This window comes from Providencia sp. PROV073, from assembly GCF_033688125.1.
In the GTDB taxonomy this organism is placed as follows: Bacteria; Pseudomonadota; Gammaproteobacteria; order Enterobacterales; family Enterobacteriaceae; genus Providencia; species Providencia hangzhouensis.
In genome coordinates, this window is the sequence record NZ_CP096353.1 from 2,710,556 (window position 1) to 2,825,898 (window position 115,343).

General features: G+C 39.1%; 107 protein-coding genes, 5 tRNA genes, 3 pseudogenes and 1 riboswitch (1 of these 116 cut by a window edge). Of the genes and pseudogenes, 50 read left to right on the top strand and 65 right to left on the bottom strand.

What is annotated here, in order from left to right; translation table 11 throughout:
• The 3 genes in view from M1F17_RS12280 to M1F17_RS12290 are tightly spaced (at most 12 nt apart) and all read right to left on the bottom strand, a layout consistent with a single transcriptional unit that may run on beyond the window.
• Window positions 1-1,461, bottom strand: the 5' portion of a protein-coding gene (locus tag M1F17_RS12280) for an AAA domain-containing protein (protein ID WP_318836997.1). 4,848 nt of this gene lie to the left of the window's left edge; 1,461 of the gene's 6,309 nt are visible here — the first part of the coding sequence; the start codon lies at window positions 1,459-1,461; the stop codon falls past the left edge of the window.
• A gap of 12 nt (window positions 1,462-1,473) precedes the next feature.
• The gene (locus M1F17_RS12285) at window positions 1,474-2,109 is read right to left on the bottom strand and encodes a 4Fe-4S single cluster domain-containing protein (protein ID WP_318836998.1); all 636 of its coding nucleotides are present in this window, start codon (window positions 2,107-2,109) and stop codon (window positions 1,474-1,476) included.
• 1 nt (window position 2,110) lies between these two features.
• Window positions 2,111-3,949 carry an AAA family ATPase gene (locus tag M1F17_RS12290; RefSeq protein ID WP_004263645.1) on the bottom strand — a complete coding sequence of 613 codons (1,839 nt, stop codon included), beginning with the start codon at window positions 3,947-3,949 and terminating at the stop codon, window positions 2,111-2,113.
• A 271-nt stretch (window positions 3,950-4,220) separates the two neighbouring features.
• Between M1F17_RS12290 and M1F17_RS12295 the strand changes: the two genes are divergently transcribed.
• A complete protein-coding gene (locus M1F17_RS12295; RefSeq protein WP_004263637.1) occupies window positions 4,221-5,090 on the top strand; it encodes a fructosamine kinase family protein in 870 nt (289 codons plus the stop codon).
• Window positions 5,091-5,515: 425 nt separating this feature from the next.
• On the opposite strand, the gene M1F17_RS12300 is transcribed toward M1F17_RS12295, so the two are convergent.
• Entirely contained in the window at window positions 5,516-6,055 is a 540-nt protein-coding gene (locus tag M1F17_RS12300; RefSeq protein ID WP_004263634.1) for a YniB family protein, read from the bottom strand.
• Window positions 6,056-6,350: 295 nt separating this feature from the next.
• Here M1F17_RS12300 and hxpB point away from each other — a divergent pair, with 295 nt between their 5' ends.
• The 4 genes from hxpB (at window position 6,351) to M1F17_RS12320 (ending at window position 9,993) form a co-directional block, all read left to right on the top strand.
• A complete protein-coding gene (hxpB, locus tag M1F17_RS12305) occupies window positions 6,351-7,016 on the top strand; it encodes a hexitol phosphatase HxpB (RefSeq protein WP_004263628.1) in 666 nt (221 codons plus the stop codon).
• A gap of 192 nt (window positions 7,017-7,208) precedes the next feature.
• The gene (locus M1F17_RS12310; RefSeq protein ID WP_094961739.1) at window positions 7,209-7,784 is read left to right on the top strand and encodes a metal-dependent hydrolase; all 576 of its coding nucleotides are present in this window, start codon (window positions 7,209-7,211) and stop codon (window positions 7,782-7,784) included.
• A gap of 181 nt (window positions 7,785-7,965) precedes the next feature.
• Window positions 7,966-9,357 (top strand): L-cystine transporter, encoded by a 1,392-nt coding sequence (locus M1F17_RS12315; protein WP_094961738.1) that lies wholly within the window; start codon window positions 7,966-7,968, stop codon window positions 9,355-9,357.
• Between the two features lie 246 nt (window positions 9,358-9,603).
• Window positions 9,604-9,993, top strand: a complete 390-nt coding sequence (locus M1F17_RS12320; RefSeq protein ID WP_094961737.1) for a YkgJ family cysteine cluster protein — start codon at window positions 9,604-9,606, stop codon at window positions 9,991-9,993.
• A gap of 95 nt (window positions 9,994-10,088) precedes the next feature.
• Here the strand turns inward: M1F17_RS12320 and M1F17_RS12325 are convergent, their stop codons facing one another.
• On the bottom strand, window positions 10,089-11,093 hold the full coding sequence (locus M1F17_RS12325; protein WP_094961736.1) for a luciferase-like monooxygenase: 1,005 nt from the start codon (window positions 11,091-11,093) through the stop codon (window positions 10,089-10,091).
• Window positions 11,094-11,272: 179 nt separating this feature from the next.
• Here M1F17_RS12325 and M1F17_RS12330 point away from each other — a divergent pair, with 179 nt between their 5' ends.
• A complete protein-coding gene (locus tag M1F17_RS12330; protein WP_318836999.1) occupies window positions 11,273-11,668 on the top strand; it encodes a hypothetical protein in 396 nt (131 codons plus the stop codon).
• A gap of 380 nt (window positions 11,669-12,048) precedes the next feature.
• Entirely contained in the window at window positions 12,049-12,237 is a 189-nt protein-coding gene (locus tag M1F17_RS12335; RefSeq protein WP_004263611.1) for a YegP family protein, read from the top strand.
• Window positions 12,238-12,365: 128 nt separating this feature from the next.
• On the opposite strand, the gene M1F17_RS12340 is transcribed toward M1F17_RS12335, so the two are convergent.
• Entirely contained in the window at window positions 12,366-12,683 is a 318-nt protein-coding gene (locus M1F17_RS12340; RefSeq protein ID WP_172412227.1) for an AzlD domain-containing protein, read from the bottom strand.
• Window positions 12,684-12,685: 2 nt separating this feature from the next.
• Complete coding sequence (locus M1F17_RS12345; protein ID WP_094961251.1) at window positions 12,686-13,351, bottom strand: AzlC family ABC transporter permease; 666 nt, start codon at window positions 13,349-13,351, stop codon at window positions 12,686-12,688.
• A gap of 82 nt (window positions 13,352-13,433) precedes the next feature.
• On the opposite strand from M1F17_RS12345, the gene M1F17_RS12350 reads away from it, so the two are divergent.
• Together M1F17_RS12350 and M1F17_RS12355 are read left to right on the top strand one after the other, a co-directional pair.
• Window positions 13,434-13,994: a helix-turn-helix domain-containing protein gene (locus tag M1F17_RS12350; RefSeq protein ID WP_180311998.1), complete on the top strand. Its 561-nt coding sequence runs from the start codon at window positions 13,434-13,436 to the stop codon at window positions 13,992-13,994.
• Window positions 13,995-14,061: 67 nt separating this feature from the next.
• The gene (locus tag M1F17_RS12355; protein WP_180311999.1) at window positions 14,062-14,238 is read left to right on the top strand and encodes a DUF2526 family protein; all 177 of its coding nucleotides are present in this window, start codon (window positions 14,062-14,064) and stop codon (window positions 14,236-14,238) included.
• Window positions 14,239-14,365: 127 nt separating this feature from the next.
• Here M1F17_RS12355 and M1F17_RS12360 read toward each other — a convergent pair whose 3' ends face one another.
• The 6 genes from M1F17_RS12360 to dalD all read right to left on the bottom strand — a co-directional run bounded on the left by M1F17_RS12360 (window position 14,366) and on the right by dalD (window position 22,962).
• Window positions 14,366-15,550, bottom strand: a complete 1,185-nt coding sequence (locus M1F17_RS12360; RefSeq protein ID WP_180312000.1) for an amidohydrolase — start codon at window positions 15,548-15,550, stop codon at window positions 14,366-14,368.
• A gap of 56 nt (window positions 15,551-15,606) precedes the next feature.
• Entirely contained in the window at window positions 15,607-16,842 is a 1,236-nt protein-coding gene (locus M1F17_RS12365) for a Zn-dependent hydrolase (RefSeq protein WP_318837000.1), read from the bottom strand.
• A gap of 6 nt (window positions 16,843-16,848) precedes the next feature.
• Window positions 16,849-18,072 (bottom strand): hypothetical protein, encoded by a 1,224-nt coding sequence (locus tag M1F17_RS12370; RefSeq protein ID WP_004263585.1) that lies wholly within the window; start codon window positions 18,070-18,072, stop codon window positions 16,849-16,851.
• Window positions 18,073-18,712: 640 nt separating this feature from the next.
• On the bottom strand, window positions 18,713-20,002 hold the full coding sequence (locus M1F17_RS12375; RefSeq protein WP_004263579.1) for an MFS transporter: 1,290 nt from the start codon (window positions 20,000-20,002) through the stop codon (window positions 18,713-18,715).
• A 90-nt stretch (window positions 20,003-20,092) separates the two neighbouring features.
• A complete protein-coding gene (gene xylB / locus M1F17_RS12380) occupies window positions 20,093-21,562 on the bottom strand; it encodes a xylulokinase (protein WP_196731582.1) in 1,470 nt (489 codons plus the stop codon).
• Window positions 21,563-21,573: 11 nt separating this feature from the next.
• Window positions 21,574-22,962, bottom strand: coding sequence for a D-arabinitol 4-dehydrogenase (dalD, locus tag M1F17_RS12385; RefSeq protein ID WP_164455739.1), 1,389 nt, complete (start codon window positions 22,960-22,962; stop codon window positions 21,574-21,576).
• Between the two features lie 177 nt (window positions 22,963-23,139).
• On the opposite strand from dalD, the gene M1F17_RS12390 reads away from it, so the two are divergent.
• Window positions 23,140-24,090, top strand: coding sequence for a sugar-binding transcriptional regulator (locus tag M1F17_RS12390; protein WP_094961245.1), 951 nt, complete (start codon window positions 23,140-23,142; stop codon window positions 24,088-24,090).
• A 1-nt stretch (window position 24,091) separates the two neighbouring features.
• On the opposite strand, the gene crcB is transcribed toward M1F17_RS12390, so the two are convergent.
• The 6 genes from crcB to M1F17_RS12420 all read right to left on the bottom strand — a co-directional run bounded on the left by crcB (window position 24,092) and on the right by M1F17_RS12420 (window position 30,230).
• Window positions 24,092-24,472: a fluoride efflux transporter CrcB gene (gene crcB / locus M1F17_RS12395; protein WP_094961244.1), complete on the bottom strand. Its 381-nt coding sequence runs from the start codon at window positions 24,470-24,472 to the stop codon at window positions 24,092-24,094.
• Window positions 24,473-24,708: 236 nt separating this feature from the next.
• Window positions 24,709-24,778, bottom strand: a riboswitch (Fluoride riboswitch).
• A gap of 139 nt (window positions 24,779-24,917) precedes the next feature.
• Complete coding sequence (locus tag M1F17_RS12400) at window positions 24,918-25,880, bottom strand: sugar-binding transcriptional regulator (protein WP_004263559.1); 963 nt, start codon at window positions 25,878-25,880, stop codon at window positions 24,918-24,920.
• A 159-nt stretch (window positions 25,881-26,039) separates the two neighbouring features.
• On the bottom strand, window positions 26,040-26,693 hold the full coding sequence (gene dhaL / locus M1F17_RS12405; RefSeq protein ID WP_094961243.1) for a dihydroxyacetone kinase subunit DhaL: 654 nt from the start codon (window positions 26,691-26,693) through the stop codon (window positions 26,040-26,042).
• A 10-nt stretch (window positions 26,694-26,703) separates the two neighbouring features.
• On the bottom strand, window positions 26,704-27,705 hold the full coding sequence (locus tag M1F17_RS12410; protein WP_094961242.1) for a dihydroxyacetone kinase subunit DhaK: 1,002 nt from the start codon (window positions 27,703-27,705) through the stop codon (window positions 26,704-26,706).
• A gap of 11 nt (window positions 27,706-27,716) precedes the next feature.
• A complete protein-coding gene (locus M1F17_RS12415) occupies window positions 27,717-28,988 on the bottom strand; it encodes an MFS transporter (protein WP_004263544.1) in 1,272 nt (423 codons plus the stop codon).
• A 129-nt stretch (window positions 28,989-29,117) separates the two neighbouring features.
• Window positions 29,118-30,230, bottom strand: coding sequence for an MDR/zinc-dependent alcohol dehydrogenase-like family protein (locus M1F17_RS12420; protein ID WP_036958649.1), 1,113 nt, complete (start codon window positions 30,228-30,230; stop codon window positions 29,118-29,120).
• A 323-nt stretch (window positions 30,231-30,553) separates the two neighbouring features.
• On the opposite strand from M1F17_RS12420, the gene rpiB reads away from it, so the two are divergent.
• Window positions 30,554-31,006, top strand: coding sequence for a ribose 5-phosphate isomerase B (gene rpiB, locus M1F17_RS12425; protein ID WP_004263541.1), 453 nt, complete (start codon window positions 30,554-30,556; stop codon window positions 31,004-31,006).
• Between the two features lie 36 nt (window positions 31,007-31,042).
• Complete coding sequence (tkt, locus tag M1F17_RS12430; RefSeq protein WP_094961241.1) at window positions 31,043-33,052, top strand: transketolase; 2,010 nt, start codon at window positions 31,043-31,045, stop codon at window positions 33,050-33,052.
• A 162-nt stretch (window positions 33,053-33,214) separates the two neighbouring features.
• Here the strand turns inward: tkt and M1F17_RS12435 are convergent, their stop codons facing one another.
• On the bottom strand, window positions 33,215-33,976 hold the full coding sequence (locus tag M1F17_RS12435) for an SDR family oxidoreductase (RefSeq protein ID WP_094961240.1): 762 nt from the start codon (window positions 33,974-33,976) through the stop codon (window positions 33,215-33,217).
• Window positions 33,977-34,442: 466 nt separating this feature from the next.
• Between M1F17_RS12435 and fetA the strand changes: the two genes are divergently transcribed.
• Together fetA and fetB are read left to right on the top strand one after the other, a co-directional pair.
• Window positions 34,443-35,096, top strand: coding sequence for an iron efflux ABC transporter ATP-binding subunit FetA (gene fetA / locus M1F17_RS12440; RefSeq protein WP_094961239.1), 654 nt, complete (start codon window positions 34,443-34,445; stop codon window positions 35,094-35,096).
• A gap of 9 nt (window positions 35,097-35,105) precedes the next feature.
• Entirely contained in the window at window positions 35,106-35,885 is a 780-nt protein-coding gene (gene fetB / locus M1F17_RS12445) for an iron efflux ABC transporter permease subunit FetB (protein WP_094961238.1), read from the top strand.
• Window positions 35,886-35,933: 48 nt separating this feature from the next.
• Here fetB and M1F17_RS12450 read toward each other — a convergent pair whose 3' ends face one another.
• On the bottom strand, window positions 35,934-36,968 hold the full coding sequence (locus M1F17_RS12450; protein WP_094961237.1) for a substrate-binding domain-containing protein: 1,035 nt from the start codon (window positions 36,966-36,968) through the stop codon (window positions 35,934-35,936).
• Between the two features lie 234 nt (window positions 36,969-37,202).
• Between M1F17_RS12450 and M1F17_RS12455 the strand changes: the two genes are divergently transcribed.
• Window positions 37,203-37,931, top strand: a complete 729-nt coding sequence (locus M1F17_RS12455) for an SDR family oxidoreductase (RefSeq protein ID WP_004263513.1) — start codon at window positions 37,203-37,205, stop codon at window positions 37,929-37,931.
• 44 nt (window positions 37,932-37,975) lie between these two features.
• On the top strand, window positions 37,976-39,604 hold the full coding sequence (locus tag M1F17_RS12460; protein WP_004263510.1) for an FGGY-family carbohydrate kinase: 1,629 nt from the start codon (window positions 37,976-37,978) through the stop codon (window positions 39,602-39,604).
• 124 nt (window positions 39,605-39,728) lie between these two features.
• Here M1F17_RS12460 and M1F17_RS12465 read toward each other — a convergent pair whose 3' ends face one another.
• Window positions 39,729-40,118, bottom strand: coding sequence for a hypothetical protein (locus M1F17_RS12465; protein WP_004263505.1), 390 nt, complete (start codon window positions 40,116-40,118; stop codon window positions 39,729-39,731).
• A 1,057-nt stretch (window positions 40,119-41,175) separates the two neighbouring features.
• Here M1F17_RS12465 and M1F17_RS12470 point away from each other — a divergent pair.
• A complete protein-coding gene (locus M1F17_RS12470) occupies window positions 41,176-41,463 on the top strand; it encodes a hypothetical protein (RefSeq protein WP_094961235.1) in 288 nt (95 codons plus the stop codon).
• Between the two features lie 69 nt (window positions 41,464-41,532).
• Here the strand turns inward: M1F17_RS12470 and M1F17_RS12475 are convergent, their stop codons facing one another.
• Both M1F17_RS12475 and M1F17_RS12480 read right to left on the bottom strand, forming a co-directional pair.
• Entirely contained in the window at window positions 41,533-42,426 is an 894-nt protein-coding gene (locus tag M1F17_RS12475; protein ID WP_094961234.1) for an endonuclease/exonuclease/phosphatase family protein, read from the bottom strand.
• 260 nt (window positions 42,427-42,686) lie between these two features.
• Window positions 42,687-43,721 (bottom strand): LacI family DNA-binding transcriptional regulator, encoded by a 1,035-nt coding sequence (locus tag M1F17_RS12480; protein WP_004263493.1) that lies wholly within the window; start codon window positions 43,719-43,721, stop codon window positions 42,687-42,689.
• A 371-nt stretch (window positions 43,722-44,092) separates the two neighbouring features.
• Between M1F17_RS12480 and M1F17_RS12485 the strand changes: the two genes are divergently transcribed.
• The 3 genes from M1F17_RS12485 to M1F17_RS12495 are packed head-to-tail and all read left to right on the top strand — an operon-like array spanning window position 44,093 to window position 46,117.
• Window positions 44,093-44,539: a PTS sugar transporter subunit IIA gene (locus M1F17_RS12485; protein ID WP_004263485.1), complete on the top strand. Its 447-nt coding sequence runs from the start codon at window positions 44,093-44,095 to the stop codon at window positions 44,537-44,539.
• A gap of 22 nt (window positions 44,540-44,561) precedes the next feature.
• Window positions 44,562-44,849: a PTS sugar transporter subunit IIB gene (locus M1F17_RS12490; protein WP_004263481.1), complete on the top strand. Its 288-nt coding sequence runs from the start codon at window positions 44,562-44,564 to the stop codon at window positions 44,847-44,849.
• An 11-nt stretch (window positions 44,850-44,860) separates the two neighbouring features.
• Window positions 44,861-46,117, top strand: a complete 1,257-nt coding sequence (locus tag M1F17_RS12495) for a PTS ascorbate transporter subunit IIC (protein WP_036958647.1) — start codon at window positions 44,861-44,863, stop codon at window positions 46,115-46,117.
• Window positions 46,118-46,169: 52 nt separating this feature from the next.
• On the opposite strand, the gene M1F17_RS12500 is transcribed toward M1F17_RS12495, so the two are convergent.
• On the bottom strand, window positions 46,170-46,976 hold the full coding sequence (locus M1F17_RS12500; protein WP_004263474.1) for a DUF4239 domain-containing protein: 807 nt from the start codon (window positions 46,974-46,976) through the stop codon (window positions 46,170-46,172).
• Between the two features lie 211 nt (window positions 46,977-47,187).
• Window positions 47,188-47,670, bottom strand: coding sequence for a DUF523 domain-containing protein (locus tag M1F17_RS12505; protein WP_004263471.1), 483 nt, complete (start codon window positions 47,668-47,670; stop codon window positions 47,188-47,190).
• 248 nt (window positions 47,671-47,918) lie between these two features.
• Between M1F17_RS12505 and M1F17_RS12510 the strand changes: the two genes are divergently transcribed.
• From M1F17_RS12510 to M1F17_RS12520, 3 genes are all read left to right on the top strand, one after another.
• Window positions 47,919-48,461 (top strand): RrF2 family transcriptional regulator, encoded by a 543-nt coding sequence (locus M1F17_RS12510; RefSeq protein WP_196724771.1) that lies wholly within the window; start codon window positions 47,919-47,921, stop codon window positions 48,459-48,461.
• Between the two features lie 128 nt (window positions 48,462-48,589).
• Window positions 48,590-49,798, top strand: coding sequence for an NAD(P)/FAD-dependent oxidoreductase (locus M1F17_RS12515; protein ID WP_164455742.1), 1,209 nt, complete (start codon window positions 48,590-48,592; stop codon window positions 49,796-49,798).
• Between the two features lie 138 nt (window positions 49,799-49,936).
• On the top strand, window positions 49,937-50,680 hold the full coding sequence (locus M1F17_RS12520; protein WP_172412226.1) for an ankyrin repeat domain-containing protein: 744 nt from the start codon (window positions 49,937-49,939) through the stop codon (window positions 50,678-50,680).
• Window positions 50,681-50,990: 310 nt separating this feature from the next.
• On the opposite strand, the gene M1F17_RS12525 is transcribed toward M1F17_RS12520, so the two are convergent.
• Window positions 50,991-51,935, bottom strand: coding sequence for an SPFH domain-containing protein (locus M1F17_RS12525; RefSeq protein WP_094961230.1), 945 nt, complete (start codon window positions 51,933-51,935; stop codon window positions 50,991-50,993).
• A gap of 429 nt (window positions 51,936-52,364) precedes the next feature.
• Between M1F17_RS12525 and M1F17_RS12530 the strand changes: the two genes are divergently transcribed.
• The 5 genes from M1F17_RS12530 to M1F17_RS12550 all read left to right on the top strand — a co-directional run bounded on the left by M1F17_RS12530 (window position 52,365) and on the right by M1F17_RS12550 (window position 56,893).
• Window positions 52,365-53,318, top strand: a complete 954-nt coding sequence (locus tag M1F17_RS12530) for a 2-keto-3-deoxygluconate permease 1 (RefSeq protein WP_318837001.1) — start codon at window positions 52,365-52,367, stop codon at window positions 53,316-53,318.
• Between the two features lie 10 nt (window positions 53,319-53,328).
• Window positions 53,329-54,603 carry a D-threonate kinase gene (dtnK, locus tag M1F17_RS12535; protein WP_094961228.1) on the top strand — a complete coding sequence of 425 codons (1,275 nt, stop codon included), beginning with the start codon at window positions 53,329-53,331 and terminating at the stop codon, window positions 54,601-54,603.
• A 16-nt stretch (window positions 54,604-54,619) separates the two neighbouring features.
• On the top strand, window positions 54,620-55,576 hold the full coding sequence (locus M1F17_RS12540) for a D-threonate 4-phosphate dehydrogenase (RefSeq protein WP_036958696.1): 957 nt from the start codon (window positions 54,620-54,622) through the stop codon (window positions 55,574-55,576).
• A 3-nt stretch (window positions 55,577-55,579) separates the two neighbouring features.
• Complete coding sequence (locus M1F17_RS12545) at window positions 55,580-56,356, top strand: DeoR/GlpR family DNA-binding transcription regulator (RefSeq protein ID WP_036958646.1); 777 nt, start codon at window positions 55,580-55,582, stop codon at window positions 56,354-56,356.
• A 105-nt stretch (window positions 56,357-56,461) separates the two neighbouring features.
• The gene (locus M1F17_RS12550) at window positions 56,462-56,893 is read left to right on the top strand and encodes a carboxymuconolactone decarboxylase family protein (protein ID WP_094961227.1); all 432 of its coding nucleotides are present in this window, start codon (window positions 56,462-56,464) and stop codon (window positions 56,891-56,893) included.
• A gap of 66 nt (window positions 56,894-56,959) precedes the next feature.
• Here the strand turns inward: M1F17_RS12550 and map are convergent, their stop codons facing one another.
• Window positions 56,960-57,730, bottom strand: a complete 771-nt coding sequence (gene map / locus M1F17_RS12555) for a type I methionyl aminopeptidase (RefSeq protein ID WP_004263445.1) — start codon at window positions 57,728-57,730, stop codon at window positions 56,960-56,962.
• Window positions 57,723-57,929, bottom strand: a complete 207-nt coding sequence (locus M1F17_RS12560; protein WP_036958645.1) for a ParD-like family protein — start codon at window positions 57,927-57,929, stop codon at window positions 57,723-57,725. The genes map and M1F17_RS12560 overlap by 8 nt, the downstream gene beginning before the upstream one ends.
• Before the next feature lie 325 nt (window positions 57,930-58,254).
• On the opposite strand from M1F17_RS12560, the gene M1F17_RS12565 reads away from it, so the two are divergent.
• The 3 genes from M1F17_RS12565 to M1F17_RS12575 all read left to right on the top strand — a co-directional run bounded on the left by M1F17_RS12565 (window position 58,255) and on the right by M1F17_RS12575 (window position 60,596).
• A complete protein-coding gene (locus tag M1F17_RS12565) occupies window positions 58,255-58,680 on the top strand; it encodes a universal stress protein (RefSeq protein ID WP_004263436.1) in 426 nt (141 codons plus the stop codon).
• A gap of 132 nt (window positions 58,681-58,812) precedes the next feature.
• On the top strand, window positions 58,813-59,244 hold the full coding sequence (locus tag M1F17_RS12570; RefSeq protein ID WP_094961226.1) for a hypothetical protein: 432 nt from the start codon (window positions 58,813-58,815) through the stop codon (window positions 59,242-59,244).
• Window positions 59,245-59,387: 143 nt separating this feature from the next.
• Window positions 59,388-60,596 (top strand): IS4-like element ISVsa5 family transposase, encoded by a 1,209-nt coding sequence (locus tag M1F17_RS12575; protein WP_001352368.1) that lies wholly within the window; start codon window positions 59,388-59,390, stop codon window positions 60,594-60,596.
• 15 nt (window positions 60,597-60,611) lie between these two features.
• On the opposite strand, the pseudogene M1F17_RS12580 reads toward M1F17_RS12575, so the two are convergent.
• Window positions 60,612-60,731, bottom strand: a pseudogene (locus M1F17_RS12580) (LysR family transcriptional regulator); the annotation flags it as partial.
• A 230-nt stretch (window positions 60,732-60,961) separates the two neighbouring features.
• Window positions 60,962-62,167: a sodium/glutamate symporter gene (gene gltS / locus M1F17_RS12585; RefSeq protein ID WP_000599530.1), complete on the bottom strand. Its 1,206-nt coding sequence runs from the start codon at window positions 62,165-62,167 to the stop codon at window positions 60,962-60,964.
• 443 nt (window positions 62,168-62,610) lie between these two features.
• Here gltS and M1F17_RS12590 point away from each other — a divergent pair, with 443 nt between their 5' ends.
• Genes M1F17_RS12590 through M1F17_RS12600 form a run of 3 tightly spaced genes read left to right on the top strand, consistent with a single transcriptional unit; the run spans window position 62,611 to window position 64,004 of the window.
• Window positions 62,611-62,931, top strand: a complete 321-nt coding sequence (locus M1F17_RS12590) for an antibiotic biosynthesis monooxygenase family protein (protein WP_000562370.1) — start codon at window positions 62,611-62,613, stop codon at window positions 62,929-62,931.
• Window positions 62,924-63,310, top strand: coding sequence for a hypothetical protein (locus M1F17_RS12595; protein ID WP_000460651.1), 387 nt, complete (start codon window positions 62,924-62,926; stop codon window positions 63,308-63,310). The genes M1F17_RS12590 and M1F17_RS12595 overlap by 8 nt, the downstream gene beginning before the upstream one ends.
• A 7-nt stretch (window positions 63,311-63,317) precedes the next feature.
• On the top strand, window positions 63,318-64,004 hold the full coding sequence (locus M1F17_RS12600; protein WP_001284954.1) for an ArsR/SmtB family transcription factor: 687 nt from the start codon (window positions 63,318-63,320) through the stop codon (window positions 64,002-64,004).
• Here M1F17_RS12600 and tetR(B) read toward each other — a convergent pair.
• Complete coding sequence (gene tetR(B), locus M1F17_RS12605; protein ID WP_000088605.1) at window positions 63,982-64,605, bottom strand: tetracycline resistance transcriptional repressor TetR(B); 624 nt, start codon at window positions 64,603-64,605, stop codon at window positions 63,982-63,984. The two genes, M1F17_RS12600 and tetR(B), sit on opposite strands and share 23 nt — an antisense overlap.
• Before the next feature lie 81 nt (window positions 64,606-64,686).
• Here tetR(B) and tet(B) point away from each other — a divergent pair, with 81 nt between their 5' ends.
• Window positions 64,687-65,892, top strand: coding sequence for a tetracycline efflux MFS transporter Tet(B) (gene tet(B) / locus M1F17_RS12610; RefSeq protein WP_001089068.1), 1,206 nt, complete (start codon window positions 64,687-64,689; stop codon window positions 65,890-65,892).
• A 112-nt stretch (window positions 65,893-66,004) separates the two neighbouring features.
• Here tet(B) and tetC read toward each other — a convergent pair whose 3' ends face one another.
• Entirely contained in the window at window positions 66,005-66,598 is a 594-nt protein-coding gene (gene tetC, locus M1F17_RS12615; RefSeq protein WP_000428546.1) for a tetracyline resistance-associated transcriptional repressor TetC, read from the bottom strand.
• Between the two features lie 87 nt (window positions 66,599-66,685).
• Between tetC and M1F17_RS12620 the strand changes: the two are divergent.
• A pseudogene (locus M1F17_RS12620) lies at window positions 66,686-67,081 on the top strand (helix-turn-helix domain-containing protein); the annotation flags it as partial.
• Window positions 67,082-67,111: 30 nt separating this feature from the next.
• Here M1F17_RS12620 and M1F17_RS12625 read toward each other — a convergent pair.
• The 3 genes from M1F17_RS12625 to M1F17_RS12635 form a co-directional block, all read right to left on the bottom strand.
• Window positions 67,112-68,320 (bottom strand): IS4-like element ISVsa5 family transposase, encoded by a 1,209-nt coding sequence (locus M1F17_RS12625; protein WP_021549102.1) that lies wholly within the window; start codon window positions 68,318-68,320, stop codon window positions 67,112-67,114.
• A gap of 103 nt (window positions 68,321-68,423) precedes the next feature.
• Window positions 68,424-69,179, bottom strand: coding sequence for a nucleotidyltransferase domain-containing protein (locus M1F17_RS12630; protein WP_318837002.1), 756 nt, complete (start codon window positions 69,177-69,179; stop codon window positions 68,424-68,426).
• Window positions 69,180-69,185: 6 nt separating this feature from the next.
• The gene (locus M1F17_RS12635) at window positions 69,186-70,391 is read right to left on the bottom strand and encodes a nicotinamide mononucleotide deamidase-related protein YfaY (protein WP_110591580.1); all 1,206 of its coding nucleotides are present in this window, start codon (window positions 70,389-70,391) and stop codon (window positions 69,186-69,188) included.
• A 222-nt stretch (window positions 70,392-70,613) separates the two neighbouring features.
• Between M1F17_RS12635 and M1F17_RS12640 the strand changes: the two genes are divergently transcribed.
• The gene (locus M1F17_RS12640; RefSeq protein ID WP_004263425.1) at window positions 70,614-71,171 is read left to right on the top strand and encodes a toxin-antitoxin system YwqK family antitoxin; all 558 of its coding nucleotides are present in this window, start codon (window positions 70,614-70,616) and stop codon (window positions 71,169-71,171) included.
• A gap of 106 nt (window positions 71,172-71,277) precedes the next feature.
• Here the strand turns inward: M1F17_RS12640 and fabV are convergent, their stop codons facing one another.
• The 18 genes from fabV to M1F17_RS12730 all read right to left on the bottom strand — a co-directional run bounded on the left by fabV (window position 71,278) and on the right by M1F17_RS12730 (window position 87,226).
• On the bottom strand, window positions 71,278-72,477 hold the full coding sequence (fabV, locus tag M1F17_RS12645) for an enoyl-ACP reductase FabV (protein WP_004263421.1): 1,200 nt from the start codon (window positions 72,475-72,477) through the stop codon (window positions 71,278-71,280).
• 476 nt (window positions 72,478-72,953) lie between these two features.
• Window positions 72,954-73,517 carry a hypothetical protein gene (locus tag M1F17_RS12650; RefSeq protein WP_141395902.1) on the bottom strand — a complete coding sequence of 188 codons (564 nt, stop codon included), beginning with the start codon at window positions 73,515-73,517 and terminating at the stop codon, window positions 72,954-72,956.
• Between the two features lie 121 nt (window positions 73,518-73,638).
• Window positions 73,639-73,791: a hypothetical protein gene (locus tag M1F17_RS12655; protein WP_036958643.1), complete on the bottom strand. Its 153-nt coding sequence runs from the start codon at window positions 73,789-73,791 to the stop codon at window positions 73,639-73,641.
• A gap of 270 nt (window positions 73,792-74,061) precedes the next feature.
• Window positions 74,062-74,148 (bottom strand) — tRNA-Leu (locus tag M1F17_RS12660).
• Window positions 74,149-74,274: 126 nt separating this feature from the next.
• A tRNA-Leu gene (locus M1F17_RS12665) sits at window positions 74,275-74,361 on the bottom strand.
• Between the two features lie 126 nt (window positions 74,362-74,487).
• Window positions 74,488-74,574: transfer RNA gene (locus M1F17_RS12670), tRNA-Leu, on the bottom strand.
• 7 nt (window positions 74,575-74,581) lie between these two features.
• Window positions 74,582-74,655 (bottom strand) — tRNA-Cys (locus M1F17_RS12675).
• A gap of 23 nt (window positions 74,656-74,678) precedes the next feature.
• Window positions 74,679-74,754, bottom strand: a tRNA-Gly gene (locus M1F17_RS12680).
• Window positions 74,755-74,920: 166 nt separating this feature from the next.
• Complete coding sequence (gene pgsA, locus M1F17_RS12685; RefSeq protein WP_004263394.1) at window positions 74,921-75,469, bottom strand: CDP-diacylglycerol--glycerol-3-phosphate 3-phosphatidyltransferase; 549 nt, start codon at window positions 75,467-75,469, stop codon at window positions 74,921-74,923.
• A gap of 57 nt (window positions 75,470-75,526) precedes the next feature.
• The gene (gene uvrC, locus M1F17_RS12690) at window positions 75,527-77,359 is read right to left on the bottom strand and encodes an excinuclease ABC subunit UvrC (protein WP_004263390.1); all 1,833 of its coding nucleotides are present in this window, start codon (window positions 77,357-77,359) and stop codon (window positions 75,527-75,529) included.
• On the bottom strand, window positions 77,326-78,012 hold the full coding sequence (locus tag M1F17_RS12695; protein WP_004263384.1) for a LuxR C-terminal-related transcriptional regulator: 687 nt from the start codon (window positions 78,010-78,012) through the stop codon (window positions 77,326-77,328). Before M1F17_RS12695 ends, uvrC begins: the two co-directional genes overlap by 34 nt.
• Window positions 78,013-78,207: 195 nt before the next feature.
• The gene (pepT, locus tag M1F17_RS12700; RefSeq protein ID WP_318837003.1) at window positions 78,208-79,440 is read right to left on the bottom strand and encodes a peptidase T; all 1,233 of its coding nucleotides are present in this window, start codon (window positions 79,438-79,440) and stop codon (window positions 78,208-78,210) included.
• Between the two features lie 63 nt (window positions 79,441-79,503).
• The gene (locus tag M1F17_RS12705) at window positions 79,504-81,057 is read right to left on the bottom strand and encodes an AbgT family transporter (protein ID WP_004263378.1); all 1,554 of its coding nucleotides are present in this window, start codon (window positions 81,055-81,057) and stop codon (window positions 79,504-79,506) included.
• Window positions 81,058-81,351: 294 nt separating this feature from the next.
• Complete coding sequence (gene psiE, locus M1F17_RS12710) at window positions 81,352-81,759, bottom strand: phosphate-starvation-inducible protein PsiE (protein ID WP_172412229.1); 408 nt, start codon at window positions 81,757-81,759, stop codon at window positions 81,352-81,354.
• Window positions 81,760-81,943: 184 nt separating this feature from the next.
• On the bottom strand, window positions 81,944-82,357 hold the full coding sequence (locus tag M1F17_RS12715; RefSeq protein WP_094961219.1) for a GFA family protein: 414 nt from the start codon (window positions 82,355-82,357) through the stop codon (window positions 81,944-81,946).
• A 74-nt stretch (window positions 82,358-82,431) separates the two neighbouring features.
• Complete coding sequence (locus tag M1F17_RS12720) at window positions 82,432-82,701, bottom strand: hypothetical protein (protein ID WP_094961218.1); 270 nt, start codon at window positions 82,699-82,701, stop codon at window positions 82,432-82,434.
• Between the two features lie 167 nt (window positions 82,702-82,868).
• Entirely contained in the window at window positions 82,869-84,356 is a 1,488-nt protein-coding gene (locus M1F17_RS12725) for a DUF3999 family protein (protein ID WP_004263365.1), read from the bottom strand.
• Window positions 84,353-87,226 (bottom strand): DUF2339 domain-containing protein, encoded by a 2,874-nt coding sequence (locus tag M1F17_RS12730; RefSeq protein WP_144141096.1) that lies wholly within the window; start codon window positions 87,224-87,226, stop codon window positions 84,353-84,355. The genes M1F17_RS12725 and M1F17_RS12730 overlap by 4 nt, the downstream gene beginning before the upstream one ends.
• A gap of 585 nt (window positions 87,227-87,811) precedes the next feature.
• On the opposite strand from M1F17_RS12730, the gene M1F17_RS12735 reads away from it, so the two are divergent.
• Window positions 87,812-88,735, top strand: a complete 924-nt coding sequence (locus tag M1F17_RS12735) for an AEC family transporter (protein WP_004263353.1) — start codon at window positions 87,812-87,814, stop codon at window positions 88,733-88,735.
• A gap of 115 nt (window positions 88,736-88,850) precedes the next feature.
• Here M1F17_RS12735 and tnpA read toward each other — a convergent pair.
• Window positions 88,851-89,308, bottom strand: a pseudogene (gene tnpA / locus M1F17_RS12740) (IS200/IS605 family transposase).
• A gap of 299 nt (window positions 89,309-89,607) precedes the next feature.
• Between tnpA and glpX the strand changes: the two are divergent.
• The gene (gene glpX, locus M1F17_RS12745; RefSeq protein ID WP_405030019.1) at window positions 89,608-90,585 is read left to right on the top strand and encodes a class II fructose-bisphosphatase; all 978 of its coding nucleotides are present in this window, start codon (window positions 89,608-89,610) and stop codon (window positions 90,583-90,585) included.
• A gap of 75 nt (window positions 90,586-90,660) precedes the next feature.
• Here the strand turns inward: glpX and dtpA are convergent, their stop codons facing one another.
• Entirely contained in the window at window positions 90,661-92,127 is a 1,467-nt protein-coding gene (gene dtpA / locus M1F17_RS12750; RefSeq protein ID WP_094961215.1) for a dipeptide/tripeptide permease DtpA, read from the bottom strand.
• A gap of 949 nt (window positions 92,128-93,076) precedes the next feature.
• On the opposite strand from dtpA, the gene M1F17_RS12755 reads away from it, so the two are divergent.
• The gene (locus M1F17_RS12755) at window positions 93,077-94,105 is read left to right on the top strand and encodes a tetratricopeptide repeat protein (protein ID WP_110591573.1); all 1,029 of its coding nucleotides are present in this window, start codon (window positions 93,077-93,079) and stop codon (window positions 94,103-94,105) included.
• Between the two features lie 113 nt (window positions 94,106-94,218).
• Here the strand turns inward: M1F17_RS12755 and dpiA are convergent, their stop codons facing one another.
• Together dpiA and dpiB are read right to left on the bottom strand one after the other, a co-directional pair.
• Window positions 94,219-94,899, bottom strand: coding sequence for a two-component response regulator DpiA (dpiA, locus tag M1F17_RS12760; protein WP_004263346.1), 681 nt, complete (start codon window positions 94,897-94,899; stop codon window positions 94,219-94,221).
• Between the two features lies 1 nt (window position 94,900).
• Entirely contained in the window at window positions 94,901-96,529 is a 1,629-nt protein-coding gene (gene dpiB / locus M1F17_RS12765) for a sensor histidine kinase DpiB (RefSeq protein ID WP_094961213.1), read from the bottom strand.
• A 368-nt stretch (window positions 96,530-96,897) separates the two neighbouring features.
• Between dpiB and citC the strand changes: the two genes are divergently transcribed.
• From citC to M1F17_RS12805, 8 genes are all read left to right on the top strand, one after another.
• Window positions 96,898-97,974 (top strand): [citrate (pro-3S)-lyase] ligase, encoded by a 1,077-nt coding sequence (citC, locus tag M1F17_RS12770; RefSeq protein ID WP_164560979.1) that lies wholly within the window; start codon window positions 96,898-96,900, stop codon window positions 97,972-97,974.
• Window positions 97,971-98,267, top strand: coding sequence for a citrate lyase acyl carrier protein (gene citD, locus M1F17_RS12775; RefSeq protein ID WP_004255457.1), 297 nt, complete (start codon window positions 97,971-97,973; stop codon window positions 98,265-98,267). Before citC ends, citD begins: the two co-directional genes overlap by 4 nt.
• Window positions 98,267-99,163 carry a citrate (pro-3S)-lyase subunit beta gene (gene citE, locus M1F17_RS12780; protein WP_004255459.1) on the top strand — a complete coding sequence of 299 codons (897 nt, stop codon included), beginning with the start codon at window positions 98,267-98,269 and terminating at the stop codon, window positions 99,161-99,163. The genes citD and citE overlap by 1 nt, the downstream gene beginning before the upstream one ends.
• A 10-nt stretch (window positions 99,164-99,173) precedes the next feature.
• Entirely contained in the window at window positions 99,174-100,700 is a 1,527-nt protein-coding gene (citF, locus tag M1F17_RS12785; protein ID WP_164455757.1) for a citrate lyase subunit alpha, read from the top strand.
• A gap of 2 nt (window positions 100,701-100,702) precedes the next feature.
• On the top strand, window positions 100,703-101,242 hold the full coding sequence (citX, locus tag M1F17_RS12790) for a citrate lyase holo-[acyl-carrier protein] synthase (protein ID WP_004255463.1): 540 nt from the start codon (window positions 100,703-100,705) through the stop codon (window positions 101,240-101,242).
• The gene (gene citG, locus M1F17_RS12795) at window positions 101,229-102,110 is read left to right on the top strand and encodes a triphosphoribosyl-dephospho-CoA synthase CitG (RefSeq protein ID WP_096865104.1); all 882 of its coding nucleotides are present in this window, start codon (window positions 101,229-101,231) and stop codon (window positions 102,108-102,110) included. The genes citX and citG overlap by 14 nt, the downstream gene beginning before the upstream one ends.
• 257 nt (window positions 102,111-102,367) lie before the next feature.
• Window positions 102,368-103,801, top strand: a complete 1,434-nt coding sequence (locus M1F17_RS12800; protein WP_096865103.1) for an anion permease — start codon at window positions 102,368-102,370, stop codon at window positions 103,799-103,801.
• 304 nt (window positions 103,802-104,105) lie between these two features.
• On the top strand, window positions 104,106-105,158 hold the full coding sequence (locus tag M1F17_RS12805) for a 4-oxalomesaconate tautomerase (RefSeq protein ID WP_036957831.1): 1,053 nt from the start codon (window positions 104,106-104,108) through the stop codon (window positions 105,156-105,158).
• A 46-nt stretch (window positions 105,159-105,204) separates the two neighbouring features.
• Here M1F17_RS12805 and M1F17_RS12810 read toward each other — a convergent pair whose 3' ends face one another.
• The 4 genes from M1F17_RS12810 to M1F17_RS12825 all read right to left on the bottom strand — a co-directional run bounded on the left by M1F17_RS12810 (window position 105,205) and on the right by M1F17_RS12825 (window position 109,816).
• A complete protein-coding gene (locus M1F17_RS12810; protein WP_318837004.1) occupies window positions 105,205-106,344 on the bottom strand; it encodes an AAA family ATPase in 1,140 nt (379 codons plus the stop codon).
• Window positions 106,341-107,051: an RNA ligase family protein gene (locus M1F17_RS12815; protein ID WP_094961205.1), complete on the bottom strand. Its 711-nt coding sequence runs from the start codon at window positions 107,049-107,051 to the stop codon at window positions 106,341-106,343. The genes M1F17_RS12810 and M1F17_RS12815 overlap by 4 nt, the downstream gene beginning before the upstream one ends.
• Window positions 107,052-107,277: 226 nt before the next feature.
• Window positions 107,278-108,132, bottom strand: a complete 855-nt coding sequence (locus tag M1F17_RS12820; RefSeq protein ID WP_226617194.1) for a VanW family protein — start codon at window positions 108,130-108,132, stop codon at window positions 107,278-107,280.
• A gap of 367 nt (window positions 108,133-108,499) precedes the next feature.
• Entirely contained in the window at window positions 108,500-109,816 is a 1,317-nt protein-coding gene (locus tag M1F17_RS12825; protein ID WP_036957833.1) for a CitMHS family transporter, read from the bottom strand.
• A 542-nt stretch (window positions 109,817-110,358) separates the two neighbouring features.
• On the opposite strand from M1F17_RS12825, the gene M1F17_RS12830 reads away from it, so the two are divergent.
• A complete protein-coding gene (locus tag M1F17_RS12830; protein WP_004255488.1) occupies window positions 110,359-111,450 on the top strand; it encodes an NADH:flavin oxidoreductase/NADH oxidase in 1,092 nt (363 codons plus the stop codon).
• A gap of 58 nt (window positions 111,451-111,508) precedes the next feature.
• On the opposite strand, the gene M1F17_RS12835 is transcribed toward M1F17_RS12830, so the two are convergent.
• The gene (locus tag M1F17_RS12835; RefSeq protein ID WP_004255491.1) at window positions 111,509-111,829 is read right to left on the bottom strand and encodes a hypothetical protein; all 321 of its coding nucleotides are present in this window, start codon (window positions 111,827-111,829) and stop codon (window positions 111,509-111,511) included.
• Between the two features lie 230 nt (window positions 111,830-112,059).
• Complete coding sequence (locus tag M1F17_RS12840) at window positions 112,060-112,932, bottom strand: DMT family transporter (RefSeq protein ID WP_036957835.1); 873 nt, start codon at window positions 112,930-112,932, stop codon at window positions 112,060-112,062.
• Between the two features lie 331 nt (window positions 112,933-113,263).
• Here M1F17_RS12840 and M1F17_RS12845 point away from each other — a divergent pair, with 331 nt between their 5' ends.
• Window positions 113,264-113,470, top strand: coding sequence for a 3-oxoacyl-ACP synthase (locus M1F17_RS12845; protein ID WP_226617192.1), 207 nt, complete (start codon window positions 113,264-113,266; stop codon window positions 113,468-113,470).
• A gap of 87 nt (window positions 113,471-113,557) precedes the next feature.
• Here the strand turns inward: M1F17_RS12845 and M1F17_RS12850 are convergent, their stop codons facing one another.
• On the bottom strand, window positions 113,558-115,030 hold the full coding sequence (locus M1F17_RS12850; RefSeq protein ID WP_036957836.1) for an anion permease: 1,473 nt from the start codon (window positions 115,028-115,030) through the stop codon (window positions 113,558-113,560).
• Between the last annotated feature and the right edge of the window lie 313 nt (window positions 115,031-115,343).

Here is a 115,343-nt window from a genome sequence, read left to right on the forward strand (position 1 = left end):
TAATAACCAAGCTGGTGTGATGATTTCACCACGGTAAATAAATGGCATATTCGGGTTTAGGATTTTTAAAGCTAAAGTGAGTTTAATATCTTGATTAATTTCACTTTGTAAGGCTCCATCTAGCGTTTTTGGGCTATCTAAAAAAGCCTGAAGTTGTTTGAGTTGTTCCTGACTATTATCAAACTTTGCTAACCACGACGTTAATTCCCCGCGTAGCAAAAATTGGACTGCACCATCCCAATGAGCTTGTTCACCAGCAACCATGGCAAAAGTATCTGGCTGAGAAAATTGCTGACCGGCAAACTGGACTTGATGGTATTGAGTTGGCGAGCCTGCTATCGCACTTTTCGGTGCTTGGACCGCTTTCCCCTCTAGCCATGCTGACACCTGCGGCCATTGCCAACGTAAAAAACGATCCCGGCACAATAACCCGCGCAATAATAGTTGTAAGTTGGGGTCTAAATCATCAGGAAAATCAACGCCATTAGTCATGACTTGGATTAAGAACGCATTATCATGAACTTGAGCAAAACACTGCCCTTGGGTCAGTTGTTCTAATAAAATAACCCCAAGACTCCACCAGTCTGATGCGGCGCTCACACCGCCTGCTAAGGTTTCTGGTGCGCTATAACGGGAAATATCTAAGGGTGTTACAATATCAAGGTCAAATTCAGACAAACTCGCAGAGCCATATTCAATTACCACAATATCTAAAGGCTCACGGCTGCGGATCAACAAATTAGCGGGACATAGATTACGATGACGTAAGCCATGCTCAGTAAATGCCGCTATCGCTTGCCCCATTTCTTCAACCAATTTGGGAATTTCATGTAACTGCCAAAATTCCCCTTGCTGAATAAATTGGCTCAATGAGCCACCTTCCAATAATTCAGTCACATGCCAAGCGCGGTTTTCCCAGCGTCCCGTTTCATAAAACTCAGGCACATGGTCTGTTGGGATCAATTGAAGTACTTGATAAATCGTAGGATCAGGTTCTTCACCTTTTTGATATAAGGTAAGCACACCATTTTTGTCATTTTCAATATGTGTGACTAAATAACGTTCCCGTGGGCTATCGTTTTGGTTAATACGTCGTTCAAGTCGCCAATTACCAATCAGTCGTTGAGATTGCTCCTCAATATTGCTTAGTTCAAGAGCTGCATCCGCCCCACACTCAAGGCAGATAAAATCCCCCTCATCCATGGAATGCCCATTCACACAAACTCTTTGTTCAATAATTTGGTTATTTTGATTATTCTCATCAATACTGAGTTTTGGGCTCTCAATCGAGGTATTGTGCTCATCAATGGGGCGCCAACCCGTTTCATGAATAGCTTCAAGGGTTAAATCCCAACCACAAAACTGATTATCTCCTTGTGGTGTTTTAATTTGCCCAGCACAAAAAATTTCAGTTAACGGTCGCTCTGTTTGGCAATGTGGGCAAAAACGTATCATGGTCATCCATTCATCCAATTAATTATTTTTTAGTTGTCGCAAGGATTGATCTTGCTGTTCAATCAAGGTCCGCAAACGCAACATATCGTTACGTTCAGGAACCCCCGCCAAAAATAGCCGCCCTGTTTCATCAAACGCTAAATCCAGTACTTTATCTTCTGGTGTTATCGAGCGCTGATATGCCATAAATCGCGCTTTTCCTAATGGCGTTAACATATGCAATTGCTGATTATCACTGCCTTTGAGCATCTGGGTTTGCGGAAGATCCACAATAAATGGCTCACTAATTAAGGCATCAATATTGGGAGCCATTTGTAAAACACGCTCTTCAATGTGTTCCCATTGATAACCGCTATAGACTAAAATATCCGCATCTTTTAGCTGTTTAATCCCTTTCATTAATGCGGATAAGGCTTCAGGCTGTTCAAACGGTTCTCCCCCTGAAATCGTGATGCCATCTGCGAATGGTAACCACTCCGTTATCTGGTCCAGTAATTGTTTCACCGTGATGCTATTGTCTTTCACTTGCCATGTATCAGGAGAAAGACAGCCTTTACAACGTAATGAGCATCCCTGAAACCAGATACCAATACGTTTTCCGGGGCCTAGAGCCGTAATTGGAAAATGAATTCGTGAAATATTAACATTCAGCACATCAATTACTCATCGCTGCTAACGTGATTTGCGTTGTTTCACCTGTGGCAATTTCGACAATTTGATAAGCCGAATTAGGTTGTAAATCTTGGTCGAAAACAGCGCGAGATAATGGGTTAATTAAATAGCTTTCTAATTGGTTACGTATACCTCGACCGCCATTAGATAAATCAGCTAAGCAATGTTGTTTTAACGTTTCTTTGGCTTGTGGTGAAATTGAAATAGTCAGTGATTGCTTTTCCAAACCAGAAAGAATATTTCCCACCATTTGTTCGAATATTTGTTGTGCCACATCGGGGCGAATAAAATCAAAAACAATAATGTTTTCCCCAATTCGGTTGAGCAGCTCTGGTCTATTTAACACTAATTTAAAGTGACGTTCGATTTCACTTTTCACATTACGCGTCACCGTTTCGAAAGGCTCACTCGGCTGGACATTCGCTACCCGCTCACCATTTGCATCCAAACGATAAATGCCAAGATTTGACGTAAAAATAATCAACGACTCTGAAAAATAAACGCGATCACCACGTCCTGAGGTCAATACACCATCATCAATAATTTGTAGAAATTTATCCATTAAATGAGGGTGTGCTTTTTCTATCTCATCAAACAACACCACACTAAACGGCTTTTCACGAATGGCATTCGTCAATTCACCACCAGAATCATAACCGACATAGCCAGGAGGAGCGCCAATTAAACGTTGGTCTGCATGTTCTGCACTAAATTCAGACATATCAAAGCGAATATACGCACTTTCATCACCAAATAGCAATTGAGTGACCGTTTTCGCCAGTTCCGTTTTCCCGACACCCGTTGGCCCCGCTAGAAACAAAACGCCTCGAGGTCGCCCACCTTTATGCCCCCCCACTCCGGTCATTGCACGTTTAATAATGTCCAATAAATGAGTGACGGCATGTTGTTGTCCTTTAACTCGGCGAGAAATAATCTCTGGGGCGTTATGTATTTTCTGCTTATCAATTTTTTTCCAAGGGTCTTCCGTTATGCCTACTTTATAACGTCGTACCGCATCACTAATACGTGTCACAGGGACATTTTCAATCCGTGCGAGCTGCACTATCGCCGTTAAGTCCAGTAACAAGAGTCCTTCTGTTTCATCAATAAAGTCATTAAATAAGCTGTCTTTATCCGCTTGTTCTATGCTATTAACATCAGATAATGAAGCTAACAACATTGGCGTAAGAACCCGACGAACTTGGCTGTCAGGCTTCGCAACAGGAATGGCTCTCACTCGTGGGTTATTAACTAAAAACCAATCAGGTAAATCGGTTTCTTTCTCCACAATCCAAAAAATAGAATTGTAGAACGGCTGGTTATTTTCCCCTGCTGGTCGCGTTTTTGCTTGGTGAGAAACCACCAGAGCCCGAGTAAATAAGCTGTGCTCAGCGGGAGTCAGGTTATCGCGATGGGAAATCAAGCAAGAGGCGAAATCAATACATAATGCAATTGGCTGCTGCTTATAGTTAATAAATTTTTCCAGCAAATGATTCAACATATCAATACCACCAGCGGCTTTATCATCAGCCATATGCAAACCTAAGTTTTGCATCAATGTGGCACTCGCTTGCGAGTTTTCTGTGGGGCTCGCCACGCATTGAAAACCAATCAGTGGTGTATAGGTAATAACATAGGCATACCCTGCCTGAAACAAGTTATTAAAGAGTGCTTGGTTAAACGGCAGTGGTGTCACTACCCTAGGCGCAATTTCGCTGGCTTGTAGGTCTCGAACATTGCCAAATAGAACAAACTGACTTTTCAGTGGAATAAATCGCAGTAAGTCTCTTAACCAGCGCGGTTTTTGAAAATCCATGTTCATAGCACCCCTTGAGTATGAAAGTATTCTTTGCAGTTTACCTGAAATCACTAGCAAATGGCGTCAAGATCTTGAACTCATACCGTATTATCTGAACATTCTCATTTAGATAGAAATAGGCTAAATTTAAAGCAGAACAGGTTTGTGTTTATTGCCTGATAATTGTTCAATAATTTCGTGATAGCTTCTTCTTTTTAAACAATTATCACTGTTAATTCCTAAACTGTCGCTATAGTATTGTATTAATGAAGACCAAAGCAGAGCGAGGTGAGTCATGTGGCAAGCAATGTGTCGTTTATTAAGTGAACACTTAGGTGAGGCGGAGCTACGTAACAAAGTCATTCTGTCTGGTGGTGATATTCACCATACGTTAAGAATTGACTATGGCGAACACACCGTGTTCATTAAACAAAATCGGCGTGAGTTTTTGCCTTTATTTAAACAGGAGGCTGAGCAACTTGAAATGCTCGCTAAAAGCCAAACGATAACCGTTCCTAAGGTTTACGGTGTTGGCAGTAATAAGCACCACAGTTTCCTTCTGCTCGAATACTTCCCTCTTAAGCCTTTCGACAACACCAATGCATGGCATTTTGGCCAACAATTAGCGCGTTTACATCAATGGGAAGAGCAGCCTAGCTACGGGTTTGATTTTGATACTATGCTAAGCACAATTGTGCAACCTAATGGCTGGGAAAAGCGTTGGAATTCATTTTTTGCAGAAAAGCGTATTGGCTTGCAATTACAACTCGCTTCCGAAAAAGGAATGGTATTTGCTGATATTCAGCAAATTGTCGATATTGTTAAGGAGAAACTTGCTGGGCATCAGCCACAACCCTCTTTATTACATGGTGACTTATGGCCAGCTAACTGTGCTATCACTCAAAATCTTGAAGGTGTATTATATGACCCCGCATGTTATTGGGGAGATAGGGAGTGTGATATAGCAATGTTGCCATTATATCAAGATCTTCCGATCCAAATTATTGATGGCTACCAAAGTGTTTGGCCGCTCCCCAATGGCTTTTTAGATAGACAACCAATATACCAACTTTACTATTTACTTAATCAAGCCCATATCTTTGGTAACGAACAAAGCTACCAGCAAGCACGCACGATTATTGATAATCTACTCAACGAAAAATAAGCTCCTGTTTTTTAGCATTTAGCACGACAAATAATTAATTTTCTAAATAATTCGAACTGTGGCAAGGCGGCGATTGAGGATAGTTTGGGGAGCATACACAAGTATGTGACCCGAGAAGCTAAACGCAGCCAACACCCTCATAGTATGGAGTACGACGAATAATTAATTTTCTAAATAATTCGAGCTGTAGCAAGGCGGCAATTGAGGATAGTTTGGGGAGAATACACAAGTATGTGACCCAAATAGCCGAAAGAAGCCAACACTCTCATAGCATGGAGTACGACGAATAATTAATTTTCTATATAATTCGCATTATGAGTAGGCGGCAAGTGCAGATATCTCGGGGAGCATACACAAGTATGTGACCCGAGTAGCTAAACGCAGCCAACACCCTCATAACGCGAAGTATGACGAAAATTCGAAAATTACCAATTAAGGAAACGCAGAAGAAAATACAACGCTAGCCCCAATACAATTGGCCAAAAATAAAGAAGAAAAAATTGAGTGAATATCGTATGACGTGGAATAGTCACCTTAGCTTCAAGCTCTTCTTTTGAGATGTCTATCCCTTTTGCTTTTTCTATGATCACGTGGTCTTCTAAACTTTCACGAATAAACTTAATTTGCCGGTACATACGCAAACCTGATGCACTAAGCGCCAGTCCAACAAAAATAAAAATAAAGATGATGATAAAGCTGATATTACTACCGGAAAACCCATTAGCGACTTGAGGTACTGGTGAGTTATTCCAAAAGAAATTTAGGAATGGTGTACTTTGACGGGTCATTTCCGCCATTAATTTAATAAAATCATTAGCGACTGCATTAATCCCTTCTCCTGCGAGCCCCTTCATGCCTGCCAGTTTAATTAAAGACGCCAATGTCGAAATTAATGCTAACAGAAAAACAACCCAACCCAGAATACGTTTGCCGATTGCGACATAATTGGCATTATGGTAATTCATTACTGCTTTTCCTCAGCGTTATGATTTTTGATAAATTTTTACAATGATTATTCAACGCTAATCATAGCTGAAAATATTCATTGCCTCCAAATTTCAATTCACGATTAATAATAATATATAGACTTTCAGACTAATCAAAATAGTGAGGCTATTCATTACCATTATACTTTTACTTCATACTGTCCGAATATTCCTCAATATTAGACTAATACTGATTTCAAGTAATACGCTTAAAGTCAGTTTACTGATATCATGACTTCTTCGTTAATAAATACGACATGAATGGAGTTTTGACATGTACCATAATCTTCCCATCCAATCGGTCATTTTTGATATGGATGGTTTACTGATCGACTCGGAACCTTTTTGGGCACAGGCTGAACTTGAGATTTTTTCACAATTGGGTGTTGACGTTTCAATTGCGGATACCCTGCCTGATACCTTGGGTTTACGTATTGACCATGTGGTGGAGCTTTGGTACCACGCTTCCCCTTGGCAAGGATGCAGCCAAGAAGAAGCCACACAACGCATCATTGACCGTGTTGTTGGCTTAGTTGAAGAAACTCGCCCTATTCTACCGGGTGTGCAACATGCGATGGAACTTTGCCGTTCAATGGATTTAAAAATTGCGCTGGCTTCCGCCTCTCCTTTGTACATGTTAGAAAAAGTATTAAACCTTCTGGATATTCGTGATTATTTCTCCGCGGTTATTTCCGCATCTGATTTACCCTTGAGTAAACCTCATCCTGAAGTTTATCTTAAAGCAGCAGCTGAGTTATCGACTAAACCCGTCAATTGCGTTTCATTAGAAGATTCATTTAACGGTATGATTTCTGCAAAAGCCGCCAGAATGCGTTCAATTGTGGTGCCTGACAGCAAGCATTTTAATGACCCGCGCTTTGGTTTAGCGGATATCAAATTAGCCTCACTGAATGACTTAAAGGCTGAACATTTACGTTAAGAATACCTTGAGTGTCTAATAAGTGTTCTCCCCTATCTAATTTAGGTAGGGGTATTGTGTTAAATTATAAAATACTTCCCTTATTTGCTAATAAATAAGAGTTTTTTTATCTTTCTACCACTATCATATTCTTTTCAAACACTTTATACTGCCAATCAACTGTATAGATAAACAGATGGTATTTTATCCACCATGACAGCTGAAGGGCATCTGCTTTTTTCCGTCGCCTCTTTAATAATGGCTCATAAACTTCAAATCACCCCAGAGATTGCTCATGGTGATTGGCTGCACATGGTTCCAGGGGCCTTATTAGGCGCATTATTGCCCGATATTGACCACCCCTCTTCAATTCCTGGTCGACTACTACGGATTTTTTCATTACCCATTTCCAAATTGTGTGGGCACCGGGGGTTTACTCATAGCTTAGTTGCATGGTTACTTTTGATGATTTCTTGTTATCAATGGATACCAACCGAATGGGCAATTCCAAATGATATTATCCAAGCTTTTTTATTAGGTTATATCAGTCATCTAGTCGCTGACATGCTCACCCCTTCAGGAGTACCATTCCTATGGCCACTCCCTCAACGCTTTTGTTTTCCCATGATCCGCGGTAAAAATAGCCAACGAGGGGAACGCTTTATTGCCATTATTTTGACTGTTTGTGCCTGTTTTTTACCTGCAGGTTACCAATTCGATTTTTATAACCACATTGATATGATTATAAAATATATTCATAATCAAATAGATACACACATTCCCACATAAATTATAGTTTTGTAATATAATGTAAGTATGAATAATACTATATTATTACTTTTTGATATAAGAAATGTGTTTTATCAACTGATAACATATAACCAGTTGTTTGAAGCAACTAAATCCTTATAACCAATAAGGACTAAAGGGCAAGTAACATACCTTATAAAAATATGATTTGGAGTTCGGAATGAATATTCCTCTAATTATTAATGTGCTCGGCTTTGTAGCACTACTAATACTGTTGGCAAAACTAGGGGCTAAAGGCTGGAGCCTATCTAAAAAAGTGTTAGTCGGTCTGGTTTTCGGTGTTGCCTACGGGGTAATACTGCACCTCGTGTATGGTAGTGGCCACCAAACGGTAAAAGACTCCATTCTGTGGTTTAATATTGTCGGAAATGGTTATGTGCAGCTATTACAAATGGTGATTATGCCATTAGTATTTGCTTCAATACTAAGTGCAGTGGCAAGGCTACATAAAGCTTCTTCGCTAGGTAAAATTAGCTTTTTAACAATTGGCACTTTGTTATTTACCACAGCTATTGCGGCGTTAGTGGGTATTTTAATTGCCAATTTATTCGGCCTGACTGCCGAAGGTTTAGTTCAAGGTCAATCCGAAACAGCACGTTTATCAGCAATAGAAAGCAACTATATTGGGAAAGTTTCTGACTTAACCGTGCCTCAGCTAATCTTATCGTTTATTCCAAAAAATCCATTTGCAGATTTAACTGGTGCAAACCCAACGTCAATTATTAGTGTCGTTATTTTTGCTGCTTTCTTAGGTGTTGCCGCACTGCAACTGTTTAAAGATGATAAAGAGCGTGGTGAAAAAGCCTTAGCAGCGATTGATGTTATGCAAGCTTGGGCAATGAAATTAGTTCGCTTGGTCATGCGTTTAACGCCATATGGTGTGATGGCGCTGATGATTAAAGTCGTAGCAAGTTCAAACTTGCATGACATCATCAACCTAGGCACTTTTGTTATTGCGTCCTATGTTGCGTTAGGCATTATGTTTGTTGTACATGGTATTTTAGTGGCGACGACTGGCTTAAACCCTATTAAATTCTTTAAGAAAGCGGGCCCAGTTCTGACATTTGCATTCACTAGCCGTTCAAGTGCTGCAAGTATTCCACTAAATATTGAAACACAAACACGTCGTTTCGGTATTCCTGAATCGATTGCTAGCTTCTCTGCATCGTTCGGAGCAACAATTGGGCAAAATGGTTGTGCGGGTATTTACCCTGCAATGTTAGCCGTGATGGTCGCACCGACAATGGGTATTAATCCATTCGACCCGCTGTGGATTGCGACATTAGTCGGTATCGTGACAATCAGTTCCGCAGGTGTCGCGGGTGTTGGTGGCGGTGCAACTTTCGCCGCGTTAATTGTACTACCAGCGATGGGCTTACCAGTTACATTAGTTGCTCTGTTAATTTCAGTTGAGCCATTAATTGATATGGGTCGTACTGCATTGAATGTCAGTGGTTCAATGACAGCAGGCACAGTGACTAGCCAGTTGATGGGTGAAACAGATAAAGCGATATTCAATCAAAATGATGACGCAGATTTAAAACACGTTTAACTTATCATTATGATTCAAACGAAACCTGCCTTCTGGCAGGTTTTTTTATGATTATGATAAGTATGTGAAATTTATTTACCTTGGAGAATATCAAAAAAATCAGTTTTTTGTGCTGAATAATATTGCAATAAACTGGAATAACGTAAGATAATAAAGCCTGAGCAACGTTTTCTTGAGCTTCCTGCTTGTGTTGCGTCAACCCATTTTCTATGGGTATTTTATCAACATCATTTATGGTTTTTTAATATGACTAATAATGTCCATATCCTAAAAACTGATCCTTCAGATAACCCTTGTGTAAGCTGCGGTGCATGTTGTGCCTATTTTCGTGTCTCTTTTTATTGGGCTGAGGCTGAAAGTGGGGGTGGTGTTGTACCACAACATTTAACTGAGCAAATAACCCCATTTATGAGTTGTATGCAGGGAACAAACCAAAAACATAATACGCGTTGTAGCGCTTTAGAGGGCACCATTGGAGAATGCGTGTCATGTTCGATATACACACAAAGGCCTACACCTTGCCGCGAGTTTGAACAATCTTGGCAAGATGGTATTTATAATGAGGCGTGCGATAGAGCACGTGCTGCTCATGGTTTACCCCCTTTAGAGCCTCATCAACCACAAATAGCGTGCTAGCCGTCAATGACCCAGATTTTTCTGGGTTATCTCTTTTTTGAGCCAAATCTGAAAAATGCGTCCTTGCACACGTGTTAATCATCCAGCTATTTAAATTACATAATTTCGTTCATTACCTGCATCGCCAACTCAAAAGAGTATAAACGAGCTTGATGATCAAAAATTTGGCCATTTACCATAATTTCATCCGCTTGAGTTTGCCGTAATATCGTATCCAACCCATGACGTACCTTGGTTTTATCCCCTACCAATGACATGCCTAATGCTTGTTGAACACCAAATTTTTCAGCGGGTGACCAAATATTTTCCATACTCTCAACAGGTGCAGACAATTGAGAAGGTTGACCACGACGTAACATAACAAAGGCTTGCTGCATCGACGTAAATAAAAACTCTGCTTCACGTTGAGTATCCGCGGCAATGATATTGATACAAACCATCGCATACGGCTTAGAAAGCCTCTGCGATGGCTGGAAATTAGCACGATAAACTTCCAACGCCTGTAATAATAAATCAGGGGCAAAATGAGAAGCAAAAGCAAAAGGAAGCCCCATTTGCGCGGCTAACCTTGCACTGTATAAACTCGATCCTAACAACCAAACCGGAATTTTTTCACCAAAGCCTGGCACTGGGCGCACTGCTGGGTCTGGGTTTATAGCATCAAACCAATTAATAATTTGCGCAACATCTTGCGGGAAATTATCAATATCCGTATTCATATGGCGGCGTAAAGCTTGCATCGTTCGCTGATCACTTCCAGGAGCACGCCCTATGCCTAAATCAATGCGTTCAGGGTAAAGTGTGTTTAGTGTGCCAAATTGCTCTGCTATCACCAACGGTGAATGATTCGGCAACATGACGCCACCAGAACCTAAACGTAAATTGTGAGTATTTGCAGCAAGATAGCCTATTAACACCGAGGTAGCCGCGCTGGCAATCCCAGTCATATTATGGTGTTCCGCAAGCCAATAGCGGTGGTAACCGAGTTTTTCTGCTAACTGAGCAATATCAAGGGAATGAGCAAAGGCCTCTTTCGCCGTCGAACCCTGAATGATTGGCGCAAGGTCGAGTAAAGAAAGGGGAATTTTTTTATCTGACATACACACTCACTTTGTTAGAATTTTGTTGAACCTAACTTACCATCCTAGACTATCCCCTTTGATGTCTCCAGCACTGAAATTTGCATTAGCACAAGTGGTCTAAAAATGTAAATTACCGTCTAATAAGCCACTGTTTTATATAAATTATGGTTCAAGCTTGAATAAAAAGTGCAGTAATTATGGAGCTTCCGTCAGGGGAGGTAAAAGCGATTGCGAGACAATATGAATTGGTGAATGATTTGCCCATCACCAATACAGAGGATACTGAAATGAAAAAATTAAATACCGGTTTATTAGCTTTAGCATTATTAACCGTCGGCTTTACCGCAGCAGCAAATGGCGTTAACCACAAAATGCCTCGTCAGCACATGGGTAATCATCACAATATGGTATATAGCGTTGCGGAACAAACGATGACACCAAATGAAACTGCAAAAAAGCTGGCCAATAATGCGCCCAAAATTGAAGATGGCAAACGCTATGTTGTCAAAGTTACAGTGATGGAAGTCCCTGAATATAAACCAATGAATGCTATGCCAACACCAGAGGCAATTCGTGTCCCAGCTACACAGTAATAATGGTATCAATGAAAATTAATTAAGTTATCGGTAAAACCTTTTATATTGATAAGTACAACCAGATAGCACCTATCAATAAAAGCCGATATCTTATCCAGACAATAAAGAGTTCTACACTCTAAATAACTCATGGTGCAGTTAGGCGACGAATGAATTCCGTCAACAACGCTGTAACTTGAATTATGACGAGTATATATATCCTACGATTGCCTCTGTATACCAGAGGCTTTTTTTTAAAAAAAGTTTCTCTGAATTGGACCTTCCTCTCTAGTAATAACACCTAATAGCGACTACTCTTAATTCAAGCAGATTGTTAATAACTGTAATTTATTAACACTTTGTTTGACATCCCTTAAATAGAAAATCAGGAGCTTATCATGGGGTATTTTGAATTAAAAAAATCCACTAAAGACGTTGCTCAGCCTTACTATTTCGTTTTAAAAGCAGCAAATCACGAAGTGATTGCAAAAAGTGAAATGTATGCATCTAAGCAATCTGCGCTTAAAGGGATTGCCTCTGTCCAAAAAAATGGCTCTTCTGAAACAATTAAAGATCTAACTGAGTAAGTTTCTGTGGCCCCAGTCTTCTGCGAATCGGGGCCACTTTTTTATCTGTTGGCTTATATAACTTACATAAATACACGCTATTGCAAGTAACACAATTTAAATTAATTGCTATTCAATTTAAGCACTAATCAAATTAACCTAAGTAACGCGGTCACAATCGCAGCTGACAACACAATGATAATAAATGGTTTTTTAAACCAAGTCAGTACACCTGCCACTAATACCCCTACAATTTTAGGCCAATCCGAAACTTCATCACCTGAAAATAACGTAGACGTTGCCGCAACTGAAAATAAAATAACAATGGCTGCTGCTGAAAATAATACTTTGCTATTCTCCGAAAGGACTACTCGACCGCGTAGCAAAGCCCCTGATGCTCGCATTAAATAAGTACCAACCGCCAACAGCAGTATTCCGCTAATAATTAACCACGGGTTATTTGTCACTATTATTTCCTTATATAAACAACCAAGCTCAATAATGCCAGTAATACAGGGATCCCCGCTGGTAGTATCGGTGTCGTTGCAACAGCGATAACTGCACCGATAACAGCGGTTAACCGCAGGCGTTTATCCGATAACGCGGGCAATGAAAGCGCTAAAATAATCGCAGGAAACATCGCATCCATACCATATATATGAGTATCATTAATAAAGCTGCCCAATACCTCACCTATCACAACACCAATTGGCCAACACAATAGAATACCTATCCCACACAACCAAAAAGCCGCACGTTTTTCTGATTCAGTTTCTTGAGCTAAGCCAAATACAACACTCTCATCATTCATAATATGATAGCCCAATAGCGACTTTGCTCCCTTCCCCGTTAAATCACTAGTTGCAAAACTAAAGGGGATATGTCGTGAATTGACTAATAGCCCCGCGAGTGCAGCAGAAAACGGGCTTCCACCAGCAAAAATCACGCCGATAAACAAAAACTCGGACGCCCCTGCGAGCACTAAAATAGATAAAGTCACTGGTATCCACCAGTCAAATCCCTGTGAAAGCGCCAATGCACCATAAGAAATGCCAACAATTAAGTCAGCAAAACAGACAAGAGCTATATTTTTCACTGTGCTATGATTTAGCTTTGAGCTTATTGAAGTTAGCATCCCTAGACCGTTCGATATATAATACGTTTGTTCATTATGTCGATAGATAGTATAAAGTGCAATCTAAATAGGAAAATTAAAATTGAATCTACCTTCACCTCCCATTGAGTTGATTTCAAAAGCCCTTGTTCGTGAAAGACAAAAAAGCGGGCTATCCCTATCAGAGCTATCTCGCAAAGCGGGTATCGCTAAATCTACACTTTCTCAATTGGAATCGGGTAGTGGTAACCCAAGTATTGAAACCTTATGGGCACTTTGTGTAGCGTTAGATATTCCTTTCGCACGATTAATTGAAGAAAAGCAAGAAGCTGTCACTGTGATCCGCCATGGGGAGGCGATACCGGTCAGTGCCGAACACGCGAATTATTTGGCCTTTTTACTCTCATCAGCCCCCGCAGATTCGCGACGTGATATTTATACTGTGGTTGCCCAGCCCGGTCGTGATCGTATTTCAGAACCTCATATGCATGGCGTCAGCGAGCACATCATTATTATGTCTGGCAGAGCGTTAGTCGGCCCATTGGATAACCCTGTTGAGCTACAAGTTGGGGACTATATCCACTACCCCGGAGATGAGCCACATATAATGCGAGCCTTAGAACCGAATACAACGGCAGTTATGGTGATCGATAAACAAAATTAATCGCCTATCCAGCCCAATAGATTTTGCGTTATTATAGTTTTAGTGAATATTAATTGGAGCCTGTGTTATGCCCTACTATGATGAAATTGTTGAAAAAGTAAGCCAATTGATTGATGAAAATTCAGTTCATAAGATGAATGAAATGCTGATGCAGCTATCCCATGACCCGCAAATCAACCAAGAACAACGTTTTGAACAACAACAGCGCTTAAGAGAAGCTATTTTTATTCATCACAACGAATAGCAGCCAAATATGTGGCCGCTACTCGCACTCTTAACTTATCTTAATAACCAAAATAAATAGGCAGTAGGGTTAGTGATAATCCCGGTATTGGTAAAATAACTAGCCCTAATAGCATTAACATGCTCAATTAAAACTCCTGTTGCTGTAAATAACTCCACGCATATTGGGCATGAAGTTCAGCACCTGTTGCCATCGTGTCTTCATCAATATTAAAGCAACCATGATGATGCGCCCATTGAGTGTCCTTTTCGGCATTTCCTGTGCCTAACAGAGCAAAACACCCCGGGATGTTTTCAATGTAGAAGCTGAAATCTTCACCACCCGGTGTTGGTCTTTCGTTAATCAGAGCTTGCTCACCAAAAGCTTGTGAAATGACTGATTGAGCCAGCAGCGCACTGCGCTCCTCATTGATAACCGGTAATGTCCCATAGATATAATCAACCTGCGCAGTCGCCCCATAAATAGCCGCAGTGTGCTCGGCATAACGGCGGATCGCAGCTTCGATGCGGTTACGAGTTTCGATATCAAAACAACGTACCGTACCATCCAATACTGCATTTTCTGCAATAACATTGAAGCGTGTCCCGACATCCATTTTACCTATCGTGACCACGGCTGAGTCTAAAGATGAGGTTTCTCGGGACACAATCGCTTGTAAATTCATGACAAATGCAGAAGCAACAACTGCTGCATCAATAGTTGCTTCTGGCATAGAACCATGACCACCACGGCCTTTAAAAGTGACTTTCAGTAAATCAGCAGAAGCAAAAGACCCACCCACATTACAAGATACTTTTCCTGATGGTGTGGTTGTCCAAATATGCATACCAAAAACGTTATCCACATTTTCGATTGCGCCTTGTTTGATCATGGCTAATGCGCCTTGAGCAATCTCTTCTGCAGGTTGGAAAATTAAACGCACATTGCCGGCTAATTCTTCTCGCACCTCATACAATGCTTTGGCTGCCGTTAATAACATTGCCGTATGTGCATCATGACCACAAGCGTGCATTTTGCCTTCAATAGTCGATTTATATTCTAATGAATCATTCAACTCCAAAACGGGTAATGCGTCTATATCTGCACGCAGAGCAACTGTTTTACCTGGCTTACCGCCTTTAATTTCCGCAATAACACCGGTAGGCTCGGTTAGCCGATACTCGATTCCGATTTTGTCTAATTCTTCAGCAATACGTTGCGTGGTGCGTACTTCTTCAAACGGTAGCTCAGGGTGAGCGTGTAGATCTCGACGAAAAGCAATCATTTCAGGTGTATATTTTTTGATTGCGGCTGTAATTGTTTTATTAATCATTTTTCTACCTTTTACCCTATTGCTCAACCAGATACTGAATCTGGCTCACTTATTAATTAACATTCTATTAATGACTTAACGGTAGCAAACATCACATCTGCTCCTCGCGCGATTTGTGCATAATCCGTCCATTCATCTGGGTGATGGCTTAACCCATTACGACTTGGCACAAATATCAGTCCCGTTTGAGTTATGCCTGCAAAAATCATAGTGTCATGCCCCGCGCCACTGACCATTGAACGAAAACGTAAGTTTTGGTCGCTGGCATGTTGTTGCATTAGTTGATGAATATCACTATTGAGCTCCGTTGGCTGAACATATAACGGCTGAACAATATCGCTTGAAATCGCTAACGAATTGCTAACCTGTTCTGTTAATTCGATTATTTGTTCAATCACTTTACGTAACGCAACGTCATTTTTAGAGCGAATATCGACGCTAAAAGTGACTTCGCTTGGGATGACATTCGCCCCATTAGGTAATACTGATAACCGGCCTACGGTCGCAACCGTATTATCCCCTGCCGCCTTTGCTAGTTCAGGAATATGACTAATAATTTGGCTTGCACACACTAATGCATCGGCTCGCATATTCATCGGCGTAGTACCTGCATGGCCTGCTTTACCTGTCAGTTTAATCTCTAACTGACTGATACCTACGATAGTTTCTACGATCCCTATATCTTCATTTGCCTGTTCTAACACCGGGCCTTGTTCGATGTGTAATTCTAAAAATGCTTTGACCTTTTTAGGGTCGAGCACAGCTTGTGATGCATGATCAGCATTGAACCCTGCCTCTGCCATACGCTGCGCCGCACTTACTCCTTGCCTATCTTTGAGTTGGTATAATTCTTTTGTACCAATCAAACCCGTTATCACACTTGAAGCCATCAAGCCCCGGCCAAAACTGGTCCCTTCCTCTTCAACCAAGGCAATGACTTCTAAGGGATATTTCGGAGTTAAGTTTTGTTCACTAATGCGCGCTACGACATCCAAACCTGTAACAATCCCTGCAGGGCCATCAAATGCCCCGCCATGAGGAACAGAGTCAAAATGAGAACCCACAATCACCGCAGGCAAATCAGGTTGCTGGCCTTCTAAGCGCCCATAAATATTACCAATAGCATCTTCTCGAACTTGTAATCCTAAAGCGCGCATTTCTTGTTTTAGGTAATCACGCGCTTGTTTATCTTGTTCGCTATAGCTCATCCGAGTAGTGCCCTGCCCCGGTGTTGCGGTGTATTCTGCTAACTGTTCTAAATGACGCTGAATTCTTGAAGTACTTGTTTCCATTATTTTTTACCCTGCAATTGGAACAATATAAGCCACCATAATACCTGCTAATACAACAGAAACCATGGTCACAGAAATAAAGCCACCAACTAGCATCGGCCCTAACATATGGCTAGTTAATACTTGGCGTTCTTTTTCATCTTTCGTTAATGCGTTGATCGCTTCGTTAGTAATGATGTAGTCAGCAGGGAAACCATATAAAGCCGTTAGAGCAACAGCAAATGCCATTTCTTTGGTAACGCCTAATATTTTACCAACCACCCATGATGCAAGGTACATTCCAATAACCGCTGCACTAATTAACACCACCATCGGATAAACTAGACGCAATAACATATCAGGAGTCGCATGGTTTAATGTATCGAAGATAAATAACATTAAGGCCATAATGGCGAACCCAAAACCATTGGCTTTTTGTAATGGTTGCCTTTCTAAGAAACCTAACGAAGAGGCAATAACACCAAATAATAAACACAACACAAATGGGCTAATACTCACATAAGGGGCTGCAAAAGATGAGGCTAAATAAGCCAAATACCCTACCGCAGCTAAGCGTAAGAATTTAAAATAGCTGGTGTTATAGTGGTTAGGGATTTTCTTGAACATACGTGGCATTTCATCTTCAGATACCACTGCTTTAACTTCAACATCTTTTGCGCCATCAACAGATAATGTTTCTTGCCATTGGCCATTGCGATATTTTTCTAGAACTCGACGCCCTTCTTTTTTTAACATCACGGCAGTGAGTGGATAACCTGCAAACCCCTGCATAACGTAAATTAAAATAGCGAAAACCGAAAGGTCAACTAAACCTGCCTCAGCAGCACCTTTTGACATAATTAGCGAAGAAACGATTCCACCAACTAACGGAGGAACTGCAACTAATACAGTATTTAAATCAAATAAGGCAATACCAACAATAAAGGTCAAGAAAATAATGCCTAAAATCCCAGCTAAGGAGATAAGAATAGTTTTCCATTGGCGCAACAATTCTTTTAACGATAATAAGGTTCCCATATTTGTAATTAACAAATACATTAAGGTAACCGCAACGACTTGAGGAATACCGGCAATACTCACAATATCTTTCGGGAAAATAGTCCAATAACCTAAAAGAAAGAGCACTGCGCATACAAATACGGAGGGGATCCAAGCCTTAGTTCTAACGGCTATAGCATCCCCAATATATAATATCCCCACTATCAGAAACAGAGCTAACATCTGTGACATAACTTTTTCCCCGCACTTATCTTTTTTTATTAGATTATTTTTTGGTATTGAAAACTATTAATTTTAATTAAGGTTAGATTATAAATTTTATTTGGCGCAACAAAACACCAATATAGAGAGTATTTCGCTACAAATACACGAAATTGCAACAAAATTCATCATAACACCGAAAATTCAGATGTATAGAGAGTCAAACAGGATTTAAACAGCTTGGAATAAAGGTATGCAGTGAACTAAATAGTCAGATATAACATTGAAAGGGGGAAAGCACATTAACATTCTCTAAATGCAGGTTTATAAGCCAATATTTTATGTCATTTAAGTTATTATTTATAAACAAATCAACTATAGTTTATTTTTTAATCTATGAAATTATATTCTATTGTCCATGGCTGTATTTTCAATAAATATCGTAATAAGATGAAAAATCACCTTATAAATATGACCAATATTTCTATTTATAGGAAATATTCTACTTTATTTTATTTTTAAACCGTTTCTCTTTATATTGCTGTTGAAAAGGATGATATCCCTTCATCTCCAATTTAGTTTGTTTTGGCAATAAAGTTTATTTAAACAAAGAAAAACCCCATAGATAATTCACTACCTACAGGGTTTAATGAGTAATAGATAAAGTAATTTAATGACTAGTTTGTTGTTCAGCCGCTACCTTAGCTGGTTTTATTTTGCGATTATTTTCAAAGCCGGGTTGTGGAACTTTAATAAAGAATGTCAGTATTCCTGCAAAGATATACAAACCTGTATATGCCCAAACAACACCCACAATATCAAAGAAAGGCAATACTAAACTAGCTATTGCCGGTGCAGCAAAATTACTCAGCCCCGCTGAAAGGTTATAAATTGAGACCGCAGCACCTTTATGGTGTGGCTCAATACTTGGGAATACCGCCGTCATTGGAACAAATGCAGCCACAAAAATACCTAATAAAATGGCGGGTATTAATGCGATGGCAAAATTATGACCAAAATAAACCGGTAAGTAATAAAACATTAAGCTGGATATTGCCATACCTAGGCACCCAAACCACCTAACTTGGCGGATCCAACCAATATGTTCACCAACAATTCCCCAAAAAATATTCGTAAAAATAGTGACAAAGAAGAAAACCGCCCAAATCTGTAACCATTCAGAGATGGTGAACCCTAAGCGGTCAACAAAGAGTAATGGCATGATGATTGCAAAACCAAACAACGAAATAGTGTTGATAATGCGGATTAAACTTGCCATAAAGATGTCTTTGTTGGTAAATAAAATGGTGGCAGCCCGCGACAATTCAGCCATTTTATCTTTCATGGGTAAATTAACTTTGGAGCGATCAACTGGAATGTTACGTAGGCTAAAATAAGCAATTGCGCCACCAATAGCGACCCAACCGATGGCCATCCATAATGTTCCTGTTTCACCCATCATTGGGATTGAAAAACTAGGCAGATAACTGCCGATAACACCAATGCCTACCGAGTACATCGCCCAGAACCAACCCGTAGCCGCAGCAAGATGCGCTCGAGGGATGACTTGCACCAGCATCATCATAAATGAATAAATAAACAATGGATAAGCCAGCCCACGAATACCATAGAATAACAGCATCAAGGTATAGCTTTTCATACCGAGACCAAATGCCATAAATAAGGCATGCATGACAATCCAGAGAATAAACCCGATCATCATGGCTTTTAGGGGGGTGATAATTTCAGCCACAACACCAGATGCCCACGCCGCAACGGCTGCCATTAAACCATAGACAGTAAATACCATCGCGGATTGCGCCGGTGTAAACCCTAAATCAGTAATATGTTTTGATAAAAAAGCCATTTCAAAGCCATCACCACTCATAAAGATAGCGATGGCAATAAAACCCCAGAACAAATGCTTAGGTAGACCAAGCCAATACTGCTTCTGTTCCATTGCAGTTTCCTCATTTTAATTTTGTTATTTTAATCAATCGCGAAGAGATAACCGTGGCGGTGATATGTAGGGAAACACCGCCACACTCGCCTACTGCGGCAATAATTCCCTTGCTTGTTTTTGCTGTTGGTATAATAAACGGAAAACATCAAGCCGTTGATTTAACCAAGTTTGGCACTGTTTTTGTGGTAAATAGGTACTCAGCACTTCTGGTTTTTGGCACACGGTTTCTGTATTACCGCCGTCCGCCAGCCATGCCAAACGAGCCGCACCTAAAGCCCCCGACGAACTCGCCGGGTGAGTCACAATCGGTATATCGATAACATCAGCAATAAGCTGCGCCCAAACAGGACTACGTGCTCCTCCCCCTGTTAAGCTACACCGGCTAATTTGCGTTCCCGTTTGCGTTAAAACCTGCATGCCATCCGCCAGAGCGAAGGTCACGCCTTCAATCACCGCATAACCAAGCTGAGCACGCGTTGTTTCATTTTTTAACGCAAAGAATGAGCCCATTGCGTAAGGGTCATTATGGGGTGTTCTTTCCCCTGATAGGTAAGGCAAAAATACTGGAGCTTGCTTCTTCTCGTCATCGGTCAATTGCCCCACTTCATCCATTAGCTGGTTTTCCGTTGTGGAAAGAAGCTGGCAAAGCCAACGCAAACAGTTGGCAGCACTTAACATCACACTCATTTGGTGCCAACGATTTGGCAATGCATGAGCAAATGCATGGACGCCTTGGTGTGGTGCTGCTTGTAGCTGATTATTAACCACAAAAATGACGCCAGAGGTGCCCAAAGAAATTAGAGCATCACCGTCATTAACCGCACCAACACCAACAGCAGAAGCCGCATTATCACCGCCTCCACCAGCGATAATTACATCGGCGCTAAGCCCCCATTGGGAAGCTAAATCCGCCCGTAACACACCGCTTTTTTCAGCGCCTTCAACTAAAGAAGGCATTTGTTCACGAGTTAAATTAGTTGCAGCCAATAGTTCATCAGACCAATCACGCTTAGCCACATCTAGCCATAATGTGCCCGACGCATCAGACATATCACTGGTAAATTGACCAGTCATTTTCCAACGTAAATAATCTTTAGGAAGCAATACCTTAGCAACTTGTTTGAATATTTCTGGTTCATGGCGTGCGACCCACAATAACTTGGGCGCCGTGAAACCTGGCATCACTAAATTAGCACCAATCGTTAGAAACTCAGGGTGATTTGCCATTAACCATTCACATTCCTTCGCACTGCGGGTGTCATTCCATAAGATACAGTCACGAAGTACTTGGTGTTCGCTGTTTAATAATACTGCGCCGTGCATTTGGCCCGATAAACCAATCGCTTTCACCGCTGCCCATGCTTCTGGGGCTTTTTGGCGCAAGGTAGCCGCAACCGCGTTAGTGGCTTCCCACCAACTATCTGGTGATTGTTCTGCCCACTGAGAATGTGGCCTTTGTACTGTTAATGCCATGTGACTTGAGGCAACAATTTCGCCCTGAGCATTAATTAATACGGCCTTAAGTTCTGAAGTGCCTAGGTCAATTCCGAGGTACATCGCCTTTCTCCTTACAGAGGTTGTTGAGGTGACTTGAGCCAATTTTCAACTTTTTCAACCGTGTTGCTCATCAATTCGTGGAATTCAGTAGAATGAGCGAGTGAGCCGAACAACATTTCACTTGAGACAAATTGCGACAATGCGTCACTGCTATTCATCATTTCTTGATATAGTGCCACATCCAACACACCATCCTGATATTCATAAGGTAATTCACCACGAGCCCAGCGCTGTAAAAATACGAAAAATAAAGCGGGCAGCACAGCCGTCGCAGCCGGAGTCTGCTGACGCTGATAGCATTCTTGGAGTGTTGGCGTAATAAAACCAGGTATTTTTGATAAGCCATCTGCGGCTACACGTTGGTTAGTATCCTGAATATAAGGATTACTAAAGCGTGCGAGTACCACATCACGGTATTGTTCTAAATCGAGAGGACTCGGCGATAATGACGGGATCACATCTTGTGTCACATAATTCCATGCCATTTGTTTGATAGCAGATTGGCGGGTGCTTTCATCAATAAAGCTCAAACCGATTAAGGTGCCTGCCCAAGCAATGCAACTGTGGCTTGCATTCAGAATACGAATCTTCGCTTCTTCCCAAGGTAAAACGGACTCAACCATTTCTACATCGACATTTTCTAATGCAGGACGTCCATTAATAAAGTCATCTTCAATCACCCACTGAATGAATGCCTCTCCCATAACAGGTGCTTTATCATCCCAACCAGTATGCTGTTTTACACGTTCAGCCACATCTGGGGTTGGGCGAGGCGTGATCCTATCAACCATGGTATTCGGCGAACGCGTATTTTCTTTCACCCATTGGTACAGCTCAGTTTCACCTTTTAATTGTAAAAACGATAAAAAGCCGTGTCTAAAGCGTTCGCCATTGTGGCGCAAATTATCACAATTTAACAAGGTCACAGGTTCACCATGAGCCGCTAAACGTGCACGTAAAATTTGTGTTAATGCACCATATATCGTGCTCATTTTGCCCGTTAAATCCGCTTTAATGTCTGGCTGTTCTGCATCTAACTCATGCTGTGGGGTTAAATAATAGCCCGCTTCTGTGACTGTAAAAGCAATAACACGTGTTGCTTTATCACAACCTTGTTCCACTAACTGGCTTAAATTCTCATCCCAATGCAATACTTTGCGCACTGAAGTAATTTTTTCATAATGACGCTCACCTTCAGGTGAAACTGTTTCAAGGGTATATTCCCCATTTTGCTTGGTTAAGTTATCAAGCAATGCATTCGCATCATTGCGAATATTCCCTAAGGCAATTGACCAACTATCATCCCCTTGTTGACACAAGCGGTGCAAATACCACGCTTGGTGAGCACGATGAAATGACCCAGCACCGATGTGCATCCACACTGATTTCTGCTTTAGCATTGTGACTCCTTACCCTAAAATTAAATAATTGCTATTTTTTTGGGCATATGCCCGTTTGTTATATTTTAGTTTCAATCTGATCACAATTACTGCGATAATGCTCACAGTATTGACTTTTGCCCTTTTAATAAACAATTGCCCAGAATTACAATAAGCGAAACCAGCAGGAGAATGTTCATGCAGAAAGAATTAAAAAAAATGGAACAAGCTGCACGTGCGGCATGGCTATATTTTGTGGCAGGCAAAACACAACAGGAAATTGCGCATGAACTTGGGCTATCAAGACAAGTCGCCCAACGCCTTATTTCATTAGCAAAAGAACAAGGTATGGTTCAGGTGCAAATCACGCACCCGATTACGGAGTGTTTAAGACTCGCTAATGAAATCCAGCAAAAGTATCACCTAACACATTGCTTTGTCGTCCCGTCAGGGCAACTAGATACAGAAGCGACACTCGACATGATTTCAGTGGCAGGTGCTGAGCTCATGGAGCAATTAATCGAACCCGATAAACCTCAAGTTATTGGTATCGGTTCAGGCAGAACATTACGCAGTATTATTGACGCTCTTCCTTACCTAGAAACCTCTCAGCACCAATGTGTTTCATTAATAGGCGCTATTGCCCGTGATAGCTCAGCAACACGCTATGATATTCCATTACGCTTTGCAGAAAAATTACAATGCCGACACTATATTCTACCTGCACCTCTTTATGCTGATAGCCCAGAAGATAAAGCAATGTGGTGCCAACATCGCGTGTATAAGGAAGTCACGGAAAAAGCCCTGAATGCAGATATTACCTTTATTGGTATTGGCGAAGTCGGTAAAGGATGCCCGCTCAATTCTGAAGGTTTCGTCACGGATGAACAATTGGAAATGTTGTTAGAAAAAGGTGTCGCCGCAGAACTATTGGGGCATTTTATTCAAGCTAACGGTGAACGACTTTCTACGGCTTTGGATGACACACACACCAGTGTCCCACTGTTCCCTTCCCCAAATAAGCCTGTGATCGCATTTGCGGGTGGTGTGCACAAAACAAAAGCCATTCAAGCCGTTATGAATGGCGGTTGGGTAACAGGTTTAGTGACCGATGAAGCCACTGCGCATCATTTATTAGCGAATAAATAAATTATCCCTGTGTCAGCCAATGATGGCATAACATACCAAGCAAGGTAAATATTAAGGCACCAATTACGTGGATAGCAATGGTGCTAATAGCGAAACCCAATTTACCTTCTTGGATTAGCACCAACACTTCGAGTGAAAAGGTCGAAAAGGTGGTAAATGCGCCGCAGAAGCCAGTCACAATGAATAATTTATAGGCAGGGCTAATATTTGCATTGGCAAAGTACGAAATGGCAAAACCAATGACAAAGCCGCCAACCAAATTGACCGCAACGGTACCTAGAGGAATATTTGGGTAAAGGTGATTGAGTCTTAGGCTAACAAACCATCTTAGCCATCCGCCAAGCACTGAACCCATCGCAATTGCAAATAATGAGGCATACATAGAAACTTCCTTTAATGTCTGGCGGGATAAATGAAAGGAAAGTCTCCCAGTTATACTCTAAATAATTCGAGTTACATGAAGGCGACAAACGAAGATAGTCCGATGAGCATACACAAGTATGTAATTCGGCTAGCGCAATGCAGTCAACACCCATGTAACTTGAAGTATGACGAGTATAGATCATTTATGCCCTAAATTAGGGCACATAATACCTACGTACCCCATCAAATGAAAAGGTTAACGTAGGCATCATCAGCCCTCTACGGGCGGTTTTATATAAGGAGGAATGCCATCTCCCAAAGGTTTACATAAAAATAATAAGGCAACTAATTAGGTGATGCAAACCTATTTTATAATAGATACCCTAAATAGTTAGGGGTCATAACTAAGCAGAAAACGAATAAGTGAGTGTCGTCAACAACGCTACAGCTTGGAGTATGACGAGCTATTGAGACATCTTCAAAATCGTCCGCACATTACTCGCACTCGTTGCAATAATATCAATCGCCCCCGTACGCAGCGCCCCCATGATAGCCATGGCCTTGGAGGATTCGGAAGCAATCGCTATTACACAAGGAATTTTCTTGAGTTCTTCTATGCTTAGGCCAATTACTCGGTCATTCATCACCGTATCAACATGTTGCCCTTGCGCATTAAAAAAATCATAACCCGCGATATCGCCAATCACCCCTTGATTCAAACTCGCATCAACAATTTCACGCGGTGTAAACCAGCCTAGTTTGACCATATAGCTATCTTCATTCATATCGCCAATACCAATTAAGGCAATATCCGCTTTACGGGCGCGATCTAAGGTTTCCTTAATGGTCCCATTTTTCATAAAAGATTGCTTTAATTCGTTATTTTCAACATAAGCAGGGGCGTATAGGGTTTCACTGGTTCCGCCAAATTTCTTCGCTAAGCGACGGCTGATATGGTCCGCATTGATAGAGTCGCCAGGCCGGTGTGTTCCGCCGATTCCGCAAATAAAACGGCAATCTTTTTCAGGAACGGCCCCGCCGCTATCGGCTACCACCGCGACATTTCGCCCCTGACCGACGGTGACTATCATATTGTCACGTAATGTTGTCGATAAATAATTAGCGACAAGTGTGCCAACTTGATAGCGTTGTTCTTCTTCATCGGGATGATCGAGGGCAATCAACGCACGGGAAATCGGAAAACGAGAAAGTAGCTGTTGCTCTAGCTGAGTGCTAAAAATAGGATGATAGCGAACATTGATCTCAACAATACCTTCTTCTTTTGCTCGCTTAAGTAAGCGCCCCACCTTAATTCGCGATATACCAAACTTATTGGCGATCTCTTCCTGAGTAATTTCATCGCGATAATAAGCTATCGCAATTTCAGTCAGTAGCTCGATTTCGGAAGATGTTTGTGATCTATCCATAAGATAGTGGTTTCCTCTTTATTGGTGTTAATCGCAACAAGGATGATAAGGTTTTAGTATAGCGTTTCTAGTGGCAATTAATAAGTGAGTTATAAAAGAGAATGGATATATAGCAATGGTTTTTGACTATATATCCACGAAAAGAGTTATATAAAACAATTATGCATTGGTTAATGCGCTCTGTTTTTCAACACTTTGCGCTAATTGGCATAATAATAAACAACAAGAAGTCGCGCCTGCATCTAATACGCCTCTTGAACGCTCACCAAGGCGGCTTGCACGGCCAATTTTAGCCACTAAATCTACCGTGGAATCACGGCCTGCAACTGCAGCGGCCTGCATCGCATCAAGCGCTTGTTTAAAGTGTTTTCCTGCTTTTGTTGCCTCTTCAAAGGCATTAACCGCAGGGATCAATGTATCCATTAGGCACTTGTCACCCACTGTTGCACTGCTGATGTCTTGCAGTTCGGATAGCCCATTTTTCAACATAGCAAGAAAATCTTGTTGCGATAACTCATTTTTCCCTGAAATGCTGTCTGACATTCCCATAAAGAAACTGCCATAAAGTGGCCCCATTGAACCGCCAATACCTTCCATCAAGGCATCAGAAATCTCTTCAAAGCCTTCACTGAGTGATAATTCACGGTCTGCGATTGCTTTAGCGCATAGATTAAAACCTTTTGCCATATTGATGCCATGGTCTCCATCCCCTATTGCTCCATCAATTTCGCTGAGGTATTCACGGTTAGAAACAATAATGTTCACTAAATCAAGGGTAATTTCCTTGCCGTTGCCCGTTGAAATAACTTGCATAGTTGTCTCCTTATTTGACCTGTGTTAGACCCAATGAATATGCAGGGACATCCATCAATGCTTTCAATTCATCATCCACTTTCATTAATGTCAGCGTTACCCCCATCATTTCTAATGACGTAAAATAGTTACCAACATAGTTACGAACAATACGCACGCCTTTTTCGCTGAGTTGTTTTTCAACCTCTGCATAATAGATATACAATTCCATTACGGGTGTGGCACCTAACCCTGAAACCAATACGACGACTTCATCACCTTGTTTTGCCTGCATATCATCTAAGATTGGCGTTAACATAGTTTGTGCCATTTGCGCTGCAGACTGGATTGGCATGATTTCAATGCCTGGCTCACCATGGTGGCCAATACCGAGCTCCATCATCCCATCTTCAATATGAAAATTTGGATGACCCACCGCTGGAATGGTACAAGACGTTAGCCCAACACCAATAGAATGGCAGTTATTAATCGCTTTTTGTGCCGCATTAATCACGCCGTCTAAATCATAGCCTTTACTTGCTGCGGCAGAACCCACTTTCCACATGAGTATTTCACCCGCGACACCACGGCGCTTTTCTTTCTCGCTCGCAGGGGCTGAAGCGACGTCATCGGTAGCAACCACGGTTTTAACTTTCATACCCGCTTTTTCAGCTTTTTTCATCGCCATTTTGACGTTCATGTTATCGCCTGCATAATTACCATATAAACAAGCAACGCCCGCCCCACTGTCTGCGGCTTTGAACGCATCTAAAAATGCCCCAGCGGTTGGCGAGGAGAAAATTTCACCAATTGCCACCGCATCTAACATGTTTTCGCCCACATAGCCTAAAAATGCAGGTTCATGGCCGGAGCCACCACCAGTAACAATGCCCACTTTCCCTTGTATTGGTGCTTTTGGGTATTTTAATACGCGCGCATTATCAGTCTGCGCAAAATATTCAGGGTGCGCTTTCAAATAGCCTTGAATGGCATCTTCAACAACAAGATCAGGTTCATTAATGATTCTGTTCATAATTCCCTCATTTACTTATTTTCTGGTGTTAGCTGCATCTCTGCCGATTTTTCAAGTAATTCCGCCGGCACAGTAATAAATTTCATCAATATCGCACTAAATAAATAGAGCCCCGAGAAAATCCAAATCACGCCAAAAGCACCTACACTACTAATAAAGAGCCCAACTAATGCAGGACCGACAAAAGTGCTTAACCCTGCCCCTAAATTAAGGACTGACATTGCTGCACCTTTATTTTCAGGCGCTAAACTCGGCATGATGGCTGAAAGTGGTACGTATCCAGCGAGGCATGCACCAAATAAGCCAGCGGCTATCATCATCAGGGTATAATTGTGCCCAAAATAATAAGGCACGTAATAAAACATTAAGGTACAAACCATACAGCCGACACAACCAAACCAAATCACAATATTGCGCCAACCGATACGGTCACTGACAACGCCAAAGATCAGATTAAAAGCGATGTTTACTGTCCAAAGTGCTGCGTAGATATGTAACCATTCTGTGCGGGAAAAACCAAAGTCGGCAAGAAACATTGGCATGAAGATCACAAAACCATACGCTGCAGAGGTATTAATAGTACGAACAATGCCACCTAAACCAATTTTTGGGTTTTCAAACGCAATCGTGATCCCTTTAAACACATAGCTAAGTGAAACTTTTTCTTTCGGTGAGTCCGGTGTATCTCCCGCTTTGTTGCGGTTAAGCGCGATAGCAATAAATGCCCCGATAGTGACAAAAATTAGTCCACTCCATAACGTTGCCATTTCACCTAAAATTGGCAGCGCATAACTCGAATACATCACCCCTAAAACACCGAGTCCGCCACTATAAACAAACCAGAAGATCCCAACAGCAGAGCCCAATTTTTTAATTGGCGCCTCATAGGCCACCCAAACTAAGAAGCCGTAGGCAAACATTGGATAACCAAAACCACGCAACGCATAGGTTGGGATCATGATAGACAGGCTGTTACTCGGTAAACCAACAGATAAGAAAATAACCGAGCCAATCACAAACATCACAAAACCAAAAATCATCACACGACGAGCAGTATAAATTTCAGCCAACACACCGGATAACCACGCGGCGACAGCAGCAAAAAAACCATACACACTAAACAGTAATGAAGACTCTTCAATACTCATTCCACGGCTAATAATAAAAGGCGACAACCAGCCTTGTTCAAGCCCTTCCCCCATCATAAAGATCAGGACGCCAAAATAGCCAAGTAGTAACTTTGGTGAAAACCCCGTTACTTTAGACAGTTTATTGATTATCATATTGTTGACCTCAGTGCTTGTTCGCTGGGTTAGGACCTGAATAACAAGCCTTGGTAGGGTGACATTTATTCAGGTCCAATTTTTATCGTTATATTTTTAATTTCGTATTTTTTTCAACCCACTACAGCACTACAGGTTTGGGTCGAGAACCACTTTAATGTGCGGGTCACCTTTCGCCATCATCGAAAAACCTTCCGCAAATTTATCTAAAGGTAAGATATCCGTCACCACCCCTTTAGTTGGGAAATCACCATTACCAATGCCTTCAATCACTAACGGGTAGCAATATGGGCCAAGGTGAGAACCTAATAAATCCAGTTCTTTGCGGTCACTGATAATGCTCCAATCCACGGTCACAGGGTCTTTAAATACAGAAAACTCAACAAAAGTACCTAATTTACGGATCATCTTAAGACCTTGCTCTACCGATTTAGGGGCCCCAGTCGCTTCAATGTAAATGTCACAGCCATAACCTTCAGTCATCTCTTTGACAATTTTATCTACATCATCACGTTTAGGGTTTAATACGATATCAGCACCAAATTCTTTTGCTAATTCAAGACGTTTATCAAATAAATCCAGAACGACTAACTTGCCTGCACCGGATTTTTTAATTGCACCAATCATGCCTAGGCCTAATGTTCCCGCCCCCGAAAGCACGACGACATCACCCAATTTGACATTGGCACGCTGCACCGCATGTAAAGAACAGGCGTAAGGTTCAATTAAAATAGCGTCTTCAATTGGCATCTCAACAGGTACATGGTAGTTAATGGCCTCTTTGGTGAACTTCATATATTGCGCCATACCGCCGTTCACGTTGTTTTGGAAACCATATAAGTCATGCTTCTCACACATCCAGTATTCACCGCGTTTACAGAAACGGCATTCCCAGCAAGGTACGATTTGCTCAGAAATAACACGGTCACCTAATGCAAAACCTTCAACTTTTGAACCAAAGCCTACGACATGGCCAATAAATTCATGCCCTGGGATCATCGGTGCCTTGATATAAGCGGGCTGCTCTGCATCCCCCCAAAAGCTTGGCGCACCTTCAAAAGCCTTCACATCACCCGCGCAGATACCACAAGCTTCTACGCGAACCAAAATTTCTTCTTCACTAATTTTAGGGACATCGACAGTTTCTAAACGGTAGTCTTTTGGTGCATAAGCAACCACGGCTTTCATTTTTTCTGGAATGCTTTCGCTCATCGTTGCTTTTGAATCACAGTGTTCACACATAGTTCTATCCTCGGCGGTTTGTAAAATGAACATAAGTTCAATGAAGATACAAATTAACCATACCTTCTTTTCTTCATCCTTGCCCATAGTCAGATTGTCAAAGTGTGATTCAGTGCAAAAATTCTTATAAAATCGCCTTGAAACGCCTATTTTTTACATTTTTGGCAAAAAAAATTAAATTTGAAGCTGTAGATCACAGAATTCATCATCACAAAAATAAAAACATATGTTCACCTATTGATTATTTGTTCATAAGATCCTATTTTCTAAATAGTACATTTGATTGATTAATGAACTTTTGTTCAACAATAAGGATCTCTATCATGCTATCTATTGCTATTGGTGCAGATGACGCTGCATTTGAAATGAAAGATTTGATTAAGGCTCACTTAGCAGAATTAAACATTGAAGTGACTGATTACTGCTTAAATACTGGGGTTGCAGATGAAATGTATCCTGATGTTGCCCACGCTGTTGCAACTGCAATCGTACAAGGTAAACACCAGCGCGGTATTTTAATTTGTGGTACCGGAATTGGTATGTCCATTGTTGCCAATAAAGTCACAGGCATTCGAGCAGCACTGTGCCATGACACATACTCCGCTGAACGAGCACAAAAAAGTAATGATGCACAAATTATTACCTTTGGTGCCCGTGTGATTGGCCCTGAACTGGCTAAAACCATTGTCGACACATGGCTGGCTTCCCATTATGAAGGGGGACGGTCAGCGCCGAAAGTGGCTCGAATCAGTGAGTATGAAAATGGGGAACGTTAGTTTTACTTTAGGCGCTTTTACTTTGGGAGCTTTGTAATGTCCACTCAACCACAAAATAAATTAGCCAATGCCATTCGATTTCTTTCAATAGATGCCGTACAACAAGCCAACTCAGGCCACCCCGGCGCACCAATGGGAATGGCTGATATTGCCGAAGTCCTATGGCGAGATTACTTACAGCACAACCCTGCTGACCCGAATTGGCCTAATCGTGACCGTTTCGTCTTGTCAAACGGCCATGCATCAATGCTGCTCTATAGCTTACTTCATTTAACGGGCTATGATTTATCTATCGACGATTTAAAACAGTTCCGTCAGCTCCATTCCAAAACACCGGGTCATCCTGAATTAGGCTATACCCCCGGTGTTGAAACCACTACAGGTCCTTTAGGCCAAGGCATTGCCAACGCGGTTGGTATGGCAATAGCAGAAAAAACGTTGGCTGCTACGTTTAATCGCTCTGGTTTCCCCGTTGTCGACCACTATACCTACACATTTTTAGGTGATGGCTGCTTAATGGAGGGGATCTCTCATGAGGTGTGCTCATTAGCAGGGACGCTAAAACTCAATAAACTTATTGCCTTTTATGATGATAACCGTATTTCTATTGATGGTAATACTCAAGGTTGGTTTACTGATAATACCGCAAAGCGTTTTGAAGCTTATGGCTGGCATGTTATTCGCCAAGTCGATGGCCATTCTCGGCCTGCAATCAAAGCGGCCATTGAACAAGCTCGCCAACAAACCTCGAAACCAACCCTCATTATTTGCAGAACCACTATTGGTTATGGATCTCCCAATAAAGCCGGGACAGCCGATTCTCATGGTGCTCCATTAGGGCAAGACGAAATAGCGCTGACTCGTCAACAACTCGGCTGGGAATACCCTCCTTTTGTTATTCCTGATGAAATATACCAGCCTTGGAATGCCCTAGAACATGGTGCTGAACAGCAATTACGTTGGGAGCAAGCATTACGAGAATATGCCAAACAATACCCAGAACTTGCCGAGCAGCTAACGCAGCGATTATCCAATCAACTTCCTGAAAAATTTACAGATATCATTGATAACTTCATTCAACAATTAAATGAAAACCCTGCAACGATAGCTACACGTAAAGCGTCACAAAATACACTCAATATTATTGGCCCTGTTTTATCTGAATTAATCGGTGGTTCCGCAGACTTAGCCCCAAGCAACCTCACCTATTGGTCTGGGTCACTGCCAATTAATGAACAGCCTTCAGGCAACTATATTCACTATGGCGTCAGAGAGTTTGGTATGACCGCCATTGCTAATGGAATTGCATTACACGGCGGTTTTCGCCCTTACACAGCAACTTTTTTGATGTTCTCTGAATATGCGCAAAATGCCGTGAGAATGGCCGCATTAATGAAATTACCCCAAATACTCATTTATACTCACGATTCCATTGGATTAGGTGAAGATGGCCCAACGCACCAACCTGTTGAGCAACTTGTTTCACTACGTGCAACACCTAATTTGTCAGTCTGGCGCCCTTGTTGCCAAGTAGAAACAGCGGTGGCTTGGCAACAAGCTATCTTAGCGAAACATACGCCAACCGCCTTGATATTATCGCGGCAAAACCTAATACAATATTCGCGAACAACTGAACAACTCGCCAATATTGCATATGGTGGATATATTTTGCGCAGTAATAGTGAAAACCCTGAATTACTATTAATTGCCACAGGCTCTGAAGTCACATTAGCGGTTGAAGCTTGGAAACAACTGACTGAACAAGGGTTTAATGTGAATGTTATTTCGATGCCTTCAACAGATACCTTTGACCAACAACCCTTAGAGTACCAACAGCGCGTTTTACCCAATCACGTTCGGCACCGTATTGCTATCGAAGCCAGTATCAATGATTACTGGCGTAAATATGTAGGAATTGATGGATTGGTCATGGGAATGAATAGCTTTGGGGAGTCAGCTCCTGCAAACCAATTATTTGAATATTTTGGTTTCACCGTAGAAAAGCTTATTACTATGTCGCTTTCATTATTAAAACCTAATGATTAATTGATATAGCAATAATTAATATCTGTTATCCTACTTTGTAATTTTCTATTACAAGCCAAATAATACTTATGTTATTTGGCTTATTTTTTATTTAAATAAAATCATCAATAATAAATAAAGCGAGTCGCTACTCACACTCACTTTATTCATTATTAAATATCACTATTGGATACTGTAGCCACCATCAATAACCAAATTATGTCCGGTGATCATATCGGATGCATCACTGGCCAAAAATAATGCACATGCGGCAATTTCAGACGGTTCAGCAAAACGCCTTGCAGGAATTTTTCCTTTCATTTCATCACCTTTTTCACCTTCCCACGCTTTTTTGCCCAGTTCTGTCATCACAATAGTTGGTGAAATGGCGTTGGTTTGTATCCCTTTAGGGCTCCATTCAAGTGCTAATACTTGGGTTAAACCAATAATCGCTGCTTTACTCGCACAATAGGCGGCATGTTGGTCTAAGGCAATCACGCCTGCTTGTGATGCCATATTAATAATCTTCCCTTTTCCATTATTAATCATGATATTACCTGCAGATTGGCAAACCAAAAAAGTCCCTTTTAAATTCACGTTCATGGTTAAATCCCAGTCTGACTCACTTAAATTTTCAGCGGGAGCAAGCGCTACAATTCCAGCACTATTGACGACAATATCTAATGTACCATAATGCTCAATGACATGTTTTACCATCTGAGAAACCGCCTCAGAATTTGTGATATCACATTGAATACCAATTGAATTTTTTAATTTCTCTGCAATTTTCACTACTTTATCTGACTTATCAATTAACGCAATTTTAGCCCCTTTTTCGACATACAGTTGAGCAATCGCCAACCCAATGCCTGCAGCTCCCCCTGTAATTAAAGCGACCTTGCCATCAAGTGAAAAGTTGGTGTTATAGCCACTAAATTTTTTCATTTTAATTCCTTAATGTCATGATGTGATATTTAATATATAGATGAAATAAATATAGTGTTGCCTTAGAGAGACAACAAAATATTAAGTGCAGATTAGATTACTTGGTATTATTAATATAATATTATCACTAGTTAAACTCTATATTATTTATGTAAAAAAAAGAGATATCTCTCAAATTAAATACCATCCTAAATTCTGAATGCACATATGTTCAAAATAATAATTTGAATGAATATTTGTGCTTTATTTTCAACTGTACAAATCTTTCCTAGAACTCATCTACGTTGTCCTACTTCATTAGAAGTGTATTTTTTCTTCCCCTATAATTTTTCAATTAATTGGCGCATAATATTAGTTATATCTAAATTGATATTGAACAATATCAGCGCTGTATTATTGAGTAAGATATTGAATGAATATCATTTACACTAAATGCTGCGCACTTAATTTATAGGTCATTGATAATATGGAACAAAGCAACTTGCTATTACAACTTAGTAACATTGGCTATAGCATTGAGCAAAAAACAATTCTTGATAATGTGCAGATTAACTTACAGGCAGGCGACTTTAAACTGATTACGGGTCCTTCCGGCTGCGGTAAAAGTACCTTATTAAAAATAGTGGCCTCGTTAATTTCACCTACTCAAGGAACGATTAAGTTTCAAGGGAAAGATATCAATACCATCCTCCCAGAAACTTATCGTCAGCAGGTTTCTTACTGTACTCAAACGCCCACTTTATTTGGACAAACTGTGTATGACAACCTCGTTTTTCCCTATCAAATTCGAAAGTTGCTATTTAATAAAGACAAAGTCATCAGTGATTTGCACCAATTTTCTCTACATGAATCTATTTTGGATAAAGGGATCAATGAACTCTCTGGAGGAGAAAAACAGCGTATTTCTCTTATTAGAAACTTACAATTTCTTCCGCAAGTCTTGCTATTAGATGAAATCACCAGTGCCCTTGATGAAGAAAACAAAATTATAGTGAATGAATTTATCCATCATTTAACGAGTGACAAAAAAATAGGCGTGCTATGGGTAACTCATGACCAAGATGAAATCGCTCATACCAATGAAGTTATCACCCTTCCTGTTCATCACAACGAATCATAGGATATCACTGTGCATCAACCAACTATTTCCAATGAATCCTTAACCTTTTCAATCCTGTTAGTCCTCGTGGCTATTTTTATTAGCCATAAAGAAAAACTATCCCTTGAAAAAGATATTATCTGGAGTACTTGCCGAGCGATTATTCAACTATTGATCGCTGGCTACATTCTAAAATATATTTTTAATGTTGATCACGAATTGCTCACGATTGCATTGGTGATGTTTATTTGTGTCAATGCTGCGTGGAACGCTAAGAAAAGAAGCAAATATATTGATAAAATTTATGTTACTGCATTAATTGCCATTACCTCTGGCACATTTCTTACATTGTTAATTCTGATATTAACCAATGCCATTGCATTTACGCCTATGCAGGTAATTCCTATTACTGGAATGATTGCGGGTAACGCCATGATTGCGGTAGGGTTATGCTTTAATAACCTTGGTCAACGGTTTTCAAGCCAGCAACAACAAATTCAAGAAATGCTTAGTTTAGGGGCAACGCCCAAAGTTGCTTCCGCTGCTATTATTCGTGACAGTATCCGAGCATCATTGATCCCAACGGTAGATTCTGCCAAAACAGTGGGAATTGTCAGCTTACCGGGCATGATGTCTGGGTTGATTTTCGCTGGAGTTGACCCATTACAAGCTGTTAAGTACCAGATTATGGTGACTTTTATGTTGTTAGGTACAGCAAGCCTTTCAACCATACTGGCTGGGTATATGACCTATACAAAATTCTATAACCAACGCCACCAATTATTGGTTACAACTCTGAATAAACAATAACCTTCCGCCGCTTATTGGTCACCAACGATAAGCGGCACTTTCTTAATATCACTCTTTAACCACCCCCACAGGTAACACTTCAATTAATTGTGCTTTGCTATTTTCATTATCTATCAACTTAAAAATATGATTTAACATCGTTGGCACATCCTGTTTGACCATTTCGATGTCATTACCTAAAAGAGCAACAAAAGGATCCCAGTCAAAACAGCCTAAGTGGGGTTGCTGTGAACCGATATAGCCCTTTTTACCTAACCAATCAATAACCCCTTCTAATGAAATAGTTGAATTAATAAACAAACCGCATTTCACTATTTTCTGTGGATCATCATTATTCTGTTCAAAAAACTGTGAGAGTGATTTTTCAGCTTTTTCGGGGGCATAACCACAAGCCAAAATATTTTCTTGTGGAACCGTGATACCTTTTTCATTATGCGCATCAATAAACCCACGAATACGTTCACGTGTATTGTGGTCATGTTCACGACCACCAATAAAAATTAAAGCTTCATTTATTGATGTTTGAGACTTATTTTTGCTTAAAATACGTTGGGTTAAATTTTTTGCGCCAAGATAGTTATTTGAAATAACCGAAGGCGCCAACGAGCCCGGTAAGTCTAAATTTAAGGTCGAAACCCCCGAAGCTTGGCAAATTTCAGTAATTTTATCTGGGTTCGTTGCCCCTGTTGAAATCAACCAATCAACCTGATAAGAAATCATTGCGCGTGCAGCTTCTATTTCTAACTTTGGGTCACGCCGCGTACAAGTAATAATAGGAAACAGTCCCCTTTCACGCGCCATTTCTTCAAAATGCTCGACAATCGAACCAAAATAGCGGTTGTCATACTTCGGAACCAACATACCAATTATTTTGGATTTATTACTGCGCAATAAGCTGGCTTGCTTGTTAACTGCATAATTTTGTTCTTCGGCGATGCGGATCACTTTTTCCGCAAGTTGTGCGCTAATTCGCCTTTTTTGCCAATTACCGTTGAGTATTGCACTCACTGCACTAGCTGAAACTCCAGCTAATTCGGCAAGGTCATAGATCGTTGTTTTCTTATTTTGTCTGATCTTTGTCACAGATTCTTATCTCCATTTTTTACTAGCTTGACACCAAAGTCGAAAAGTCGCAATACTGCTACATCGATTGAGCAAAATTGGAATTGATGATGTATGAGTTGATAAACTGCAAAATAAATACTATCAATCCATCGCATTTAGCCACCTATCCATCGTTGTGACTCATTGCTATTCCATTAATTTCAGACGCTTTTCATTCTTACATTTCGCTAAAATATCCGATTGGAGTAAATTATGGCTATTTCTATTGAGAACAAAGTCGCAGCAATTACCGGAGCTGCCTCAGGTATCGGGCTTGAATGCGCACGTACACTGATCAAGGCGGGTGCAAAAGTCGTTCTAATTGACCGTGCTGAAGAGCGATTAAACCAACTTGTTGAGGAACTAGGTGAAAATGCGATTCCATTAGTAGTCGATTTAATGAAGCCAGAACAAGTTGATGGAATGTTAGATGCCATCTTACAAAAAGCAGGCGGCTTAGATATTTTCCATGCTAATGCCGGTGCTTATATTGGCGGCCCTGTTGCTGAGGGTGACCCAGATGTATGGGATAAAGTTTTAAACTTAAACATTAATGCGGCCTTCCGTTGTGTTCGCGCAGTGCTACCTCATTTTATTGCCCAAAAATCAGGTGATGTATTATTCACCAGCTCAATTGCAGGTGTAGTCCCAGTGATCTGGGAGCCAATTTACACCGCATCAAAATTTGCTGTCCAAGCCTTCGTCCATTCAACTCGCCGCCAAGTTTCTGAACATGGTATCCGTGTTGGTGCGGTATTACCTGGCCCTGTAGTGACAGCCTTACTCGATGATTGGCCGAAAGAAAAAATGGAAGAAGCTCTGGCAAATGGTAGCTTAATGCAACCGATTGAAGTCGCTGAAGCCGTATTATTTATGCTAACTCGCCCACGCAATGTCACTATTCGTGACCTTGTTATTGTGCCAAACAGTGTTGATCTCTAACTTGTCACCTCGCAATTCATTGCAGTTAGCACCTTGGAGGGAAAATGAATAATTCACATGCACGATTAAAAGATAACGATAAAGTCGTTATTGGTATCGATGTTGGCACAGGCAGTGCACGCGCCGGGGTCTTTGATATGTCCGGCAATATGTTAGCATCTGCCAAACGCGATATTACGCTCTTCCGTGATAACGCCAATTTCGCTGAGCAATCAAGTAACGAAATTTGGGAAGCGGTTTGTTATTGTGTCAAGCAAGCGATAGCATCATCAACAGTAAAACCACAACAAGTTGCAGGTATTGGCTTTGATGCAACCTGCTCACTGGTTGTCATTGGTTCAGATAAACATCCTATTACGGTTAGCCCATCGAATGACCCTGAGCGCAATATTATTGTTTGGATGGATCACCGTGCAACAGAACAAGCTGAGCGCATTAATCAATTAAAGCACCCTGTTCTAAACTATGTTGGCGGTAAGATTTCGCCCGAAATGGAAACGCCTAAGATTTTATGGCTAAAAGAAAATTTACGTCAATCCTATGATAACGCATGGCAATTTTTTGATTTAGCCGATTTTTTAACTTGGAAATCAACTAACTCCTTAGCTCGCTCAACTTGCACAGTCACCTGTAAGTGGACATATCTTGCCCATGAAAAACGTTGGGATGCAGGCTACTTTCAACAGATTGGTCTATCTGAACTTGCCGATGAAAACTTCGCACGTATTGGTCAGCTTATTGTAGAACCAGGAACGCCTTGTGGTGAAGGCTTAACGGAAACCGCAGCCCAACAAATGGGATTACTAGCAGGGACACCTGTCGCTGCAGGCATGATAGATGCTCATGCAGGCGGTATTGGTACCGTTGGCGTAAATGGTGATGCAACCGCTAATATGGCATACGTATTTGGCACATCTTCATGCACGATGACAACGACTAAAGAACCCGTATTTATACCGGGTGTATGGGGTCCGTATTTCAGTGCAATGGTACCGGGCATGTGGCTAAATGAAGGAGGCCAAAGTGCGGCTGGTGCTGCAATTGACCAGTTACTTTCCTTACATCCCGCTTCAGTACAAGCAAAACTTACGGCAAAAGAGCAAGGTAAACCCTTGCCTGTGATGTTAGCGGATTTAGTATTAGAAAAATCATCGTCACCATCACAGTCTGTTGAACTAGCTGAAAAAATACATGTGGTTCCTGAATTTTTAGGGAATCGAGCACCTTTTGCTGACCCTCATGCCAGAGCTGTCATTGCTGGATTAACTATGGATAACAGCATGGAAAATTTACTTTCTTTCTATGTTGCTGGTCTGTGTGGAATTGGCTATGGATTACGACAAATCATTGAAGCACAAGCAAAATCTGGTGCTGCTATTGAAAATATTGTTGTTAGTGGCGGTGCAGGACAGCACCCGTTGATCCGCCAGCTACTTGCTGATGCTTGTGGCGTTCCTGTGATTTCAACACAAGCCAGTGAACCAGTATTGCTAGGTTCTGCTATCCTTGGTGCCGTTGCAGGGAAAGTCTGTGAAGATGTCTCGCAAGCTATGGACCAATTTAGTGCTATCGACTTAACCTACCAAACCAATGAAGCATATAAAAACCGCCATGATACAAGATTCGCCTCTTTCTTGCATTTGCAACAATGTGCTAGAGAATTAAAAGGTTAATCACGTTGATATGACACTCAAGTAATATTTGGACTAAAGAAAGCCGTAAACCGGCTTTCTTTAATAGAATTCGTTTTGCTTATCGAGCTTAATTTAATAGAAAAACCTGCGCTATAGCTCACTTTTAGAAGCAATATCTTGTCCATAACGAATCGACCATTTCCTTTGGTACCAAATCGTAATCTCCCTCGACCATTGGAATAGACAAGGAGACCTTCCCTTGTTTATCACTGTAAGCTTTCACAATGAATTTTTTATAGCCTTCTAGCCTTGCATTCTTAACTCGAAACACTTCGCCACATACATAACCTAAATCCCCTTTATCCGCAGTTTGGCGAATAAAATTATATTTCACATTTTTAAATGAAGCAGATTCTGGATAAGATAAATAGTCTTCAACGCTACTCTTAGCCATTTTCACAAGATCAGGTGTAGGGGTATAGTTCAATGTCACACCTAAGATAAAAGAGCCCCCAGTTAACAATAAAATTGTGAGCAACTTTATGATATTCATATTACTAAGCTCTCATTTATTCAATAACAAGCCAATTGACCAAAATGACCTAATAATTTCGCCCCAAAATATACTTAAGCAGTTATCTTCAGCCAATTGTAAATAAATAATAATTATTTTAATAACAACCAACCTTATCTATATAAGAATACCTTATTAGATAACTTGTTTTTCTAATTATTACCCCAGATAACTGCTACCAACAAAGCGAATAAGTACAATTAGATTGATATGGGCTATTCGTATTTATACTTTATTTTACACACCTAATGAGTAAGTATACCAGTATTAAACTAAGAATATAAATAGTACTCGAAACATTAACTGTTTCAATTTGTATTTTTTTAACTAAAATAGTTTCAATTATCCAAAAACAGAAACAATAATAAGCCTTAACTGTTTATCATAACTTAACAAAAATAAACAAAAATATGTAATAAAACAATTCAATTCAATAATAGTCATGTCTAAATGTTAATTAGCCCACTTAATGAGTATTTTCACTCAATATAAGCGTAAAATAGAATTAATTAATAATAAATCCGTTATTTTCAATTAAAATTCATCTAGCTTATTTAGATATTATAAAAACAAAAAATACCTAAAATTCAATTCACTACGAAATAACATATTAATTTGCATCATCTCTTAGCTTAATTTTTAGCATATCGTTAACGAGTATCTTTATTTCAGGCTAAATTAGCAATTTTATAGTACCCGTTAAAATGCAACGCAACCTAATCAATTGATTAATAAAACAAAAATAACAAATAAATTGATTAAAACGACGTTAACCATATGATAAAAAATAGTTAAAATCATCAACCCACCTTAAGAAACATAAGAATATTTAACTATATGCATATTGTAATTTACCATTGAATGCCTCTATATCTCTTCTTTTACACAATTTTTGATATATCTGACCAATCAAAATTACAGAATATTCCTAGGATAATTGATGCATTTAACCAATACATAAAATTATCCGGCTAAATTTGACAAAATATTTTTTTTATCTCATGTAGCATTGCTTTCCAAAGAAAAAGGGTTAACCATGACAAATACTCAATTACTATTACTTGCAACTAATAACATCAGAAATAACGTAGATCTAAGCCACTCTCAGGAATCTTATGTATACCAGTTTTACTATGCTAACGTCGTAGGTCACTTCGACAGCATTCAAAATTTTCTTACTGTATTTAAACAGCAGACGAGCGCAATATTAGATGCATCACAACAATTAGCAGAACAGCGGCAGCAGATATACTCAACAGTTGAGTATTATTTAGAAATAGCTGAAAAACGCTATATTGAAAGGAAAAAAATACTAGGCAATTAACTTAGCATTACAGTTGGAAAGGCCTACAAACCAAATGAGGCCTTTTATCGAAAATTTCTCTGTAAGTGTTTATTGCTCTTGTAGCTCTAATTCAGCAATTATAGGTAGGTGGTCGCTAACACTTGACCATTGAAACTCTTTACTATCCGTTGGAATTTCCATTTTTTTCACATCCCAAACTTGCCCTTTAAATGTAAAAATATGGTCGATGTCTATGGCTGGGTTTACCGCTGGCCAACTACGATAATCAACACCTTTAAACTCAACTGGGTTCCACATATAACGAATTTCTTGGATAGGCTGTTCATTAGCTGTTGAATTGAAATCTCCCGCTAATATTTTTATTGAGGCCGCAATATTATCAAACCCCGTATCTGTATCCCCAATACTCGCATCTAAAATATGGCGCACTTGCCCAATGCGAATGGTTGGATCTTTCTGCCAATCCAGATGTGTTCCCATCACAATAATTGGTGCATCAAAACCTGGCTTTGATATTTGAGATATTAATACAACCCGTTGTTCTGCATCACCAGAAGGTAAATTAATTACTTTAGATTTATCAATTTTATATTTTGATAAAATTCCTACACCGTACTCTCCACCATCAAAATCTAATGCCTTACCAAAAGCAAAATCCATCTTATTGGCTTTAGCTATTTCTTCTAGCTGGTGAACTTTTTTACTGCGAGCGGTTTTATTATCAATTTCAGTTAAAACAATCACGTCAGCATCTATTTTCGCAATCGCCTTATTTAGCTCATCAAGATTACTGACATCTGGTGACAACTCATTTTTACCAATGTTATACGTTGCGACTTTAATAGTCGGCTTGTTCGAAGTGTAAACTTTATTCGGAGTTCCTCCATCCTGTACTTTCAGAATTTCGGAACCCGACATTGTTGCCATCGCACCACAAGAAACTAGAATTGTGGTGGAAATAACTGTTTTTAGTAATTTCATTGTTTTCCCCTGTTAATGACTAATACAACAGAATAGTGCAAGTATTTAATAAAATTCTCGCGGAGCTAACCCCCGTTAACTTGCAGTTTTCATACATTAACAGAGAATAAAAAAGATATAGTGACCCAGTCTACAATCTTATTTCGAGAGAAAAAAAAACATCTTTTTGACCGTCAAAATAGAGAGCTATCGCACTCCTATTCACTTAAGGATAAGCAATAAATTCAAGAAAACGAGATCAACATACGATAAATTATATTTCACGCACTTTGTCTTGCTTCAAATTTATATGGGAAAACAACCCCTTCTTTACGTTCAACAAAGTCACAATCGACATCTGCAAGCCATTTTTGTAGCCTTTTCGCTGTTTCTCGTGCCATTTTACTGTAATCAATTCGCACAGATGTCAGTGACGGATGGATATGATCACAATTTGAAGTACCTTCAACACAAGCAATTGCTAACATTTTTGGTATCTGAATTAAACGTCTTTGGCACTCAAAAATGACACCAAGTGCAATCATTTCATGACTGCAAATCACAGCTTCAAGCTCAGGTTGGCGGGTCAACATCTCACTAATTGCCTGACGACCAAAATCCATCGTTGCGACATACGGAGTTGTAATACTTTGATCTGCACTTTGGTTATACGCCAGCATCGCTCGGTTCCAGCCACTTAATTGCTGACTTTGCATTTTACTGTCCATTTGAGCGCCAATATAACCTATCTTCTTATACCCTTTTTGTAACATATAGTTGGTTAAAAAATTAACCGCATCTCCAACGTTACTTTTTATGTTCAACGTGACTGGATGATTAGATTCCCCCGCAACACTGACTACAGGGATATCTAAATTCTTCAAATAATTCGAAACGCTTTCTGAGTTTATCGCCCCAAAAACAATCAAAGCTGCGGGGTTACTCTGCAATAATGTCGATAAAACCTCAGACTCTTTTTTTTGCTGGTAATCATGGCTACCAATAACAACTTGATAACTATTTTTGTTCAGTGCTTCTTGTAAAGATTGCAGAAAAACTGAACTGGCATTATCACGCAAAGACGGAATTAAAACAGCAACGGTACGGCTTTGGCCTGACGCTAAAATACCTGCTGCGGAATTAGGTATATAACCAAGTTCTTCAACAGCAGCATTAATTTTTTCACGTAACTTATCAGACACTAATTCGGGTGTACGCAAAGCCCTAGATACCGTCATGGACCCAACGCCTGCGAATTTTGCGACGTCCTGCAACGTGACTCGCCCTGTATTTTTTCTTTTTCGTATTTTTTGCATGTAATACTTTTACTTAGCCTAAACTGATTATTAACCCTAAGGTTATTGATCTTTGATGGTCAATTTTCATTCGAATCAAGCATGTTTTTTGCTTTTTCTCATGTTCTAGATTAAATGCGCTAAAAATAGCCAATATGGTTCTATTAAATCTAAAGAAACAGTCAATATCACCAGTCCTAGTTAACTTACCACAGGTTGAATTTGTTAATCAGCTGAGAAGTGTGTTCATTTCATATTTGCTCGCTATATTTTTTTAAAATGATAGCGCTATCACGAAAATGAAAGATTCAACTAGATAGCGCTACCATAGAACACTACTATTCATTCAACCATTACAAAGATAATAATTTCACTCTACCAGGAGCAACCCGATGCTAACGACATTACTGACCCCTAACGTCATTCAAGTCGTCGACAGTGCCAATAATTGGCAAGAAGCGATAAAAATCGCCTGTAATCCATTAATTAATAATAAGTTCATCGAGCCAAGATATATTGATGCAATAATTCAATCACACGAAAAAATCGGCCCTTACTATGTATTAGGCCCAGGTATTGCCATGCCGCATGCACGTCCAGAAGACGGAGTAAACCAATTATCTCTTGGGTTAACCGTTATCAAACAAGGTGTTGAATTTGGCTCCGATGGCAATGACCCAATCAAATTATTAATTGTACTAGCAGCCACTGATAGCAATAGCCATATTGGTGCTATCGCGAAACTCGCAGAACTATTTGATAATCAAGACGATGTAGATAACATCATGCAATCAGAAAACGTAGATGACATTCTAAAAATCATCGCTAAATACGAATAAGCTAAATATTAAGGTAAACATTATGAAAATTACTGTTGTTTGTGGAAATGGTTTAGGTACTAGTTTGATGATGGAAATGAGCATCAAAAATATCTTAAAAGATTTGCAAGTTAATGCAGATGTTGACCATGTTGATCTAGGCTCAGCAAAAGGCACTGTGAGTGATATCTTTGTTGGTACAAGCGATATTGCTGAACAATTAGTCGCTCAACAAGTTGGTGGCGAAATCGTTGCTCTCGAAAATATGATTGATAAAGTTGCAATGAAAGAACGTCTCACCATTGCTTTACAAAAACTCGGCGCGATGTAAGCGGAGGCACTATGTCATTTTTTCGTTTTCTGATGCAGGATGTTTTATCTGAACCAGCCATTCTTGTTGGTCTAATCGCACTTATTGGTTTGATCGCACAGAAAAAACCCGTCACTGAATGCATTAAAGGCACCATTAAAACCATAATGGGTTTTGTGATCTTAGGCGCTGGTGCTGGCTTAGTTGTCAGCTCTTTAGGTGATTTTTCCGCTATTTTCCAACATGCTTTTGGTATTAATGGTGTGGTACCAAATAACGAAGCTATTGTTTCTATTGCACAAAAAAGCTTCGGTCGTGAAATGGCAATGATTATGTTCTTTGCGATGCTAATCAATATCTTGATTGCTCGCTTAACACCATGGAAATTTATATTCCTCACTGGGCACCATACGTTATTCATGTCCATGATGATAGCAGTTATCTTAGCTACCGCTGGAATGGAAGGAACTCTATTAGTCACTGTTGGCTCACTGATTGTTGGCTTTTGTATGGTATTTTTCCCAGCAATTGCCCACCCTTACATGAAAAAAGTGACAGGTTCAGATGATGTTGCGATTGGGCATTTTTCAACGATTTCTTATGTCCTAGCAGGGTTCATTGGAAGCAAATTCGGTAATAAAGAACATTCAACAGAAGACATGAATGTCCCGAAAAGCTTACTATTTTTAAGAGATACACCTGTCGCTATCTCTTTCACCATGTTCATTATTTTTATCATTACATGCTTATTCGCAGGCGGTGATTTCGTTCGCGAAGTCAGTGGTGGTAAGAATTGGTTCATGTTCTCATTAATGCAATCCATTACATTTGCTGCAGGCGTATACATTATTCTGCAAGGTGTACGTATGGTTATTGCAGAAATCGTCCCTGCGTTTAAAGGTATCTCAGACAAATTAGTCCCTAATGCGAAGCCTGCTTTAGACTGCCCAGTGGTATTCCCATATGCACCAAACGCCGTATTAGTCGGATTTTTAAGTAGTTTCGCTGCCGGTGTTTTGGGAATGTTCGTTCTGTATGCATTAAATATGACGGTTATTATTCCAGGCGTTGTACCGCATTTCTTCGTAGGTGCTGCTGCCGGTGTTTTTGGTAATGCAACAGGCGGTCGTCGTGGAGCTATCTTGGGTGCATTTGCTCAAGGGCTGCTTATTACCTTCCTACCAGTATTCCTATTACCTGTTCTTGGGGATATTGGTATTGCTAATACTACATTCAGTGACGCTGACTTTGGCGCAATCGGAATTTTATTAGGCATTATCGTCCGCTAAAACAGAACTCCCCATGGCAAATTTGCTAGTGGGGAGTTTTTTTACAACGCCCCTACTTTCCCAACCAAGCACCATCCCTAAATAAGAATTCCTGTAATAAAATTAAATCATCAGGTGTTACGTGGATCATACCTTCACCAGGAACATCAATTTCTGCAATCATAAATAGAGCCAACGTGGTTAATGACGGCAATATGAGTATCAACCAATTTTTCCCTTTTGTCCCGCGTATATTGTAACCAATAAGAATATTTGAACAGATAGCAAAAAAGATCAGTAAAAACCAAGTTGCATTTGGAATTTGGTGTCGCCAACTTGCCATCGTTTTTTGTTGAGAAAGATAAAGGTCGCTAAATGCACTGAGTACAGAAGCCACAATAGGGTTTGGTGTTTGACTTGCTTCTTTTACCGCGATTTCCCATAATTGACTCTGCTTTTCCAAAGAAGTCATCCGCCATTGGTTATTTTCGTCACTGATACCTGACTTAAAAAACTCAATCCGAGCTTCCAAGTATTGTTGAATAAGCTGAGAGGCTTTTCCTCTATCATCAGTGCTCAATAACTGTGCTCTCTGATATGCCGTACCAATAGCAATAGCTTCATTTTCTTCTGTTTGCTGACGGTTGTTATAGCCATTAATCGAAATTGATAAAACAAACCCTATCAATAAACCCAATAAAGATAAAATCGCCCCTAAAATAATTTTAGCTTCATCATCCGTCGCTTCTTCGTGGGCTGATTTACGCTTAAAAATATATTTACCAACGTAGGCAGAAATAACTAACAAGATAAATGTGATAACAAATAAAAGAATGGAATCGATTGGAGAATCATTGATCAACTCAGAAATATTAAACATCGTATAAACTCATGAAATTTATTTCCTGATGATATAACACAACTGCAATGCAATTATCTAGACAGTACTATTTTTTTGCTAAATTTCAGATAATAACAACAATCAGGCATCATAATACGACATCCAATTAGCTAACAATAAAGCACAACCCCCCTAATACAGAATTCACTCACTATATTTACCTTAAGTTGATTATCAAAATATATTTTCATTACATTTTTTCGAAATAACCCCTAATTTTCATGATTAAATCAGGTGAGTTCTCATCCAATATATCAATATGGTGCCGTTTAAATAGTGCAGCACAGACACCCATACCGACTTTTAAAGTGCCATCAAACTGACCATTATAGATATGCTGACTACCGCACGAGGGGCTATTACTTTTGAGTACAACTAATCTCACATTCATTAATTGAATTTTTTCTAAAGCAATATACGCACCACGAATAAATTCTTGAGTGACATCGATATTATCGCTTCCGACCACACTAGCTCGCCCAGCGAGTACATCATCACCATTTCCCCCCATTATTTCTGCAGATGCTCTCGGTGTTGGTAACCCGCCAAAAACTTCAGGACAAATACTGATGACCAGACCATCCTCATAGAGTTTTTTCAAAGGAGTATATAATTGATGCTTCCCATCATACCTTACACAATACCCTAACAAACAGGCGCTTACTGCAATCATAACTAATCCTATTAATAGACCTGACTTTTTAAGGTATTTTTCATGGTTATATTAGACAATAAGTTTACAAAATACTTCGCGCTAATAGTGCTCGTAGAACAAATAAAAACGCTTACAGCTTCATAGATCTGTAACTTGTGGCTGTTTACACCCATAACGCGGACTAAACTTATCTTAGTTTATTGACAATTAAAACGGAGACCTGTATTGTCCTTGTTTATAAATAGATGCTTAGGAAATTTAAATAAATGGCACACATTACTGTCAGTGTTGAATATGGTATCCATTGTCTACTTTGGTTTGTTGATAATCCCGAACGCTCTCTTAGCAGTAGAGAACTTGCAGAGCTACAAGGCATCTCTCCAAGTTTTCTAGCAAAAATTTTACCTCGGTTAGAAAAAGCAGGGATCGTGAGTTCGAATGAGGGAATTAGAGGTGGATATCGATTAGCATTACCCCCTGAAAAAATCACATTTCTATCTATAATTGATGCTATAGAAGGTTATAAACCGCTTTTCGAGTGCCAGGAAATACGACGCCGCTGTGCTGTTTTCGAAGAAAATGGTCTACCACAATGGGCCATTTCAGGTACCTGCTCCGTACATAAAGTCATTCTTCAAGCCGAAAATGCCATGAGAGATGTATTAGCTAACCAAACCCTCGCTGATGTGGCGCAGCGTCTATGTCAAATCGCCCCTAATAGTTTTTATAGAGATGTAAACTCATGGATGGATCAAAAAATTGAAGCTAGAACAATGCGTTCGAGCAAAGGAGGTCGAGGTAAAACATAACATATAATCCGATAACCATAAATTATATCGTTTGTACCTAATTTTAATAACATCTTCACTGGTGCGGTTTTTTATTATTTAAAATTTGCAACTGAGCATTTAAAGTTAAACTCCAAAGGAATTCAATAATGACAGCTAAAATTGTTATTGCAGGATCTGGTTTTGCTGGCTTCTGGGCAGCTATTTCAGCAATGCGGGTAATTTCACAAGAAAATAAAGAAAATAGCATCAAAGTTATTTTAATTTCACCAAGACCGAATCTCACTATACGGCCGCGTTTATATGAAGCAAAGCTGGATAATATATCCCCTGATATTTCAAAGCAGCTAGCTGCCGTCGGTGTTGAATATATTGCAGGTGAAATCCAGAATATCGATACAGATGCAAAGTTATTAACCGTTAATTTAGCTAATGGCAACCAAACTACGTTAGTCTATGAGCGCTTTATTCTGGCAACTGGTAGCCAATTAAATGTACCTCCCGTTCCTGGATTTGATAGGTATGGCTTTGATGTTGATTCATTAGAAACTGCACATCGTCTTGAAACACATTTACAAGCACTAAAGAACAAACCGGAAACTTTAGCTAGAAATACCGTTGTTGTCGTCGGTGGAGGATTAACAGGCTTAGAAAGTGCTGCTGAAATGCCAGCCCGACTAAAAGCAATTCTTGGTGAAACAACAGAGGGCCGAGTATTTATAATTGACTCGGAATCCACTGTGGGAGCAGGAATGGGAGCCGAAATTTCACCTGTAATTCAACAAGCTCTGACTGAATGCGGCGTTGAATTGCGTGCAGGATTACGCGTCAAAGCAATAAGTCATGATGGAGTTACTCTGTCAAATGGTGAATACATAGAGTCAAATACTGTCGTATTGGCGACAGGAGTAAAAGCGAGTTTTCTAACAGAACAGATTCGTGGTGAACGTGACGCTAGTAATAGGATTATCTCGGATAATTATTTACACGCACAAGCTGTCTCAAATGTTTTTGTAGCAGGAGATACTGTCAAAGCTCCCACAGATAATCAAGGAAATCATAATTTAATGACTTGCCAACATGCTCTAAGTTTAGGCCGTGTTGCAGGGTATAATGCAGCAGCTGAGCTATTAGGTCTTCCATTACACCCTTATAGTCAACCTAAATATGTAACTTGCCTTGATTTAGGGGCTTGGGGTGCTCTTTATACCGAAGGTTGGCAGAGAGAAATACATTATATTAAAAAGGAAGGGAAAAAAATAAAACAAGAAATAAATACTAAGTGGATATACCCGCCTGAATTAGAAAAAAATGAGCTATTTGCTATCGCCGCTCCAGATTATGTCATCGTTCCTTGAGGTAAAATTTAGATTTAATATATTCAAGTAAAATAAATCGGAATAACCGCATAAAAATACAATGAGTATGATTTGTATTGCTTTGTATCGTTTATTTTTTAATACTAATACATAACTAAATATTAATAAGGTTTCAATATGCATATTAAAAAAGTTATATTTGCCTTTTCATTAATTACTTTTGGGGCTGTATCTCAGGCCCAAGTTATTAATAATAATAATCCTTTAAAATATAGGCATTTTAAAACAGATTATACTACTATGCTCGAACTAGCGAATAAGGAACGCTTACCTTGGAGAGTCTTCTATGAAAGTCCTAGCGAGGGCGCCAATGCCGAATGGTTTGATGCCGTAAAGCAGGGAGATTTAGATAAAGTAAAACAGATGGTTACTGAGGGGCAAGATATAGAAGCCAAAGACACTGGTAGCTTAGACCAAACGGCTCTTGGATGGGCGGCCTTTATTGGCGATGAAGCAATGGTTGATTATCTTATCTCGCAGAATGCTAATCTTTGGGCAACCGATACAGGTGACGTATATAACGTACTAAAATCAGCGGTGCTTGGTAATAATGTCAATGTTGTAAAAAAAATTCATCATCTAATGAAAAATGAAGTAGATTTGAATAATCAACAAATTGAAAGTGATGGTGAAACATTAGTCATGATAGCCGCGAGTAATAATAGAATGGAAACGGTTAAATATTTATTATCGCAAGGAGCAGATATTAACCGGAGCACAACGACTGATGATGTAACCATGTTTTCTTATGACCAAAGTGCATTAACTTATGCATGTAAGAATAATCTTCCAGAAATGCAAAAATTCCTTATTGATAATGGAGCTCTAAATCATCGTACTGGTAAACCATCTTGTGATTGATTTATAGAAATATAGGGTAATAACAGAAAATTTTGCGTCAATCATGTAAAAATTATTTTCAGTAGCTCAAGAAAAGTATGTATTGTTAACATTCCTATGCATTTAAGTGAATATTCTAAAAAAGATATTGTATCACTTAGCATAATAAAAAGAGAGTATTGAGCGTACCCTTCCATAAATTGAATGGCCTGATTCCGGTTCAATATCGAAATCAGGCCTTATAACCCGTTGACTAAAAGTGCATAACCTTATGTGGTCACCTCAAGCTTAATAGAACGAGCTTTAACTGCGGTAATTCTTTTAATTAATATTACTGGCTATTACGCATATCCATAATCATTTTACCATCGTAATCTGCACCAACAACAATATTAGGTACCTCACCTTTATATTTATGAGCTTTAATCTGCTCAATCTCTAACTGTTTCCAATTGATCATTTCATGGGTAATAGTACGTTGCAATATCGCATTCGCTTCAGCTTCTTTCTGAGCAGCATACAATTTTGCATCTGCTTCTTGGCGCATCGCAAATGAACTTGCTTGTGCGTTACGTTCTCTGGCGATGGCTTGTTGTTCAGCAGACTCTCTTTCCGCTTCAGCAATAACAACCTTTTTCTGAGCTAATTCACGCTCTTTTTCTGCCTCTGCTTTTGCTTGGTTGATTTGCTCTTGGCGCATTTTGGTATTAACCACTTGCTCTTGTACAACCTCAGGCAAAGTAATATCTTGGATCATGATTTCTTTTATTGTATAGCCATAAGGAGAAGCATACCCTTGAATAGCATCACGAATAGATTCTTGTAATTTTCTTTGTGTATCTGCAGTATAAAGATCTTGTGCATTAGCAACATCTTTACCAAATTCTAAAATCGTTGAGATCAGCTTTTGGCGTACATATTTATCTAAAGCTTCGCTTTCTGTACCACCATTAATACGTAATACAGGAGCTTTCGCACCATCAAATTGAAGCATTACCGTAATATCAACAATAGATTTTAATTTATCTTGCGAAGGTACTCTTAGCTCTTTTAGTGATACTCGAATATCTTTTGTTGAGTACGTATCAAATGTTGTAAACGGATTAATTGGAAAATGTAAACCTGCATCATAAGCAACTGGGTCGACTTTTCCTAAAAATGTCCCCACCTTAACCGAGCCATCTTGTACAATAGTATATGAATTGATCCCTACGAGACCAATAACTAGAAGTAATGCAGCACCGACAACCAATTTAATCATTGATTTAAATTGCATGAGTTAATCCCTATCAAATTAATAATTATAATAAAGCGCCTTATTGTCACCACTTATTTTCTAACTACAAGTCTAATAATCCTAAATTTAAAAGCACTAAATCTGTTGTTTCTATTTTGGTAAAAATGAATCGCTGAGCCATTACAGATAATTTTGTTATAAACCTAGTTTTATCCTTTTAAATTATTAATGCTTATTTTCAATCATAAAACACATGTATGATTATTTATAATCACTCTCTCGATCAGTTTAAACAACATCCACTCCATCAAAAAGCCAAATTATCATTATTTTAAGCCAAGTTAGTGATGAAAGTTAGAGTATAATTTCAATTAATGGTAAATGGAATTATTGCGATCTTGATCACTGTTGTTTTTAATTGATTAAATATAATCATAATGACTAAAATAAATCATGGCGGAGAAAACCATGCAAATAAAAAAATCGATTGAACGTATACCTGGTGGCATGATGGTTGTGCCATTAGTACTCGGTGCCCTAATCAACACCTTTGCTCCTCAAGCCCTCGAAATCGGTGGCTTTACAACATCACTGTTTAAAAATGGTGCCCCTGCTCTTATTGGTGCATTCTTGCTTTGTATGGGTGCAGGAATTAGTTTTAAAGCGGCGCCACAAGCTTTATTACAAGGAGGTACAATTACCTTAACAAAACTAGTCGTTGCGATTGCTCTTGGTCTAGGCGTCGATTATCTCTTTGGAATGGAAGGGATTTTTGGTTTAACTGGTGTTGCAATTATTGCAGCAATGAGCAATTCAAATGGTGGCTTATATGCCGCTTTAGTTGGGGAGTTTGGTAATAAACGAGACGTTGGTGCTATCTCAATTTTATCTCTTAATGATGGGCCTTTCTTTACCATGATTGTGCTAGGCGCAGCTGGTATGGCAAATATCCCTTTAATGGCATTAGTTGCGGTTCTTGTTCCGTTAATTGTTGGCATGATCTTAGGAAATCTAGACCCACATATGCGCGATTTTCTAACAAAAGGTGGGCCAATATTAATTCCTTTCTTCGCTTTTGCACTAGGCGCAGGGATCAACTTAGAAATGCTATTACAAGGTGGACTCGCAGGTATCTTGCTCGGTGTGCTGACTACGTTTGTTGGCGGCTGGTTTAATATTCGAGCAGACCGTCTAGTAGGAGGCTCAGGTATCGCAGGCGCTGCTGCCTCAAGTACCGCAGGAAATGCTGTAGCAACACCACTCGCTATCGCACAAGCCGACCCATCCTTAGAGGCTATCGCGCTTTCTGCTGCTCCTTTGATTGCTGCATCCGTGATCACCACCGCTATTCTAACCCCTATCCTGACCTCTTGGGTTGCTAAACGCCAACAAGCAAGACAACCCCAACAAACTGAAGAGTAAGGAGTTATTTATGAAACTATTAGTTATTGCGGATGACTTTACAGGGGCAAATGATACCGGTGTTCAATTTGCTAAAAAGCATGCGCGCACAGAGATACTTCTTGATAATACACAAAAACATTCTTGGTTTGCTGATGTCGTTGTGCTTAATACAGAAAGTCGTGCATTAAATGCACAAGTTGCTTCAGAAAACCTACGAAATAGCCTGAAACCTTTTTTATCTCAGAAGGATAAACCTGTCATTTATAAAAAAATTGACTCAACATTTCGCGGTAATATCGGGGCAGAAATAGAGACAATTATGTCAGAAACAGGCTTAAAACTTGCTATTGTTGCCGCAGCTATTCCTGCGGCAGGACGTGTAACGTTAAATGGTGAATGTCTCGTTCATGGAAAAGCGCTTATTGAAACTGAATTTGCTTCTGACCCTAAAACACCAATAGTTTCATCACGTATCCAAACTATTCTCCATCAGCAGACTACCCTGCCCGTTATTGAAGTGAATCTAGACCAAATACGTTCAGGGCGATTCGCAACATGGTTACAAGCACAAGCGCCAACGCAAGGCAGTATCATCGTCACGGACGCTGAAAATGATGAAGATTTAGCACTAATTGCTGAAGCCGTATTTTCAATAGATCGACCTTGCCTACTCGTTGGAGCTGCGGGCTTTGCAAATGCATTGCCTGAGAATATTTTCATGGATAAAAAGCAAGGGCTACCGTTATTTATTGTCGCTGGCTCAATGAGCAGCGCAACAATTGAACAGGTAAACTATGCACAAACACATTGTGATGCCAGTGTCATTGATGTTGATGTCACACAAGTACTTGCAGCCACTACACAAGATAACTACATGGCTGCGCTCATCAAAGAAATTAGTCAAACATTAAACCAACAAAAACACACCATCATACGAACCAGCCGAGATGTGCAAGATAGGCATCATATTGATGACCTATGCAATACCTACGGTATGACTCGTAATGAATTGGGGAAAAATATCAGCGACTTTATTAGTTTGCTGACCTTAAATACGCTGTCTGTTGCCAGCATCGGGGGACTTTTTTTAACAGGTGGAGATATTGCGATTGCGGTTGCCAATACTTTGGGAGCAAAAGGTTATCGAATTCAATCTGAGGTACTGCCATGTATACCTTGTGGCACTTTTATTGACAGTGAAATTGATGACTTACCCGTGATCACCAAAGCGGGAGGGTTTGGTCAAATAACCACTTTATGCGAAGCCATCAAATATATTGAGGAAATTTATTGTGAAAAATAATGTTGTTGCTATTACCATGGGAGATCCTGCAGGTATTGGCCCAGAAATTATCGTCAAATCCCTTGCAGAAGGTGAACTGGCAGGAGCCTCTGCCGTTGTTATCGGTTGTGCATCAACAATGCAGCGATTAATTAAATCAGGGGTAGTTCCTCAGATAAAAATCAATGTGATACAAAATATCAAAGAAGCTCAATTTTCAGCGGATACCATCAATATTATTGATGAACCCCTAGCCGACCCTAGCGCACTTATTGCGGGGAAGGTCCAAGCTCAAGCTGGTGACTTAGCATTTCGTTGTATTAAACGTGCGACTGAACTAGCTCTCGCAGGTGAAGTGAAAGCGATTGCCACTGCACCTTTAAATAAAGAAGCATTGCACCTTGCTGGGCACAACTACCCAGGTCACACTGAACTACTTGCCCAGCTAACCAATACCAAAGATTATGCCATGGTGCTTTATACCGAAAAATTAAAAGTCATCCATGTCACAACACATATTGCATTGCGTAAATTTTTAGATACATTAAATAGCGAGCGTATCATAACCGTGTCTCGTATCGCATCAGACTTTTTAAAACGCGTTGGCTATGAAAAACCACGTATTGCGATCGCAGGCGTTAATCCTCATGCTGGGGAAAATGGTTTATTTGGTGATGAAGAAATCGTATATTTACAACCAGCTATAGAACAGGTAAGGTCTGAAGGTATTAATGTTTATGGCCCTTGTCCTCCAGATACTGTATTTTTACAAGCCTATCAAGGGCAATATGATATGGTCGTTGCCATGTATCACGACCAGGGTCATATTCCTTTGAAATTATTAGGTTTTTATGATGGTGTTAATATCACTGCGGGCCTTCCGTTCTTGCGCACTTCAGCCGATCACGGAACCGCATTTGATATTGCTTGGACGGGTAAAGCAAATCCTGAAAGTATGGCCATCTCACTTAAACTTGCGATGAATGTAGTATAACTAATGAGCACAATGGATAGATTAGATTTAATACTTGAGTATCTTAAACAGCATAACCTCGTCACTGTTGAAGAACTAGTACAAGCATTATCCGTGTCAGCGGCCACTATCCGGCGTGATCTCATTAAACTTGATGAAACTGGGGTTATCTCTCGCACGCATGGCGGTGTAACCCTAAACCGTTTCATTCCTGTTCAGCCCACTACGTCCGAAAAAAACCAGCGTAATCTAAGAGAGAAACGGGCTATTGCGAAAGCGGCAGCCCGTTTAATTGAACCAGGTAGCACGGTTCTACTTGATGCAGGAACAACCATGCTTGAGCTAGCGCGAGAGCTCACTCATATGCCCCTGCGTGTTATCACCTCTGACCTCCATATTGCCCTTTTTCTTTCTGAATTCAAACAAATTGAAGTCACAATTGTTGGTGGAAGAATTGACGATAGTAGCCAATCTTGTATTGGTGAGCATGGGCGTGTTTTATTACGTAGCATTTATCCTGATATCGCATTCATTAGTTGTAACTCTTGGAGTTTAGAAAAAGGAATTACAACACCAACAGAAGAAAAAGCAGGTCTAAAACGTGACCTAATAACAAATGCTACACGCTCTGTTATGCTTGCTGATAGTAGTAAATACGGTAAATGGTCATTATTTCGTGTCGCTCAAATAGACGAATTGACAGATATTATTACAGATAACCAACTTCCACTCGATATTCAGCAAAAATTTATAGATTCTTGTCGTACTAATCTAATATTGGTTTCCACAAATGCCACTTAATGCTATTGAACTTGATTTCTTTATAAAATAAAGTAGCTCAACCTTCCAACCAAACCGCACCAAACATTGCATTTCATCTGACAACAAAATATGTAAGGAACCCCCATGAGCGAACTGAGATTAGCTTATAACAATTTATCACCTGAAGCTTATAAAGGGCTTATTGAATGCAAAAATGCATTGGATAAAAGCGGGTTAGGTAAAGAACTAATAGAGCTTGTTTATTTAAGAGTTTCACAAATCAATGGCTGTGCATTTTGCCTAGATATGCATGCAAGCTCATTACGTTCAAATGGTGTCAGTAACAAAAAAATAGACACACTCGCTGGCTGGCAGGTTAGTCATCATTTTAATTCATTAGAGCGCGCTGCATTAGCTTGGACCGAAGCTGTCGTTAATATAGCTACCAGTGGTACATCAGATGCTCTCTTTAATGAATTAAAATACCATTTTTCTGATGAACAAATTTCTGATTTAACTATCGCTATTGGTTTAATGAGTGCCTTTAACCGTATAGCAATAGCACTGAGACAATAGTAAAAATTTGTATAAAAAAAGCTTGCTACCTTTATGGCAGCAAGCTTGTAAATTCTACTTTTAACACTATTTTTCTTCATCACGTAATGTTAAAACTTCATACCCATCTTTAGTGACTAATACCGTATGTTCAGATTGAGCAGATAATTTTTTATCTCTTGTTACGACCGTCCAACCATCTTTCTTTGTTTTAATTTTCATCCCACCCTGGTTAATCATTGGCTCTATCGTAAATGTCATTCCTTCTTTTAATTCAACCCCTTTCCCTCGTACGCCGTAATGAAGAACTTGCGGATCTTCATGCATTTCACGGCCAATACCATGCCCACAATATTCGCGTACGACACTGTAACCTTTAGATTCCGCATAATGTTGAATAGCGGAACCAATATCACCCAATGTCGCACCCGGTTTAACTTGTTTTATTCCTTCCCACATAGCAGCATAAGTATCTTTAACTAATTTACGTGCTAGTGGTGAAGCTTCTGGCATTACATACATTTTACTTGAATCAGCGATAAAGCCATTTTTCTCTAGCGTAATATCAACGTTAATGATGTCTTTTGCTTTTAAAATTTCATCTGTTTTTGGAACACCATGACAAACGACTTCATTCAACGATGTATTCAAAACATATTGGTAGCCATATTGCCCTTTACTAGCAGGCCTTGCTTGTAATTCATTAACGATATAGCTTTCAACTTTATCATTAATCTCCATTGTGGAAATACCCGGTACAATAAATGAATCCAACATCTTAAAAACGCTAGCCAAAAGTCGTCCAGACTCACGCATCAGTTCAATTTCTTCTGCTGTTTTAATTGTAATATTATTCATGAACTTTTCCTTTTAATTCAATTGACTCTTTTTCTAACATTTCATTGACTAACATAGTAAATGTCTTATTCGGGTTTAGTTCAGCTTGCATACCAATTTTAATCCAAAACTCTGCCTGTGAATTAATCGAACGGGACATAACCTGGCTCGCATGACGCAGATAATCATGCAATTCATCTGAAATTTTTACGATACCCAAAGCAACCTCAACAATATGATGTGTATACAAAACATGTATAGATCATATAACAGGAAGATGATGATTCAAAGCATTCACGTTTTGTATAGCACAAAGCGCATGAAAAACAGCCCATAAATACTACTTTAAGTTGCTTAAGTTGATTCCGCCGTCAAAGTATTTGAATCGTTGATCCGCTATCATAAATTCCGAAAAATGTAATGATTATACGTAAATTAGCATTATTTTGATTAACTCGGCCATGTGCTGGTTTAACTGCCGTACTATTAATAAACTAATGATCCGATTACAACATGAGCTCAATAAATAAAAGCTGGAGAAAAACATGTATAATAAAATTTTAGTTCCTATTGATATAACAGAAAAAAGCTTAGCACATTTAGTTATGGCCCATATTCAATACCTTGCTGAATATGAAAAAGCACATATTCATTTTTTGGCAATTATTCCTACTGTTCCTTTCTATACCACAATGGGATTTGGTTTTGCTGAAAAAGCGGATAGTGAACAAGAAAACGTCACGAAGCAGCTCGCTGAAATAATTAAAGAATTTAATATTCCAAATGATAAATACAGTGCTCAAGTTTTAATGGGGACACCAAGAGATGAAATCTTACGTGTTGCAGAGGAAATTTCTGCTGATTTAATCGTTATTGGGTCAAGGCGCCCAGGTATGTCCACATACTTTTTAGGTTCAACAGCATCAATGGTTATTCAAAATTCAAAAATTTCTGTTTTGACTGTCCGATAGCCGCTATTAATTATAGTAATCTAGGTAGCCTATTATTGGGTTACCTTGTTTTTTCGTGTTAATCTTACATACATGGATTATTCACTCCACTAAGCTATGTATTGCAGATTTATTTTTCACTCAAGGAATGTAATGAAAAAACACTTACTCTGGATCAGTATTAGTATCAATATAATTTTAGCTATCGCTTTAATTACAGTTATCTACTCGTTTTTAAATATGAAAAATCAGGTGATGACTATAGTTGAGCAAGCAAAGTCAGGAAAGTATATCGAGCAAGTACAACAGCATACGAAACAACTTATTCCAAATACTCTTAATGAACTAAAAATCTTAGAAACGGGTGGCAACTCGTGTGACCAGTTTTATCAAAAAGTCGATGTAGTTATTGAATACTTACATAATAATCCAGAGATTATTGGAGCACAAACCTACACCGAACAATTATCTTCAGTAAAAATGGCCATTGATAAAACCCCGATTGTTTTAAAAAATAAAGCTTGTAAGAGTGGAGTTTCAAGTATTAATTATATCATTGAGGCACTACAACCGGATGAGCCATAATTGGCTCATTTATTAACAACATTAGAATGCTCAACACTGATGAATCCCCTAATGATTTTTATCAAAATCATTAAGTTAAGGTAGATACACATCTTGTCATATGATCAAATGGTTTCGCCAAAAATCAATAATCAGACAACAAAATGTGCGAACTCGATATTTTACACGACTCTCTTTACCAATTCTGCCCCGAATTACACTTAAAACGACTCAACAGCTTAACGTTGGCTTGCCACGCCTTACTTGACTGTAAAACTCTCACTCTTACCGAACTTGGCCGTAACCTGCCAACCAAAGCGAGAACAAAACATAACATCAAACGAATCGACCGATTGTTAGGTAATCGTCACCTCCACAAAGAGCGACTCGCTGTATACCGTTGGCATGCTAGCTTTATCTGTTCGGGCAATACGATGCCCATTGTACTTGTTGACTGGTCTGATATCCGTGAGCAAAAACGGCTTATGGTATTGCGAGCTTCAGTCGCACTACACGGTCGTTCTGTTACTCTTTATGAGAAAGCGTTCCCGCTTTCAGAGCAATGTTCAAAGAAAGCTCATGACCAATTTCTAGCCGACCTTGCGAGCATTCTACCGAGTAACACCACACCGCTCATTGTCAGTGATGCTGGCTTTAAAGTGCCATGGTATAAATCCGTTGAGAAGCTGGGTTGGTACTGGTTAAGTCGAGTAAGAGGAAAAGTACAATATGCAGACCTAGGAGCGGAAAACTGGAAACCTATCAGCAACTTACATGATATGTCATCTAGTCACTCAAAGACTTTAGGCTATAAGAGGCTGACTAAAAGCAATCCAATCTCATGCCAAATTCTATTGTATAAATCTCGCTCTAAAGGCCGAAAAAATCAGCGCTCGACACGGACTCATTGTCACCACCCGTCACCTAAAATCTACTCAGCGTCGGCAAAGGAGCCATGGATTCTAGCAACTAACTTACCTGTTGAAATTCGAACACCCAAACAACTTGTTAATATCTATTCGAAGCGAATGCAGATTGAAGAAACCTTCCGAGACTTGAAAAGTCCTGCCTACGGACTAGGCCTACGCCATAGCCGAACGAGCAGCTCAGAGCGTTTTGATATCATGCTGCTAATCGCCCTGATGCTTCAACTAACATGTTGGCTTGCGGGCGTTCATGCTCAGAAACAAGGTTGGGACAAGCACTTCCAGGCTAACACAGTCAGAAATCGAAACGTACTCTCAACAGTTCGCTTAGGCATGGAAGTTTTGCGGCATTCTGGCTACACAATAACAAGGGAAGACTCACTCGTGGCTGCAACCCTGCTTACTCAAAATCTATTCACACATGGTTACGTTTTGGGGAAATTATGAGGGGATCTCTCAGTGCTCAGCATGTTTGAGTGCTTTACTCGCCGCGGGTTGAGAAATATGTAAAACTTCAGCCGCACGCGTTAAGGAACCACAAGTCATTACAGCATAAAAGATATCGAGATGTCTTAATTTCATTCCATGTAGCCTACTGATTATTTATTTCTACGGACTATTCTAACGAATAAAGTATAAATAATCAGATATACTCGTCATAATTCAAATTTTGGTTTAGTTGTCACGAGAATTAATTCGTAAACGTGCAAGCTAAATAGATTGACTAGGGGAATATACGGGGTAAGAAAGCGGCTCGGCATACTGCCCTATAATAAATTGTTAGGAGAAGTACGCCGAGTAGTGTGTAGCTATTAGGTAAAGTATGTACCAATTTCAATAAATATTTTAATTAAGATACTGTTTGAAATATCAACAATAAAGGCACCGACCATAGGAACGACAAGGAAAGCTTTATGTGATGGTCCAAATGCTTTTGTGACTGTTTGCATATTCGCAATTGCTGTTGGTGTTGCTCCCATACCAAAGCCACAGTGACCCGCGCTGATCACGACAGCATCATAATCTTTGCCCATCATTTTGAAGGTGACAAAGCAGGCAAATAGCACCATGACAACAGTTTGTACAGCAATGATAATTAATACTGGCCCTGCCATGCTTGCCAATTGACCAAATTTTAATGACATTAACGCCATTGCCAAGAAAAGCGATAAAGCAACGCTACCTAATACATCGACGGTCGGCTCAAACACTTCGTGTTTAAATACATGAGTCAGTGTATTACGGATAATAATACCGACAAATAAACACCAGACAAAAGTAGGCAGTTGCAGAAAAGTATCTTTAAACAATGCACTGATATAGCCACCAACAACAATACAGATAATCAGCATTGAAATGGTTTCAATAACGTTATTTGCATTGATTTTTCTTTTGACGCTTGGTTGCTCAAAAGCTTCAACGATAGTGTCGCGCTCTTGCTCGGTTGTTTTAGGAATAGAGACCTTTTTCAAAAGATGACGGGCAACAGGGCCGCCAACTAAACCACCCAACACTAATCCAAGTGTTGCACAAGCCATCGCTAATTCAACGGCGCCTGTTACATCATATTTATCAGCGAGAATAGGGCCCCATGCTCCGGCATTACCATGACCACCTGTTAGAGTAATTGAACCTGCAATTAAGCCAATAAATGGACTTTCATTCATCATGACAGCCATACTCATGCCGACAGTATTTTGAATGGCGATTAGGATCGTTACTGCAATAGTTAATAGAACTAACGGCTTTCCTCCTTTAATCAGTCGAGAAAAGTCAGAACTTAGCCCGATAGAGGAAAAGAATGTGAGCATTAATAAACTTTGCAATGAAGCATCAAAAGTAAACGAATAACCTGATGTTTTATCAATAATTAACAGAACAATTGCAACAATAAAGCCACCAACGACGGCTTCTGGTATGTGGTTTTTTTGTAGGAACGGGGTAAATTTTACGACAAACATTCCTATGAGTAGCGCGATACATGCGACTAATAATGTATAACTGGCATCTAGGATCATTTTTTTACCTCTATTAGTTTACCAGAATTTTCACTATAACAATTTAACAATAGTGAAAAATGAAGTTACTTTGGTTAACTAATCTTTAACAATGAGTTTTATTAGGGTATCCATAACTTTTAGTTAATAGGGTCATAATTTTAGTGTGATCTTAATCATGAAATATTAAAAAGATTAAAATAACAACAATGGTATTTAATGATGGGTAAACCTAAATACCATGCGGGATCCGCACTATTTTCGGTGATAGCAAAAAATAAAAAAGTATAAATAATAAACAAAATTATAAGAGAAGGAGAACATGATAAGCGCAGGCCGAGCAATTTAAAGAAGTGTGATATACAACATAAAACAGCAGCATGACCTTTCTATATTTCGTTGCTTATCGAAGTGTTAATTTTCGGGTGGATTACTCTGTTTGTTGATTAATAACGGAGAAAAATATGATTGCTGTAATATTTGAGGTGCAAATACAACCCGACCAACAAACTCGCTATTTGACTTTAGCTGAGGAGTTAAGACCACTATTAAGTCATGTAGCTGGTTTTATTTCAATTGAACGTTTTCAAAGTCTAGCTACAGAAGGAAAAATGTTATCGCTATCTTGGTGGGAAAACGAATACGCAGTTCTGCAATGGAAAAATCATGTTTTACATGCGAAAGCTCAACAAGAAGGGCGAGAGTCAATATTTGATTTTTACAAAATTAGTATTGCTCATATTACTCGCGAATATTCATTTAAAAAGGACAAGGATAATGTTTGATGTTCACGTTGTTTTAGATAATCAAATAGGACAATTAGCATTACTAGGAAAAACATTAGGTAATAAAGGTATTGGATTGGAAGGGGGAGGGATATTTACGGTTGGTGATGAATGCCATGCTCATTTTCTTGTTGAACAAGGAAAGGAAGCTAAAATAGCGCTAGAGCAAGCTGGACTGTTAGTACTTGCGATCCGGACACCATTAATTCGTAAGTTAAAACAGGAAAAACCGGGGGAACTTGGCGAAATAGCACGAGTATTGGCGGAGAATAACATTAATATTTTAGTGCAATACAGTGACCATGCTAACCAACTGATATTAATAACGGACAATGATAGTATGGCTGCATCTGTTACGCTCCCTTGGGCAATAAAGTGAACTTGCGATGGCTAATTTAATACGAAAAGAGGTTACCTTTGAGTCCTCAATAGCCGCGATAGGGGCGGCTATGTCTGACATTTCACGAGTTAAAATACTCAGTGCTTTGATGGATGGGCGAGCTTGGACGGCCACTGAGCTAAGTTCTGTGGCGAATATATCAGCTTCAACGGCGAGCAGTCATTTATCTAAATTATTAGATTGCCAGCTAATCACAGTAGTAGCTCAAGGCAAGCATCGTTATTTTCGGCTAGCAGGAAAAGATATTGCTGAATTGATGGAAAGTATGATGGGGATCTCCTTAAACCATGGCGTACATGCCAAAGTTTCCACGCCAGTGCATTTACGAAAAGCACGTACTTGCTATGATCATTTAGCTGGCGAAGTTGCCGTTAAGATCTATGATTCCCTTTGTCAACAGCAATGGATCACTGAAAATGGTTCAATGATCACATTAAGTGGTATTCAATATTTTCATGAAATGGGAATTGACGTTCCTTCCAAACATTCACGTAAAATCTGTTGTGCGTGTTTAGATTGGAGTGAACGCCGTTTCCATTTAGGTGGGTACGTTGGAGCCGCATTATTTTCGCTTTATGAATCTAAAGGGTGGTTAACTCGACATCTTGGTTACCGTGAAGTTACCATCACGGAAAAAGGTTATGCTGCTTTTAAGACCCACTTTCACATTTAAGTTGTTTTTCTAATCCGCATATGATCAATTCAAGGCCGAATAAGAAGGCTGGCTCTGCACCTTGGTGATCAAATAATTCGATAGCTTGTCGTAATAATGGCGGCATACTATCAGTAGTAGGTGTTTCCCTTTCTTCTTTAGCGACTTGATGCTCTTGATCTTCCAATACGCAACCTAAAGTAAAATGCCCCACAGCGCTGAGTGCATATAATGCATTCTCTAGTGAAAAACCTTGTTGGCATAAAAAGGCTAATTGATTTTCGAGAGTTTCATACTGTTTTTCTGTAGGCCGTGTACCTAAATGTACTTTTGCTCCATCGCGATGACTTAGTAAAGCACATCTAAAACTTTTAGCGTTATTACGTAAAAAATCTTGCCAGCTTTCCCCTTCTAAAGGGCAAAAGTGAGTATGGTGCCTATCTAACATCTCAATGGCTAAGGCGTCGAGCAAAGCCCGCTTATTTTTTACATGCCAATACAATGTAGGCTGCTCTACACCTAGCTTCTGGGCGAGTTTACGGGTTGTTAAACCTTCGATTCCGACCTCATTAAGCAGCTCTAATGCGCTGTTAATCACTTTACTTTTATCTAATCTAGACATCATTAATTCCTAATTTTTGTTGACACTCTATCATTGATAGAGTTATTTTACCACTCCCTATCAGTGATAGAGAAAAGTGAAATGAATAGTTCGACAAAGATCGCATTGGTAATTACGTTACTCGATGCCATGGGGATTGGCCTTATCATGCCAGTCTTGCCAACGTTATTACGTGAATTTATTGCTTCGGAAGATATCGCTAACCACTTTGGCGTATTGCTTGCACTTTATGCGTTAATGCAGGTTATCTTTGCTCCTTGGCTTGGAAAAATGTCTGACCGATTTGGTCGGCGCCCAGTGCTGTTGTTGTCATTAATAGGCGCATCGCTGGATTACTTATTGCTGGCTTTTTCAAGTGCGCTTTGGATGCTGTATTTAGGCCGTTTGCTTTCAGGGATCACAGGAGCTACTGGGGCTGTCGCGGCATCGGTCATTGCCGATACCACCTCAGCTTCTCAACGCGTGAAGTGGTTCGGTTGGTTAGGGGCAAGTTTTGGGCTTGGTTTAATAGCGGGGCCTATTATTGGTGGTTTTGCAGGAGAGATTTCACCGCATAGTCCCTTTTTTATCGCTGCGTTGCTAAATATTGTCGCTTTCCTTGTGGTTATGTTTTGGTTCCGTGAAACCAAAAATACACGTGATAATACAGATACCGAAGTAGGGGTTGAGACGCAATCGAATTCGGTATACATCACTTTATTTAAAACGATGCCCATTTTGTTGATTATTTATTTTTCAGCGCAATTGATAGGCCAAATTCCCGCAACGGTGTGGGTGCTATTTACCGAAAATCGTTTTGGATGGAATAGCATGATGGTTGGCTTTTCATTAGCGGGTCTTGGTCTTTTACACTCAGTATTCCAAGCCTTTGTGGCAGGAAGAATAGCCACTAAATGGGGCGAAAAAACGGCAGTACTGCTCGGATTTATTGCAGATAGTAGTGCATTTGCCTTTTTAGCGTTTATATCTGAAGGTTGGTTAGTTTTCCCTGTTTTAATTTTATTGGCTGGTGGTGGGATCGCTTTACCTGCATTACAGGGAGTGATGTCTATCCAAACAAAGAGTCATCAGCAAGGTGCTTTACAGGGATTATTGGTGAGCCTTACCAATGCAACCGGTGTTATTGGCCCATTACTGTTTGCTGTTATTTATAATCATTCACTACCAATTTGGGATGGCTGGATTTGGATTATTGGTTTAGCGTTTTACTGTATTATTATCCTGCTATCGATGACCTTCATGTTAACCCCTCAAGCTCAGGGGAGTAAACAGGAGACAAGTGCTTAGTTATTTCGTCACCAAATGATGTTATTCCGCGAAATATAATGACCCTCTTGATAACCCAAGAGGGCATTTTTTACGATAAAGAAGATTTAGCTTCAAATAAAACCTATCTATTTTATTTATCTTTCAAGCTCAATAAAAAGCCGCGGTAAATAGCAATAAATTGGCCTTTTTTATCGGCAAGCTCTTTTAGGTTTTTCGCATGTATTGCGATATGCATAAACCAGCCATTGAGTAAGTTTTTAAGCACATCATCATCATAAGCTTTAAGTTGGTTCTCTTGGATCAATTTGCTGACAATGGCGTTTACCTTACCAGTAATGTATTCAAGGCTAATTTTTTCAAGTTCATTCCAACCAATGATAGGCATCACTTCTTGGATAGGGATAAGGTTTTTATTATTATCAATAATATAATCAAGATAATGTTCAAATATACTTTCTAAGGCAGACCAACCATTTGTTAAATCAGTTTTTGTTGTGATGTAGGCATCAATCATAATTAATTGCTGCTTATAACAGGCACTGAGTAATTGTTTTTTATTTTTAAAGTGATGATAAAAGGCACCTTTGGTCACCAACGCTTTTCCCGAGATCTCATCTATTGAAACAGCTTGATAGCCTTTTTCAACAAACAATATTCGTGCTGAGTTAACCAGTGATTGATAGGTACTCTTAAAATTTTCTTGTTGATGATTTTTATTTTCCATGATAGATTTAAAATAACATACCGTCAGTATGTTTATGGTATCATGATGATGTGGTCGTGACAATCTTAAGAACATTTAGGTTATTTTATGTATATTGAACAGCATTCTCGCTATCAAAATAAAGCTAATAACATCCAATTAAGATATGATGATAAGCAGTTTCATACAACGGTTATCAAAGATGTTCTATTATGGATTGAACATAATTTAGATCAGTCTTTACTGCTTGATGATGTGGCGAATAAAGCGGGTTATACCAAGTGGTATTTTCAGCGGCTGTTCAAAAAAGTAACAGGGGTCACACTGGCTAGCTATATTCGTGCTCGTCGTTTGACGAAAGCGGCTGTTGAGTTGAGGTTGACGAAAAAAACTATCCTTGAGATCGCATTAAAATATCAATTTGATTCCCAACAATCTTTTACACGTCGATTTAAGTACATTTTTAAGGTTACACCAAGTTATTATCGGCGTAATAAATTATGGGAATTGGAGGCAATGCACTGAGAGATCCCCTCATAATTTCCCCAAAGCGTAACCATGTGTGAATAAATTTTGAGTAAGCAGGGTTGCAGCCACGAGTGAGTCTTCCCTTGTTATTGTGTAGCCAGAATGCCGCAAAACTTCCATGCCTAAGCGAACTGTTGAGAGTACGTTTCGATTTCTGACTGTGTTAGCCTGGAAGTGCTTGTCCCAACCTTGTTTCTGAGCATGAACGCCCGCAAGCCAACATGTTAGTTGAAGCATCAGGGCGATTAGCAGCATGATATCAAAACGCTCTGAGCTGCTCGTTCGGCTATGGCGTAGGCCTAGTCCGTAGGCAGGACTTTTCAAGTCTCGGAAGGTTTCTTCAATCTGCATTCGCTTCGAATAGATATTAACAAGTTGTTTGGGTGTTCGAATTTCAACAGGTAAGTTAGTTGCTAGAACCCATGGCTCCTTTGCCGACGCTGAGTAGATTTTAGGTGACGGGTGGTGACAATGAGTCCGTGTCGAGCGCTGATTTTTTCGGCCTTTAGAGCGAGATTTATACAATAGAATTTGGCATGAGATTGGATTGCTTTTAGTCAGCCTCTTATAGCCTAAAGTCTTTGAGTGACTAGATGACATATCATGTAAGTTGCTGATAGGTTTCCAGTTTTCCGCTCCTAGGTCTGCATATTGTACTTTTCCTCTTACTCGACTTAACCAGTACCAACCCAGCTTCTCAACGGATTTATACCATGGCACTTTAAAGCCAGCATCACTGACAATGAGCGGTGTGGTGTTACTCGGTAGAATGCTCGCAAGGTCGGCTAGAAATTGGTCATGAGCTTTCTTTGAACATTGCTCTGAAAGCGGGAACGCTTTCTCATAAAGAGTAACAGAACGACCGTGTAGTGCGACTGAAGCTCGCAATACCATAAGTCGTTTTTGCTCACGAATATCAGACCAGTCAACAAGTACAATGGGCATCGTATTGCCCGAACAGATAAAGCTAGCATGCCAACGGTATACAGCGAGTCGCTCTTTGTGGAGGTGACGATTACCTAACAATCGGTCGATTCGTTTGATGTTATGTTTTGTTCTCGCTTTGGTTGGCAGGTTACGGCCAAGTTCGGTAAGAGTGAGAGTTTTACAGTCAAGTAATGCGTGGCAAGCCAACGTTAAGCTGTTGAGTCGTTTTAAGTGTAATTCGGGGCAGAATTGGTAAAGAGAGTCGTGTAAAATATCGAGTTCGCACATCTTGTTGTCTGATTATTGATTTTTCGCGAAACCATTTGATCATATGACAAGATGTGTATCCACCTTAACTTAATGATTTTTACCAAAATCATTAGGGGATTCATCAGTGCTCAACATCCAACCAGCTGATAAACTGGGCTAAATATTTCAAAAATTCCTCATCAGCAAAAGGCTCTATACTTTGACGTAAAAAATAATTTATTTCATTTTGTCGTTCTGGATAATATTGAACGAATTTTTGTATATATTCAAATAATGTTTCTGGCCAGTCACTATCATTTTTCCAACGTAATATATTAGTGGAACGAATGAGCTTTCTCGATGCCGCCCGATATAATAACTTTAGCTCAGAGTCATCATGACAATGATTAATTTGATCGATATAATCATTCAATACATTAACAAAATCGCCATTAACTGCTTCTGCTATTTCTCGCGAAGGAACAAATTGGCTAAAATGTGTTGCTAAGTCATATCCATAAATGCAACGGCAATGATGCTTAATCCAATATCCCCAACTATATAGATTAGCCTCACTCATCACATCCGTAAGAATACCAATATCAAAATCAATTTTGCTGACCTCAATATGATTAACTGTTAATTGAACTTGTATTTCATTCAATCTGGTTGTTTCTAATTGAGTAAGGGCACCACATAATATAATGCATAGATCTAAATCCGATTGCTGTGGCTTCGCACAGCCTTTTGCAACACTACCATACACATACATGCTATGGAGCTTGTCTTTTAATATGCAACTCAGCCAATAAATAGATTCTGTTATTATTGACTGAAATTCTGGTTGAAACGGCCTCTCTTCAGGAACAGGAATATACTTATAATCTTTTAACTTCATAACCACCTAACTCTCAAAAATAAGTGTTTCTGTTTGTACTAACCATTCATAGTAGCCAATAACCTCGCGACCATTTAACCAACGAGACAACATATCTAATATTAACATTACACTGACTTCTTGTTTTTCTTTCTGTGAATGATTATTTGGTAAATAATGAATTCTCTGCGCATAACACATATCTGGTGTTGATAGAGCAACGTTTAAATATTGCTCATTATATTCGCCAACCACTAAACCAATAGATAAAGGATGATTAATTGCTATATTTTGAGCTCTTTGCGCTAAAATTTTCAATGTTTGTTCCACGTCAGATGGCAAAATTTGACTGGAAGAAATAGCGATCCCCGCTGAATCTAATGTCCAACTTAACAGCCCTGCGCTAAATTGTTCACTGACTATTATTTGTAATTTCCTTTCTCTTAGGGATTTGCCAATTTTTTGCGCTAAACCTTCTGTCCCTTCAAATATCAAGTTGTCCCCTACTCCTTGCTTCACTAATTGCCAATCTCTTTCCATCAATTCTTTTTGTGACGCAGGTCCCGTTAGCTTTAATTCAATAATAGGCATTGAAGAACGATAGCCTAAAACACAGTTTTCAGGTAAAGGTAAGCTATCAAATTGCTTCGCAAGACTACTTTCACTACGGCCAAAACTGGTTAGGCGCAAACAAACTGGTGGCTCTGGCAATGTAAAATGTGCTCGTAACCTTGGCAAAATTTGCTCATTCACCATAACCTTAAATTCAGAAGGAACACCAGGAGTAAAAAAAATCAGACAATCATTCAAGACTAAAGAAAAGCCACAAGCCGTTCCTACAGGGTTATCAATTAATTCAGCATTTTCAGGGAGTAGTGCTTGTTTACGATTCGTTTCAGGCATAACCCGCCCTCTGGCAATAAAATAACGCTCCATGACTTCAACCCACTGAGAATGTTCAACTAATGGAACTCCCGCAGCTTTAGCCGCCGCCAAGGCGCTTAAATCATCACTTGTTGGCCCAAGCCCGCCGTTAACAATGAGAATATCTGCAGATAAACTACGCTCAAGGAAAGTAGCGACTAAACAATCTAAATTATCACCAACCGTTGTTCTGCTACTCAAAGGGAGACCTTGTTGAAAAAAACAGTCTGCCAACCAAGCGGCATTTGTATCAATTATTTGTCCGTGTAAAACCTCATCGCCGGTACTCAACATTTCAACAACTAACATCTATGACTCCCTGATTATATAAATCACATTAACTGACTAAATTACCTTATTATCAAGATGACTAACATCAATTTTTATTCACCTGAGTTCCCCTTTTAAAATATCCAGAACTCATTAAAAATAAATGGTTTAGGATAATTCTCACCCTATGTGGTCATAAAAAGGCTATAGTTTTATATGCAATTGAATCCATTATTTTTTCACAGCAATAATAGAGGCTACATGTTCAAACTAAAACCAATTAAATCTGTTGCATTATTTTCTTTAGTTTTATTAGTTTCTGGGTGCCAACTTGGAGGATCTCCAAATTCTAATTCAAACTCAGATTCAAAATTTGGAGATTTAAGTGAATTAAAAAGAATAGACTTTCCTTCCACAGAGGCACCTAAAGGTATTTCTGAAGGAGCATTTGAAGTTGAGTACGATAATGGTCAGCCAAAATTTAAAACATGGGTATCTAAAGGATGTTTTGATAAATATATCAAAACCTACTATGAAAATGGCAAGCCTGAATCCCATATTGAACTCAAAGACTGCAAGGTACATGGAACTGTCCGCACTTACCATGAGAGTGGCCGTAACGATATCGAAGTCAACACACTGCAAGGTAAATTATCAGGGCCATTTATAATTTATCACGACACACCTAGTAATAAACCCAATATTACGGGCACATTTAAAAATGAAAAACTCGTTGGAATAGTGACCGAATTTGATGAAAATGGAACGGTTATTTCTAAAGCTCTCATCCGCGATGGTGAAATTACCGTATTGCAATAATTCAACTAACAAGATAAAACAGATGCGTATGATTTACAAAGATAGCTAAAAATAGAAACCCGCAAGTAGCGGGTTTCTAATAAGTTGAAAATGAAGACGAATATAACTAAATTAGCTCTTTCACTTCAAAATTCACTTCACCGCTGAGATCAGCATCATAATCAACACCATTTAGGCCAAAGCCAAACAGACGGAGAAATTCAGCTTTATAGCCTTGGTAATCCGTTAATTCATTGATGTTGTTATCATTAAGCTGCTGCCAAATTTCACGGCATGTGTTTTGTACGTCATCACGCAATTCCCAATCATCTAAACGTAGACGATGTTTTTCATCGGTCTCTGGCACTGCGTCATTGAATAACTTAGTGGCAAATAAGCGTTGAATTTGTTCAATACAGCCTTCATGGATCCCTTTTTCTTTCATAATCTTAAAGACAATAGAGATATATAACGGCATGACAGGAATTGCAGAGGAAGCCTGTGTTACAACAGATTTTAATACAGCGACATACGCTGCCCCACCCTTAGCTTGCAATTTTTGATTGATTGCATGAGCCGCACGGTCCAAATCTTCTTTTGCTTTACCCAATGTACCATGCCAATAAATTGGCCATGTTAAATCCGTACCAATATAAGAATAAGCTACAGATTGTGCGTTATCGGCTAAAACACCCGCTTCATCTAACGCATTCATCCACAGCTCCCAGTCTTGGCCACCCATGACTTTCACTGTATCTGCGATTTCCTGTTCATTGGCGGGTTCAACAACAGCTTCAATCAACACATCTTTGTTGGTATCCAGCGCAACAGATTTGTACGGTTCACCAATAGGTTTCAAGGCTGAACGTACAATTTCACCTGTTTCAGGCATTTTACGCACTGGTGATGCCAATGAATAAACCACTAAATCAATTTGGCCTAAGTCTTGTTTAATCAAATCAATAACGGTTTGACGGCATTCATCAGAAAAAGCATCACCATTAATGCTTTTTGCATACAGGCCTTCTTCTTTCGCTGCTTTGTCAAAACCTGCGGAATTGTACCAGCCCGCAGAACCAGTTTTACTTTCACTGCCTGGTTTTTCAAAAAATACACCAATGGTAGCGGCTCCGCTGCCAAATGCGGCGTTGATACGAGAGGCCAGACCGTAACCGGTGGATGCACCAATAACTAAAACTTTCTTAGGGCCATTTTTCAGCTCGCCACGTGATTTCACGTAGGCAATTTGCTCACGAACATTGGCTTCACAGCCTGCTGGATGAGCTGTAGTGCAGATAAAACCACGAATTTTAGGTTTGATAATCATAGTAATTTTTTCTTGGTAGCTAACAATCAGGGTCTAATATACCTGATATTATCCATTTACTTAAGACAGAGTGAAAATAAATAGGGTGAACAGACCAGTTTATTGGTTACTTTCCCACTAATTACCTATTTTAAATCATTGAGAGTTTCAATAACACGGCGTAATAAATCTAACTCTCGCTCAAGGTTAGTTGCTTTCTCTCTAGAATAATGACCATATATTTTTGTGACGCCAAGGCGACTGTCATTATAGCACTCATCACCCCAGCAAATATAAGACATTGAAATATAATTTTTTAAATATCTGCTGTTGAGATTAAGGAACGTATCATCATGTTTCCAGAGCAATCCTATGACGCATTTGGGAAATACTGCAAGATATTAAAGAACTCACCCAGAGATAAAAAATATGCCTAAAACCATTACCAAGAGAAACAATAAACAACCATAACCTGTACTAAATAATTTACTAGCCGCTTATTGCGGCTTAGGGGGTATTAAATTATGTATAACCATCACTGAGTAAACAATATCTTTTTTATTGTGAATTTTGCGAAAATGGGCATTACTAACAATACCGACCATAATCTGCATGCCATCTTTCTCATAAACCCGCTTAAATGGTGTTGTTTCGTCATCAGATATTTTATCTAAGAAATAAACATTTCGTTTATAGCGTTCAATTGTTTGCTTTGGCAAACCATATACTTCAAACATTTTCTGGTTAATCGCATCATACTCAGCCAAAATGACTGATTGGTCACGGCTATCTTTTCCTTGGGAGGAAACGAGCATTAGAGTATTTTTTTCCCGAGAAAACATCAATAAAAACAGTTTATTTGCTATTTGAGGAGAGTTTGCTGATGAACATAACGCACCTCCTTCTTGAAACTCAGTACATTGCAATCCTTTTAACTGTAATTTTTTTATATCTTCAGGGGTTTGCCCCCACTTAAACCCATAAGGGGCATCTAGCTTTTTCGTTGTGCAGCCAGAAGCGAGTACGAGTATTAACGTAAACAAAATTCCTTTTATCATCACTTCTCAAATTCCAATTAAGTCATCTAATTTGATACTATCAAAAATGAATAATTAATCAAAAATTAACTTTTCTATCATCATATTAAATGACTCGATTGATTTCTGTACCGTTAAAGCTGCCTTACTCTTCTTTGTTCTCCTGTTGTTTAGCCTCTGCCATAGCAATTTCTTTCAACCAATCTGCTAATAACGGTTTTGTTTTTACTGTATCTAATAACGCTCGTTCATGTTTAGTTAATCGTACAACTACAACTTCAGTTTTCATGTTAGACATAGCCTGATCCTCTTTAAGAATCAGAATAGTGACACAAAACACTAACAGAACGGTCTGACTTACGGTTTTTTACACGAATTTCGCGTTAGTTGACACAATCAAAAATACTTATGCTATTTCAAAAGAAACACATTGAATATAAAGAATAAATACACCTAATTAAACGACATCAGTTCAGCAGATACTAAATATTTGAAGGGAGTTAGATACAAAAAAACCACCTAAAGGTGGTTAATTGCTAATTTTAATAATTTCTGATTAAAATTGAGATGGTGCCCAGGGCGGGACTTGAACCCGCACAGCCTAAAGGCCGAGGGATTTTAAATCCCTTGTGTCTACCGATTTCACCACCTGGGCTAAATTGTCTTTCTCAAAAACTTGGATAAATTATTAATCTACCCGACTAACCCATGCATTTAATAAAACACATTGTGATTAGCCAACTTAAAATAAAACACTTAATAGCGTTTAATTACTTTAAGATGGTGCCCAGGGCGGGACTTGAACCCGCACAGCCTAAAGGCCGAGGGATTTTAAATCCCTTGTGTCTACCGATTTCACCACCTGGGCTAAATTGTCTTTCTCAAAAACTTGGATAAATTATTAATCTACCCGACTAACCCATGCATTTAATAAAACACATTGTGATTAGCCAACTTAAAATAAAACACTTAATAGCGTTTAATTACTTTAAGATGGTGCCCAGGGCGGGACTTGAACCCGCACAGCCTAAAGGCCGAGGGATTTTAAATCCCTTGTGTCTACCGATTTCACCACCTGGGCTAAATTTTGGAGGCGCGTCCCGGAGTCGAACCGAGCTACACGGATTTGCAATCCGGTGCATAACCGCTTTGCTAACGCGCCTTATCCGAATTTCTTTCGAAATTTGGAGCGGGAAACGAGACTCGAACTCGCGACCCCGACCTTGGCAAGGTCGTGCTCTACCAACTGAGCTATTCCCGCGTAAAGCTTCACTTTTCAGCTTATGCTTTTCAAACTGGCTGATTTACTTATTTATTTTCGTAAACCATGTTGCCGTTCGATGCGTTGCATTCTACTGATTTCACCTATCGAGTCAATACAATTATTGAAATAATTGGATCGTTCGCTGTTTTTTCAATCATTTCGATCACGCTTCGCTCAAATCACCCCATGCAGCCTTTAAATATTGGAACATTGACCAAAATGTTAAGATAGCTGCAACATACATTAATGCGATTGAAAGGTTTTCAATCAATGGCGTTGGACGCCACAATAAACCGACCAGTGACATCATCTGAGCAGTGGTTTTAAATTTACCAATCCAAGAAACAGCCACACTGCTACGTTTTCCTATCTCTGCCATCCATTCACGTAAAGAAGAAATAATAATTTCACGTGCAATCATGGTTGCTGCTGGCAAAGTCACATACCAAACATCGTAACTTTCAGTGACTAACACTAACGCCGTGGCAACCATAACTTTATCAGCAACAGGATCTAAAAAAGCACCAAACTTTGTAGTCTGCTTCCACAGTCTTGCTAAAAAGCCATCAAACCAATCAGTTACCGCTGCGATAACAAAAATAAGCGCGCATGCAAACGGCCCCCAAGTAACAGGGAGATAAAAGGCTAATACAAAAAACGGTATTAGGATGACGCGAAATAATGTCAACCACGTTGGTATGTTTAATTTCATCACGCTCACTAACTTTTTGACCAAGTTGGATATTATGAATATGTTGCCCTAAGACACTCACTGTTTCAATGCATTATAAATCTTTTCTGCAAGGGCGTATGAGATCGAGGGCACTTTTGCGATTTCTTCTATACTTGCATTACGTAAAGGTTGTAACCCGCCCATATATTTTAGCAACATCTGCCGACGTTTCGGGCCAACCCCCTCAATTGACTCTAATGCACTAGTACTTTTGACTTTTGCTCGTCGTTGTCGATGCCCCGTAATCGCATGATTATGTGATTCATCTCGGATGTGTTGGATTACATGCAAAGCTGGAGAATCAGGTGGTAATGAAAAACCTTCGCCTTCTGGTTTTAAAAATAAGGTTTCAAGCCCCGCTTTACGGTCGCTACCCTTTGCAACACCAATCAGCAATGGGTGTTTTTTATCCCAATCAACCTCTAGTGAATTAAACACATCCCTTGCCTGCCCTAATTGGCCTTTACCCCCATCAATAAAGATAATGTCAGGAACTTTGCTTTCATCAATATGTTTACCATAACGCCGTGTTAAAACTTGATGCATAGCCGCGTAATCGTCTCCAGGGGTGATCCCTGTAATATTATAGCGCCGATACTCTGATTTCACCGGGCCCGATTTATCAAACACAACACAAGAGGCGACTGTTTGCTCCCCCATCGTATGTGAAATATCAAAACACTCCATACGATTAATGTTTTCTAAATTAACCACTTTTGCTAGTGCTTCCATACGTTGTTGCACCGTCGAGTGTTGCGCTAATTTTGTTGAAAGCGCAATTGATGCATTCGTTCTCGCTAATTTTAAGTAACGAGCCCTCACACCACGTGGCTGACTTTGAATATGAATTTTACGTCCCGCGATCTCAGAAAGAGACTCAGCTAATAATTCTTTTTCTGTTAATGCAAAATCTAATAATATTTCGCCAGGTAGAGTTCTATTTTCACTTCCTTGCAAATAAAACTGACCTAAGAAGGTTTGAACCACTTCCTCAAGCTGTGTATCTGCTGGAATTTTAGGGAAATAACTGCGACTACCAAGGACTTTGCCTTGACGAATAAAAAGTACATGCACGCAAGCAAGACCAGATTCAAAAGAAACACCAATAACATCTAGGTCATCGCTATCACCAGATACATATTGCTCTTCCGTGACAGCTCTTACCGCTTGGATTTGATCTCTAAAACGCGCTGCATCTTCAAAGCGTAGTTCTAAACTTGCCTTTTCCATACGGTCAACTAAACCAGCCAAAACTTGTTTATCTTTACCCGTTAAAAATAAACGTACATATTCCACTTGTTGATTATAGTCTTCATCGGAAACCAATCCTTTAACACAGGGACCTAAGCAACGACCAATTTGATATTGTAAACAAGGCCTTGAGCGATTTCGATACATGCTATCTTCACATTGACGTATCGGAAATAACTTCTGCATTAACGCTAATGTTTCCCTTACCGCATAAGAACTCGGGAAAGGGCCGAAGTACTCGCCTTTGGCATGTTTCGCCCCCCGGTGCATCGAAATTCGAGGATGAGTTTCACTGCTTAAAAATAGGTAAGGATAAGATTTATCGTCACGTAACAATACGTTATAACGTGGCTGGTACAACTTAATATAGTTGTGCTCAAGTAATAGCGCTTCTGTTTCAGTATGAGTCACCGTCACATCAATAGAGGCGATTTGCTTTACCAACTGCTCTGTTTTGCGGCTACCCACATTTTCACGAAAATAACTTGCTAAGCGTTTCTTAAGATCCTTTGCCTTTCCTACATATATAACCGTTTCCCCAGCGTCATACATACGGTATACACCAGGTTGATTAGTAACTGTTTTTAAGAAAGCTTTCGGTTCGAACTGTTCTGACACTCGAGTAAACCCTGTTTTGCTGTGATTAAACCATAACTGATAGCTATATGAGTTAATTCTACATCACTACAGATATTAAGTTTACTAAACATTCGATATCGATAGGTATTTACTGTTTTAGGGCTTAAGGAAAGTGACTCCGCTACCCGTTTTATAGGCATTCCCTGAGTGATCATTAACATGATTTCTAACTCACGCCCCGATAATAAATCATATAAATCTTGTTGATTATTATAAACTAACCGCTGTAGAGCAAGGTCTTGGGCAATATCCGGCGATATAATTTTCCGTTTAACACTTACAATTTGGATAGCTTCAATAATGTCTTCTTCTGTCACATTGATACTCAATAAACCGAAAATGCCAATATCTAATGCTTTTAAAAAAAATGCAGGGTTATTTCTTACATTGTAAATAATGATCCCAACATCTGGTTGAGTTCGACGTAATGTCTGGATTGTTTTTAGTGAGTCATAACGAAAACTATCACTACTGATTAAAATCATATTTGCTTTTTGGCATCTATTCCATGTAATCACGTGTTCTAGTGATGAAAAAGAAGCAACAATTTTATAACGTATTTGACGTGAAAAAATAGCCTCAAAACCACGAATTACAATATTACTATCGTCAATTATTATAATATTAATCAATTAATACCCCTATTGGACTTTAAACCTAATAGTGAAAAATAATAAATGAATAAATAAAAAAGTCATATACACTTTTTTATTTATTTTTGTTTTATTAAAAATAAATAAATTATAATTTACATGAATGAATTATGGGTATTAATAATTAAAGGCCACTTTATTGAGTGGCCTTTATATTAAGAATAAAATGATATGTTATTTTTTTCCAACTAAACGACAAATGGTTTCTGATACTAAGTAGCTTTTCTCAAAAGAGCTGATTGGTAAAAACTCAAAACATGAGTGGAAATTAAGTGCACCAGTAAAATAATTTGGGGTTAAGATACCTCTTGCTGATAAAGCAGAGCCATCCGTACCACCGCGCATTGGGATCACCTTAGGTTCAACCTCTTGAATTTTCAATGCATCAAAAATTAAATCAATCGCTGTACGGTCATCTCCTAATGAGTCGCTAATATTGCTATACACATCTACAATGTTGCACTCAATTTTTGCACGCGGATGACGCGCTTTTATTAACTCAATCGCTTGTTTTATAAAGTGTTTTCGAGCTAAAAAACTATGACAGTCAAAATCACGGATCGCCATTTTAATTTTAGCATTATCAGGATTTGCTATTAAATCTGTCACATAAAAGTAGCCTTCGCGATGCTCTGTATGTTCTGGGGTATCAAAACGATCAAAGCAACCAATAAAATCATGAGCTACACGAATAGGATTCAATAATACATTCTTAGCTGACATAGGATGTGCGGTAATACCTTTAATTGAAACTTCAATAGAAGCAGCATTAAACGTTTCGTACACAACCTCACCAAGAGCACAACAGTCAATGGTATAAGCAAAATCAACGTTAAAACGGGATAAATCCATAATTTTAGAACCGCGTAGGCCAATTTCTTCGTCGGGTACAAACGCAACATAGATATCCCCACAATCAAAATCGGCATATTGCAGCTTATTCATTAATTCCATGACAACCGTTACAGCGGCTTTATTATCTGCGCCAAGTACGCTAGTTCCATCACTAAAAATAATCTCTTCACCGATATAAGGTGCAGCTTCAGGGTGCTCATCTGATTTAAACCAAATATTTTCTTTTTCATTTAAACATAAATCTTTGCCTTCATATCTTAAGGTTTGAGGCTTAATGATGGGAGATAATCCAACATCAACAGTATCTAAATGAGTCACAAAACCTATTTTTGGCGCTGAAGGCTTATTGCCTGGACGCATTGCATATAAGATGGCATGGTCATCGATATAAACATCTTTCAAGCCATAACTTTCAAGCTCTTGCGCTAATAATTTTGCCAGCTCACGTTGCCCTTCTGTGCTTGGAACAACCGTGCTTGCTGCGTCACTTTGGCTTTCAATAGCGAGATAGCGGTAAAAACGCTGCTCTAATTGCTTACCTAATTCGTTCATTTTATATTCCTTGCATTAACTATATTTACCCTACCTATTTAATAGGTAGGGTATTGGCCCTACTTATGGTGCAGGATGCCATGTGTAACCACTGTCGAAACCAATTGGGATATCAAAAGCCCAGAATAAATATAATGTTGAAGTTAAAATAATTAATAGCCCAACGGTGAATGGGATCATCATTGAGCACAATGTTCCTATTCCTGCATTTTTATAGTATTTCTGGCAATACATCAGGATTAACGGATAAAACGGAAACATCGGTGTGCTCACATTCATTGCAGAGTCGCTGACACGAAATGCCGCTTGTGTTAATTCAGGTGAAATTCCGACTGCCATTAGCATAGGCACTAATACTGGCGCCATAATTGCCCATTTTGATGTCGCAGAAGTAATCATAATATTTAAGATAGCCGTTAATAGAATAACGCCAAAAACGGTCATTCCAGATGGCATATCAAGTGTACGTAATAACTCTGCCCCTGAAAGCGCTAATAATGTGCCTAAATTAGAATGTTGGAATGAATATAAAAATTGGGCAGCAAAAAAAGCAAAAACAATAAATGGGATAAGTGACTTAGTAATATTTTCCATTGCCTTGACAACATCTTTTGTTGATGTAAAAGATTTCGTCATATAACCATAAACAATGCCTGGCAAAGCAAAGAAAATAAATAATAAAGGCACAACAATTTGCATGATAGGTGCTTTAGGGCTAGTTAAGCTACCATCCGGCCCACGTAATGGAGAGTTCTCTGGCCATAATAGTGCAAATAATCCGATACCTAAAGCAATTAGTACTAAACCAGAAATACGAAAAGCACGATTCTCAGCAGCAGTAATTTTACCTAAATTTTTTTCAGAATCAGTATCAACTTCGTTTGAACTGATTGGGCAGTTTTTATTTAGCCATGGTTCAACAATCTTCTCAGTGATAAACCAACAGGTAAAAATAACCCCGAATGTACCACCCAAACTAAAGAAATAGTTACATAAAACATTTACGCTATAACCCGGCGCTAGCATTTGTGCAGCATCTTGCGTAAAACTTTGCATGATTGGGTCAATAATTGATGGCGTATAGCTTGCAGTAAATCCCCCCGCTAAGCCTGCAAATGCAGCAGCAATCCCAGCTAATGGATGACGACCACTCGCATAAAACATCATTGCTGCAACTGGCATTAAAATGACATAGGCAGAATCTGAAGCAATATGAGAAACAATCCCCACAAACACCACTGTAGGCGTTAACATTCTTGGTGAAATAAACGACAACATTTTTTTCAATGCGGTATTAATGAAACCACTGCTTTCAGCAATACCAATACCTAATGTTGCCACTATCGTGATACCAAGAGGAGGGAAATTAATGAAGTTTTTAACTGCCGCAGTGATAAATAATATGATTTCCTCATACTGAAACATATTAACTATAGCAATTTTTTCTTTTGAAATAGGATGGTAATAACTAAAATCTACGAAAGAAAGCAGATAAGATAAAAACCAACATATAATCAGGGCGTACACAAACAGCATAGTCACATCAGGCATAACATTACCGATGCGCTCGACACGGTTTAAGAACCCTTTTTTCTTGGGAAGTGTTTTTGTTGTCATATTTACAAGCTACTTATGTTATTAGAATAGAAACTTTATAACAGTAAATAACCTATATATAAAAGTAAAATATTTTTGTGATTAGTTTTTACAGGATAAACCAGTTACAAAATAAAATATTAGAATTATTTATATTAATTTTAATTACCAAAAATTACATATCTTAAATTTTATTAACTTATAGATTTAAATGCAGGGTATATCACTTAAGTATTTGACTTCGAGTCTGCGCATACAAAAAAAGGAATAATAATTACACTTTTTTTGTATGCAAGTAAATTACACTAATGTATGTTATTCACGCTTTAATTTTTCAGTATTTGCAATATAAAGTGCAACGACTAGTACCAAAATCGCCCCTGCATGCAACAAAGTTGTCATAGGGTCACTATGATCAACGATAATTAAACGAATAATCGCAGTAATACCAATATAGATAAAATACCTTAACGGGAAATGATAGCCCGACATAAAATATTTTATTATCAAGGCAATAAACTCAAAGTATAAAAAATAAATGACAATGCCTTCTAACAACTCATAGGCCGTCGCCCCTTTTGAGCTACCAAACATTAATGAAGCCATTGTCACCGTTTCTTTAGCTAAAAAGAATACAAGTACGGCAGCGAGTGAGATCAAGCCAATATTTAATATCCATTGTAGTACCCACGCGATATTACTCGCATGACGCATTCCTTTCATACTATTCATTTGTTATTCCTCTGAACAACTTCTAAACCTAGTCATTACCTTAATTGTAAAACAAATTTAAGTCGACCGCATGACAAATAAGAGGTCAATTTAACGAATAGAATCAAAAAAATATAGTCTGATCGACTGCCACTGCATTCCTTATTACTTACTATTAAATCTATAGCCACAGAGTTTAATCCGATGATGGGGACATCATTTCCATAATATCTTTCTCTGTCAACATGGGTGTTCTTTCAACAAAGTTATAATATTTGGGCTTACTATCTATGTAAATTTGCATACTCATTTGCGCATCTTTACTCTCTTTAAATAAAGCTGCTGATGCATAATATGTTGAAGGTGTGAGTAAATGATAAAAAAGGTGTGAACCACAATTTTTACAAAATGCACGTTCTCCCCATTGAGATGATGCAAAAATTGACACAGACTCTTGCCCCTCTACCATTAAATCGTTACCACAATCAACACTAAAGCCTGGGCCGCCATTCCATTTTTGACACATTCCACAATGGCATACACTGACATGACTAATATCTTTTGCTGTTGTGATTTTTACAGAACCACACAAACATTGGCCTTGATGCATAGAATTTCCTTTATGTAGGTCGTAGATTTATTACTCAATATACGCATATTTACAGCAAAAAATTCAGATATGACTTACTTTTCATGTATTCTGAATTGTCGGCCAGTAAAACGTTTATCGTTAACAATATTACGCAACTGAGAACTATCAAGTTCTTTCGCTTCCCTTTCAAACTCTATATCTGCTTCATTTTGGTCTGTATTTTGTAACACATACTCATACGCTACTTTATTGTGCGCTATAATTTCTGTTAATACTGTATTATTCGCAGCTTGGGCCGCTATTGAAAAGCCAGTCAAAATAACGATCATAATAAATATACGAGCTAGTAATGTTTTTTTCATCATTATCTCCTATTCCGTTATGACTGTTTTAGCGCAAATCCCTGTCAGAAAAAACAGGCTATAAGTAAGTGTTCTCATGATTAAGTAAAGAGACGTCAGAACTGTCAATGACGTAAATCGAAACCAAATAGGGTACTATTCCCTATTTGGTTAATACCAATATCTAGTTATAATTCTTCATGATTCGCCTTATCTGTAGAATTGACTTCTCTTAACAAATACCAGCAGAAATAAATTAGTACTAATATTCCAACAAATAACAATACCCATAAGGTAATCGTCAGCCAGTTAAAACTACCGTCAACCACTTCCGTTATAGTTAGCCTATCTACACCACCCAACTCAATGATTGTATTATCAAGAAATAGCTGAGGATAATTTGTCATTAACTCATCAACGCTATCTGGTTTCCCTACAAGCTGGCTTGTGGTCAATTCATCAAAACTAGCTTGTTTATTCCCCCAAACAAGTAAATACGGAGCGGGACCTTGCAAATTAAAAATAAGGTTATAAGCATCTCGTTTTCCCGTTAGCCTTGGTGGCTGATCCTCCCAACTCCCTTTGAGAGCTGAGATTCTTACTTTCCCTACCATTTCACCATAGAGCGCTGTGCTCGGATTGCTAATTAAATCACCATCTATTGTTTGATTATATGCAACAATGTTAGTGAGTAATTTCCAGCTTTCACCTCTATCAGATGAATACTCTATTTTTAGTGGGATCACACGGTTTGATTGTTGCAATTGTATTTGTAATTCACTCAGTGGCTGTGCTCTTGGTAATTGATATATTATATGATCTTTTGAAACACCATCATTCGTCATCTCAAAATGAAATAGTTCTTGACGATAAGTTGAATTAAGCACGCTAGAGGTCGCATTGACCTTTAATAAGTCAGGTATAACAATATCTGGACCACTTACTATTACAGCCATAAGATAAGGTGCATTCAATGCCTTTGAGTTGCCATTTAATAACTCAATATTATTGCTTGCAATAGTTTCTGAATTTAACTTCAAATTCATAATCGGCTGATTTGTTGCTATATTTAGCCAATTTTCTTTGTCGTCACTGGCAAAAACAAATACCTTTGCCTGCCATTCTTTCTCGCTTTTAGCCCAGTCTAATACTAGGTTTTTAATTGGCGTATCTTTAGTTTGACTTTGATTTTTCGTTAATAAATAAGCCTGATAAGCCACGTTGTCTTTAACTTGCATACTAGGCAACTCAATTCTATTCACTTTGCCAGGGATAGATTCTACTAATAGATGTTGCTTTTCTCTACGCACATCATCATGGGAGTTAACGCTATCAACCTGAGTGACCAAACGCTGTGGTGTAAAAATGATCTTTTCATTTGAAACGGATTTTTCCGTATCAGAAAATAATACTGAAGGTATTTCATTACCAGTACCATTAAAGACTCGAACATCTTGCAACGTTTTGGGGTACGCTGAGTTCATATACGCATTTACGGGAAGCTCTAACCAGTAAAAAGGAGCCGATGAATCAAGCACATTTATTTCTGAGCCTTGATAAAAACTATAAGGAGTAACCTCTTCTACTGCCTCTGCATTCAAATGACTTGAGAACAATAATGACAATGAGAAGACTGCAATGAGCCTTACTAGTCCTGTATTTTTAATTAAACTCATGGTTGTATCTCCTTTTCAACTTTCCCTTTTGTATCTTTTGGTGGTAATGGCGAAAAATACCCAACAATTAAAATTAATAATGCAACACCAATAAAAGAAATTGCACGAGAAATACCACCTTGCCCGTATATATCAATTAAGAATAACTTGGCAATAACACAAGCAAAAATACCAGCCCCCATAAACCACCAAATTCGATTTTTCTTAATAGAGGCAATAATAATGCAGGCTAAGGCAGCCAGTGCCCAACTGATAGAAAGTACAGTTTGCACTAAGCGTGAATCATAAAGTGTGTCATAGCTCCAATTTAGCTCAGCAAAATCTGCTATTGCACGAATTAAAATACCGTTAAACCAATAAGCAGAAAGTGCAATTGTGACTACTAACAGACTACGTAAAACCCAAAAGTTAACCGCTGTTACTTTACGTATTTTTTGAGAAAGCCCTTTACGTATTAAAACTAACGTAGCGATACTAAATAACCCAGCTTCATCTAATGGATTGATTAACGGTATATAATTCCAAAATGTCAATTTACCATCTTCTAAATTAGCATAGCCGGACAATATAATTAGCCCGATAGCAACAGGAGTCATCGAATACCAATAAATCAGTCCATTACGTTTCATCGGTGGCATTCTATTTTGTTGTAGCCAATAGAGAACAATAACAGTTAGCGTTATGGCCATGACATAAATAAAATATCCCATTTCGTGCATGCCCCAAGGTAAAATGGAGACGAACCAATTTACTTGGGTAGCAATGAACGCAAGAATTAGCCATAAATTGGCGCTATGGAGTATTCTTTGCATCCAACGGTCACGAAGCTTATATGCATGAATAACAAATAAAACAGAACTACCTAAAACAACTGGCCATATGAGAGAACCTTCACCACGCCCCATTGGGTTTTGGTCGTTTAAGAAATCTAAACCAAGATAATAATAACCTGCAATCCATAGAATAGACTGGCAAAGAAGCAAAGGAACCCAATTAATATAGATAGCATATAAACGCCAGAACCAAACCGAAATAACAACCAAGACTAGAATAATAAAGCCTTCAGACTCACGACTCCATGATAAAATATCAGTAAATAACGGTAACCAGCACAACCAAGTCACCAAACCAATAATTAAGAATCCATAACTAAATAAAGTAAAGTTACTGTCTTCTTTACGACGAATATGGAAAAGCCCACCAGCCATAAAACAGGCTATTAATAGCACTGGAACCATATAAGTACTACTACGACTCCAATATAAATAAGGATAATCACTTAACAAAGTGATTGCGCTAATAACAATTAATAACGAGCCGATAGCCACCATTTTTTTCTGGTTTTGCTGTAAACCGAACCAAAGGATTAACAACCCTTCTAATGACCAAATAATCGAGGTCCACTCAAATGTTAGCGCTAATGGAATAGCTAAAGTGATAAACCCAGCACCGATAATAATATTTGCTAATGCCATATTCTTGCCAGCGGATTTATAGCGTTTATGCACTTGTAAACCAGTAATCAGATATAACAAACCTACTATCAGTGAAATAAAGGCTGGCAGCAAACCTTCACCTTCTGAAATAAAGAATTGAAGTGCAATACTGATAAAAGGAGGGATAAATAGAAGTGTATTATCAACAACCAATTGCTTACTGTGTTCAAAGCGTAGTGAGAATAGCTGTGTTAAGGCATTAAATACCACTAAATTAGCGATAATAAAAAGTTGGCAAGATAAATAATAGTCTGACTGGTAATTATCTAGCCCCCATAAAATGGCAACACCATAAGTCATCACCATACCAACTAAATTTAAAGGTCGCCAAGCTTGCCACACACTAATAACTAAGATACCAATTGATAACATCAAATAATAAGAAAATAAAACAACATGGCTTCCACCGCCAGTCGAAAGCAATATAGGTGCTAAATACCCACCTATCGATGCAAGAACAGCTAAACTAATTGTGCGTTGCAATAATGCCAAAGCAATACTTGCCGCGCAAATAAGTAACATAAAGGCAAATGCCATCCCATAAGGCATCATCGTATACAGTTTAAATGCAGCAAAAATAGTGATATACAAGCAACCAATTGCCCCCCCTTGTAAAATCAACCCAAATAATGCCTTTTTATTCCGTAGCCACCAGCCAGTACCTAATAAAGCTAAGCACCCTACTGCGCTGAAGATTAAACGCATTTGAGGTGAAATAATTTCATTTTGCACACTGTAATTCAGCAAATATGCGACACCTAGGAATAACAGTAGGATACCAATTTTAGCAACCGGGTTTCCTTTCACTAACCAACTAAAGAAATGATTGAATATTGATTTATCGTCACTGGCAGTATTTTGCTTTGTCTCAGGTTGATTTTGATTAAACCGATTTGCGTCTACTCGCTGTGCTTGCGTGTTATCAAACCTATTCGGATTGATACTTTCATTACTTAAAGGATGATTAAGGGAATTTTCATGGGTAGTTTGTTCCCTCATGAGAGGCGAGTTTTCTGTATCCGATAAATCATGCTCTTTTTCAACTGGCAGACAAGTCACATGGCTCATTGAGGAAATTTCTTGCTGTTTGTCTTGTTTAGCATCAACACCCGAAAGAGATTCGCTCCCCTCTTGCTCTATGTGCGTATTTTGTATTTCATCTAAACCTGATTGGGAAGACGTCACACTATCGACAGATATACTTGGCGTGTATTTAGCGTTTAAAAGCTGGGCTTCTAATGAAGAAACCTTCTGATTTAACAGCGAAATTTGGTACTGCATCCGACCTGTTCGATTGATGGCAATGATAGCAAGTATCGGAGCTAGCACTAGCAGGAAAACGAATACAAGTCCTATTAGTATCCAAGTGTCCACAAATAGGTTTCCTCATAAAAAAATTCACAATTTAGAATCTGGAAAATAAAGGCTGTGATTACTGCTAGTGTAGATAGCATTGATCCCCTTGCCAACCAAATGTAATAAACTGTTACAAAATAATTCATTACATCCTGCTTTAGGTATACTCCTGGTAAAAGAAACAATACCTTTCTTTGATGATTTATTAATACTCTCATTAGTCATTTTAGTAACTAAGAAAACCCTTAATCATCGTTTAATGACTATTTCGCTCATAAAAAAACAAACAATTGATTAAGCGCCTATATTTTTTTGATATTCTGTTTTTGATACTCATAATAGTACTAATAAAATTTTATTAGTACTATTATTTTTATTATGTTATGTATACAACACCTTTAACATCAATATATTAATTGAATAATTACTATCCTTAAATGATTATAGTTATTTAAAATTACATTAATTAGTTTCTTTATTAAACATTGCTAAAAACATATGTTCTTTAATTTAAATAAAAGTAACCACAAGGGAAAATATTAACTGTCATTTTACTGACTTTTATAAAGCAAAACCTACCGAAAAATATCAGGAGAGTTTTTAATGCTAATTCACATTATACTTGCCGCTTTAGGGCCCATAGTTCTTGGATTAGCCGTTGGTTGGCTATCGGGTAAATATGGGTTTATCAAACGAGAGTATTCCCAAGCCTTTGCTGACTTTGTGGTTAAAATAGCATTACCGTTTGCATTATTTCTTGCAGCCGCACAAGCACCGCCTTCAGTATTACTCAATATTGACTATTTATTAGCGCTAGCCGTAGGACTAATTGCAACGTATGTGATTGGTTTTATTTTTGGTAAATTTATTTTTCGCCACACTAAAAAAGATGCGGCTATGCAAGCATTATCGGTGTCTTTTCCTGATATGGCCTACTGTGGGCCACCTGTATTACTTGCAACTGTCGGGTCATCAGGCTTGATAGCTATGGTATTAGGTAACCTGATTTATACCGTTATTATTATCCCATTTACTCTATTAATGATCAGCGGATCACAGCAAGGTAACAGTATCTTAAAATCAGTTGGTAAAGCCATTGCTCAACCCTTAGTTTTTCTCCCTATTCTAGGCGCAATACTAGCTATTTTAGGTGTTAAATTACCTGAAATATTACAAAACTCGGTAAACGAATTGGGCAAAACCGCGGGCGGAGTCGCTCTATTCTTCCTTGGTCTGCTCCTTTCAGGGATCAAACTTACAATTAGTAAGGAAATTATATTTAACGTCTTTATTAAAAATTTTGTTCAAGCCGCGCTCATTTTAGGCACTGGACTCGCCTTAGGTTTACAAGATGATTTACTTAAAGCCGCGTTTATCATTGGTGTACTACCCACGGCGACCGCAGTTCCCGCATTGGCAATTAGCAACCAAGCCTATACTGAAACCTCAGCAGGAACCGTGTTATTAAGTACATTAGCTGCCTTAATTTCGATTATCGGTGGTATCACTATCGTCGAAATGCTTTAATTATCAAATAAATATCCTCCGGCATAGCCGGAGGTTTTTAATATGCGCCTATAAGGCTTTGTTACCAGCCGCGCCCTAACAGGCGCATAACGGCCCTGACATTTGCATCTATGGATTACTTACGGCCCGTAAACGGGCTGCCCGGATAGGGGATCGACATTGCTCTCCCAATTTATCCTGTTCTAACTGATGTTTTATATATTCTTGTATTCGTTTCGTATTCTTTCCTACCGTATCAACATAGTACCCTCTGCACCAAAACTCTCTATTTCGATATTTAAACTTTAAATCCCCAAATTGCTCATAAAGCATTAGGCTACTTTTTCCTTTTAAATACCCCATAAAGCTCGAAACACTCATCTTGGGTGGGATTTCTAGAAGCATGTGTATATGGTCAACACAACATTCTGCCTCCACTATCCTGACATTTTTCCACTCACACAATTTCCTTAAAATACTACCTATCGCCCTACGTTTTTCACCGTAGAAAACTTGCCTTCTATACTTTGGGGCAAAAACAATGTGATATTTACAATTCCATCGTGTATGCGCTAAGCTCTTTTCGTCCCCCATTGGGACCCCCTTTTGATTTTTTGTTTGACTCTTGCAGTTGCCAGACCGCAAGGTGTTTTAACAAATCAAAAGGGGTTTTAATATCTTATTCAAAGCTGAAAGCTTTACGGAACCCCCAGCCTAGCTGGGGGTTTTCTATGCACAATAAATAGTCGCCTATATTTAGGCGACTATTTCATTATGGCGCCAAATTCTCTGATGATTTAATCACCCATTATTTGCCAGACAGATCACAAAAAACGTATCATAGTGATAAGTACTTTTCTTTTATACATCTGGGATATGAACAAAAAATGAAAATTAGTGATGAGTTAGCTTCTGCTATCGCTTCCGTTACCGAGGTTGCAGCAGTGGCTGCCTTCGATTGGGTGGGAAAACAAGATAAAAATGCCGCAGATAAAGCCGCTGTAGAAGCGATGAGAAATCGCCTAAATGAAATTGATTTTCACGGTAAAATTGTCATTGGTGAAGGTGAAATCGACGACGCTCCCATGTTATATATTGGCGAACAAGTTGGCAAAAAGTCAGGTTCTATTGGCTTAGATATTGCGGTAGATCCTATCGATGGAACACGTATGGTAGCGTGTAATGAAAAAAATGCCATTGCCGTACTTGCGGCGGCTCCAACAGGAACACTACTTCAAGCACCTGATATGTATATGGAAAAACTTGTTGTTGGGGCTGCCGCTAAAGGGGCCGTTCATCTGGCAAATCCCCTAGAAAAAAATTTAGAATTCCTTTCTTCTGCACTTAATAAACCCATTTCAAATCTTTCAATCGCAGTGCTTGATAAACCTCGCCATCAACATATTATTAAAACTATCCGTAGTTTTGGTGCTAATGTGATTACCATCCCTGATGGTGATGTCCTCGCCTCATTACTTACTATCCTTCCTGAACATCCCATTGATATGATGTATGGAACTGGCGGCGCTCCTGAAGGCATTATCAGTGCAGCTATCGCTCGTGCTTTAGGCGGTGATATGCAAGCAAGACTAATTTCGCGAGATAAAGCCAAAGGAAATAGCGAAGAAAACAAACAACTCGCGGCACAAGAAATATTGCGCTGTCAACAAATGGGGTTAGAAATTGGTGAAGTGCTATCTTTAGACCAGATGGTGAGTACTTCTGATGTCATATTTGCCGCCACAGCTATCACACCAACCATCTTGATGGATGGTGTATCAATAGATGCGTACAGCCGTATTTCAAATACCATTTTGGTTAATGGTAGTGACCGCTCGCTAAAACTGATTAATAATCGCTATTTTAATTAATACGTCTATTACCGTATGTCACATATATCAAAAGGGCTTTTTAGCCCTTTTGATTACTGCGATTTAAGATGAAAATTAACGCTCAAGAGTCATACGATTTAACATCGGAGCGGTTAAAACCATCAAAATTGCAATCACACCAGTCACTAAACCAATCTTCAAGAATACGTCACTGTACACAGCCAAAGATTCGACTTTGCTGGTAAGTTCACCTTCTGGTGCTGCTGCCATTGAAGCAACGTACCCTGCAATAAATGCGGCCGCTGAGTTTGTTAAGAACCATGCGCCCATAATAAAGCCCATTAAACGCTGTGGAACTAACTGAGCTACCATCGCAAGACCAAGGCCTGAGATCATCAGCTCACCAATACTTTGGAAACCGTAACAAATAACCAGCCATTCAACAGAAACAATCCCCGCTTCATTTGCAAATTTTGCACCTAATGGCAAAACTAAGAATGCAGCAGAACATAACAGCATACCAATCGCGAATTTATGTGGCATTGGTAAGTTATCGCCCATTTTATTATAAATCGCGGCTAAAATTGGGCTTCCAATCATGATCCATAATGGATTCAGAGCTTGGTATTGTGCGGGTTCAATAGAAAAGCCAAAAACCTCATGCTCTACGTTATGTAATGCAAAGAAGTTTAATGATGTCGGCATTTGACTATAAAGAACGAAGAATACTATCGCTTCAAGCATTAAAATTAATGCAACAATCATTCGACGGCGAGCCGTACCTTTCAGTGCTAATGTTTCTTTGATAAAGATAACTAGAATACCCAAAGAAATAATCGCTAATGCTGTACGAGCAATACCGAGGTTATGCAATAGCCATGTAGAAATCGCGATTAATGCAATAACCCCTGCTACTGTAGCAACTAATCTTGAAAGAACAACAGGAGCAAAGTCAGGTTTTGAGCCATGTTGAGAAACCCATTTTTTACACATATAGAAGTTAATCAATGTGATAATCAGGCCCACAACACTAAGAGAGAACGCGACATCCCAACCATAATGTTTTGCTAACCATGGCGTTGCAATCATTGAGAAGAATGAACCAATATTAACGGACATATAATACATGGTAAATGCGCCGTCTAACCGTGGGTCATCTTTTTCATAGCAGGTCGATAAGAGTGATGATGGATTCGCTTTAAATAAACCATTACCAACTGCAATGGTTGCTAAACCAACATAGACCATCGATACATCATGCCCTGAGAAAGCAACAAATGCATACCCTGCAATCAGAGTGATTGTTCCAAGGACAATGACACGTTTTGTTCCAAGGACTTTATCCCCTAACCAACCGCCAACTGCAACAAAGCCATAAACTAATGCTGCAAACGCTGAGAAAAGTGTAATTGATTCTGTTTCTGACATACCCAGCACTTGGCTTAGGTATATTGGAAGGATCCCTTGAAGACCGTAGTAACCAAAACGTTCCCAGAGCTCGATAGAAAAAATAAGATAGAATGAGCGAGGTTGCTTAAACGCGTTAAGACTAACTTCCTCTTTGTTATTTGTTGTGGACACAAGTTACCTCTAGTACAACCTGTACATATGCAAAAAAACCACGGAACGCTCTATGCGCTCTCGCATTGTTATGATCTCAAGAATTCAAAGTTGAAAAGATTCACTTTTGGTAGGAGGAGTATCATTCCCTGACCTCAAAACAAACAAAACTGTGTGTAGACTTGTTTATGGATCTCAAACATAAATTCAATGAGTTAAAGCATATTTGATTATTTATTCAACATTAACTGGCAGATAACCCGCCAAGAACCCAATAATCAATTAAGCCATATACGTTATTTATGCACCAAAATTAAAGAATTAGCTAGTATTAATTACTACATCAATTAAATTTAATCGTGATTTACTTCAATTTTTTACAAAACTACCAAATTATCATCGATTACTAATTAATCATTTGTTCGTTAAATGTTAAGAATATTGTACTGCATTGAAACTATAATGCCGCTATTTATCACACTATGATTTATTGCTGTATATGTTATGGAAAGCTAAAAATATCCATTTCAAGGTAACTCTATTTTTACTTTTATTGGTAGGAAAGACGTTAGAAGATGTCGCTGAAGAAGCATTCAAACTGGAATTTTGGATAAAAAAAAGCCCAGTAACAAACTGGGCATAATGCATTCTACTCAAGGATCTTTTGCTAAATTCAAACTATCACTACGTAGGTGCATTATTACATTACTTCGTGTAAAGAAATGAATGATGAGGGTAAATATATGAATGTTTACGCAAGCAAACAGTATATAGATACTAATAAGACTGGCTAAGAAGGAAAAAAGTTCATCTTTTTTTAAAATTTTTATCTGTTCTTTGCCCAATGTGCTAATAGCAATAATTAACCATTTGATTTATTAGAATTAATATAAAATATCTTTCATATCATTGCAGGAACTTATCTAACAAGATAACGTAGCCATTAAGAGCTTAGTCCAAAGGATGTCATGTGAAAAAAATATTTTTATTGTGTTTTGTCTTTATTAACGTATTTTTCCTCCCTGCTTTTGCAGAAGAAACAACGCCACTAATAAATGAAAAAACACTAATTGCACTTGCGGAACAAGGCCAAGCCGAAGCTCAATTTAACTTAGGAATGTTTTATCAGTCTCATCAACAGTTTGACCAAGCTTTACACTGGTACCTTCTTTCTGCCAATCAAGGCTTTACAAAAGCACAAATTAACCTTGGCCTGATGTACCAGCAAGGAACTGGGGTAGAGCTAGATGAAAAACAAATGCTGCATTGGATGAAAATAGCAGCCGAAAGTGGTGACCCTATTGGCCAGATGAATATGGCCGAATATACCTTATATGGCATCAATGATTTATTAGAGAAAAACCCAGAAGAAGCTGAACGGTGGCTAAAAAAAGCGGCTGAACAGCATTTTCAACCTGCGATGCTCACCCTCGCCTATTGGTATGAAGAGGGAAAAGCTATCACAAAAGACCCGCAAAAAGCCCAAAAAATATATCTTGCTCTTGCGGAAGAAAACCATCCACAAGCGCTGTATTTATTAGGCTACCAAGCAGCAGTAGGTATGTATGACAAGGTAAACTACCCTCTCGCGTTTCAATATTTTACCCGTGCCGCAGAATTGGGCTTTTCCCCCGCTCAAAACAGCTTAGGTATGTTGTACTTAACTGGACAAGGTACCAAAAAAGATATCCAATCAGCTATAAAGTGGCTAACCCTAGCTGCTGAACAAGGTGAAGCTTCAGCTCAATTTAATGTCGCGCTTATCTATGCGCGCGGCGATGGTATCAAAGCCGACCAAGCAAAAGCCTGTCACTGGTTTATCAAAGCCGCTCAGCAAAATAGTGCCGATGCGCAATATGCAGCAGGAGCTTGCTACCAATATGGTATGGGTGTTGAGGCCGATGATAAAAAAGCCCTACGCTGGTATCAACTCGCAGCCGCTAAAGGCCATGAGCGGGCTGAAAAGAAAGTGTTAATTTTAAAAAACCAGCAGCAATAAACTCTATTTTTCCAACTTACTGTTGTACCACTGATATAAGTAAGATACAGAAAATCTGCATTGTTTATAACCAATGCAGAGCTTCTATCGATATATACTATTAATTCAAACACTCACAACTTGGCGCGGTAAATCCGTTGCGGTCGGCCAACTTTGCCATACTCAATTTCAGCTTCAATTTTATCTTTCGCTAAACAATACTCCAAATAACGTCTTGCTGTAGTACGACTAAGTTTGATGGTTTCAGCAATACTTTCTGCCGTATATTGCACATCAGGTTCAGTAAACAACGCGAGTATTTTTTCAAGTGTAATGATATCAATACCTGTTGGAAGTTCTTCCTTTGATTCCCCTCTAGCATAAGTATTAAACATATCGTCAATTTTACTTTGATTGGTTTTGCTATTTTCCTGTACAACAGATTTACGTTGAATATACCTATCCAATGTTTGGCCTAAACGTTCATAAGCAATTGGCTTCACTAAATAGTCAAAAACACCTAAACGAATAGCTTCAGAGACTGTGTCCATATCACTTGCGGCCGTCGTAAATACAATGTCTGCATTATTTCTTTCTTGTATTAACTCATGAACTAGGTCAATACCTTTTCCATCAGGTAAATAGTTGTCTAACAAGATAAGATCTGGCTTCATGTATTCAATCATTTTTCTCGCTTCCGCAAGATTACCTGCAAGCCAAACTTTGTCACATGCAGGATAGGCTTTTATATATTCGCTGTGCATTTCGGCAAGCAGCAACTCATCTTCCACTATGAGGATTTTTATCTTGATCATTTTATATCTTCACTTTCGGAATAAAAATTGAAAATACTGTACCATGCGGTTGATTTTCTTCAATAATCACTGCACCATTACAGCGTTTAACATAAGATGCAACGAGATATAACCCGATACCATGGCTATCTGCTATATCTGTTTTCGTTGTGACACCACGCTCAAACCATTTGTCTTGAATTTCTGACGGGAAACCACATCCCTGATCAGCGACTTCAATGACAATCTCCTTTCCTTCATCTGAAAGGTATAACTCAACTTGCTTATTACCCTGATTATTTTTCAAACTTGCTTCAAACGCATTATCGAGTAGATTACCCAAAATGGCACAAAATTCAGTACTATTTAATGAATCAGGTAATTCATGTAACTGACTACCCGCAGTAAATTTTAATTGTAAGCCTAGTTCTTTGGCTCGGTGGTGTTTACCAAATAATAAACCAGCAACTTGCTTATCAAAAAACTGCCCACGAAGTGTATCAATTAATTGTTGCTGAGATTCTGACTCCCCTTTAATTAGTGCCAACGCTTGGTCATATTCTTTCATTTGCAATAAACCGCTTAATGTTGACATCCAATTAAGGTGCTCGTGCCGTAACGTACGTAAACTTTCTATATATTGGCGAACTTGAGTCAACTGAGAGTTTAGCGATTCAATATCATTTTGGCTACGAAAGCTAATGACCGCCCCCACAAGATGTTCCCCATCACGAATTGCCACCCGGTTTGCAATCACGTTTAGGCCATTAAATTCGCAAATCACATCATGCTTAGTCGTTTCAATATCGGTAATAAAAAAGTCGGCTGGCGAGATATGCTCCGACACAAAAGTCCCTGTTAACTGCCCTAGCGGCTTGCTTAGAGATAACATTTTCCGGGCATTAGAGTTAATATTAATAATCTGCCCTTGTATATTCACTGCGATAACACCTTCAAAAACAGCTTCAAATATCCCTTTTTGTACTAAGACTAATTGGGTTATTTCCTCAGGTTCCATACCCAACATTTGTTTTTGAATTAAACGTGAAAATGCCCATGATAAGAAGAGCAATATAATCAGTATGCCTAAAAAAGTGGCTCCTGTTTGTACGAATAACTCACTGAGTGATGTTTCTATTTTGTTGGATAGATAGCCAATAGAAACAACACCGATCACTTTACCTTGCTCATCAAAAATGGGGGTTTTTGCTCTAACAGCATTCCCCATTGAACCTTCGCCATTGATAAAATAGCTTTCCCCTTTCTCTAAAGCTCCTGGTTTGTTCCACTGCATTTGAAAACCAATTTTTTGACTATTTGGGTGATACAAACGAATCGAATTTTCATCACCAATAACAACATAATCGTAGTTAGAATCTTGGTTTAGTTTGTCAGCGATAACCTTCAACCCAGGAATATCTCTATACTTTACGGATTGAACAACACCATCAATAGAAGCAATCAGCTTTGCTTGGCTCATTGCTAACGATTGAATGTTCGCAATCAATCGATTTTCAGCTGTGTCCGTAAAATATTTACCCAGCCCGAGAGTTAAAAAAACAGAAACTATTAATAACAGAAAAAATACTCGTACTGAAAATGAAACTGAATTTACTTTTTTCAATGAGGAGAACGTATATTCTTTTTTCATGTTATATCTCGTTACTGGCTGAAAAGTAAAAATTTTGTTAACTCAAAAATGGTAGGATAACCGATAAATCGGATTCAAGCCAAAGATATAATACACATATTAATAATTAAACACATTAAAACCAAGCAATAAAAAACATATTCAATAATTAAAAACTTTAAAACCATTAAACAAATACAATCTCATTTGAGAAACATGAAATAGGTCAAATATATTAAATACAGTATCTTTAATATAAATATCAGAGAGGGTAATTAAATAAAAATTTATATTTGTTTTTATAAAAACAACCTAAGAGAATTTATTTAATTAACTTTAACATTAGCAACATTTTAAAAACATCTCTAAATGAGATGCAGGATACTATTATGTTCGAAAACATAACGTTTAACCAAGTAAAACGTCATGAGAACAGGAAACTTGCTGAAATAACTCAGTTTTTAAAGGAAAACGATTTAGAACTTGATTCAAGTATTGACGTTTTCATTACGATTTCTCGCAATGAAAAATTAATTGCGTGTGGAGGATTAGCAAAAAATGTTATTAAATGCGTTGCTATTAGCGATGATGCTCGAGGTGAAGGCCTTGCATTAAAATTAGCAACAGAACTGGTTAATCTTGCTTACGAAAATAATACAACTCATTTATTTATTTATACCAAATTTCAAAATGAAAGCTTATTCCAACAATGTGGTTTTCATACCATTGCCACAGTTCCTGATATTATGGTATTGATGGAAAATAGTTGCTGTTATCTAAAACGTTATATCGAAAGTTTAAAAGCACAACGTAAGGAAGGAAAAAAAATTGGCTCAATCGTTATGAATGCCAACCCCTTCACTCTTGGGCATCGTTATTTAATAGAGCAAGCTGCGAAGGCCTGTGATTGGCTACATCTATTTGTTGTCAAAGAAGATACCTCACGTTTTCCTTATAAAGTTAGATTAAATTTAATTGAAGCAGGAACCAAAGGAATAGAAAATCTTACTATTCATAAAGGTTCGGAATATATTATTTCTCGAGCGACTTTTCCTTGTTACTTTATTAAAGATAAAACAGTTGCTAATAACTGTTATACCGAAATCGATATTAAGATTTTTCGTCAATATATTGCCCCTGCTTTAGGGATAACCCATCGATTCGTAGGCTCGGAACCTTTTTGCCAAGTCACCAACCAATATAACCAAGACATGCGCTTTTGGTTAAAAACCGATGCTATGAATTTTCCACCTATAGAACTCATTGAATTTCCGCGAACAATCATCAATGGAACGGCTGTTTCTGCCTCACAAGTTAGACGATTGCTCGCTAAAAAAGATCTTGCGGCGATTAAGCCGATTGTGCCTGAGGCAACCTATCAATATTTACAAGAGATGGTCGCCAATCAAGTCGCATCTGCTCAAAGCCACACCGAAAGTTCTGAATTAGCCATAGGTGAAATATGAAGATAAAGCACGCAGCAGTAGCTGGCACACTTGAATCAAGTGATGTCATGGTTCGCATAGAGCCACTAGAAGACACTCAAGAGGTCTCAATACAAATTACCAGTAGTGTTGAAAAACAGTTTGGGGATGCTATCGCAAAAATCGTACAAGAAGTTATCCAGCAACATGATATTCAAGGGGCACAAATCATTGTAGATGATAAAGGTGCACTAGAATGCGTACTCAAAGCCCGCTTAGAAGCCTTATTGGCTCGCGCTTGTGATATCGACTATCTGCCTTGGGAGGATAAGTAATGACTCCAGAACAAAAATCACGCACACGCAGAAGTATGCTGTTTGTTCCCGGCTCCAATGCAGCTATGTTGAGCAATTCCTTTATTTATAAAGCGGATGCTTTAATGTTCGACCTTGAGGACTCCGTCACTTTGCGCGAAAAAGATACGGCTCGTCGCTTGGTTTACCATGCATTGCAGCACCCACTTTATCAAGATATTGAAACCATTGTACGGGTCAATGCATTAGATTCCGCTTTTGGTGTTGCTGACCTTGAAGCCGTTGTTCGCGGTGGTGCGGATATCGTCCGCCTTCCTAAAACGGATACGGCACAAGATGTTATTGATATTGAAAGTGAAATCTTGCGTATAGAAAAAAGCTGTGGCCGCGAAGAAGGCAGCACAGGTTTGCTAGCCGCTATTGAATCACCAATGGGCATCACTCAAGCTGTGAATATTGCTCATTCATCACCAAGACTTATAGGCATCGCATTAGGTGCCGAGGACTATGTCCGCAATTTGCGCACCGAGCGGTCTCCAGACGGCGTAGAACTCCTCTATGCTCGGTGCGCCATTTTACAAGCCGCTCGATCAGCAGGTATTCAAGCGTTTGATACCGTTTATTCTGATGCTAATAATGAAGAAGGTTTCCTACGCGAAGCCGCTCACATTAAACAGCTCGGCTTTGATGGCAAATCATTAATTAACCCAAGACAAATTGAGTTACTTCATAATTTATATGCACCAACTCAAAAAGAAGTCGACCATGCGCAGCGTGTTGTTGAAGCCGCTGATGCCGCAGCCCTTGAAGGTAAAGGCGTAGTTTCATTGAACGGAAAAATGGTCGATGGCCCAGTTATTGACAGAGCTCGCCTCGTATTATCACGAGCAGCATTATCAGGAATTAGGGAAGAGTGAGGCAATAAAAATGACAAATAATACTCAGCGCCAGGCTCGCGTATCAGCCTACTTACAACCATATACTGACGATGTACTACGTGAATTTAAAGATATTGGTAAAGTACAACAGCAGGTACAAAAGCCGAGAAATCGCAAATTGTGTGATGACTTGCAAGTCGCGATTCGCCGTTCTGGTCTTAAAGACGGTATGACCATTTCTTTCCATCACGCCTTTCGTGGTGGAGACCTTACGGTCAATATGGTGATGCAAGTCATTGCAGAGATGGGCTTTCGCAACTTAACACTTGCATCCAGTTCATTAAGTGCTTGCCATTCACCACTTGTTGAACATATTCGTCATGGGGTTATTCGTAAAATTTATACCTCTGGTATCCGAGGCACGCTCGCTGAAGCCATTTCACGTGGTGAGTTAGAAGAACCCGTACAAATCCATTCACATGGTGGAAGAGCCAATCTAATTCATAGCGGTGAACTAGTTATTGATGTGGCATTTATTGGCGTGCCATCATGTGATGAATACGGTAATGCAAACGGATATACCGGAACGGCCTGCTGTGGCTCTTTAGGTTATGCCAAAATTGACGCTGAAACTGCGAAAAAAGTGGTGATGTTAACAGAAGAGATACTCGATTACCCCCATAACCCATCCAGTATTAAACAAGATGAAGTCGATTATATCGTCAAAGTTAAACGCGTGGGTGATGCGGATAAAATCGGGGCAGATGCAACTCGTATGACATCAAACCCTCGTGAGCTTCTGATTGCGCGTACCGCAGCGGATGTTATCGAAAAATCCGGTTATTTCAAAGATGGTTTCTCATTACAAACCGGTACTGGTGGCGCCTCTTTGGCCGTTACTCGCTTCCTTGAAGATAAAATGAGACGCCATAACATTCAAGCTGGTTTCGCACTTGGCGGTATTACCTCAACTATCGTTGATTTACATGAAAAAGGGTTAATTCGCAAATTATTAGATGTTCAAAGCTTTGATAAAGCGGCAGCTGAATCACTTGCTCGCAACCCGAATCATATTGAAATCAGTGCTAACCAATATGCCTGTTTTGATTCGAAAGGTGCTTCCGTTGATATGCTTGATGTCGTCGTACTCAGTGCGTTAGAAATCGATACACGCTTTAATGTCAATGTGTTAACAGGGTCTGACGGTGTTATTCGTGGTGCATCTGGAGGTCACAGTGATACTGCTGTAGCCTCAAAACTGTCAATTATTGTTGCTCCGCTTGTCCGAGGACGTATTCCAACGTTAGTGGATGAAGTTCTCACTTGTGTTACACCAGGTTCCAGTGTCGATATTCTTGTCACTGACCATGGTATTACGGTTAACCCTGCACGCCCTGAATTAAAACAGCAACTTGAAAGCCAAGGTATTAAAACCGTTTCAATGAGCTGGTTAAGAGAGCGAGCACAATTATTAACCGGTACTCCTAACCCAATTGAATTTACAGATAAAGCTGTTGCGGTTGTCCGTTATCGTGATGGTTCAATCATTGATGTTGTTCATCAAGTGAAGGAGTAAATATGTTTTACCCACTGCCTGATACTCAAGAGCAATTTGAAATTTCTTTACCTGAACTGTTGGATAGCCGTGATGCCCGTCAGGCTCGACAACAAGCATGGATTGGTCTCCATCAGGTAACCTTGATTTCATTTACTGTCGTTTTTCCTGGAGCTGTCAAAGACAATTCTCTTGTTAGACATGTGTTTAATCAGGGCTTAAATGCGCTTGAACAAATTGCTTCATGCGGGCAGTGGGTGTTTTTATCACAACAATCTTGGGCATTCAAAACGGGGCCGGAATGCTTAGTCGCCGTTGATGGTGATGCTATCGAGATAAAAAAAGCGTTAATTCACCTAGAAGGATCGTCTGCTGTTGGTCGGTTATGGGATTTCGATGTATTTGATGCGAATGGGCAGCAATATTCGCGATCTCAATTAAATTTGCCACCAAGACGATGCTTAATTTGTGAAAATGAAGCAAAAATTTGTGCTCGTCAACGGACACATTCATTGGTTGAGATACTTGATCGTATCGAGGAGTTAGCAAATGCAACCTATTAAACAACTCAGCCATATCAATGAAAAATTAACTCGCTATTACAGCCAATTAGCATGGCAAGCGATGTTGGCCGAAGTGAATTTAACCCCTAAGCCCGGGTTAGTTGATAAACACAATACCGGTGCCCATAAAGATATGGCACTGACTGACTTTCATTTAAGTGCCAATGCCATCGCGACACATTTTCCACGATTTTTACAGGCAGGCGCTCAATATAAAAATTGCCCTATAGCGCAGCTATTACCTTACATTCGCCCTATTGGAATGGATTGCGAAAGGTCGATGTTCCGTGCAACAAAAGGCGTTAATACCCATAAAGGCAGTATTTTTTCCTTAGGTTTAGTCTTAACCGCAATAGGCCGTTTGATTGCACAACAACAATGTGTCTCACCGGAAAATGTCAGCTTATTGGTTGCTAGTATGTGTAAGGGAATTACCAATGAACTTAAACAAAAAACCGAAAAACCCACCGCAGGCGAGCGTTTATACCAGAGCCATGGGCTAACGGGTGCAAGAGGTGAAGCCGAAGGCGGTTACTCGTTAGTAATCAAACATTCACTTCCTTATTATTTACAGCAACTCGCTAAAGGCAAACTAGCCGATATTGCCCTACTTGATACCTTGATTCTATTAATGAGCCTGAATGACGATACGAATATTGTCAACCGTGGGGGTGTCAACGGCTTAGCATGGGTAAAACAACGCGCGGAACAGTTATTAATTGCTGGTATCAATACCTGTGATGACTTAGTTAAAGTTAAACATTTTGATAATGAATGTATTCAGCTAAATGTGAGCCCAGGGGGAAGTGCAGACTTATTAATTCTGACTTGGTTCTTTGCACGATTACCCAATCATTCTTTTATTTAACATTAAGTAATTTTTTAATACTAATAAAATAGGAATAATTTAAAGAATAAAAAAATTTAACCAAATAAAAACCAATTAACTATTTAACTAAATTATATACCTTAGGGTGAATTACTAATGAAGAATTAAAATCATTTTATTCACTCAAGATACAGCCATATTTAAAATATCGTCATTTTAACAAATTCCTAATATTAAAGTTCATTCAATTTAATATTAAATAAATTTAATATTGATTTAATCAAGGAAATTGGCTTATGCAAAAAGAAAAAATATGGAAGCTATTAATTTTAATAGCCATTCCAATTATTATTGCTTTAATACCAACACCAGCGGGTCTACCACATATTGCGTGGTTGCTATTCGGTCTTTATCTTGCCGCTATTGTTGGGCTGGTACTTAAACCATATTCAGAGCCTGTTATTTTATTAGCCACGATTGCTGCAAGTGCGGTAATTATTGGGGTAACGGGTACTAAAGATGTCAAAGCAAGCGAAGTTTTAAGCGGATATGCATCCGGTACGACATGGCTTGTATTTGCTGCATTTACTCTGAGTGCTGCCTTTGTTATTACCGGTTTAGGTAAACGTCTTTCTTATATTTTGATTGGTAAATTAGGCGGTACAACATTAGGCCTCGGTTATGTAACCGCAATCCTTGATTTAATTATCGCTCCTGCGACGCCATCGAATACAGCACGTGCTGGGGGAATTGTTTTTCCAATCATCAATAGTGTGGCCGTTGCTTTAGGGTCTGATCCAGAAAAAAGCCCACGTAAAGCAGGTCACTACCTCCTCGTCAACGTGTATATGGTGACCAAAACCACCAGCTATATGTTCTTGACAGCAATGGCGCCGAATGCACTCGCCCTTGCCATGATGAGTGACATTATGGGCATCCATTTAAGTTGGGGCGGATGGGCACTTGCCGCCTCTGTACCGGGTTTAATCATGCTGATTTTGACGCCGTTAATGATCTACAAACTGTATCCGCCTGAGTTGAAAAAGGTGAATAACAAAGAGATCGCAGCTAAAGGTCTTGAAGATTTAGGCCCAATGACTATGCGTGAAAAATTGCTGGGGATTGTCTTTGTTATCGCGCTGTGTGGCTGGATTTTCTCTGACCTTATCGGTGTTAGCGCGTCTAGCGTCGCGATTGCGGTCATGGCATTAACCCTGATCCTCGGTGTTGTAACTTGGGATGACGTACTGAAGAATAAAGGCGGCTGGAATACCCTGATTTGGTACGGTGGTATTATCAGTATGTCAGGCGTACTCACAAAAGCAGGCTTCTTCAAGTGGCTCGCAGATACCATGAGCCAATACCTTTCTTTCGGTGACCAAGCGATGCTGGCGTTCTTTGTCATCATGTTCATCAGTGTTGCCATTCGCTACTTATTCGCCTCTGGTGGTGCCTACGTTGCAGCCATGGTGCCGGTATTTGCCACTGTAGGTATGGTTGCAGGGGCTCCTCCGATGTTGCTCGCTCTGGGCTTACTGTTCTCGAATGCTTATGGCGGAAGCGTAACGCACTATGGCGGTGCAGCAGCACCTATCGTATTCGGTGCAGGTTATAACGATATCCGTTCTTGGTGGATCATCGGCGGGTTAGTTGCCTTCATTAGTTTATTCGTTCACATGACTATCGGTTTAGGTTGGTGGGAAATTTTAATTAGTACTGGATTAATTTAATTCTTCGTTAATAAACCGACACGACGGGCACAATCATGATTGTGCCCTATTTAACAACAAAATTATTAATTTCTCGCTGTTCCAGAGTTATTTGCAGTCTTGGCGCTATAACGTGAACTTTATTGGAGCAACCTTAATTCAGACTTAAGTTTACCCTAATAATATTAAGTCAGTTTACCCTAAATAGTTCGCGTTGTAGCAAGGCGGCAAAACGAAGGCATCCCGAGGAGCATACATCAGTATGTGACTTGGGGGGCTGAGTGCAGCCAACACAGCTACAGCGTGAAATATGACGGGTAAACAGATGAAAAAAATTCCTTGTACACTAATGCGTGGCGGCACCTCGAAAGGCGTATTCCTTTTAGCGGACTCTCTCCCTAAAGACACTCAACAACGGGATGAACTGATCCTTGCTATTATGGGTTCTGGTCATGCTTTGCAAATTGATGGTATTGGTGGGGGTAGCCCACAAACCAGCAAAGTCGCTATTATTAGCTCTTCAACTCATCCTGATGCTGATATTGATTATTTATTCGCTCAGGTTTCTATTACTGAACGTATTGTTGATACCGCACCAAATTGCGGAAATATTCTTTGTGCCGTGGGTTCTTTTGCGATTGAAAAGGGGTTAGTTCCTATTACTGGTAAAACAACCACTGTCAGGATCCGTAATGTCAATACGAACACTTTCGTCAACTCTACGGTGCAAACACCTGATGGTCATGTGGATTATGATGGTGATACCGAAATTGCTAGTGTACCCGGCCATGCCGCGCCTGTTGCCCTGACATTTTTAAATGCGTGTGGAACAAAAACAGGAAAATTGCTTCCTACTGGTCATGCTATTGATACCATTGAAGGCATTGATGTCAGTTGTATTGATATGGCAATGCCTGTGGTATTAATTGATGCTCCTCAGCTCAATAAAACTGGTTATGAAACTGCGGAGCAACTTGAATCCGATACCGAATTTATGCAAAAGCTGGAAACTATTCGTATAAAAGCCGGGGCAGCGATGGGACTTGGTGATGTGAGCAAAAAAGTTATTCCTAAACCCATATTGATTTCACCCGCCATTCACGGTGGAACCATTAATGTCCGCTATTTTATGCCACATAAATGCCATGGCGCTCTTGCCGTGACTGGTGCTATTGCCATTGCCACAAGTACTATTGTTCCTAATAGTATTACCCAGCAATATGTTCACTCTGTTGATATGAAAAACATTGCTATTGAGCATTTAAGTGGCAAATTTGACGTGTCGTTAAACCAACAAGGCAACTCACCGGAAGAGCTTCAAGCTTCAATTATTCGAACTGCAAGAAAACTCTTTGAAGGCGATGTCTACGTTCCTTAAAACTAATATCTTGGCCTGCCTCTTATCTAGAGGCAGGTGATTAATTTTATTTTTCTGCAAATAACGGTTCAAAATTGCCATCAATATAATAGGAAACTTGATGTGCCTCATCTGGCGTTGGCAACTCCAACTTCCCTGCCATTTTTTCCATAACTTGCTCCGGCACTGCATACTTACGTTGTTGATTTTGTTGCCGCCACTGTTTAAATGGCACTTCCAAGTAAACTAAATGGATTTTGGCTTGATAACGTTCAAATAAGCTGACCATGGTTCCCCGTAAAGAGGCACTTAATGATGTTGCATTCCAAATAAAATGTGTTTTAGTGCGTAACAATCGTTTTGCTTGCTCTTTAGCTTGCTGAGCCACCCACCCTTGTGCATTTTTATCGGCAGGGTTGATTTTATGTTCTCGGCGAATATCATCTAAACACACGACTGCCGTTTGTGGGTAAAACTGTTTGCTAAAATGGTCTTTTCCCATTCCCGGCAAACCACATAGCATAATCACTTCGCTCCCTATCTCTTCAAAAGGTTGGTAATCCGTAGTGCCCTTTTGATGATGAAAATAATGGAAGCGCCCAGCTGGTGAAGCGAATGATTTAGGTTTGTCCCAACAGCCCTGCTCACGACAAAATAATTCAAATAGCTCGATTCTAACTAATAATTCCGCTTTATCTTCACATGTACGCCCTATCGCATCAGCTTTCGCTAACATGCACAATAAAGGCATTTCAACGCGCAATGATGCCGCAAATAATGTACGTTCAGGATCTGGCTTTTCCATTAACCAAAGCGGTAGACCATGAAATCGAACTAAAGCCGCAATCTGTTCACGAATAGCAAAAGGTGTTTCTATTTGTCGAAATAATATATTTCGTACAGATAACTCACCTTTTTTAGCATGTCCAGGCGAATGAATCCGCCCCTCTTCATCTTCTTTTGTCGTACTACGTTTTTCAACATCATGCAGCAACGCTGCCGCCCAAACGATTTGTTGTTTAAGTTCTGGAAGCTGTTGATATTCAGGTAAATCTTCCAAAGCCGCTAACACCATTTGAGTGTGAATGGCCACATTACCTTCCGCATGGTGCAAACGGTCTTGCAGCACATATTGCATATCACGCACAAAATCGAACTGTTTTTCAAGCTGCGCCCAATCACGACATTGGGTTAATTGCCAACTCATGGTTGTTCTCCTTGTAATTCAAAGGCCAGCTTGGCTCTCTGCCAATGCCGTTTCCAGTGGATATCTGTTTTGACATGGTTTTTACGCACATATTTAAAAACATGCGCCATAAAATCATCCACATGAAACCCTTGGCTATCACGGCTCACAATCCCTTCCATGCTACAGGCTTTCCCTGTATGTGTATCACGCGCAATAAATTGACTATCTAATGATGCCGCAGTAATTAATGAACTTGCATACTCTTGCTTATCCATCTGTTTACTGAGTGATAAATCTAATTGTGGGACAGTTGGAAAATCAAATAAAGCCGCATAAAATTGCACCTCTTCCCAACTAAGCCAATACTCCCCTTGCCTAACAGCAAACACATAGAAATAATCTTCAATATGTTGATATTCAATGGAATGTATTGCATAAAGGTTTTCGCCGAAGAGTTCGATATCCCCTAAATCATCTTTAATCAGCTGCCAACGTTGGCGAATTTGCTGGCTCCATGCCGATTGGGTTGGGGCACCATGAGAGCGTGCAAAAACTCCATGGCGGTTTAAGCAATTATTTTCACCATCCAGTTTTTCTGTGTGAACCAGTTTGTTTATATTTTGGATGTGCGACCACCAATCGCTATTGATGCGATCATCACTAGTCGTACCAGGGGAGAACGGATAGTGATACGTTCTGCCATACTTTCTTGATTGCATATTCATCATGCTTTCTCTAAAGAAATAGAAATAACCACAAATCTTTTGTTAGATTTGCGTCTTTAATTGTTGAGAAATCAAGAGTAGGTATTACATATCTATTCCGAGTAACGGCCTCATTTTTGCTTGGCTAATAGTTAAAATTAGCGAAATTGAAGGAAAACAGTTGAATTTTAGTCTAATTGTCAAGAAAAAGGCTATCAATTTATTCCTAATCTCATTACTAACGCAACTATTCAACTGTTATACAATTTTCATCTAGGGAATATTTCACTACCACTTTATTACGATACAAACAATTATCCTGCAGAGTGATAGGTTCTTGTCCTTTGGTTGTCACTTTTTGCCAAATTTCATTATGACGGTATATAACTTCATTCTCTCGGGTAAATTTATGGTTTTTCTCATAAATATGGTATTTGTGTTCACGAGAAGTGCAGCTCAATAACTCCCCTTCGAGTTGATGTTCTGCAATATTAAATACCAACTGAAAAGCACTTTGTGTCGGATTATAAAAAACCAAATCGATATAATTATAAAAAATTGCCGCCCCAGAACCAAAAGGCAATACCCGCCCTTCATCTGGAAATGGGTCAAAACTATGATTAGCACGCTCAACCACTTGTAATGGAGAATGCAATACCATCCAATGAATTAAATTACTCAGTTGACAAATTCCCCCGCCAATCCCTGAACGAGCCTCACCAAACGAAAGTTCCATACCTTCAAGAAAACCTCTGCGCGCAGTTGGTTTTCCAACGAGCCGACAAAATGAGAAGTATTCCCCTGGGTAGATGATGACTCCATTCATCGCTTCTGCAGCAATACGTAAGTTTGTCACTTTGTTGTATTGTAAACGTAGGTCTGACTCACCTAATTTACGGATCAGCTTAGATGTGTGCTTGTTGTAGCGATACTCAAGACGTTCATTGGATTTTAATTTCGCATAATATTTGGCGGAAAATGCCCAATGCAATCGTCGAGCTAAACGTTTTTGGGTGACACGCAGCCAATAGAGAATAGGATGATAAGAAGAAAGCGGCCTACGCATAACAAACCTTATTGATATCATTAACCAATAAATCATGTCATAGCCCTTCGCTTTACGACATAGTAACTATCTGATAAACCCAATAATTGATAAAAGAAAATAATCCAGCTCGCAAAATAAAAACCATTTGTTCTAAATATTTTATGTCACAGCTAGGCTATAAAAAGAAAATCCCTAGGCGCATACGCAAGTATGTGACTAGGGTTTACTTTTGAAGCCAACAACGCTATGGCGTGTAGGATGACAATAATTTTCCCTTCTGAACTGAATAGACCATTTGCTCTAAGGATTTCATGTCACAGCTAGGCGGCAAAAAAGTAAATCCATAGGAGCATACACAAGTATGTGACTAGGGTTTACTTTTGAAGCCAACAACGCTGTGGCGTTAAAGCCAATGAGCAAATTAATACAAGCCGATTAACGCCCCAGTCGCTAATAAAAAGAAACTAAACAACCAAATCCAACCAAACGAATAACGTAAGTGGCGGCCCATATCAATTCCAGCCAACCCCATAGCTAGCCACGCCGCTGGAGAAAAAGGACTCACGAAGGTCCCCGCGTTGTTACCTATCGCCATGGCGTAAACAACGGAAGATGGGTCAACACCAACTGTGGCGGCAATTTGTTGAATTATTGGTAGTAAGGCAAAATAGTAAGCATCGGTACTGGTAAAAATATCCATCGGCACACCTAAAATACCGACAAAAATATGGACTTTAGAAACCCATTCGGTAGGTAAGATAGCCGTTAAGTCTGTTGCGATTGACTCAAGCATGCCACCTTCCGATAAAATACCCAAAAATGCTCCCGCCGCTAATATAATAGCAACCATTCCCAACGCTTGTGGTGCATGGGCGGCCAAAATTTTCATTTGGTCTCTAGGATTAGGGAAATTCACCATCAAGGCAATGGAAAGTGCAATCATAAAAACATAAGGTGCAGATAATAAACCAAATGCTAAACACACAACGGAGGCAACAATTAACCCACCATTGATGAGTGGTTTTTTAGGTTTTTGAACCGTTTCTGTTATATCTGCAGTGTCGTCACTGACAGGTAACAAAGAATCCATTTCATATGGCGTAGTTCCTTTCAAACTGGCCGCTGCAATACGTCGTTTCTCACGTAACCCCATCAGAATAGCAAATACCACTGCGCCACCCATACCAATTAGTTGTACTGGGATCAAATGTTGCCAAAGGGTCGAAGCATCAATTCCGGTTACAGCTGAAGCTCGGCCTAATGGCCCGCCCCAAGGTACCATATTCATGACACCCATACTGGCGCACATCAGTAGCAACATTAAATAGGGGCTCATACCAAGTTGACGGTATAAAGGTAACAATGCAGGAATAATAATTAAGAATGTCGCAGCGCCTGACCCATCGAGATGGACAATACCCGCAATTAACGTTGTCATAATACAAACAACAATAATATTCCCACGAGTCATTTTAACCATTAAACGGATCAACGGGTCAAAAATATGCAGATCTTTCATTAAGCTAAAGAATAAAATCGCAAATAAAAACATAGCTGCGACTTTTGAGACTTTATTAATGCCGCTTTCAAAGAATACTGAAATTTCAGCAACAGAATAACCGGCAAATAAAGCACCAATAAAGGGGATACAAGACATTGCGATAATTGGGCTAACTTTTCCCATCATCAATAATGTTACTATCGATATAATGATTAAAATACCAATAATTGTCAGCACATCAATTTCCTTCTTAGAATTATATTTTTCAGGTGAACACAAAGCTTAGGATTAGCTAGTATCAGCTTAATAAGCTTGTTTCTTATATAAACCATTTAATATAACCGCAAGGAATATTTTATATTTTTGCCTCACAAACAATACATTAACGCTTATTTAAATTATCATTTAAAATAAAAAAATAGTTTTATTCACTATTAGAACCATTAAAACCATAAGCAGATATTAACGCCATTTTATATTGGTGATTATTAATTTTATTTATAAGTTACAGAATTATAACAATCAAAAAATAATAGTTATTATTATATTTTATTTTTTATCTCATTTTTTTATATTTTTTCCCTCTTTTTGCATCATATTGCTAGGGAAATATACTTTTTATGGTTTTGATCAAATCTGCAAAAATTTACTTGATTTTCCTTCAACAATTCGCTGTAAAACAAATTTTCCCCTTTAATACCACACCATCTCACAAAAAAATTTTAGCTAGCTGGGTATAATATTAAAATAATTTAAGTTTGCTAATAAGGAAAGTTCCAATGAGCCACCTTTTTTCACCTGCATCAATAGGCCAAGTTTCGCTGAAAAATCGTATTATTGTTCCCCCAATGTGCCAATATTCTGCAGAAAATGGTATGCCAACAGCATGGCATAAAGCCCACTACATGAACCTTGCTTTATCAGGTGCCTCTTTAGTTATTGTAGAAGCCAGTGCTGTTGTTCCCGAAGGTCGTATTACCTACAAAGACCTAGGCTTATGGAATGAAGAGCAAATGACAGCAATGCAACAAATGCTCAGCGATATCCGGCAATATTCAGATGCACGCTTAGGAGTACAAATCGCTCACGCTGGTAGGAAAGCATCAACAGATTTACCTTGGTTAGGAGGTAATAGTATTCAGTCCACACAACCTAATGGCTGGCAGACTGTAGCACCATCAGCACTGGCTTTTGGTAATAATGCAATTCCACATGCATTAACTATTGAAGAAATTTCGCAGCTCAAACAGCAATTTATTGAGGCAGCAATTCGGGCAGAAAAAGCAGGTTTTGACGTTATTGAGATCCATGCTGCTCATGGATATATACTGCATGAATTCCTATCGCCAGTTTCAAACTTACGACAAGATGAATATGGTGGATGCTTTAAGAATCGTACTCGCTTACTGATTAATATTTTCCATGAGATGAGAGAAGCCATTAGCCCTAATGTTGCAATTGGTGTACGGATCTCCGCAACAGATTGGCTTGAATCGGGTTGGAGCGTACCTGAATCAATTGAGCTAACAGAATTATTAGAAGATTTAGGTTGTGACTATATCCACGTCTCATCTGGCGGGTTATCAACTGAACAACAGATACCATTGAGCCCAAATTACCAAGTCCCTTTAGCACAAGCTATTCATGAGAATACTATGATGCCTGTCATTGCTGTCGGTCTTATCACTGAACCTTTGCAAGCAGAAGCCATTGTGGCAACTCACCAAGCAGATTTTGTGGCAATCGGTAGAGGTATATTATTTGAACCACGCTGGCCTTGGCGAGCAGCAAGTGAATTGAATGAACAAATAGACGTTGCACCGCAATATCTACGCAGCGCCCCACACCAATTCAAACACTTATTTAAGTAAAAATAATAAATTCGCAGCTATTGTTGCTTGATAATCAATAGCTGCGAGTAATAAATAATTAACGTGCGTTAGTCGAGCACTGTTGAACGAATTCAATCATGGTTTTTTGGAATTCAGGCTCTGCGGTACCTGATTTTTCTAATTCCGCATCCATACGTTTAAACTCAGCTAAACCATATTTTTCAATTGTTTTATCGTAGGCACAACCACAAATTGCGGTAACTGCTTTTGCTGTTTCACCTTGAGGATTACCAGATGCAACGACACAAGTATTAACAAAGTTGTCTTTGTATTCAGCAATTTCTGATTTTTCATCAGAACATGCAGACAACACAACCATTGCTCCTGCCATACCTAATATTAATGCTAATTTTTTCATTTTATGCCCGTTTCCTATTCAGCTTTAACTAAGGTGATAATATTAAACCGCTATTATTCCTAGTTCACGCTATTTTGGATATATCGTTTATGTTTTCAATACCATTAATCTTAATGTGCTAAATAAGAGGTTCTTATTAAGATTAATATCCCTATCACTGACTATGCATATTAATCATAGCTGTTTTCTTATAAAAAATCTGTATTGGCCCATTGTTTATTATGTGTATTTTACCTTGGTAATGAATTAGAACAACGCCATCGGTAATAGAATAGTGCCGATAAAATTAGCACACAACCAACAATTTGGACAAAAGGCATTCTTTCATTGTACCAAATAGCCGCTACAAATACGGTCATAACAGGTTCAAGGATCATAATAATTGCAGCATTGCCGGCAGTAGTATTTTTTTGACCAATAAGTTGCAATACAAAGCGTAAACTCGTTGCTATTACAACACTAGCAATAAACCACATCATGGTAGGTACGGTGATGCTACTTGGCCACTCTTCTAAAAAAAATGACAAAACTAACCCAGTCATTCCTGTACAAGCAAGCTGAATGGTCGTTAACGGCAAAAGAGGGATTGTTCGAGTATATAAACTGGTATAACAAAAATAGATAGCTTGGACAATTGCCGCACCAAGAAACCACAGTTGGCTTGCTTTAAATTCAAGCTGTGCCTTAAATAGTGTTAAACATGCCAACCCTAATACAGCGACCGGAAGTGCCTCCCAGAAATAACGTACAGGTTTATTTTTTAAAATAACCCATGCGACTAGCGGGACAAACAACATAGCAAGGCTCATGATAAAAGCCCCTTCACCAATTGAATCTGTTATCGCAACTGCGTGGATCCAGAGCACCATATTTAATGACATCCAACCGCCTGTCATTAATATTTTTGGTAATTGCTTCGCCGTTATTCTATTTTTTTTCCCTCGACAAAAAGGGGCTAAAATGATGGCTGCAAATAAAAAACGGCTACCAAGAAAGGCAAAAATAGGCATTCCCTGCACTGATTCTCGGGAAAATACCCACCCCCAAGCCGCGATTATCGTGGTAAGCACCAAGAAAAATTCTGCCTTTCTTTGTGAATACATGTGTTCCTCTGGATAAATTAACTGACTCGCAGATACATCATACTGGCTTTTGTATGTAAACCAATCACATTTATGGCCTTTCTCTCCGACTTCCCTAAATAAAAAATATCTCGCCAAAGAACGATAAATATGACCTTAAATTAAGAGCCATTTCCTCTTAATAAAGATAATTTTACTTCTTGGCTGCTTTTTTCTTATTAACTAGACTAAGTCTGATTTTAAACGCGATAAATGGGGAAGTTTGCATAGAATCTCATCAATTTATCTTCTTACATAGCCTGAGATAATCAAGGGTAGACAAACAATGCACAACTTGATGAAAGGTTATATCATGGTTATTCAAAAAACATTACTGATAGATAATGATAAAATCAAAAAAATTAAGACTGCGATCAATAAGAGAAAATATGCACATGCCGATGAAATAAGTTTGTTATGGCAGCACGCTTTAAAATCATCGTCAGTCTTCAGTTGGGGAAAAGTGATGCTAATTTCTATCATTAGTGGTCTTGTTATCACAATAGCCACTTATTTGTAGGATGAGCTTTTAAAAAGAAGAAATCGAGCCTATCGCCCGATTTCTATTAACTTTCTTTGATATAGCTAAAATAGCTAATTCAACTAATTACCAGTAACCTAAGAATTTCCACCAAACGCTACCAATAAAGAACCAAATGGCTAAGTTAACTACGCTCATCACGAAACCTGTTTTCCACCATTCCGCAAGGGTTGCATAACCCGAACCAAAAATAATAGGTGCAGTACCCGTACCATAGTGTGTCAATGACATCATTAGTGACGATGAGAATGCTAATGTTAAAGCTAATAACATTGGTGGAGCGCCAAGGGCTAAACCTGCCGAGAAAAATGCTGCATACATCGCCGTAATATGCGCGGTTGTACTCGCAAAGAAATAGTGAGAATACACATAAATTAAAACAAGAATTAGCATTCCCCATACCCAGCTAATGCCTAATCCATCAATAGTTGCACCGACGGTTAATGACATCCACTTTATGAGACCGAGCTTACCTAAAAAACTCGCCATCATGACTAAGGCAGAGAACCAAACGACAGTATCCCATGCCCCTTTGTTTTTCAGAACATCATCCCAATTAATAACCCCTGTCGCTAATAGAACACTCAACCCAATAAACGCCGCGGTGGTTGCATTAACACTATATGCAGGCCCAAAAATCATGGCAGGAACACCAGCCCACAACAAAAGTAATAACCCAAAAACACCGAGAGTTATTTTTTCAGGTAATGAAACTGGGCCTAATTGTTGTAAACGTTCTTTGGCAAAATTTGGCGCATCCGGTGTTGAAGTAATTTCCGGCTTATACATCAAATAGATCACCAAAGGCATTAATATTAATGACACGATGGCAGGAACAAACGCCGCAATCGCCCACATACCCCAAGTTAATTCATTTTCTTGGCTTGTTTCACTAATAATCAAACTGACAATTAATGGGTTTGGCGCTGTCGCCGTAATAAACATTGCAGAAGTGATTGGGTTAATATTGTAGTTAACGAGCGATAAATAACGCCCTATCTTACCTGCGGTTCCATCTTCAGCCTTTGACCCAAAACTATCCGAGATCGAACGCATAATTGGGTGAATAATTCCCCCACCTCGAGCAGTGTTACTTGGTGTCACAGGTGCCAATATTGTTTCTGCTATTGCCAATGAATAAGCAATACCCAATGTTTTTTTACCGAATAAAGAAATGACATAATAACCTATCCTTGCCCCCAGGCCTGTTTTATTCAAGCTCATGGAAACCATGATAGAAATACCAATTAGCCAAATTAGATCATTAGAAAAGCCACTTAAAGCATCCGCAATTGCCCCTTTAGTTGATTCAGGGTTAGTGACCCCGGTTACTGCAACTAATGAAATAGCGACAATAGATACACCTCCTATTGGTAAAGCTTTACCAATAATAGCAGCGATAGTACCTACAAATAATGCTAAAAGATGCCACGCATTTGGATTAACACCTTCGGGAACAGGAATTAAGAACCAAATAATTAATGTTATTGCAACTGCGATTAGAGTTGGTACAGGTTTTAAAGGTGTTAGTTTATTCATAAGGTTATCCATACACGTATAAAGATGGAAATACAGAGTAATTTCAGTTATATATTCTAATTTTATCTTTAGATTAACAATATATAGCTCAAAAACCTTGATATTTATCAGTACGTGAATTCTTTTATGATAAATTTTAAGCCAGTTTGTAACGATGTGTAATATATTATTTCAGATATCAATCGTTCCATATTTCTTGCACAAAAAGATAAGCCTACACTTACATTAATAAGAGTAAGAATAAAACTGGGATTATTATTTGCTCTGTTACTAGGTTAACAGCACACAATCACATTTGTCACATAATCAAATT

What these genes read in the sequence shown, in the direction of transcription:
- M1F17_RS12290 (WP_004263645.1), bottom strand. Translation starts at nt 3,949, where the DNA reads ATGAACATGGATTTTCAAAAACCGCGCTGGTTAAGAGACTTACTGCGA.
- M1F17_RS12295 (WP_004263637.1), top strand. Translation starts at nt 4,221, where the DNA reads ATGTGGCAAGCAATGTGTCGTTTATTAAGTGAACACTTAGGTGAGGCG.
- M1F17_RS12300 (WP_004263634.1), bottom strand. Translation starts at nt 6,055, where the DNA reads ATGAATTACCATAATGCCAATTATGTCGCAATCGGCAAACGTATTCTG.
- hxpB (WP_004263628.1), top strand. Translation starts at nt 6,351, where the DNA reads ATGTACCATAATCTTCCCATCCAATCGGTCATTTTTGATATGGATGGT.
- M1F17_RS12310 (WP_094961739.1), top strand. Translation starts at nt 7,209, where the DNA reads ATGACAGCTGAAGGGCATCTGCTTTTTTCCGTCGCCTCTTTAATAATG.
- M1F17_RS12315 (WP_094961738.1), top strand. Translation starts at nt 7,966, where the DNA reads ATGAATATTCCTCTAATTATTAATGTGCTCGGCTTTGTAGCACTACTA.
- M1F17_RS12320 (WP_094961737.1), top strand. Translation starts at nt 9,604, where the DNA reads ATGACTAATAATGTCCATATCCTAAAAACTGATCCTTCAGATAACCCT.
- M1F17_RS12325 (WP_094961736.1), bottom strand. Translation starts at nt 11,093, where the DNA reads ATGTCAGATAAAAAAATTCCCCTTTCTTTACTCGACCTTGCGCCAATC.
- M1F17_RS12330 (WP_318836999.1), top strand. Translation starts at nt 11,273, where the DNA reads ATGGAGCTTCCGTCAGGGGAGGTAAAAGCGATTGCGAGACAATATGAA.
- M1F17_RS12335 (WP_004263611.1), top strand. Translation starts at nt 12,049, where the DNA reads ATGGGGTATTTTGAATTAAAAAAATCCACTAAAGACGTTGCTCAGCCT.
- M1F17_RS12345 (WP_094961251.1), bottom strand. Translation starts at nt 13,351, where the DNA reads ATGCTAACTTCAATAAGCTCAAAGCTAAATCATAGCACAGTGAAAAAT.
- M1F17_RS12355 (WP_180311999.1), top strand. Translation starts at nt 14,062, where the DNA reads ATGCCCTACTATGATGAAATTGTTGAAAAAGTAAGCCAATTGATTGAT.
- M1F17_RS12360 (WP_180312000.1), bottom strand. Translation starts at nt 15,550, where the DNA reads ATGATTAATAAAACAATTACAGCCGCAATCAAAAAATATACACCTGAA.
- M1F17_RS12365 (WP_318837000.1), bottom strand. Translation starts at nt 16,842, where the DNA reads ATGGAAACAAGTACTTCAAGAATTCAGCGTCATTTAGAACAGTTAGCA.
- M1F17_RS12370 (WP_004263585.1), bottom strand. Translation starts at nt 18,072, where the DNA reads ATGTCACAGATGTTAGCTCTGTTTCTGATAGTGGGGATATTATATATT.
- M1F17_RS12375 (WP_004263579.1), bottom strand. Translation starts at nt 20,002, where the DNA reads ATGGAACAGAAGCAGTATTGGCTTGGTCTACCTAAGCATTTGTTCTGG.
- xylB (WP_196731582.1), bottom strand. Translation starts at nt 21,562, where the DNA reads ATGTACCTCGGAATTGACCTAGGCACTTCAGAACTTAAGGCCGTATTA.
- dalD (WP_164455739.1), bottom strand. Translation starts at nt 22,962, where the DNA reads ATGCTAAAGCAGAAATCAGTGTGGATGCACATCGGTGCTGGGTCATTT.
- M1F17_RS12390 (WP_094961245.1), top strand. Translation starts at nt 23,140, where the DNA reads ATGCAGAAAGAATTAAAAAAAATGGAACAAGCTGCACGTGCGGCATGG.
- crcB (WP_094961244.1), bottom strand. Translation starts at nt 24,472, where the DNA reads ATGTATGCCTCATTATTTGCAATTGCGATGGGTTCAGTGCTTGGCGGA.
- M1F17_RS12400 (WP_004263559.1), bottom strand. Translation starts at nt 25,880, where the DNA reads ATGGATAGATCACAAACATCTTCCGAAATCGAGCTACTGACTGAAATT.
- dhaL (WP_094961243.1), bottom strand. Translation starts at nt 26,693, where the DNA reads ATGCAAGTTATTTCAACGGGCAACGGCAAGGAAATTACCCTTGATTTA.
- M1F17_RS12410 (WP_094961242.1), bottom strand. Translation starts at nt 27,705, where the DNA reads ATGAACAGAATCATTAATGAACCTGATCTTGTTGTTGAAGATGCCATT.
- M1F17_RS12415 (WP_004263544.1), bottom strand. Translation starts at nt 28,988, where the DNA reads ATGATAATCAATAAACTGTCTAAAGTAACGGGGTTTTCACCAAAGTTA.
- M1F17_RS12420 (WP_036958649.1), bottom strand. Translation starts at nt 30,230, where the DNA reads ATGTGTGAACACTGTGATTCAAAAGCAACGATGAGCGAAAGCATTCCA.
- rpiB (WP_004263541.1), top strand. Translation starts at nt 30,554, where the DNA reads ATGCTATCTATTGCTATTGGTGCAGATGACGCTGCATTTGAAATGAAA.
- tkt (WP_094961241.1), top strand. Translation starts at nt 31,043, where the DNA reads ATGTCCACTCAACCACAAAATAAATTAGCCAATGCCATTCGATTTCTT.
- M1F17_RS12435 (WP_094961240.1), bottom strand. Translation starts at nt 33,976, where the DNA reads ATGAAAAAATTTAGTGGCTATAACACCAACTTTTCACTTGATGGCAAG.
- fetA (WP_094961239.1), top strand. Translation starts at nt 34,443, where the DNA reads ATGGAACAAAGCAACTTGCTATTACAACTTAGTAACATTGGCTATAGC.
- M1F17_RS12455 (WP_004263513.1), top strand. Translation starts at nt 37,203, where the DNA reads ATGGCTATTTCTATTGAGAACAAAGTCGCAGCAATTACCGGAGCTGCC.
- M1F17_RS12460 (WP_004263510.1), top strand. Translation starts at nt 37,976, where the DNA reads ATGAATAATTCACATGCACGATTAAAAGATAACGATAAAGTCGTTATT.
- M1F17_RS12465 (WP_004263505.1), bottom strand. Translation starts at nt 40,118, where the DNA reads ATGAATATCATAAAGTTGCTCACAATTTTATTGTTAACTGGGGGCTCT.
- M1F17_RS12470 (WP_094961235.1), top strand. Translation starts at nt 41,176, where the DNA reads ATGACAAATACTCAATTACTATTACTTGCAACTAATAACATCAGAAAT.
- M1F17_RS12475 (WP_094961234.1), bottom strand. Translation starts at nt 42,426, where the DNA reads ATGAAATTACTAAAAACAGTTATTTCCACCACAATTCTAGTTTCTTGT.
- M1F17_RS12480 (WP_004263493.1), bottom strand. Translation starts at nt 43,721, where the DNA reads ATGCAAAAAATACGAAAAAGAAAAAATACAGGGCGAGTCACGTTGCAG.
- M1F17_RS12485 (WP_004263485.1), top strand. Translation starts at nt 44,093, where the DNA reads ATGCTAACGACATTACTGACCCCTAACGTCATTCAAGTCGTCGACAGT.
- M1F17_RS12490 (WP_004263481.1), top strand. Translation starts at nt 44,562, where the DNA reads ATGAAAATTACTGTTGTTTGTGGAAATGGTTTAGGTACTAGTTTGATG.
- M1F17_RS12495 (WP_036958647.1), top strand. Translation starts at nt 44,861, where the DNA reads ATGTCATTTTTTCGTTTTCTGATGCAGGATGTTTTATCTGAACCAGCC.
- M1F17_RS12500 (WP_004263474.1), bottom strand. Translation starts at nt 46,976, where the DNA reads ATGTTTAATATTTCTGAGTTGATCAATGATTCTCCAATCGATTCCATT.
- M1F17_RS12505 (WP_004263471.1), bottom strand. Translation starts at nt 47,670, where the DNA reads ATGATTGCAGTAAGCGCCTGTTTGTTAGGGTATTGTGTAAGGTATGAT.
- M1F17_RS12510 (WP_196724771.1), top strand. Translation starts at nt 47,919, where the DNA reads ATGGCACACATTACTGTCAGTGTTGAATATGGTATCCATTGTCTACTT.
- M1F17_RS12515 (WP_164455742.1), top strand. Translation starts at nt 48,590, where the DNA reads ATGACAGCTAAAATTGTTATTGCAGGATCTGGTTTTGCTGGCTTCTGG.
- M1F17_RS12520 (WP_172412226.1), top strand. Translation starts at nt 49,937, where the DNA reads ATGCATATTAAAAAAGTTATATTTGCCTTTTCATTAATTACTTTTGGG.
- M1F17_RS12525 (WP_094961230.1), bottom strand. Translation starts at nt 51,935, where the DNA reads ATGCAATTTAAATCAATGATTAAATTGGTTGTCGGTGCTGCATTACTT.
- M1F17_RS12530 (WP_318837001.1), top strand. Translation starts at nt 52,365, where the DNA reads ATGCAAATAAAAAAATCGATTGAACGTATACCTGGTGGCATGATGGTT.
- dtnK (WP_094961228.1), top strand. Translation starts at nt 53,329, where the DNA reads ATGAAACTATTAGTTATTGCGGATGACTTTACAGGGGCAAATGATACC.
- M1F17_RS12540 (WP_036958696.1), top strand. Translation starts at nt 54,620, where the DNA reads ATGGGAGATCCTGCAGGTATTGGCCCAGAAATTATCGTCAAATCCCTT.
- M1F17_RS12545 (WP_036958646.1), top strand. Translation starts at nt 55,580, where the DNA reads ATGAGCACAATGGATAGATTAGATTTAATACTTGAGTATCTTAAACAG.
- M1F17_RS12550 (WP_094961227.1), top strand. Translation starts at nt 56,462, where the DNA reads ATGAGCGAACTGAGATTAGCTTATAACAATTTATCACCTGAAGCTTAT.
- map (WP_004263445.1), bottom strand. Translation starts at nt 57,730, where the DNA reads ATGAATAATATTACAATTAAAACAGCAGAAGAAATTGAACTGATGCGT.
- M1F17_RS12565 (WP_004263436.1), top strand. Translation starts at nt 58,255, where the DNA reads ATGTATAATAAAATTTTAGTTCCTATTGATATAACAGAAAAAAGCTTA.
- M1F17_RS12570 (WP_094961226.1), top strand. Translation starts at nt 58,813, where the DNA reads ATGAAAAAACACTTACTCTGGATCAGTATTAGTATCAATATAATTTTA.
- M1F17_RS12575 (WP_001352368.1), top strand. Translation starts at nt 59,388, where the DNA reads ATGTGCGAACTCGATATTTTACACGACTCTCTTTACCAATTCTGCCCC.
- gltS (WP_000599530.1), bottom strand. Translation starts at nt 62,167, where the DNA reads ATGATCCTAGATGCCAGTTATACATTATTAGTCGCATGTATCGCGCTA.
- M1F17_RS12590 (WP_000562370.1), top strand. Translation starts at nt 62,611, where the DNA reads ATGATTGCTGTAATATTTGAGGTGCAAATACAACCCGACCAACAAACT.
- M1F17_RS12595 (WP_000460651.1), top strand. Translation starts at nt 62,924, where the DNA reads ATGTTTGATGTTCACGTTGTTTTAGATAATCAAATAGGACAATTAGCA.
- M1F17_RS12600 (WP_001284954.1), top strand. Translation starts at nt 63,318, where the DNA reads ATGGCTAATTTAATACGAAAAGAGGTTACCTTTGAGTCCTCAATAGCC.
- tetC (WP_000428546.1), bottom strand. Translation starts at nt 66,598, where the DNA reads ATGGAAAATAAAAATCATCAACAAGAAAATTTTAAGAGTACCTATCAA.
- M1F17_RS12625 (WP_021549102.1), bottom strand. Translation starts at nt 68,320, where the DNA reads ATGTGCGAACTCGATATTTTACACGACTCTCTTTACCAATTCTGCCCC.
- M1F17_RS12630 (WP_318837002.1), bottom strand. Translation starts at nt 69,179, where the DNA reads ATGAAGTTAAAAGATTATAAGTATATTCCTGTTCCTGAAGAGAGGCCG.
- M1F17_RS12635 (WP_110591580.1), bottom strand. Translation starts at nt 70,391, where the DNA reads ATGTTAGTTGTTGAAATGTTGAGTACCGGCGATGAGGTTTTACACGGA.
- M1F17_RS12640 (WP_004263425.1), top strand. Translation starts at nt 70,614, where the DNA reads ATGTTCAAACTAAAACCAATTAAATCTGTTGCATTATTTTCTTTAGTT.
- fabV (WP_004263421.1), bottom strand. Translation starts at nt 72,477, where the DNA reads ATGATTATCAAACCTAAAATTCGTGGTTTTATCTGCACTACAGCTCAT.
- M1F17_RS12655 (WP_036958643.1), bottom strand. Translation starts at nt 73,791, where the DNA reads ATGTCTAACATGAAAACTGAAGTTGTAGTTGTACGATTAACTAAACAT.
- pgsA (WP_004263394.1), bottom strand. Translation starts at nt 75,469, where the DNA reads ATGAAATTAAACATACCAACGTGGTTGACATTATTTCGCGTCATCCTA.
- pepT (WP_318837003.1), bottom strand. Translation starts at nt 79,440, where the DNA reads ATGAACGAATTAGGTAAGCAATTAGAGCAGCGTTTTTACCGCTATCTC.
- M1F17_RS12705 (WP_004263378.1), bottom strand. Translation starts at nt 81,057, where the DNA reads ATGACAACAAAAACACTTCCCAAGAAAAAAGGGTTCTTAAACCGTGTC.
- psiE (WP_172412229.1), bottom strand. Translation starts at nt 81,759, where the DNA reads ATGAAAGGAATGCGTCATGCGAGTAATATCGCGTGGGTACTACAATGG.
- M1F17_RS12715 (WP_094961219.1), bottom strand. Translation starts at nt 82,357, where the DNA reads ATGCATCAAGGCCAATGTTTGTGTGGTTCTGTAAAAATCACAACAGCA.
- M1F17_RS12720 (WP_094961218.1), bottom strand. Translation starts at nt 82,701, where the DNA reads ATGAAAAAAACATTACTAGCTCGTATATTTATTATGATCGTTATTTTG.
- M1F17_RS12725 (WP_004263365.1), bottom strand. Translation starts at nt 84,356, where the DNA reads ATGAGTTTAATTAAAAATACAGGACTAGTAAGGCTCATTGCAGTCTTC.
- M1F17_RS12735 (WP_004263353.1), top strand. Translation starts at nt 87,812, where the DNA reads ATGCTAATTCACATTATACTTGCCGCTTTAGGGCCCATAGTTCTTGGA.
- dpiA (WP_004263346.1), bottom strand. Translation starts at nt 94,899, where the DNA reads ATGATCAAGATAAAAATCCTCATAGTGGAAGATGAGTTGCTGCTTGCC.
- dpiB (WP_094961213.1), bottom strand. Translation starts at nt 96,529, where the DNA reads ATGAAAAAAGAATATACGTTCTCCTCATTGAAAAAAGTAAATTCAGTT.
- citC (WP_164560979.1), top strand. Translation starts at nt 96,898, where the DNA reads ATGTTCGAAAACATAACGTTTAACCAAGTAAAACGTCATGAGAACAGG.
- citD (WP_004255457.1), top strand. Translation starts at nt 97,971, where the DNA reads ATGAAGATAAAGCACGCAGCAGTAGCTGGCACACTTGAATCAAGTGAT.
- citE (WP_004255459.1), top strand. Translation starts at nt 98,267, where the DNA reads ATGACTCCAGAACAAAAATCACGCACACGCAGAAGTATGCTGTTTGTT.
- citF (WP_164455757.1), top strand. Translation starts at nt 99,174, where the DNA reads ATGACAAATAATACTCAGCGCCAGGCTCGCGTATCAGCCTACTTACAA.
- citX (WP_004255463.1), top strand. Translation starts at nt 100,703, where the DNA reads ATGTTTTACCCACTGCCTGATACTCAAGAGCAATTTGAAATTTCTTTA.
- citG (WP_096865104.1), top strand. Translation starts at nt 101,229, where the DNA reads ATGCAACCTATTAAACAACTCAGCCATATCAATGAAAAATTAACTCGC.
- M1F17_RS12800 (WP_096865103.1), top strand. Translation starts at nt 102,368, where the DNA reads ATGCAAAAAGAAAAAATATGGAAGCTATTAATTTTAATAGCCATTCCA.
- M1F17_RS12805 (WP_036957831.1), top strand. Translation starts at nt 104,106, where the DNA reads ATGAAAAAAATTCCTTGTACACTAATGCGTGGCGGCACCTCGAAAGGC.
- M1F17_RS12810 (WP_318837004.1), bottom strand. Translation starts at nt 106,344, where the DNA reads ATGAGTTGGCAATTAACCCAATGTCGTGATTGGGCGCAGCTTGAAAAA.
- M1F17_RS12815 (WP_094961205.1), bottom strand. Translation starts at nt 107,051, where the DNA reads ATGAATATGCAATCAAGAAAGTATGGCAGAACGTATCACTATCCGTTC.
- M1F17_RS12820 (WP_226617194.1), bottom strand. Translation starts at nt 108,132, where the DNA reads ATGATTTATTGGTTAATGATATCAATAAGGTTTGTTATGCGTAGGCCG.
- M1F17_RS12830 (WP_004255488.1), top strand. Translation starts at nt 110,359, where the DNA reads ATGAGCCACCTTTTTTCACCTGCATCAATAGGCCAAGTTTCGCTGAAA.
- M1F17_RS12835 (WP_004255491.1), bottom strand. Translation starts at nt 111,829, where the DNA reads ATGAAAAAATTAGCATTAATATTAGGTATGGCAGGAGCAATGGTTGTG.
- M1F17_RS12840 (WP_036957835.1), bottom strand. Translation starts at nt 112,932, where the DNA reads ATGTATTCACAAAGAAAGGCAGAATTTTTCTTGGTGCTTACCACGATA.
- M1F17_RS12845 (WP_226617192.1), top strand. Translation starts at nt 113,264, where the DNA reads ATGGTTATTCAAAAAACATTACTGATAGATAATGATAAAATCAAAAAA.
- M1F17_RS12850 (WP_036957836.1), bottom strand. Translation starts at nt 115,030, where the DNA reads ATGAATAAACTAACACCTTTAAAACCTGTACCAACTCTAATCGCAGTT.